96 protein-coding genes, 1 tRNA gene and 6 pseudogenes (2 of these 103 running past the window's edge) are annotated in these 112494 nt (G+C 72.7%); 43 read left to right on the top strand and 60 right to left on the bottom strand.

What is annotated here, in order from left to right; genetic code table 11:
* The 11 genes from ACZ4Z1_RS02255 to ACZ4Z1_RS02305 form a co-directional block, all read right to left on the bottom strand.
* Window positions 1-3 carry the beginning of a DEAD/DEAH box helicase gene (locus ACZ4Z1_RS02255; RefSeq protein WP_468484666.1) on the bottom strand. The gene continues 2811 nt to the left of window position 1, outside the view, so only the first 3 of its 2814 coding nucleotides appear in the window; the start codon lies at window positions 1-3; the stop codon falls past the left edge of the window.
* Window positions 4-477: 474 nt separating this feature from the next.
* Window positions 478-1452 carry a twin-arginine translocase subunit TatC gene (tatC, locus tag ACZ4Z1_RS02260; RefSeq protein WP_468484667.1) on the bottom strand — a complete coding sequence of 325 codons (975 nt, stop codon included), beginning with the start codon at window positions 1450-1452 and terminating at the stop codon, window positions 478-480.
* 62 nt (window positions 1453-1514) lie between these two features.
* Window positions 1515-1808, bottom strand: a complete 294-nt coding sequence (gene tatA, locus ACZ4Z1_RS02265) for a Sec-independent protein translocase subunit TatA (protein WP_468484668.1) — start codon at window positions 1806-1808, stop codon at window positions 1515-1517.
* 207 nt (window positions 1809-2015) lie between these two features.
* A complete protein-coding gene (locus ACZ4Z1_RS02270; protein WP_468484669.1) occupies window positions 2016-2216 on the bottom strand; it encodes a hypothetical protein in 201 nt (66 codons plus the stop codon).
* An 85-nt stretch (window positions 2217-2301) separates the two neighbouring features.
* Window positions 2302-2562 carry a hypothetical protein gene (locus ACZ4Z1_RS02275; RefSeq protein WP_468484670.1) on the bottom strand — a complete coding sequence of 87 codons (261 nt, stop codon included), beginning with the start codon at window positions 2560-2562 and terminating at the stop codon, window positions 2302-2304.
* Between the two features lie 23 nt (window positions 2563-2585).
* On the bottom strand, window positions 2586-3536 hold the full coding sequence (locus ACZ4Z1_RS02280) for a helix-turn-helix transcriptional regulator (RefSeq protein ID WP_468484671.1): 951 nt from the start codon (window positions 3534-3536) through the stop codon (window positions 2586-2588).
* Between the two features lie 21 nt (window positions 3537-3557).
* Window positions 3558-4547 carry a helix-turn-helix transcriptional regulator gene (locus ACZ4Z1_RS02285; protein ID WP_468484672.1) on the bottom strand — a complete coding sequence of 330 codons (990 nt, stop codon included), beginning with the start codon at window positions 4545-4547 and terminating at the stop codon, window positions 3558-3560.
* A 208-nt stretch (window positions 4548-4755) separates the two neighbouring features.
* Window positions 4756-5130 carry an FKBP-type peptidyl-prolyl cis-trans isomerase gene (locus ACZ4Z1_RS02290; RefSeq protein ID WP_468484673.1) on the bottom strand — a complete coding sequence of 125 codons (375 nt, stop codon included), beginning with the start codon at window positions 5128-5130 and terminating at the stop codon, window positions 4756-4758.
* 57 nt (window positions 5131-5187) lie between these two features.
* Window positions 5188-6180, bottom strand: coding sequence for an FKBP-type peptidyl-prolyl cis-trans isomerase (locus tag ACZ4Z1_RS02295; RefSeq protein WP_468484674.1), 993 nt, complete (start codon window positions 6178-6180; stop codon window positions 5188-5190).
* 189 nt (window positions 6181-6369) lie between these two features.
* Window positions 6370-7731, bottom strand: coding sequence for a Pup--protein ligase (pafA, locus tag ACZ4Z1_RS02300; protein ID WP_468484675.1), 1362 nt, complete (start codon window positions 7729-7731; stop codon window positions 6370-6372).
* Window positions 7732-7740: 9 nt separating this feature from the next.
* Window positions 7741-9009, bottom strand: a complete 1269-nt coding sequence (locus ACZ4Z1_RS02305; protein WP_468484676.1) for an MFS transporter — start codon at window positions 9007-9009, stop codon at window positions 7741-7743.
* Window positions 9010-9130: 121 nt separating this feature from the next.
* Between ACZ4Z1_RS02305 and ACZ4Z1_RS02310 the strand changes: the two genes are divergently transcribed.
* Entirely contained in the window at window positions 9131-10177 is a 1047-nt protein-coding gene (locus ACZ4Z1_RS02310; protein WP_468484677.1) for a LacI family DNA-binding transcriptional regulator, read from the top strand.
* Between the two features lie 142 nt (window positions 10178-10319).
* On the opposite strand, the gene prcA is transcribed toward ACZ4Z1_RS02310, so the two are convergent.
* From prcA to arc, 6 genes and pseudogenes are all read right to left on the bottom strand, one after another.
* Window positions 10320-11105: a proteasome subunit alpha gene (gene prcA, locus ACZ4Z1_RS02315; protein WP_468484678.1), complete on the bottom strand. Its 786-nt coding sequence runs from the start codon at window positions 11103-11105 to the stop codon at window positions 10320-10322.
* A 63-nt stretch (window positions 11106-11168) separates the two neighbouring features.
* Window positions 11169-12014, bottom strand: coding sequence for a proteasome subunit beta (gene prcB / locus ACZ4Z1_RS02320; RefSeq protein WP_468484679.1), 846 nt, complete (start codon window positions 12012-12014; stop codon window positions 11169-11171).
* Window positions 11966-12145, bottom strand: a pseudogene (locus tag ACZ4Z1_RS02325) (endonuclease domain-containing protein); the annotation flags it as partial. The pseudogene ACZ4Z1_RS02325 and the gene prcB, both read right to left, overlap by 49 nt.
* Before the next feature lie 250 nt (window positions 12146-12395).
* Window positions 12396-12614, bottom strand: a complete 219-nt coding sequence (locus tag ACZ4Z1_RS02330) for a ubiquitin-like protein Pup (protein ID WP_003981605.1) — start codon at window positions 12612-12614, stop codon at window positions 12396-12398.
* 178 nt (window positions 12615-12792) lie between these two features.
* Entirely contained in the window at window positions 12793-14304 is a 1512-nt protein-coding gene (gene dop, locus ACZ4Z1_RS02335; protein ID WP_468484680.1) for a depupylase/deamidase Dop, read from the bottom strand.
* A 276-nt stretch (window positions 14305-14580) separates the two neighbouring features.
* The gene (gene arc, locus ACZ4Z1_RS02340; protein ID WP_365841862.1) at window positions 14581-16347 is read right to left on the bottom strand and encodes a proteasome ATPase; all 1767 of its coding nucleotides are present in this window, start codon (window positions 16345-16347) and stop codon (window positions 14581-14583) included.
* A gap of 241 nt (window positions 16348-16588) precedes the next feature.
* Here arc and ACZ4Z1_RS02345 point away from each other — a divergent pair, with 241 nt between their 5' ends.
* Window positions 16589-16876, top strand: coding sequence for a ferredoxin (locus tag ACZ4Z1_RS02345; protein ID WP_468484681.1), 288 nt, complete (start codon window positions 16589-16591; stop codon window positions 16874-16876).
* A 15-nt stretch (window positions 16877-16891) separates the two neighbouring features.
* Here the strand turns inward: ACZ4Z1_RS02345 and ACZ4Z1_RS02350 are convergent, their stop codons facing one another.
* From ACZ4Z1_RS02350 to ACZ4Z1_RS02360, 3 genes are all read right to left on the bottom strand, one after another.
* Entirely contained in the window at window positions 16892-17482 is a 591-nt protein-coding gene (locus ACZ4Z1_RS02350) for a hypothetical protein (protein ID WP_468484682.1), read from the bottom strand.
* 233 nt (window positions 17483-17715) lie between these two features.
* The gene (locus tag ACZ4Z1_RS02355; RefSeq protein ID WP_030595480.1) at window positions 17716-18624 is read right to left on the bottom strand and encodes a tRNA (adenine-N1)-methyltransferase; all 909 of its coding nucleotides are present in this window, start codon (window positions 18622-18624) and stop codon (window positions 17716-17718) included.
* Window positions 18625-19054: 430 nt separating this feature from the next.
* Window positions 19055-20365 carry a site-2 protease family protein gene (locus ACZ4Z1_RS02360; protein ID WP_468484683.1) on the bottom strand — a complete coding sequence of 437 codons (1311 nt, stop codon included), beginning with the start codon at window positions 20363-20365 and terminating at the stop codon, window positions 19055-19057.
* A 702-nt stretch (window positions 20366-21067) separates the two neighbouring features.
* Between ACZ4Z1_RS02360 and ACZ4Z1_RS02365 the strand changes: the two genes are divergently transcribed.
* The gene (locus tag ACZ4Z1_RS02365; protein WP_468484857.1) at window positions 21068-21892 is read left to right on the top strand and encodes a RecB family exonuclease; all 825 of its coding nucleotides are present in this window, start codon (window positions 21068-21070) and stop codon (window positions 21890-21892) included.
* A gap of 13 nt (window positions 21893-21905) precedes the next feature.
* The gene (locus tag ACZ4Z1_RS02370) at window positions 21906-22577 is read left to right on the top strand and encodes a response regulator (RefSeq protein WP_003981597.1); all 672 of its coding nucleotides are present in this window, start codon (window positions 21906-21908) and stop codon (window positions 22575-22577) included.
* A 220-nt stretch (window positions 22578-22797) separates the two neighbouring features.
* Here ACZ4Z1_RS02370 and ACZ4Z1_RS02375 read toward each other — a convergent pair whose 3' ends face one another.
* From ACZ4Z1_RS02375 to metH, 4 genes are all read right to left on the bottom strand, one after another.
* Window positions 22798-24387, bottom strand: coding sequence for an ABC transporter substrate-binding protein (locus ACZ4Z1_RS02375; protein ID WP_468484684.1), 1590 nt, complete (start codon window positions 24385-24387; stop codon window positions 22798-22800).
* 165 nt (window positions 24388-24552) lie between these two features.
* Entirely contained in the window at window positions 24553-26163 is a 1611-nt protein-coding gene (locus ACZ4Z1_RS02380; protein ID WP_468484685.1) for an ABC transporter substrate-binding protein, read from the bottom strand.
* Window positions 26164-26524: 361 nt separating this feature from the next.
* Window positions 26525-27238, bottom strand: a complete 714-nt coding sequence (locus ACZ4Z1_RS02385) for an HAD family hydrolase (RefSeq protein ID WP_468484686.1) — start codon at window positions 27236-27238, stop codon at window positions 26525-26527.
* Window positions 27239-27416: 178 nt separating this feature from the next.
* On the bottom strand, window positions 27417-30926 hold the full coding sequence (metH, locus tag ACZ4Z1_RS02390; protein WP_468484687.1) for a methionine synthase: 3510 nt from the start codon (window positions 30924-30926) through the stop codon (window positions 27417-27419).
* A 338-nt stretch (window positions 30927-31264) separates the two neighbouring features.
* On the opposite strand from metH, the gene ACZ4Z1_RS02395 reads away from it, so the two are divergent.
* The 4 genes from ACZ4Z1_RS02395 to ACZ4Z1_RS02410 all read left to right on the top strand — a co-directional run bounded on the left by ACZ4Z1_RS02395 (window position 31265) and on the right by ACZ4Z1_RS02410 (window position 36248).
* Window positions 31265-32038 carry an IclR family transcriptional regulator gene (locus ACZ4Z1_RS02395; RefSeq protein WP_365842931.1) on the top strand — a complete coding sequence of 258 codons (774 nt, stop codon included), beginning with the start codon at window positions 31265-31267 and terminating at the stop codon, window positions 32036-32038.
* Between the two features lie 226 nt (window positions 32039-32264).
* On the top strand, window positions 32265-33053 hold the full coding sequence (locus tag ACZ4Z1_RS02400; protein WP_468484688.1) for an MIP/aquaporin family protein: 789 nt from the start codon (window positions 32265-32267) through the stop codon (window positions 33051-33053).
* A 40-nt stretch (window positions 33054-33093) separates the two neighbouring features.
* On the top strand, window positions 33094-34635 hold the full coding sequence (glpK, locus tag ACZ4Z1_RS02405; protein ID WP_468484689.1) for a glycerol kinase GlpK: 1542 nt from the start codon (window positions 33094-33096) through the stop codon (window positions 34633-34635).
* Between the two features lie 2 nt (window positions 34636-34637).
* Window positions 34638-36248, top strand: coding sequence for a glycerol-3-phosphate dehydrogenase/oxidase (locus ACZ4Z1_RS02410; protein WP_468484690.1), 1611 nt, complete (start codon window positions 34638-34640; stop codon window positions 36246-36248).
* 70 nt (window positions 36249-36318) lie between these two features.
* Here ACZ4Z1_RS02410 and ACZ4Z1_RS02415 read toward each other — a convergent pair whose 3' ends face one another.
* Window positions 36319-37812: a GMC family oxidoreductase gene (locus ACZ4Z1_RS02415; protein ID WP_468484691.1), complete on the bottom strand. Its 1494-nt coding sequence runs from the start codon at window positions 37810-37812 to the stop codon at window positions 36319-36321.
* Window positions 37813-38095: 283 nt separating this feature from the next.
* On the opposite strand from ACZ4Z1_RS02415, the gene ACZ4Z1_RS02420 reads away from it, so the two are divergent.
* The 6 genes and pseudogenes from ACZ4Z1_RS02420 (at window position 38096) to ACZ4Z1_RS02445 (ending at window position 43175) form a co-directional block, all read left to right on the top strand.
* Window positions 38096-38692: a 1,2-dihydroxy-3-keto-5-methylthiopentene dioxygenase gene (locus ACZ4Z1_RS02420; RefSeq protein WP_468484692.1), complete on the top strand. Its 597-nt coding sequence runs from the start codon at window positions 38096-38098 to the stop codon at window positions 38690-38692.
* Window positions 38689-39390: pseudogene (gene mtnC / locus ACZ4Z1_RS02425) on the top strand (acireductone synthase); the annotation flags it as partial. The gene ACZ4Z1_RS02420 and the pseudogene mtnC, both read left to right, overlap by 4 nt.
* Before the next feature lie 102 nt (window positions 39391-39492).
* Window positions 39493-40098, top strand: a complete 606-nt coding sequence (gene mtnB / locus ACZ4Z1_RS02430) for a methylthioribulose 1-phosphate dehydratase (protein WP_468484858.1) — start codon at window positions 39493-39495, stop codon at window positions 40096-40098.
* Between the two features lie 143 nt (window positions 40099-40241).
* Complete coding sequence (locus tag ACZ4Z1_RS02435; protein WP_468484693.1) at window positions 40242-40997, top strand: phosphorylase family protein; 756 nt, start codon at window positions 40242-40244, stop codon at window positions 40995-40997.
* Window positions 40994-42319 carry an amidohydrolase gene (locus ACZ4Z1_RS02440; RefSeq protein WP_468484694.1) on the top strand — a complete coding sequence of 442 codons (1326 nt, stop codon included), beginning with the start codon at window positions 40994-40996 and terminating at the stop codon, window positions 42317-42319. The genes ACZ4Z1_RS02435 and ACZ4Z1_RS02440 overlap by 4 nt, the downstream gene beginning before the upstream one ends.
* Window positions 42320-42503: 184 nt before the next feature.
* Window positions 42504-43175, top strand: a complete 672-nt coding sequence (locus ACZ4Z1_RS02445) for a FadR/GntR family transcriptional regulator (protein WP_468484695.1) — start codon at window positions 42504-42506, stop codon at window positions 43173-43175.
* A 9-nt stretch (window positions 43176-43184) separates the two neighbouring features.
* Here the strand turns inward: ACZ4Z1_RS02445 and ACZ4Z1_RS02450 are convergent.
* The 8 genes and pseudogenes from ACZ4Z1_RS02450 to ACZ4Z1_RS02485 form a co-directional block, all read right to left on the bottom strand.
* Window positions 43185-43608: pseudogene (locus ACZ4Z1_RS02450) on the bottom strand (SDR family oxidoreductase); the annotation flags it as partial.
* Between the two features lie 90 nt (window positions 43609-43698).
* On the bottom strand, window positions 43699-44565 hold the full coding sequence (locus ACZ4Z1_RS02455) for an amidohydrolase family protein (RefSeq protein WP_468484696.1): 867 nt from the start codon (window positions 44563-44565) through the stop codon (window positions 43699-43701).
* A gap of 67 nt (window positions 44566-44632) precedes the next feature.
* Window positions 44633-45649, bottom strand: coding sequence for an aldo/keto reductase (locus tag ACZ4Z1_RS02460; protein WP_468484697.1), 1017 nt, complete (start codon window positions 45647-45649; stop codon window positions 44633-44635).
* A 10-nt stretch (window positions 45650-45659) separates the two neighbouring features.
* Window positions 45660-46700, bottom strand: a complete 1041-nt coding sequence (locus ACZ4Z1_RS02465) for an ABC transporter permease (RefSeq protein WP_468484698.1) — start codon at window positions 46698-46700, stop codon at window positions 45660-45662.
* Window positions 46697-48247 carry a sugar ABC transporter ATP-binding protein gene (locus tag ACZ4Z1_RS02470; protein ID WP_468484699.1) on the bottom strand — a complete coding sequence of 517 codons (1551 nt, stop codon included), beginning with the start codon at window positions 48245-48247 and terminating at the stop codon, window positions 46697-46699. The genes ACZ4Z1_RS02465 and ACZ4Z1_RS02470 overlap by 4 nt, the downstream gene beginning before the upstream one ends.
* 48 nt (window positions 48248-48295) lie before the next feature.
* Window positions 48296-49318 (bottom strand): sugar ABC transporter substrate-binding protein, encoded by a 1023-nt coding sequence (locus ACZ4Z1_RS02475; protein ID WP_468484700.1) that lies wholly within the window; start codon window positions 49316-49318, stop codon window positions 48296-48298.
* Window positions 49319-49376: 58 nt separating this feature from the next.
* On the bottom strand, window positions 49377-50174 hold the full coding sequence (locus ACZ4Z1_RS02480; RefSeq protein ID WP_468484701.1) for an SDR family NAD(P)-dependent oxidoreductase: 798 nt from the start codon (window positions 50172-50174) through the stop codon (window positions 49377-49379).
* Window positions 50171-51613 carry an enolase C-terminal domain-like protein gene (locus tag ACZ4Z1_RS02485; RefSeq protein WP_468484859.1) on the bottom strand — a complete coding sequence of 481 codons (1443 nt, stop codon included), beginning with the start codon at window positions 51611-51613 and terminating at the stop codon, window positions 50171-50173. The genes ACZ4Z1_RS02480 and ACZ4Z1_RS02485 overlap by 4 nt, the downstream gene beginning before the upstream one ends.
* Window positions 51614-51940: 327 nt before the next feature.
* On the opposite strand from ACZ4Z1_RS02485, the gene ACZ4Z1_RS02490 reads away from it, so the two are divergent.
* Together ACZ4Z1_RS02490 and ACZ4Z1_RS02495 are read left to right on the top strand one after the other, a co-directional pair.
* On the top strand, window positions 51941-53107 hold the full coding sequence (locus ACZ4Z1_RS02490) for a PAC2 family protein (RefSeq protein WP_468484702.1): 1167 nt from the start codon (window positions 51941-51943) through the stop codon (window positions 53105-53107).
* Between the two features lie 202 nt (window positions 53108-53309).
* Window positions 53310-54491, top strand: coding sequence for a serine hydrolase domain-containing protein (locus tag ACZ4Z1_RS02495; RefSeq protein ID WP_468484703.1), 1182 nt, complete (start codon window positions 53310-53312; stop codon window positions 54489-54491).
* 264 nt (window positions 54492-54755) lie between these two features.
* On the opposite strand, the gene ACZ4Z1_RS02500 is transcribed toward ACZ4Z1_RS02495, so the two are convergent.
* From ACZ4Z1_RS02500 to ACZ4Z1_RS02520, 5 genes are all read right to left on the bottom strand, one after another.
* Window positions 54756-55706, bottom strand: coding sequence for an NHL repeat-containing protein (locus tag ACZ4Z1_RS02500; protein ID WP_468484704.1), 951 nt, complete (start codon window positions 55704-55706; stop codon window positions 54756-54758).
* Between the two features lie 258 nt (window positions 55707-55964).
* Window positions 55965-57194 (bottom strand): cysteine--1-D-myo-inosityl 2-amino-2-deoxy-alpha-D-glucopyranoside ligase, encoded by a 1230-nt coding sequence (mshC, locus tag ACZ4Z1_RS02505; protein ID WP_468484705.1) that lies wholly within the window; start codon window positions 57192-57194, stop codon window positions 55965-55967.
* Between the two features lie 212 nt (window positions 57195-57406).
* Window positions 57407-58405 (bottom strand): SCO1664 family protein, encoded by a 999-nt coding sequence (locus ACZ4Z1_RS02510; RefSeq protein WP_468484706.1) that lies wholly within the window; start codon window positions 58403-58405, stop codon window positions 57407-57409.
* Window positions 58369-58959, bottom strand: a complete 591-nt coding sequence (locus ACZ4Z1_RS02515) for a DUF3090 domain-containing protein (protein WP_468484707.1) — start codon at window positions 58957-58959, stop codon at window positions 58369-58371. The genes ACZ4Z1_RS02510 and ACZ4Z1_RS02515 overlap by 37 nt, the downstream gene beginning before the upstream one ends.
* Before the next feature lie 129 nt (window positions 58960-59088).
* On the bottom strand, window positions 59089-59787 hold the full coding sequence (locus ACZ4Z1_RS02520; RefSeq protein ID WP_468484708.1) for a histidine phosphatase family protein: 699 nt from the start codon (window positions 59785-59787) through the stop codon (window positions 59089-59091).
* A 117-nt stretch (window positions 59788-59904) separates the two neighbouring features.
* On the opposite strand from ACZ4Z1_RS02520, the gene corA reads away from it, so the two are divergent.
* Window positions 59905-60897, top strand: a complete 993-nt coding sequence (gene corA, locus ACZ4Z1_RS02525; protein ID WP_468484860.1) for a magnesium/cobalt transporter CorA — start codon at window positions 59905-59907, stop codon at window positions 60895-60897.
* Here corA and ACZ4Z1_RS02530 read toward each other — a convergent pair.
* Both ACZ4Z1_RS02530 and ACZ4Z1_RS02535 read right to left on the bottom strand, forming a co-directional pair.
* A pseudogene (locus ACZ4Z1_RS02530) lies at window positions 60875-61434 on the bottom strand (hypothetical protein); the annotation flags it as partial. The gene corA and the pseudogene ACZ4Z1_RS02530 sit on opposite strands and share 23 nt — an antisense overlap.
* Before the next feature lie 167 nt (window positions 61435-61601).
* Window positions 61602-62657 carry an LLM class F420-dependent oxidoreductase gene (locus ACZ4Z1_RS02535; protein WP_468484709.1) on the bottom strand — a complete coding sequence of 352 codons (1056 nt, stop codon included), beginning with the start codon at window positions 62655-62657 and terminating at the stop codon, window positions 61602-61604.
* A 186-nt stretch (window positions 62658-62843) separates the two neighbouring features.
* Here ACZ4Z1_RS02535 and ACZ4Z1_RS02540 point away from each other — a divergent pair, with 186 nt between their 5' ends.
* Window positions 62844-63827: an aldo/keto reductase gene (locus tag ACZ4Z1_RS02540; RefSeq protein ID WP_468484710.1), complete on the top strand. Its 984-nt coding sequence runs from the start codon at window positions 62844-62846 to the stop codon at window positions 63825-63827.
* Window positions 63824-66529, top strand: coding sequence for a helix-hairpin-helix domain-containing protein (locus ACZ4Z1_RS02545; RefSeq protein ID WP_468484711.1), 2706 nt, complete (start codon window positions 63824-63826; stop codon window positions 66527-66529). The genes ACZ4Z1_RS02540 and ACZ4Z1_RS02545 overlap by 4 nt, the downstream gene beginning before the upstream one ends.
* 88 nt (window positions 66530-66617) lie before the next feature.
* Here ACZ4Z1_RS02545 and ACZ4Z1_RS02550 read toward each other — a convergent pair whose 3' ends face one another.
* Window positions 66618-67325: a hypothetical protein gene (locus tag ACZ4Z1_RS02550; RefSeq protein WP_468484712.1), complete on the bottom strand. Its 708-nt coding sequence runs from the start codon at window positions 67323-67325 to the stop codon at window positions 66618-66620.
* A gap of 47 nt (window positions 67326-67372) precedes the next feature.
* On the opposite strand from ACZ4Z1_RS02550, the gene ACZ4Z1_RS02555 reads away from it, so the two are divergent.
* Complete coding sequence (locus ACZ4Z1_RS02555; protein WP_003986762.1) at window positions 67373-67561, top strand: DUF5703 family protein; 189 nt, start codon at window positions 67373-67375, stop codon at window positions 67559-67561.
* A 264-nt stretch (window positions 67562-67825) separates the two neighbouring features.
* Here the strand turns inward: ACZ4Z1_RS02555 and ACZ4Z1_RS02560 are convergent, their stop codons facing one another.
* From ACZ4Z1_RS02560 to ACZ4Z1_RS02570, 3 genes are all read right to left on the bottom strand, one after another.
* A complete protein-coding gene (locus tag ACZ4Z1_RS02560; RefSeq protein ID WP_468484713.1) occupies window positions 67826-68686 on the bottom strand; it encodes a chaplin in 861 nt (286 codons plus the stop codon).
* A gap of 143 nt (window positions 68687-68829) precedes the next feature.
* A complete protein-coding gene (locus ACZ4Z1_RS02565; RefSeq protein WP_361154179.1) occupies window positions 68830-69063 on the bottom strand; it encodes a chaplin in 234 nt (77 codons plus the stop codon).
* A gap of 189 nt (window positions 69064-69252) precedes the next feature.
* Window positions 69253-70578 (bottom strand): M20/M25/M40 family metallo-hydrolase, encoded by a 1326-nt coding sequence (locus tag ACZ4Z1_RS02570; protein ID WP_468484714.1) that lies wholly within the window; start codon window positions 70576-70578, stop codon window positions 69253-69255.
* A 234-nt stretch (window positions 70579-70812) separates the two neighbouring features.
* Between ACZ4Z1_RS02570 and ACZ4Z1_RS02575 the strand changes: the two genes are divergently transcribed.
* The 5 genes from ACZ4Z1_RS02575 to ACZ4Z1_RS02595 all read left to right on the top strand — a co-directional run bounded on the left by ACZ4Z1_RS02575 (window position 70813) and on the right by ACZ4Z1_RS02595 (window position 74516).
* Window positions 70813-70900 (top strand) — tRNA-Leu (locus ACZ4Z1_RS02575).
* A gap of 112 nt (window positions 70901-71012) precedes the next feature.
* Window positions 71013-71951: an NAD-dependent epimerase/dehydratase family protein gene (locus ACZ4Z1_RS02580; RefSeq protein ID WP_468484715.1), complete on the top strand. Its 939-nt coding sequence runs from the start codon at window positions 71013-71015 to the stop codon at window positions 71949-71951.
* Between the two features lie 293 nt (window positions 71952-72244).
* The gene (locus tag ACZ4Z1_RS02585) at window positions 72245-72685 is read left to right on the top strand and encodes an XRE family transcriptional regulator (RefSeq protein ID WP_385232585.1); all 441 of its coding nucleotides are present in this window, start codon (window positions 72245-72247) and stop codon (window positions 72683-72685) included.
* A 53-nt stretch (window positions 72686-72738) separates the two neighbouring features.
* Window positions 72739-73260, top strand: coding sequence for a toxin (locus tag ACZ4Z1_RS02590; RefSeq protein WP_468484716.1), 522 nt, complete (start codon window positions 72739-72741; stop codon window positions 73258-73260).
* Window positions 73257-74516, top strand: a complete 1260-nt coding sequence (locus ACZ4Z1_RS02595; RefSeq protein ID WP_468484717.1) for an MAB_1171c family putative transporter — start codon at window positions 73257-73259, stop codon at window positions 74514-74516. Before ACZ4Z1_RS02590 ends, ACZ4Z1_RS02595 begins: the two co-directional genes overlap by 4 nt.
* Window positions 74517-74543: 27 nt before the next feature.
* Here the strand turns inward: ACZ4Z1_RS02595 and ACZ4Z1_RS02600 are convergent, their stop codons facing one another.
* The 5 genes from ACZ4Z1_RS02600 to ACZ4Z1_RS02620 form a co-directional block, all read right to left on the bottom strand.
* Window positions 74544-75395: an SMP-30/gluconolactonase/LRE family protein gene (locus ACZ4Z1_RS02600; protein ID WP_468484718.1), complete on the bottom strand. Its 852-nt coding sequence runs from the start codon at window positions 75393-75395 to the stop codon at window positions 74544-74546.
* A 49-nt stretch (window positions 75396-75444) separates the two neighbouring features.
* A complete protein-coding gene (locus ACZ4Z1_RS02605; RefSeq protein ID WP_468484719.1) occupies window positions 75445-76518 on the bottom strand; it encodes a DUF1611 domain-containing protein in 1074 nt (357 codons plus the stop codon).
* 85 nt (window positions 76519-76603) lie between these two features.
* Window positions 76604-78094 (bottom strand): aldehyde dehydrogenase family protein, encoded by a 1491-nt coding sequence (locus tag ACZ4Z1_RS02610; RefSeq protein ID WP_468484720.1) that lies wholly within the window; start codon window positions 78092-78094, stop codon window positions 76604-76606.
* A 1-nt stretch (window position 78095) separates the two neighbouring features.
* Window positions 78096-79193, bottom strand: coding sequence for an acyl-CoA synthetase family protein (locus ACZ4Z1_RS02615; protein ID WP_468484721.1), 1098 nt, complete (start codon window positions 79191-79193; stop codon window positions 78096-78098).
* A 279-nt stretch (window positions 79194-79472) separates the two neighbouring features.
* Complete coding sequence (locus ACZ4Z1_RS02620) at window positions 79473-80297, bottom strand: class I SAM-dependent methyltransferase (RefSeq protein ID WP_468484861.1); 825 nt, start codon at window positions 80295-80297, stop codon at window positions 79473-79475.
* Between the two features lie 251 nt (window positions 80298-80548).
* Here ACZ4Z1_RS02620 and ACZ4Z1_RS02625 point away from each other — a divergent pair, with 251 nt between their 5' ends.
* Window positions 80549-81784, top strand: a complete 1236-nt coding sequence (locus tag ACZ4Z1_RS02625; protein ID WP_468484722.1) for a DegT/DnrJ/EryC1/StrS family aminotransferase — start codon at window positions 80549-80551, stop codon at window positions 81782-81784.
* Between the two features lie 53 nt (window positions 81785-81837).
* Here ACZ4Z1_RS02625 and ACZ4Z1_RS02630 read toward each other — a convergent pair whose 3' ends face one another.
* The gene (locus tag ACZ4Z1_RS02630) at window positions 81838-82530 is read right to left on the bottom strand and encodes a class I SAM-dependent methyltransferase (protein ID WP_468484723.1); all 693 of its coding nucleotides are present in this window, start codon (window positions 82528-82530) and stop codon (window positions 81838-81840) included.
* Between the two features lie 22 nt (window positions 82531-82552).
* Window positions 82553-83080, bottom strand: coding sequence for a DUF6314 family protein (locus ACZ4Z1_RS02635; protein ID WP_468484724.1), 528 nt, complete (start codon window positions 83078-83080; stop codon window positions 82553-82555).
* Window positions 83081-83222: 142 nt separating this feature from the next.
* On the opposite strand from ACZ4Z1_RS02635, the gene ACZ4Z1_RS02640 reads away from it, so the two are divergent.
* The gene (locus ACZ4Z1_RS02640; protein ID WP_468484725.1) at window positions 83223-83951 is read left to right on the top strand and encodes an HAD family hydrolase; all 729 of its coding nucleotides are present in this window, start codon (window positions 83223-83225) and stop codon (window positions 83949-83951) included.
* Between the two features lie 106 nt (window positions 83952-84057).
* Here ACZ4Z1_RS02640 and ACZ4Z1_RS02645 read toward each other — a convergent pair whose 3' ends face one another.
* Window positions 84058-85668: an ABC-F family ATP-binding cassette domain-containing protein gene (locus tag ACZ4Z1_RS02645; protein ID WP_468484726.1), complete on the bottom strand. Its 1611-nt coding sequence runs from the start codon at window positions 85666-85668 to the stop codon at window positions 84058-84060.
* A gap of 391 nt (window positions 85669-86059) precedes the next feature.
* Complete coding sequence (locus tag ACZ4Z1_RS02650) at window positions 86060-87439, bottom strand: cytochrome P450 (RefSeq protein ID WP_468484727.1); 1380 nt, start codon at window positions 87437-87439, stop codon at window positions 86060-86062.
* Between the two features lie 34 nt (window positions 87440-87473).
* Here ACZ4Z1_RS02650 and ACZ4Z1_RS02655 point away from each other — a divergent pair, with 34 nt between their 5' ends.
* Both ACZ4Z1_RS02655 and ACZ4Z1_RS02660 read left to right on the top strand, forming a co-directional pair.
* Window positions 87474-87875, top strand: a complete 402-nt coding sequence (locus ACZ4Z1_RS02655; RefSeq protein ID WP_468484728.1) for a (2Fe-2S) ferredoxin domain-containing protein — start codon at window positions 87474-87476, stop codon at window positions 87873-87875.
* 130 nt (window positions 87876-88005) lie between these two features.
* Entirely contained in the window at window positions 88006-88908 is a 903-nt protein-coding gene (locus ACZ4Z1_RS02660; RefSeq protein ID WP_468484729.1) for a phosphotransferase family protein, read from the top strand.
* On the opposite strand, the gene ACZ4Z1_RS02665 is transcribed toward ACZ4Z1_RS02660, so the two are convergent.
* The 4 genes from ACZ4Z1_RS02665 to ACZ4Z1_RS02680 all read right to left on the bottom strand — a co-directional run bounded on the left by ACZ4Z1_RS02665 (window position 88896) and on the right by ACZ4Z1_RS02680 (window position 95608).
* Window positions 88896-90923 (bottom strand): primary-amine oxidase, encoded by a 2028-nt coding sequence (locus ACZ4Z1_RS02665; protein WP_468484730.1) that lies wholly within the window; start codon window positions 90921-90923, stop codon window positions 88896-88898. The two genes, ACZ4Z1_RS02660 and ACZ4Z1_RS02665, sit on opposite strands and share 13 nt — an antisense overlap.
* A gap of 3 nt (window positions 90924-90926) precedes the next feature.
* Entirely contained in the window at window positions 90927-92516 is a 1590-nt protein-coding gene (locus tag ACZ4Z1_RS02670; RefSeq protein ID WP_468484731.1) for an APC family permease, read from the bottom strand.
* 187 nt (window positions 92517-92703) lie between these two features.
* Window positions 92704-93657: a hypothetical protein gene (locus ACZ4Z1_RS02675; RefSeq protein ID WP_468484732.1), complete on the bottom strand. Its 954-nt coding sequence runs from the start codon at window positions 93655-93657 to the stop codon at window positions 92704-92706.
* Window positions 93658-93952: 295 nt separating this feature from the next.
* Window positions 93953-95608, bottom strand: a complete 1656-nt coding sequence (locus ACZ4Z1_RS02680) for an FAD-binding dehydrogenase (protein ID WP_468484733.1) — start codon at window positions 95606-95608, stop codon at window positions 93953-93955.
* A gap of 223 nt (window positions 95609-95831) precedes the next feature.
* On the opposite strand from ACZ4Z1_RS02680, the gene ACZ4Z1_RS02685 reads away from it, so the two are divergent.
* The 10 genes and pseudogenes from ACZ4Z1_RS02685 to ACZ4Z1_RS02730 all read left to right on the top strand — a co-directional run bounded on the left by ACZ4Z1_RS02685 (window position 95832) and on the right by ACZ4Z1_RS02730 (window position 103608).
* Window positions 95832-96044, top strand: a complete 213-nt coding sequence (locus ACZ4Z1_RS02685) for a hypothetical protein (protein ID WP_468484734.1) — start codon at window positions 95832-95834, stop codon at window positions 96042-96044.
* 272 nt (window positions 96045-96316) lie between these two features.
* On the top strand, window positions 96317-97192 hold the full coding sequence (locus ACZ4Z1_RS02690; protein WP_468484735.1) for an MBL fold metallo-hydrolase: 876 nt from the start codon (window positions 96317-96319) through the stop codon (window positions 97190-97192).
* A gap of 61 nt (window positions 97193-97253) precedes the next feature.
* Window positions 97254-97907 carry a TetR/AcrR family transcriptional regulator gene (locus tag ACZ4Z1_RS02695; RefSeq protein WP_468484736.1) on the top strand — a complete coding sequence of 218 codons (654 nt, stop codon included), beginning with the start codon at window positions 97254-97256 and terminating at the stop codon, window positions 97905-97907.
* Between the two features lie 40 nt (window positions 97908-97947).
* Entirely contained in the window at window positions 97948-98712 is a 765-nt protein-coding gene (locus ACZ4Z1_RS02700; protein WP_468484737.1) for a glucose 1-dehydrogenase, read from the top strand.
* A gap of 54 nt (window positions 98713-98766) precedes the next feature.
* The gene (locus ACZ4Z1_RS02705; protein ID WP_468484738.1) at window positions 98767-99300 is read left to right on the top strand and encodes an NUDIX hydrolase; all 534 of its coding nucleotides are present in this window, start codon (window positions 98767-98769) and stop codon (window positions 99298-99300) included.
* A 92-nt stretch (window positions 99301-99392) separates the two neighbouring features.
* A complete protein-coding gene (locus tag ACZ4Z1_RS02710) occupies window positions 99393-99803 on the top strand; it encodes a YidH family protein (protein ID WP_468484739.1) in 411 nt (136 codons plus the stop codon).
* 3 nt (window positions 99804-99806) lie between these two features.
* Window positions 99807-100190 (top strand): DUF202 domain-containing protein, encoded by a 384-nt coding sequence (locus ACZ4Z1_RS02715; RefSeq protein ID WP_468484740.1) that lies wholly within the window; start codon window positions 99807-99809, stop codon window positions 100188-100190.
* Between the two features lie 130 nt (window positions 100191-100320).
* Entirely contained in the window at window positions 100321-101379 is a 1059-nt protein-coding gene (locus tag ACZ4Z1_RS02720) for a phosphotransferase family protein (protein ID WP_468484741.1), read from the top strand.
* Window positions 101380-101388: 9 nt separating this feature from the next.
* Window positions 101389-102612: an acyl-CoA dehydrogenase family protein gene (locus ACZ4Z1_RS02725; protein ID WP_468484742.1), complete on the top strand. Its 1224-nt coding sequence runs from the start codon at window positions 101389-101391 to the stop codon at window positions 102610-102612.
* Between the two features lie 104 nt (window positions 102613-102716).
* A pseudogene (locus ACZ4Z1_RS02730) lies at window positions 102717-103608 on the top strand (bifunctional helix-turn-helix transcriptional regulator/GNAT family N-acetyltransferase).
* 24 nt (window positions 103609-103632) lie between these two features.
* Here the strand turns inward: ACZ4Z1_RS02730 and ACZ4Z1_RS02735 are convergent.
* The 3 genes and pseudogenes from ACZ4Z1_RS02735 to ACZ4Z1_RS02745 all read right to left on the bottom strand — a co-directional run.
* Entirely contained in the window at window positions 103633-104244 is a 612-nt protein-coding gene (locus ACZ4Z1_RS02735) for a TetR/AcrR family transcriptional regulator (protein WP_468484743.1), read from the bottom strand.
* Window positions 104245-104308: 64 nt separating this feature from the next.
* Window positions 104309-105964: a class I adenylate-forming enzyme family protein gene (locus tag ACZ4Z1_RS02740; protein ID WP_468484744.1), complete on the bottom strand. Its 1656-nt coding sequence runs from the start codon at window positions 105962-105964 to the stop codon at window positions 104309-104311.
* 155 nt (window positions 105965-106119) lie between these two features.
* A pseudogene (locus tag ACZ4Z1_RS02745) lies at window positions 106120-106872 on the bottom strand (SDR family oxidoreductase); the annotation flags it as partial.
* Between the two features lie 234 nt (window positions 106873-107106).
* Here ACZ4Z1_RS02745 and ACZ4Z1_RS02750 point away from each other — a divergent pair.
* From ACZ4Z1_RS02750 to ACZ4Z1_RS02765, 4 genes are all read left to right on the top strand, one after another.
* The gene (locus ACZ4Z1_RS02750) at window positions 107107-108450 is read left to right on the top strand and encodes an exo-beta-N-acetylmuramidase NamZ family protein (protein WP_468484745.1); all 1344 of its coding nucleotides are present in this window, start codon (window positions 107107-107109) and stop codon (window positions 108448-108450) included.
* A gap of 105 nt (window positions 108451-108555) precedes the next feature.
* Entirely contained in the window at window positions 108556-109569 is a 1014-nt protein-coding gene (locus ACZ4Z1_RS02755; RefSeq protein WP_468484746.1) for a methyltransferase, read from the top strand.
* A 109-nt stretch (window positions 109570-109678) separates the two neighbouring features.
* Window positions 109679-111049 carry an MFS transporter gene (locus tag ACZ4Z1_RS02760; protein ID WP_468484747.1) on the top strand — a complete coding sequence of 457 codons (1371 nt, stop codon included), beginning with the start codon at window positions 109679-109681 and terminating at the stop codon, window positions 111047-111049.
* A 149-nt stretch (window positions 111050-111198) separates the two neighbouring features.
* Window positions 111199-112494: the 5' portion of a serine-threonine protein kinase gene (locus ACZ4Z1_RS02765; protein WP_468484748.1), read on the top strand. It continues 21 nt past the right edge of the window; only the first 1296 of its 1317 coding nucleotides appear in the window; its start codon is at window positions 111199-111201; the stop codon falls past the right edge of the window.

Consider the following 112494-nt stretch of genomic DNA (forward strand, 5'->3'; position numbering starts at 1 on the left):
CATCGTGCTTACGAGCCTACCGGCCACCTCTGACAACGAGCCGATCATTATGGACGGCCTTTACCGGAGGACTCTCGTCGATCAGCCCCTCGTCGGCGCGCAAAGGGCGCACCAGAACACCTCGGCAAAGAAAACCGAACTTTCCCCCTGTTACCTTCGCGGTGATCATTCCGCGGCCCGGCGTCACATCCCGGCCTGCACCGTCGACCAGATGCGCCGGTCGCCTGCCGCACAGTCGAGCGGGGCGATCCGAGCCCCGACGGAGGGGAAGGCAGCGACGAGCGCTGGTGGTGGGACAGCGACTGCATCACCGTCAAGCCGAAGAAGAGCCACTACCACAAGGGCACCGGCACGCTGCGGAGCATCAAGTACTGCTGATGCGACGCCCGCCTTGCGCCCACTGACAACGGCGGGCCGACAGGAAAGGGGCGGGGAGCCCAGCCGGCTCCCCGCCCCTTTCCCTTGCCCTCTCGGGCATCACGTCGCGTCGTCGTACCCATCGCGCCGCGGAGACCGCTCACCCTGCGCAGCGCCGCCGGCCTGCTCCGGGAGCATCCGGTGACCGGTGACCGGCTCGACGTCGCCGATGTCGGCGGGCGTCAGGTCCAGCTCGGACGCCTCGTCGTCGGCCGGGCCCTCCGCCTGCCGGCGCTGCCTGCGGGAGTCGTTCATCATGGCGATCCCCACGGCTGCGGCATACAGAAGGCAGATGGGCGCGGCCAGGGCGATCATCGTCAGCGGGTCGGTGCTCGGGGTGGCGATGGCCGAGAAGACGGTGATGCCCATCACCATGCCGCGCCACCAGCCACGCATCCTGGCGGCGGTGAGAACCCCGCCGAAGTTGAGCATCACCAGCACCAGCGGCAGCTCGAAAGACAGGCCGAAGACCACGAACATACGGGTGACCAGGTCGAGCAGCTTGTCCAGCGGCAGCAGGTTATCCACGCCGACCGGTGTGAATTCCAGCAGCACCCTGGCAGTGGTCGGCAGCACCATGTAGGCGAAGTAGGCGCCGACGACGAAGAGCGGGAAGCCGGTGGCGACGAAGCCGAGGGAGTACTTCTTCTCGTGGCGGTGCAGGCCGGGCGCGAGGAAGGCCCACAGCTGGTATAGCCAGACCGGGCTGGCCAGGATCACGCCACCCATCAGGGAGACCTTCAGGGCCAGCGCGAACGGCCCGAGCAGGTCCAGCATGACGATGCGGGCACAGGTGCCCTTCTGCTGCTTGGCGAGATCGGTGAAGAGCGCATCACAGCCGACGGCCTGCAGGACCGGCTTGGTGATGAAGTTGATGATCTCGCCGTAGAAGAACGCACAGACGATCGTGGCGATCAGAATGGCCAGGACCGACTTGGCGAGCCGGTTGCGCAGCTCACGCAGATGTTCCACGAGCGGCATACGCCCCTCGGGGTCCTTCTCTTTGCGGTTCTTCTGAAGGGCGGACTTGAGCACCCCACGTCCTCATCTCGTACGAGAGGCAGTGGCCGACACCCCTGCCCCGTCCGGGCCCTCGGTCAGCGCTTGGTGCTCGTGTCGGACGGCTGGGCGACCGGCCGTCCGCTGTTGACGTCGCCGGGAGCGGCCTGGATCGTCCGGGGGGCCTCCTGCTGGCCGTTCGGGTTCGGCGGGTCGGACGGGGCCGACTGCGAGTCCGTGCCCTCCGACTTCATCGCCTTGGCCTCGCTCTTGAGGATGCGCGCGGACTTGCCGAGCGAACGGGCCATCTCGGGGAGCTTCTTCGCGCCGAACAGCAGCAGGACGACTACGAGGATGAGGAGGATCTCGGGGACACCGATCTTTCCGAACATTACTGGGTACCTTCTCACCGAGGCGGCTGGGGGCTGGGGCTGCTCGACAGATCGGACATATGTCCGTCCGCCGTGCCAGCAGCGATCGTAACGCGCGGCGGCGAACGCTGGACAATCTCCGCGCATACTCCCGGTTGCGGGCCGGTGCCTCGCTCTTCGGTCCGCTTCAGCAGCGTACCGGTCGCGCGTGCGAGTGAGCAGAGCGCGTCATCCCTTTGCTCTTCCGCCCCGGGCGGCCAGCGGCGTCGCCGCGCGTTCCAGATCCTCGGCGGCCCGCTGGATGCGCTCGGAGGTCTCTCCCACCTGGCGGGCCAGCCGCCGTACCTCCACGAAGACGCGGACGGCGAGGATGCCGAGCACCGCGAGGCCGAGGAAGCCGAGGACGACAGCGATCATGGGCCAGAGCATGGAACGAGCCTATCGGGGCGGGTGAGGTACGGGCAGGGACGGGGTGGCGGCGCGGGGCGCCCGCCGGGGACGCGGACGCCGGCTCTCAGCCCGCATGCAACCGCAACGTCCGCACCCCGCCCCCCGTGAGCAGCTCGATGATCCGCTCCCCCGCCGGCTTGCGGACCGCGTTGCCGCAGTCCGGGCAGGTGAAGGAGTAGAAGGTGGTACGGCTGCTGCCGCCGATGGCCAGGCGTAGCGCGTCCGACGCCAGCTCGAAGCGGCCGCGGCAGTCGGGGCAGGCCGCCTTGAAGAGCACCGGGCCGGTCAGGGTCGTGGTCATCGCGCCTGCCGTGGTCGTCGTCATCGTTGCCGCCGCCCTCTCGCGCGCTACTCGCCGTACGCGGCGAGGGCCTGCCGGGACGCCTGCCGTGCGCTGTCGGCGAGCGCCTGGGGAGAGACGATCCGGCCGTCCCGGCCCAAGCGCAGCGCGAGCCGCCGCAGGGAGGCGGGGTCGGGGGTGCGCAGGGTGATGCGCAGGCCGCCGTCCGGCAGTTCCTCGGCGCTGTCGTGCGGGTAGTACTCGGCCACCCAGCGGCCGCCGGGGGCCACCTCGATGACGACCTCGGGGTCCTCGGCGGCGGGCTGGACGAGCCCTTCGGACAGGTCACGCAGTTCGACGGGCGGCGGGTCGGAGGGGGCGTCCAGCAGTTTGATCTCGGCGACCCGGTCGAGCCGGAAGGTACGGCGGGCTTCCGAGAGCCGGCACCACGCCTCGACGTAGGTGTGGCCGACCGCGAACAGCCGGATCGGGTCGACCTCGCGCTCGGTCAGCTCGTCGCGCGCGGGCGAGTAGTAGCGCAGCCACAGCCGTCGGCGCTCGGCGATCGCCCGGTCGACGTCGGCGAAGACGCCGCCCTCGGACTCGAAGGTGACCGAGACCCGGGAGCTGGCGCCGGCCGCCTCGCCCGCCGCGGCCTCCAGTTTGGCGGTGGCGCGCAGCAGCGCCTGCCGGTCGCCCTCGCGCAGGCCGGGCAGGGTGGCCACGGCGCGGGCGGCGACCAGCAGGGCGGTGGCCTCGTCGGCGGCGAGACGCAGCGGTTCGGCGACGTCGTCGGGGTTGTGCCACCAGATGCGGTCACCGTCGGTGTCGATGTCGAGCAGGTCGCCGCCGCGGAAGCTGGTACCGCACATCGGCAGTACGTCGAGGTCGGCGATCAGCTCGTCCTCGGTGATGCCGAAGGCGCGGGCGACGTCGGAGACCCGGGCGCCGGGGCGCTCGCGCAGGTAGGTCACCAGCGACAGCATCCGCCGGGTCTGGTCGATGGCGTTGGTAGCCATGGAGTGTGCGTCCCGTCCCTCTCAGCCCTTGGCCACGGCGCGCAGCCGGTCCACGACGTCGGCCCGCAGCTCGGCGGGTTCCAGTACGACCACGTCGGGGCCGAACTCGACCAGCCAGGCGTCGAGTCCGTGTCCGTACGGGATCTCCAGCTCGTCCCAGCCGTCGCCCACCTCGCGGATGCTCAGCGCGCGGGCGCGCAGTGGGTAGCCGTGGTCGGTGCGCAGTCTGATGCGGGCGGTGCCGGTGGCGGTCTCGCCGGCCCAGCTCTCCACGGTCTCGCGGACCGTGACGTGGTCGGGTACCTCGGCGGTGAACTTCCCCTGGCGGGAGCGGACCTTGCCGGTGATGCGGGAGAGCCGGAAGACGCGTTCGGCCTGCCGTTCGCGGTCCCAGCCGGCGAGGTACCAGTGGCCGCGCCAGCATTCCAGTATCCACGGTTCCACCTGTCGCTGCTCGGGGCGGGCGGCGGTGGACTTGCGGTAGTCGAAGACGACGGGCCGGCGGTCGCGGCAGGCGAGCATCAGCGGCTCGAAGGCGGCCTCGTGGGCGGGGATGCGGGGTTCGAGGGCACTGTGGGGCTGCTGTGCCTCGAAGGTGCCGTCGTCCTGGAAGGGGACACCGGCCGCGCGCAGCTTCTGCAGCGCGCCGCTGGCGGCGCCGGCCAGCCGGGCCTGCTGCCAGATCTTGGCGGCGAGTCCCAGGGCGGCGGCCTCGGCCGCGTCCAGGGTGATCGGGGGGAGGCGGTTGCTGTCGCGGCGCGCGAGGTAGCCGGTCTCTCCGTCGAGTCCTTCGACGGTCTCGATGACCAGGCCCAGTTCGCGCAGGTCGTCCTTGTCGCGCTCGAACATCCGGTTGAAGGAGTCGTCGCTGCCCGTACCGGCGTCCCCGGTGCCGAACGTCTCGACGTACGCCTCGATGGAGGACCGCAGTTCACGTTTGGTCAGCGGGCGACGGGTACCCAGAAGGCACAGCGCCAGATTCATCAGCCGCTCGGCCTTGGCAATGGCCATCGACGCCCTTTCTTGTCGGACTCCCGACCGATGACCGTACCGCTCCGGGGACCTGCGGCAAAGCCGAGGGTCCGGTCGGTGAAGGCCAAAGACGAGGCGGCGGGGGCCGCGGGTGCCGGAGGGCGAAGGGTGAGGGCCCGTGCCGGGTGTGGCACGGGCCCTCGGTGCGTGCCGGGCGCCGCTGTGCCACGGCCGGCCGCTGTGGTCCTCAGACGGACATCAGGTCACAGACGAAGATCAGCGTCTCGCCCGGGGCGATCCGGCCGCCGCCGGCGCCCGTGTCGCCGTAGGCCAGGTGCGGGGGGATGGTCAGCCGGCGGCGGCCGCCGACCTTCATGCCCTGCACGCCCTGGTCCCAGCCGGCGATGACCTGGCCGGCACCGAGCTGGAACTCCAGCGGCTTGCCGCGGTTCCAGCTCGCGTCGAACTCCTCGCCGGAGCTGAAGGAGACTCCGACATAGTGGACCTTGACGAAGTCCCCGGCCTTGGCGACCGGCCCGTCACCCTCCCACAGGTCCACGATCTCCAGGTCGGTGGGGACCGGGCCCTCAGGGAAGTCGATCTCGGGCTTGTCGATGTTCACGAAAGTGCTCCTACGAAAGAATCTGCACAGCTACGTGCACAGTCTGGCAGATCAAGGTCAGACGGTGCCGACGATGTCGACGGAGAACACGAGGGTGTTCTTCGCCAGCTCGCTCTGCGGATTGGCACCGTAACCCAGCTTCGGCGGGATCACGATCTCCACCCGGTCACCGACGTTCTTGCCGACCAGCGCCTGGTCCCAGCCCTTGACGACGGCGCCGGTGCCGATCTGGAAGGCGGTCGCCCCGCCGTGGTCCCAGGAGGAGTCGAACTTCTTGCCGTCCTCCCACTTCACACCCGTGTACTGCGCGATCAGCCCGTCACCGGCCTTCACCTTCGGGCCCTTGCCCTTGATGAGGACCTGCTCCTTGAGGTCGGCCGGTGCCTTCTCCCCCTTGGGAATGGAGATCGTCGCGGCCTTCTCGCCCTCGGCCTTCACCTCGGGCATGCCCTCCTCCGGCGCCGCCTGCTCGCCGTCGGACTTGCCCTTCTTGTCCGCCTTGCCCGCGGCGACCACGTCCACGACCCACACCAGGCCGTCCTCCGGCTTGATGCCGGACTGCGGGTTCAGGTTCTCGCCGACCAGCGCCTTGGCCGTGCCCTCGACCTCGAAGCGGCTGCCGACCTTCTGGCCCGCGACCGCCTCCATCACCTTCTGCGGCAGCTGCTGCTGGGTCGGCTGGTCACTGACCTCGCCGACGATCTGCGTCCGCGGCGCCTTGGCGTCCGCGCCGGGCTGCTTGGTCCAGGTGCTGCCGAGGTTCTGGCCGGTCTTCATGGTCTGCGCCGCGAAGTCCAGGCGCACGTAGTCGCCCTTCTTGACCGTCGCGCCCTTGCCCTCGGTCAGCGTCTTGGTGACCGCCTCGTCGGGCGCCTTGGCGTCCTTCGGTACGGTGATCTTGGGCTGCTCCCCGGGCTTCCCCTCCACCTTGGCGACCGCGGAGGCCGACGAGCCCTTGCCGTCATCGGACCCACAGGCGGCGGTGAACAGCAGGAGGGGCACGGTCAGCGCCGCGGCGGCGGCGCGGCGGGTGTTCTTCGTGAGGTTCATGAAGTCCAACTCGGGGTCGTGGGGTGGGTGGGCAATGCCCGCCACTCTACGACCTGACCCTGGGTGCATTTCCATGAGCAACACAACCGCGTAATACAGGAATGTGCCGGGAGCGCAAGGGCTCCCGGCACAGCCACGTCCGGCGGTCACCGTATCCGGTGACGCACCGGATACGGTGACGAGCCGGACTCACATCCCGGCGATCAGCTTCTCCACCCGGTCGTCCACGGACCGGAACGGGTCCTTGCACAGCACCGTGCGCTGCGCCTGGTCGTTGAGCTTCAGATGCACCCAGTCGACGGTGAAATCGCGGCGCTGCTCCTGCGCCCGGCGGATGAAGTCACCGCGCAGCCGGGCCCGGGTGGTCTGCGGCGGCACCGACTTGCCTTCGAAGATCTTCAAGTCGTTGCAGATACGGGCCGCCTGGCCCTTCCGCTCCAGGAGGTAGTAAAGGCCCCGGCGGCGGTGGATGTCGTGATATGCGAGGTCTATCTGCGCGACCCGCGGATGCGACATGGTGATGTTGTTCTTCGCCCGGTAGCGCTCGATGAGCTGGTACTTCATCACCCAGTCGATCTCGGTGGCGATGCGGTCGAGTTCCTCGTCGCGGACGGCTTCGAGCGTACGGCCCCACAATTCCAGGACCTGTTCGACCATGCCCGTACGGATACCGCGCCGTTCGCAGAAGTCCACCGCCTTTTCGTAGTACTCCTGCTGGACCTCCAGGGCCGATGCCTCCCGGCCGCTGGCCAGCCGCACCTTTCGCCGGCCCGTTATGTCGTGACTGACCTCACGGATGGCCCGGATCGGGTTCTCCAGGGTCAGGTCGCGCATGACCGTGCCCGCCTCGATCATGCGCAGCACGAGATCGGTGGCGCCGACCTTCAGCAGCATGGTCGTCTCGGACATGTTGGAGTCGCCGACGATGACGTGCAGCCGGCGGTAGCGCTCCGCGTCGGCGTGCGGTTCGTCGCGGGTGTTGATGATGGGACGGGAGCGGGTCGTCGCGGAGGAGACGCCCTCCCAGATGTGCTCGGCGCGCTGGCTCACGCAGTACACGGCCCCGCGCGGTGTCTGCAGGACCTTGCCGGCGCCGCACAGCAGCTGACGGGTCACCAGGAACGGGATGAGAATGTCCGCGAGCCGGGAGAACTCCCCGTGCCGGGCCACGAGATAGTTTTCGTGGCAACCATAGGAGTTTCCGGCGGAATCGGTGTTGTTCTTGAAGAGATAGACGTCGCCCGCGATTCCCTCCTCGTGCAGGCGGCGCTCGGCGTCGACCAGCAGACCTTCGAGAATGCGCTCACCGGCCTTGTCGTGGGTGACCAGTTCGGTCACGTTGTCGCACTCGGGGGTTGCGTATTCCGGGTGCGATCCCACGTCCAGGTACAGGCGGGCGCCGTTCCGCAGGAAGACATTGCTGCTGCGGCCCCATGACACGACACGGCGGAAGAGGTACCGCGCCACTTCGTCAGGAGACAGTCGGCGCTGTCCCCTGAACGTGCACGTGACGCCGTACTCGTTCTCCAGCCCGAAAATGCGGCGGTCCATGACTGAACATTACGCCTGATGCCCTGCTCTGAAACCGGGTTGGGCAGCCTCGTTCCGATCATTTTCCGCCGTGACCTGCGCAGCACCGCTCATGACACCCCGTCCACCAGGGGAAAGAAAGCGCTTTGTCGACACGAGTACGAGCAGCGCGGCCACACCGCCCGCCCCCGCCACACCGAACCCGGCGGCGGGGCCGCCCCGCTCCACCGCGGGCCCGACCACCGTCATCCCCAGCGCGGACCCGACCCCGAACGTCGTCACCAGCCAGGAGAACGCCTCGGTGACCGTCCCCCTGGGCGCGTGCCCGTCCACGACCACGAACGCGCACGCCAGCGCGGGCGCCAGGAACACCCCGGACACACCTGTCAGCAGCGTCATTCCCACCACACCCGGCGTCAGTACCAGCGGCAGGTACCCCAGCGCCAGCAGCGCCACCAGCAGCCGCAGCCGGTTCTCCGGATGCCCCGGCCACTGCCGCGCGCCGTACACCACCCCGCCCACCAGGGCGCCGACGCCGAGCGCGGACAGCAGGTAGCTGGAGACCATGCCGCCACCGTGCTCGTCGGCGTACGCGACCGCCGCCACCGCGATCGATCCCAGCGCCAGCCCGACGAAGAAGAACGAGGCGATCAGCACCAGCATCCCGGACGACCGCAGGGCCCCGAGCCAGTGCGCCTCGCGCGGCGCGCTGCGCCACTGCCGCGAGGGCGGGGAGACGACCACGGAGAGCGCGCCGAGCACCCCGATCACGTTGATCACCAGCAGCGCCCACCGCTCAGACCAGAGCGCCACGCACGTCGTCACCAGCAACGGACCCACGGCGAACAGCACTTCCTGCGCCACCGCGTCCAGCGCGTACGCGGCGTGGACCCGGTCCGCGCGCTTGAGCACACCCGGCCACAGCGCCCGCAGCCCGCCCTCCAGAGGAGGCGTGAAGAACCCGGCGACCACCATGGCCGCGTACGCCACGGGCAGCGGATCGAGGCCGGCCACCGCCAGCAGCGCCATGCCCAGCGCGGAGATCACCGCGGAGGGCAGCATCACGCGCGGCTGCCCGTACACGTCCACCGCCCGCCCCAGGAGCGGCTGGCCGATCGCGTTGCACACCCCGTAGACGGCGGAGAGCACGCCCGCGAGGACGTAGCCGCCGCCCTCGGCGCGGGTGAAGAGCACGACGGCGAGTGGTCCGGTCGCGTTCGGCAGCCGGCCTGTCAGCGTTCCGGCCAGCAGCCGGGCCGCGTGGCGCGTCCCGAGCAGCTCCGCGTACCCAGCGGCCATGTCCGCCCCTATTCCCCTGGCGCGGCCAGGAAGTGTTACGTATAACGTGCGGCGTCATACGTACCATGGGCACAACCCGCGGGTCCACACCGCGACGTACGACGCGAGGAGTCCGGCCCCGGTGACCGCCCACGAGCACCCGACAGCAGCACGCCCCGGCACGGCCACCACACCCCGCGTCACCAGCCGCGACGTCGCGCGCGCCGCCGGGGTCTCGCAGGCCGCCGTCTCGCTGGTGCTCGGCGGCAAGTGGCGCGGCCGGGTCTCACCGCACAAGGCCGACGCGGTACGCGCCGCCGCCCGCGACCTCGGCTACCGCCCCAACCTCGCCGCGCGCAGCCTGCGGATGGGCCGCACCCGGACCGCCCTGCTCGTCATCCCCGCCCTGACCAGCGAATACTTCGCCCGCGTCTACACCGGCGCGGCCCGGGTCGCCGCCGACCACGGCTTCGGCGTCGTCCTGTACCCCTCCCCCGAGGGCATCGGCCCGGCCCGTGACCCCTTCGACTCGGCCCGCGCGGCGCTCGACGGCGTCATCGCCTCCTCCATGGCCAGCGACGCCCTGACCGCCATGCGCGGCGAGGAGCTGCCGCTGGTCATGCTCGACAGCGACCCGGACGACGCCCAGGCCACCGCGACCGTCAACCCCGACATCGCCGACGGGGTCCGGCGGCTCACCGAACACCTGCTCACCCTGGGCCACCGCCGCATCACCCACCTCGCCGCGGCCGTCGACTCCTGGACCTTCCACGTACGGTCCGCCGCCTTCGCCGGGGCGCTGCGCGGCGTCCCGGACGCGGACGTACGCACCGAACCCGCCGCGCTGAGCGTGGAAGCGGGCCTGCACGCGGCCCACGCGGCGCTGACCCGGCCGGGGCCCCGCCCGACCGCCCTGCTGTGCGACGACGACCTCCTGGCGGCGGGCGCTTGCAAGGCCGCGCGCCGGCTGGGCCTGCGGGTGCCCGAGGACGTCTCCGTCACCGGCATCGACGACCTGGCGCTGGCCACGGCCGTGGAGCCGGAGCTGACGACCGTACGGCTGCCCGCCGAGGAAGCCGGCGCGGCCGGGATGCGTGCCCTGATGACCGTCCTGGAGGGCGGGGTGCCCGAGCCCGTGACGCTGCCCGTCGAGCTGCTCGTGCGCGGCTCGACGGCGCCGCCGCCGTAGGGAGCGGGACTGCCCGGCGCCGGAACGCGGCGCGCCCCGGCGGGTGTACCCACCGGGGCGCGTCGAGGCCCGGGGCCGGGCGGACGGCGGCGCGTCCGTCACGCGGGCGGCCTACGGCACTGCGCACGCCGCCCGCGTCGCGTCACGACGTGCCGGAACCGCCCTCGGAACCGGACGTGTCCGCGGAGTCCGACGACTCCTCCGTGGCTCCCTCGGGGGCCGCGGCGCCGTCCCCCTCCAGCAGCCGGGAGAGCTGGCGGCCCAGGATCCGCTTGAACTTCCGCTGCTGCGGACGCGTGCGGTCCAGGGTCGCGACCTCCAACTGGTCGGCGGACAGGGCGCGTTCGCCGCCGTTGTTGTCGCGCGAGAGCGACTCGACGGCCAGCTTCAGCGCCTCGCCCAGCGTCATGCCGTCGCGGTGCCGCTGATCGAGGTAGCTGCTGATCTGATCGGCGTTGCCGCCCACCGCGACCGAACCGTGTTCATCCACGATCGAACCGTCGTGCGGCAGCCGGTAGATCTGGTCGTCCTCGGGGGCGTTGCCCACCTCCGCGACGATCAGCTCCACCTCGTAGGGCTTCTCGGCGGCACTGGAGAAGATCGAGCCGAGGGTCTGGGCGTAGACATTGGCAAGGCCGCGCGCGGTCACGTCCGCGCGGTCGTAGGTATAGCCGCGCAGGTCGGCGTAGCGCACGCCGCCGATGCGCAGGTTCTCGAACTCGTTGTACTTGCCGACCGCCGCGAAAGCGATGCGGTCATAGATCTCGCTGACCTTGTGCAGGGCACGGGAGGGGTTCTCGGCGACGAAGACCACGCCGTCGGCGTACTGCAGCACCACGACGCTGCGGCCGCGCGCGATGCCCTTGCGGGCGTACTCCGCCCGGTCGGCCATGGCCTGCTGGGGTGAGACATAGAACGGCGTCGACACCGGCTACCCGTCCCTTTCTGTCAATGACTCTCTCAATGGCGCGTGCATGGCGGTCTCCCGTCCTCAGAGCAGCGCGGCGCGCGGGCCGTCCGGCTGGTCGAGCCGCCGCTCGTGGATGGCGCGGGCGATCTCCGACACCTCGGCCTCGGTGTACCGCTTGAAGCCCTCTTCGGTGATCACCGTGACGATCGGGTAGATCCGGCGGGCCATGTCGGGGCCGCCGGTCGCCGAGTCGTCGTCCGCGGCGTCGTACAGCGCCTGGACCACCGCCGTGGCGGCCTGGTTCTCCGTGAAGTCCTCGCGGTAGAGCTTCTTGAGGGCGCCGCGCGCGAAGACCGAGCCGGAGCCGGTCGAGGCGAAGCCGTGCTCCTCCGAGCGCCCGCCGGTCACGTCGTACGAGAAGATCCGGCCCTTCTCGCGGTCCACGTCCCAGCCGGCGAACAGCGGCACCACGGCCAGACCCTGCATGGCCATGCCGAGATTGCTGCGGATCATCGTGGAGAGGCGGTTCGCCTTGCCCTCCAGGGAGAGTTGGGCGCCCTCGACCTTCTCGAAGTGCTCCAGCTCCAACTGGAAGAGCTTGACCATCTCGACCGCGAGACCGGCCGTGCCGGCGATGCCGACGGCCGAGTACTCGTCGGCCGGGAAGACCTTCTCGATGTCGCGCTGCGCGATGACGTTGCCCATCGTCGCGCGGCGGTCACCGGCGAGCACCACGCCGCCGGGGAACGACGCCGCGACGATCGTCGTGCCGTGCGGCGCCTCGATGGCACCCTGCACGGGCAGCGGCGGGCGCCGGCCCGGCAGCAGCTCCGGCGAGTGCTCCCCGAGGAAATCCATGAACGACGACGACCCGGGCGTCAGGAAGGCAGCTGGTAGATGCCCGGCGTGACGAGTGTTGGCTTCCACACGTTTCCTTCCGGATATTCGGCCGCCCGCCCCAAGACGTCCGGCCGATCCTTGAATTGGCCCAGCGCTGCGTTGCAGCTGAAGCACAGTACGTCCCGGACCTTACCTGTCCTGCGGTCATGATCCACATGCACGCGGGAACGGACGGACCACGGCTGCGGCGGCCCTTCGCCTCCCGGCCCCCGCGGCCGTGCGCCATCCCCCGGGACGGCCTGCTCGTACGCGCTCGGCGAGCACGCACCGGCGGCACCGGGAACGCGCGGCAGCACCGCGGCCGCACGCCCCCGGAGCCGGAGCCCGTCAGGCCGGTGCGGACGCACAGCGTGCGCAAACGGTGGCCCGCTGCGCCCGCACCGGCTTCCGACGGGATCCGGCACCCCGTTACTGTCCGCCCTTTTGCACGAAGCTCCGCACGAAATCCTCGGCGTTCTCTTCGAGCACGTCGTCGATCTCGTCCAGCACGGAGTCGACGTCGTCCGACAGCTTCTCCTGCCGCTCCTTGAGATCGTCCGCGGCCTGCGCGTCCTGCGACTGCTCCTCGACCTCCTCGGTCGAACGCGTCGCCTTCTGCTGTCCGCCGCCGGTGTCCTTGGTCGCCATGTCCCTCACCCCGCTCGGTTCGCCCCGCTCGATGTGACTGTCAAGATCAGACCCTACAAGCAAGGTCTGACATCGGCCCTGTTCCTGTTCGTCTTCGTGCAACGTCCGGGAGTCACCCCGATGATTCCCGCCCGGGGGAGATTTCAGCCCCGGATCGGGTGCCCGATCGGGCCTTCGGTCACCCTCCGGAAAGGACCCGTACCAGGTCCTCGGCCGTACGGCACCGGTCGAGCAGCTCCTTGACGTGGTTGCGGGTGCCGCGCAGCGGTTCCAGCGTCGGCACCCGTTGCAGAGAGTCACGGCCCGGCAGATCGAAGATCACCGAGTCCCAGGAGGCCGCGGCCACGTCGTCCGCGTACTGCTCCAGGCACCGGCCGCGGAAGTACGCCCGGGTGTCCTCCGGCGGCGCCTGGACCGCCCGCGCGACGTCGGCGTCCGTCAGCAGCCGCTTCATCTTGCCGCGGGCCGCCAGGCGGTTGTACAGGCCCTTGTCGGCCCGCACGTCGGCGTACTGGAGGTCGACCAGGTGCAGGCGGGCCGCGTCCCACTCCACGCCGTCCCGGCGCCGGTAGCCCTCCATCAGCTCCCGCTTGGCCACCCAGTCCAGCTCGCCGGACAGGCTCATCGGGTCGTGCTCCAGGCGCCCCAGCACGTCCTCCCAGCGGGCCAGGACGTCCTTGGTCTGCTCGTCGGCGTCGGCGCCGAGCCGGTCCTCCACGTACTTGCGCGCCAGCTCGAAGTACTCCATCTGGAGTTGTACGGCGGTCAGGGTCCGGCCGCTGCGCAGGGTGATCAGGTGGCGCAGGGCCGGGTCGTGGGAGACCTGGTGGAGGGCGCGTACGGGCTGGTCGACGGCGAGGTCGACGGCGATGAAACCGTCCTCGATCATGGACAGGACCAGCGCGGTCGTGCCCAGCTTGAGGTAGGTGGAGATCTCGGAGAGGTTCGCGTCCCCGATGATCACGTGCAGCCTGCGGTACTTCTCGGCGTCGGAGTGCGGCTCGTCGCGGGTGTTGATGATGGGCCGCTTGAGGGTGGTCTCCAGGCCGACCTCGACCTCGAAGTAGTCGGCGCGCTGGCTGATCTGGAAGCCGTGCTCGTGGCCGTCCTGCCCGATGCCGACGCGGCCGGCTCCGGCGAAGACCTGGCGGGAGACGAAGAAGGGCGTCAGGTGGCGCACGATGTCCGAGAACGGGGTCTCCCGCTTCATCAGGTAGTTCTCGTGCGTGCCGTACGAGGCGCCCTTGTTGTCGGTGTTGTTCTTGTAGAGGTGGATGGGCTGGGCGCCGGGGACCTGGGCCGCGCGCTCGGCGGCCTCGGCCATGATGCGCTCGCCGGCCTTGTCCCACAGCACCGCGTCGCGCGGGTTGGTGACCTCCGGCGAGCTGTACTCCGGATGCGCGTGGTCGACGTACAGACGTGCCCCGTTGGTGAGGATCACATTGGCCAGCCCGATGTCCTCGTCGGTGAGCTGGCTGGCGTCGGCGTTCTCGCGGGCGAGGTCGAAGCCTCGGGCGTCCCGCAGCGGGTTCTCCTCCTCGAAGTCCCAGCGGGCGCGTCGCGCCCGGTGCATCGCCGCCGCGTACGCGTTGACGACCTGGGACGAGGTGAGCATGGCATTGGCGTTCGGGTGGCCGGGGACGGAGATCCCGTACTCCGTCTCGATTCCCATTACTCGCCGTACGGTCATGCGGCCCTCCTTGCCCGGCGGCGCCCCCGGATGGGGTCGGCGCTCAAGTACCGCTGCGCTTCCGGTCCGTGTGCGGCCCCCGCTTCCGCAGTGCGCGACGCGGCGGTACCGAAGAGCCTAGAACGCCTTTGCGGCGCTGGGGAGATCATTACAGTCATTGCTCCAGTCCGGTTTTCACCTGCTCCGTCGCTGCCTTCCGGGGATCACCCGCGCGGCCCCGGAAATGCGTCCGGCTGCGGACGCCCCGTGCAGGACATCCGCAGCCGGTCGGCGGTGTTACAGGTATTGGCCGGTATTCGCCACCGTGTCGATGGAGCGGCCGGTGTCCGCGCCCTGCTTGCCGGTGACCAGGGTGCGGATGTAAACGATCCGCTCGCCCTTCTTGCCGGAGATGCGGGCCCAGTCGTCCGGGTTGGTGGTGTTGGGCAGGTCCTCGTTCTCCTTGAACTCGTCCACGCACGCCTGGAGCAGGTGGGAGACGCGAAGGCCCTTCTGATTGTGTTCGAGGAATGCCTTGATGGCCATCTTCTTGGCGCGTCCGACGATGTTTTCGATCATCGCGCCGGAGTTGAAGTCCTTGAAGTACAGAACTTCCTTGTCACCATTGGCGTAGGTGACCTCCAGGAAGCGGTTCTCCTCGGATTCCGCGTACATCTGCTCGACGACCGACTGGATCATCGCGCTGACCGCGGCCTTGCGGGAGTCGCCGTGCTCGCCGAGGTCGTCGGCGTGCAGCGGCAGGCGCTCGGTGAGGTACTTCGAGAAGATGTCCTTGGCGGCCTCGGCGTCCGGACGCTCGATCTTGATCTTCACGTCCAGCCGGCCGGGGCGCAGGATCGCCGGGTCGATCATGTCCTCGCGGTTGGAGGCGCCGATGACGATGACGTTCTCCAGGCCCTCCACACCGTCGATCTCGGAGAGCAGCTGCGGGACGATGGTGTTCTCCACGTCCGAGCTGACCCCGGAGCCGCGGGTGCGGAAGAGGGAGTCCATCTCGTCGAAGAAGACGATGACGGGGGTACCCTCGCTCGCCTTCTCCCGGGCCCGCTGGAAGACGAGGCGGATGTGCCGCTCCGTCTCACCGACGTACTTGTTCAGCAGCTCGGGGCCCTTGATGTTGAGGAAGAAGCTCTTCCCCGCGGGCTTGCCGGTCACCTCGGCGACCTTCTTGGCGAGCGAGTTGGCGACCGCCTTGGCGATGAGCGTCTTGCCGCAGCCGGGCGGCCCGTAGAGCAACACGCCCTTGGGCGGGCGCAGTTCGTGCTCCTTGAACAGGTCCGGGTAGAGGTACGGGAGCTCGACCGCGTCGCGGATCATCTCGATCTGGCCGCCCAGACCGCCGATCTTCGTGTAGTCGATGTCCGGGACCTCTTCGAGGACGAGCTCCTCGACCTCGCTCTTGGGGATGACCTCGTAGACATAGCCGGAGCGGGGCTCCAGGAGCAGGGCGTCGCCGGGGCGGATGGTGATGTCCAGCAGCGGCTCGGCGAGCCTCACCACCCGCTCCTCGTCGGTATGCCCGATGACCAGGGCGCGCTCGCCGTCCTCCAGGATCTCCTTGAGGGTGACGATGTCCCCGGCGTTCTCGTACTCCATGGCCTCGACCACGTTGAGCGCCTCGTTGAGCATGACCTCCTGGCCACGCCGGAGCTCGTCGAGGTCGACGCTCGGGCTGACGTTCACACGGAGTTTTCGGCCTCCGGTGAAGATGTCGGCCGTGCCGTCCTCGTTCGCCTGCAGGAAGACGCCGAAGCCGGCCGGCGGCTGTGCGAGCCGGTCGACCTCTTCCTTGAGGGCGACGATCTGGTCGCGCGCCTCGCGCAGCGTGTTGGCGAGTCGCTCGTTCTGTGCCGAAACGCCGGCCAGGTTGGTCTGCAGCTCGACGATCCGCTCTTCGAGAATCCTCGTGTGACGCGGAGAGTCGGCGAGCTTGCGTCGCAGGACGGCGATCTCCTGCTCGAGATAGGCAACCTGGCCGGCAGGGTCGTCAGACCCCCGCCCCGGCCGGATGCCGCGGTTGATGTCGTCGTCGTGGGCTGCCACGGTCCTCACCTCCTCCAAGGGGAGCTGGACGCTTCCTGACCCTACCTGGGCCGGTGCAGGTTGAAACCCCTAGATCGAAAAGACTGTCGGGGTGTGTCCGATCTTCACCCTTGCGCACGTCCTCACCTCAGGGGGATACCCACCCAACAACATCAGAAAGCGGACGGTTGTATCGTCGAGACGGTCAACACCCGTCAGGGTGGGCCCCATTTGATTCACGTACGCAGGAACGGCAGGCGAGATGACGGCGCAGGACGAAGCACTGGAGGTCTGGATCGACCAGGACCTCTGCACCGGCGACGGCATCTGTGCGCAGTACGCGCCGGAGGTCTTCGAACTCGACATCGACGGTCTGGCTTATGTGAAAAGCGCCGACGACGAGCTGCTCCAGGACAAGGGGGCCACCACCCCCGTGCCCCTGCCGCTGCTCAATGACGTACGGGACTCCGCGAAGGAGTGCCCGGGCGACTGCATCCACGTACGCCGCGTTTCGGACCAGGTGGAGGTCTACGGCCCGGACGCGGACTAGACACAGTGTGACGGATCACACACCCTCGGTGCCGGAAGAGGCGGGAAGTTCGCTCTGGACGAACTTCCCGCCTTTCCATTGCCACTTGATCCGCTCGCGTACGTCCGGGCAGCAGCGCGGCACGCCGGTCGAGGAGTACCCCAGGAGTGTCGCGGCGATCACACCGTCGCGTACGGCGATACCGTCCACGCTGCGCTGCTGCGCGGGCGCCAGGAGCGTCGCGGCGACCCGCGGGCCGCCCTTCTGGCCCTTCGCGGGGCGGGCGAGGACGTACACGCCGCTCGGAGGGGTGCCCGTCTCGGTGTGGCAGCGCACCACGGCGACGGTCTCGGGGGCGCCGTCGCCGTCGAGGTCGCCGGTGGCGCTGTCGACCACGTCGAGGCGGTTCGGTCCGCAGTCCACCGGATAGGTGGCGGCGCGGGGGTCGGGGGCCGGTCCGGTGACGGCCGCGCGGGCGCCGGGCGTGGCGTCGGTGGTGGCCGTGGCGTCAGGAGGCTGGACGAAGGACGCGGCCGCTGTGACCGCCGCGAGGGCGGCGGCGGTGGCGAGCCAGTGCAGGGCGCGGGTGCGGGTGTGCGGAAGGTCCTGGCCTGCCGAGAGCTGCACGCGGGGTAACTCCTGTGAAGAGCTGTGGCGGTGGGAGTGCCCAGCATCGTTCCACAGGGCGGGGTCGCCGGGGAACACTCGGGCCGGATTCCGGCCGGGCCTCCGCCTACCCAACGAAACGGCGCCGCCGACGGTTCCCGGCGGGCGGGAACTCGTCGGCGGCGCCGGACGGTTCGAGTGCTGCGTACAGGGGGCGTACGGCGCTCAGCCGCGCTCCCCGGCCCGTACGGCGGTCAGCCGCGCTCCGCGCCTCCGCTGGAGCTGCCGGGGCCGGTGTAGTCCTCGCCGTACGCACCCTTGGCCGGGCGGCGCCGGCGCAGCGGCGGCTCGACGCCGTCCGCGAGGCGGCGGGCGGTGAGCAGGAACCCGGTGTGGCCGATCATGCGGTGGTCGGGGCGCACGGCGAGGCCCTCGACGTGCCAGGTGCGGACCATGGTCTCCCAGGCCGACGGCTCGTTGAAGGTGCCGTGCTCACGGATGGCCTCGACGGTACGGGCCAGCTGCGTCGTCGTGGCCACGTACGCACACAGGATGCCGCCCGGGACGAGCGCCTTGGAGACGGCCTCCAGGCACTCCCAGGGGGCGAGCATGTCCAGGATGACCCGGTCGACGTCGGTGTCGGAGAGGTTGTCCTGGAGGTCACCGACGGTGAGTGTCCACGCCGGGTGCGGACCGCCGAAGTACCGCTCGACGTTCTGCGTGGCGATCTCGGCGAAATCGGCGCGCCGCTCGTAGCTGTGCAGCATGCCCTGATCGCCGATGGCGCGCAGCAGGAAGCTGCTGAGCGAGCCGGAACCCACCCCCGCCTCGACGACGCGGGCGCCGGGGAAGATGTCGGCCATCGCCAGGATCTGCCCCGCGTCCTTGGGGTAGACCACGGCGGCACCGCGGGGCATGGACAGGACGTAGTCGGGGAGCAGCGGGCGCAGCGCGAGGTAGGCGACGTTCCCGGTGGTACGGACAACACTGCCTTCGGGAGCACCGATCAGCTCGTCGTGGGGAAAGGCTCCCTTATGGGTGTGGAAGCTCTTGCCCTCTTCGAGCGTGAACGTGTAGTGGCGTCCCTTGGGATCGGTGAGCTGGACCTGGTCCCCGACCTTGAAGGGCCCGCGACGGCGGGCGGCACCGGTCGGTTCGGACATGTGACCAGCCTACCGGGCGCGGGGGGTGCTCCGTACCAGGGTGGAGGGGGTGGAGGGCGACGGTGGGGGTGAGTGAGCGGGGTACGGGGCGGGGCTGACGCCTGCGTGGGCTGGAGCCGGGAAGGGCCGGGGCCTGGGAGGGTCCGGCGCGGAGCCGGGGGTTGGACGGCCCCGTCTCGGGGTTGGGGCCAGGAGGACCCGTCTCGGGGTTGGGGCCAGGAGGACCCGTCTCGGGGTTGGGGCGGTAGGGCCGACCGGCCGCAGGGCCGGCGGCCGTGTGGCCGGCGGCCGCGGGATCGGGCGGGGTTGCGGGGCGGCCGTCCGCCCTACGGGGCAAATCGAACGCGAGCGCTCCCTCACTGGGGGTTTACCCAAGGGCGGCGGGCGGCAAGCTGCGGGGCCGGGGTGGGCGGGGTGAGGCGTGGGGCGGTCAGGACGGGCGGGCCATGGCGGCTACGAAGGCGCGTTCCACGTCGGCGGTGGACAGGACGCCGTAGATCTCGCCGGTCTCCTCGACCACCAGATATTCGGTGGCGGGGGTGGCCCGCAGGTAGTCCAGGAGGTCTTCGCCGGCCAGTTCGGCGGAGACCCGCATGCCGTCCTTGAGGTCCTGGGCGAGGCCGCTGACGGCGACCCACGGGCGGCGGTGTTCGGGGACGCCGACGATGGCGGTCTCCCGTACGACGGCGGTGGGCCGGCCCACGCGGTCCACGACGACCAGGGCGCGGGCGCCCGCGTCGTTGGCGCGTCGCAGCGCCTCGGACAGCGGAGTGTCGGCCTCCACCGGGACGGCGCGCCGGGTGAGGGTGCGCGCCTGGAGGTCCGGGAGGCGTTCGCGCAGGCGGGCCATGCGCAGGCTGTTGCCGGCGCCGGTCCAGATGATCGCGGCGAGGATCGCGGCGAGCAGCGCGTCGGTGATCGAGTCGGCGCCGCCGAGGTCGGTGGGGGTGTTGCCCAGGGCGCCGGTGTGGGTGAGCAGCGGCAGGCCGATCAGGACGGTCACGGCGAGCGCGCGGCCGACCCAGGCGGCGGCGACGGTGCCGGTCATCGGCTTGCCGGTGACCTTCCATACGACGGCGCGGAGCATCCGGCCGCCGTCCAGCGGGAGGCCGGGCAGCAGGTTGAAGACGGCGACGATGAGGTTGGAGATCATCAGTCCGGCGAGCAGGACGCCGGGTACGGTGCCGGGTTCGACGACCTTCATGCCGCCGTAGAAGACGCCCGCGAGGGCGAGGGAGAGCAGCGGACCGACGAAGGCGAGGACGAATTCGCGGCCGGGGGTCTCGGACTCCTTCTCGATCTCGGAGACGCCGCCGAAGAACTGGAGCTGGATGCGGCGTACCGGGAGCTTGAAGCGCAGTGCCGCGATGGTGTGCGCGAGCTCGTGTACGAGCACCGAGGCGTAGAAGGCGACGGCGAAGAAGAGGGAGACGAGGTAGCGGGCGGCGCCGAGCTCCGGCAGGACCCGTTCGAGCTGGCCGCCGAAGACCCAGGTGATCAGGGCGGCGACGATGAACCAGCTGGGGGCCACGTAGACCGGTACGCCGAAGGGGCGGCCCATGAGGATGCCGCCGCCGGTGCGCCGGCCCCGGCCGTCCTTGGCCGGGCGCTGCTGGGAGGGGCGGTCCCCGGACGGCCTGGTACGGCCGGTGGCGCGGGCCGGGTCGGACGGTCCGGGCGGGTTGGGCGGTCGGTGGTGCGCGGACTCCTCGGGGTCCTGCGGCTTCCCGCTCTCGTCCACGGCGTCCCCTCGTCGGTTGCGGCCTTCGCTCCTGTCCGTCCGGTTTCTGTCCGGTACGGCATGTCGATCATGCAGGGCGAAGGGGTCTGGCGTCGATGGTATGCGGAGCGCTTCGCGACGCCCCGCCTCGGTCTCCCATTGTGATCCCTCGGTTGCGGGAGCTGTCAGTGGCGGGCCGTAGGGTCGGGTGTCATGGGAACGAGCACCGAAGAGGCGGGGCCGGACGCCGCGGCCGCCGCGGGCGTCGGTAACGGCGGTAACGGCGGCACTGGCAGTGCAGGCGGTGACGGCGGACAGGGCGGGGTGACCGGCGAGGCCCCGGCAGCCGACGAGAGCGGCGCGACCGGTAGGACCGGCGGCACCGACGTGACCGGCGGCACTGGCGGCACCGGCGCGGCCACGTCGACCGGCCGGGCCGGGGAGGCCGGCGGGCCTGTGACATCCACCGCAGTCACCGTGCCCGCGGCGGCGACCGCCAGTACCGGCACCACCCCCGCGCCTCCCGCCGCGACCGCCGGTGCCGCCACCTCCGCACCTCCCGCCCCGGCCGCCGGTACCAGCCCCCTCACGCCCCCCACCGCTGCCACCGGTGCCGCCTCCCCCGCGCCCTCCACCCCGGCCACCGGGGACGCCCCCCACCCCGTCCCTCCCCGTCCCGCCACCCACCCCGTATCGCTCTCTCCGTCGCGGGCGGGCGACTTCATGCAGTGTCCGTTGCTGTACCGCTTCAGAGTGATCGACAAGCTGCCGGAGAAGCCGAGTGCCGCGGCGACGCGAGGCACGGTGGTGCACGCGGTGCTGGAGCGCCTCTTCGACGCCCCGGCGGCGCAGCGTACGCCGGGCGGTGCGCGCTCGATGGTGCCGGGCGAGTGGGAGAAGCTGCTGGCGAAGCGGCCGGAGCTGGCGGAGCTGTTCGAGGACGATCCGTCGGGTGAGCGGCTGGCGGCGTGGCTGGCGGACGCCGAGGCGCTGGTGGAGCGGTGGTTCACGCTGGAGGATCCGACGCGCCTGGAGCCCGCGGACCGCGAGCTGTATGTGGAGACGGTGCTGGACTCGGGGCTGCGGCTGCGCGGTTTCATCGACCGGGTGGACGTGGCGCCGACGGGTGAGGTGCGGCTGGTCGACTACAAGACCGGCAAGGCGCCCCGCCCGGAGTACGCGGACGGCCCGCTGTTCCAGATGAAGTTCTACGCGCTGGTGATGTGGCGGCTGCACGGCCGGGTGCCGCGGCGGCTGCAGCTGGTGTATCTGGGCAGTGGTGACGTGCTGACGTACGACCCGACCGAGGCGGATCTGCGGGGTGTGGAGCGCAAGCTGCTGGCCCTGTGGGACGCCATCCAGCGGGCGACGGCGACGGGCGACTGGCGGCCACGCCGTACGAAGCTGTGCGGGTGGTGCGACCACCAGGCGGTGTGCCCGGAGTTCGGCGGTACTCCCCCGCCGTATCCGCTGCCGGTGCCGGGGCCCGGCCGGACTCTCCCTGTGGAGGCGTCCGGGGAGGGGCAGGGCAGAATGGGCCTGGTCTAACGAAGGAGTTCCTGTGGCAATCCGCGTCCTGCTGGTCGACGACCAGCCGCTGCTGCGTACCGGTTTCCGGATGATCCTTGAGGCCGAGCAGGATCTCGCGGTCGTCGGCGAGGCCGGGGACGGTCTGCAGGCGCTGGAGCAGGTGCGGGCACTGCAGCCCGACGTGGTGCTGATGGACATCCGGATGCCGCGGATGGACGGGGTCGAGGCGACCCGGCAGATCACCGGTCCGGCGAAGGACGGCCCGGCGAAGGTGCTGGTGCTGACCACGTTCGACCTGGACGAGTACGTGGTGGAGGCGCTGCGCGCGGGGGCCAGCGGCTTCCTGCTGAAGGACGCGCCGGCCCAGGAGCTGGTGCAGGCGATCCGGGTGGTGGCGGCGGGCGAGGCGATGCTCGCGCCGAGCATCACGCGCCGGCTGCTGGACAAGTACGCGGGTCACCTGCCGTCCGGTGAGGAGCCGGTGCCGGACACGCTGCACACCCTCACCGAGCGCGAGGTGGAGGTGCTGAAGCTGGTGGCGCGCGGCCTGTCGAACGCGGAGATCGCCGCGGACCTGTTCGTGAGCGAGACGACGGTCAAGACGCATGTCGGGCATGTGCTGACGAAGCTGGGGCTGCGGGACCGGGTGCAGGCCGCGGTGTACGCGTACGAGAGCGGACTGGTGCGTCCCGGCGCCCAGTAGCGACAGCAAGGGCGCGGAACGCCCCCGGCCCGCAGCCGGACGTATGGCAACGGCCGCGTCCGGCCCCCGCAGCCGTACGCACGAGGACGCCCCGGCCCGCAGCCGGCCACGCAAGAACGGCCCGGCGCAGCCGGCCACACGGGAACGGCCCGGCCCGCCCCCGCTCCCCGAGGAGCGGCGGCGGGCCGGGCCGTGGTCGTAGCCGTACGCGGCGGCCGCGTCAGCCCTTCTTCAGTTCCCAGAAGCGGAAGACGGTGGAGGCGTCCAGGGTCCACTGGAGGCCGTCGATGTTCTCGCGGGCGACGGCGTACTGCTTGCCCTGCCACACCGGTATGACCGGCAGGTCCTCGGCGACGATGTCCTGCACCTCGCGGAAGGCGGGCTTGGTCGCCTGCCGGTCGGGCTGGCCGGCGGTGCCGGGCAGCAGCTTCCCGGTGATCCGCTTGGCGTCGTAGTTGTTGCGCAGGACGTTGTCCTTGCCGAAGAACGGCTGGGTGAAGTTGTCGGGGTCCGGGTAGTCGGGGACCCAGCCCTTGACGTAGGCGCCGTACTTGCCGTCTTCCACGCCCTTCTCGAACTCCTCGATGGGCACGCTCTTGACCTTGGCGTCGAAGAGGCCGCTGGCGTTGAGCTGCTGGGCGATCTCCTGGAAGGCGGGGACGGTGCCGGGGCCGTAGCGGACGGGGGTGGCCCAGAGGGTGAGCGGCACCTTCTTGTTGTTGTAGCCGGCGTCGCGCAGGGCGGCGGCGGCCTTGTCGGCCTGCGGCCGGTCGCCGTAGTTGGCGAAGAAGGCGGAGTTGTGGCCGGTGATGCCCGCGGGGACGATCGAGTACAGCGGTTCGGCGGTGCGCTTGTAGACGTCCCGGACGAGCGTGGAACGGTCCAGGAGGTACGCGACGGCCTTGCGGACGCCGAGCTTGCCGGCCACCGGGTCCTTCATGTTGAAGACCAGGTGCATGACCTCGGCGCTCTTGCCCTCGACGACCTGGGTGCCGTGCTTCCGGCTGTCGGCCGCCTGGTCCAGGGAGGCGATGTCCTTCATGGCCAGACCGCGGTAGGCGATGTCGATGGAGCTGTCCTGCACCGCCTTCTTCAGCTTGTCCTGGCTGTCGAAGAACTTCATGGTCATGCCGGAGTTCTTGACCTTGGCGGGGCCCTTGTAGGAGCCGTTGACGCCGAAGACGGCTTCGGAGGAGGCGTCGTACTCCTTCAGGGTGTAGACGCCGGAGCCGACGGCCTTGTTGTCGGTGCGCAGCTTGTCGGGCGCGTACTCGCGGTGGTCGACGATGGAGCCGGCGCCGGAGGCGATCTTCATCGGGAAGGTCGCGTCGGGCGACTTGAGGCGGAAGATGACGGTCTGGGCGTCAGGTGCTTCGATCTTGTCGACGCCGGAGAACATCACGGCCGGGCCGCGCTTGTCGTTGATGCGCTTGATCCGGTCGAAGGAGAACTTGACGTCCTCGGAGGTCAGGCTGTTGCCGTTGCTGAACTTCAGGCCGTCCTTGAGGGTGCACTTGTAGACGGTGCTGCCGCCCTCGACGAAGCCGCAGGAGTCGGCGGCCTCGGGTTCGGGGGTGGTGCCGCCCTTGGGGAAGCTCAGCAACGACTGGAAGACGTTGTTGAACAGCATCCAGGAGACCGGGTCGTAGCCGGCGGCGGGGTCGGTGGAGACGATCTTGTCGGTCATCCCCATCACCACGGGTTCCCCGGTCCCGGCGTCCCCGCCCTCACCGGATCCGCAGCCGCTGAGCAGGGCGGCGACGAGCCCTGCCCCCAGCGGTGCGGCGATCCACTGGTCGCGTTTCCTCACGTGCGTGTTCCTCACAGTCGTCCTGGCGGTTCAGCGGTGTGTTCCGCGCCGGCGGGTGCCGGTGTCGGTGTGCCGGCGGAGTGCCGTCATCGGTTGTGGTGGTGCGCGCCGTCTCGGGGATGCGGCAGCCGGCCGGCGCGCGGTGGCGCCGGCCGGAGGCCGTCGTCAGTTGCTGCTCACGCCGCGGGCCAGTTCCCAGATCTGCAGGGCCGAGGAGGAGTTCAGGGCCCACTCGGCGCCGGTGATGTCGTCGCGGGCGGCGACGTACTGCTTGCCCTGCCACAGCGGCAGGACGGGGACCTCGTCCGCGATGATGTCCTGGGCCTGCTTGAAGCCCTCGGCGGCGGAGTTGCGGTCGGTCTGCTGCCGGGTGGCGGGGATCAGCTGGGATTCGATCTTGCTGTTGCGGTACGGGGAGTTGAGGAAGTTCCCCTTGCCGATGAACGGCGCGATGTAGTTGTCCGCATCGGGGAGGTCGGCGAACCAGCCCATGCCGTAGGCGGCGTACTTGCCCTCGGACTGCTCCTTGCGGAACTGCTGCCAGTTCTCGATGCCCTTGATCTGGACGTCGAACAGGCCGGACTTGTTCAGCTGGCTCTGCAGCTCCTGGAATTCCTTGGCGGTGCTGGAGCCGTAGTGGTTCGCGGTGTAGGTGAGGGTGAGCTTCACCGGGGTGTTGATGTGCGCCTGCTGGAGGATCTTGCGGGCGGCGGGGACGCTCGGGTTGCCGTACTTGGTGAAGAAGGAGTTGATGTGGCCGGTGAGGCCCTTGGGCACCAGGGAGTACAGCGGGTCGCCGGTGTAGGCGTACACGTCGCGTACCAGCGCGGAGCGGTTGACCAGCTGGGCCATGGCCTGCCGGACGGCCTTGTCGGAGACCGACGGGTCGTCGGTGTTGAAGGCGAGGTAGCGGATCTCGGAGCCGGGTACGGCCTGAAGGGTGACGTGCTCGTCCCGGGCGTTCTCCAGGCCCTTGATCTGGTCGGGCGTCAGGCTTCGGTTCATCAGGTCGATGTCGCCCTTGCGCAGCGCCTTCTCCATGCCGTCGGAGTTCTCGAAGAACTTCATCTCGACGGTGGAGTTCTTCACCTCGATCCCGCCCTTGTAGTCGGGGTTCTTGGTGAAGACGGCCTTGCTGATGCGCTCTCCGCTGTGCTCGACCTTGACGGTGTACGGGCCGGAGCCGGAGACCTCGAAGCCCTTGTAGAGGCCCTTGGCCGGGTACACCTCGCTGTCGACGATGGCCGCTGCCGGGGTGGCGAGTTTCTGCGGGAAGGTGGCGTCCGGCTTCTTGAGGTGGAAGACCACCTCGGACTCGCTGGGGGTCTCCACCTTGTCGACGTTGTCCACCAGGGAGATGGGGCCGCGGTCGTACTTGACGGCCAGCATCCGGTCGATGGAGAACTTCACGTCCTTGGACGTCAGGGCGTGCCCGTTGGAGAACTTCAGTCCGTCGCGGAGTTTGCAGCGGAACTGCTCGTTCTGGGTGTCCCGGAAGCCGCAGGACTCGGCGGCCTCGGGCACCGGCGCGGTGCCGGTGCGGGGCAGGCGCATGAGCGTCTGCAGGGTTCCGCGCAGCACGTTCCACGCGTCGACGTCGTACGCCTGCGCGGGGTCGAGCGGGGCGGGCGCGTCCTTGGTGGCCTCCAGTTGGGCGGTGGTGCCGACCTTGATCGGCTTGCCGCCTTCGCCGGAGCCGTCCGAACTGCCGCAGGCGGCGAGCGTGGGGACGAGCAGACCGGCCAGGGCCGGCAGCACCAAGGTCTTGCGATTCATCGTCGGCAGGTTCCTTATCAGCGCAGAGGTGTTGCTCGCGTTGACATTAGTAGGAACTGCCAGGGCCTCCGGGACACAACAGAGTTGAACGGATATCACGCCCGGATAACGGCTGCCCGATGATCGATATCCGGACGGTGGAACGAACCGTACGTGCCCCCATCAATCCGGACACTTGCCCCCAGGGAAACCAGGAGAAAGTACCCCTGGAACGCCCCCGCCCCGCACTGTCGACGGGTCTGCGCGTGAGAAACGTCACTCCCGCATTGAGGTGATCGTCCGGGTGAATTCGGCCGCCGCATTCGTCACGGAAAATGAGCGGGCCACTCCTTACAGTTTCTTCCGTTTTCGAAGGCAACGCTCAGTGCACGCCGTACCGGCCGTCCGTGATGAGCGACCGGAGAAATGGGAGATCCACTTCTTCCAGCGATCCGACCACGGTGCGCCCCTGACCGGGACCGATCGGCGTCACCGACGGCACGGCGACGACCTGGCAGCCGGCCGCCTCCCCCGCCGTCACGCCGGTGACGGTGTCCTCCACCACGGCGCAGCGCCGCGGGTCCACGCCGAGCCGGGCGGCCGCGGTCAGGTAGGGGTCGGGGTGCGGCTTCGTACGGGGCAGGTCGTCGCCGGCCAGCGTCAGGCGGAAGTTCTCCGGGCCCAGGGAGTGCAGCATCCGGTCGATGACACTGCGGTGCGAGGCGGAGACCAGGGCGGTGGGCACGCCGTGCGCGGACAGCTCCGCGAGCAGCCGGCGTGCGCCGGGCATCAGCGGCACGCCGCGGGCGATGCGCTCGGCGAACCGGGCGTTGAGCAGCACGGTCAGCTCGTCCAGGCCGATGTCGGCGCCGGTCACCCCGATCAGGTACGCGGCGCTGCGCGTCATCGGCCCCCCGACGACGACCTCGCGGTGGTGGTCGTCCAGTACGTGGCCCAGTTCGGCGAAGACCTGGGCCTCCGCTTCCCACCAGAAGCCCTCGGTGTCGACGAGGGTGCCGTCCAGGTCGAGGAAGACGGCCTGCAGGGTGGCGCCGTCGGCCGTACGGGTTCCTACCGCGGGGATGCTGCTGGTCATCCGTGCACCTCCGTAGTCGCGCGTCCCCGGAGGGACGAAAGGGCCGGCCGCTTTCCCGCGTGGGGGAAGCGACCGGCCACTACCGGACCGACCAGTGTACGACTGTGCGGGGAGGCGCGCGGTGCCCGCGGGGACTTCCGTGGCCTCCCCGGTCCCGGTGTCACCGCGCGTCCCGGTGCTACCGCGCGTTGAAGTACTTCGCCTCGGGGTGGTGGATGACGATCGCGTCGGTGGACTGCTCGGGGTGCAGCTGGAACTCCTCCGAGAGCTGGACGCCGATCCGCTCCGGCCCGAGCAGATCCGCGATCTTGGCGCGGTCCTCCAGGTCGGGGCAGGCGCCGTAGCCCAGCGAGAAGCGGGCGCCGCGGTACTTCAGCGCGAACATGTCCTCGACGTCGGCCGGGTCCTCACCGCCGAAGCCCAGCTCGGCGCGGACCCGGGCGTGCCAGTACTCGGCGAGCGCCTCGGCGAGCTGGACGGACAGGCCGTGCAGCTCCAGGTAGTCGCGGTAGGAATCGGAGGCGAACAGCTCGGCGGTGGCCTCGCCGATCTTCGAGCCGACGGTGACGACCTGGAGGCCGACCACGTCCCGTTCGCCGGACTCCTCCGGGCGGAAGAAGTCGGCCAGGCACAGGCGCCGGCCGCGGCGCTGGCGCGGGAAGGTGAAGCGGGTGCGCTCGGTGCCGTCCTCGTTGAGCAGGATCAGGTCGTCGCCCTTGGAGTAGCAGGGGAAGTACCCGTGGACGACGGCGGCCTCCAGGAGGTTCTCGGTCTGGAGCTTGTCCAGCCAGCCGCGCAGCCGGGGCCGCCCCTCGGACTCGACCAGTTCCTCGTAGGAGGGGCCGTCACCCGTACGGGCCTGCTTGAGGCCCCACTGCCCCTTGAACAGGGCGCCCTCGTCCAGCCAGGACGCGTAGTCGGCGAGCTGGATGCCCTTGACGACGCGGGTGCCCCAGAACGGCGGGGTGGGTACGGGGTTGTCGGTGGCCACGTCGGAACGGACGGTGCCCTCCTCCTGCTCCGGCTCCTTGATCTCGATGTCGCGCTTGGGGACGCGGCGCTGCTTGAGCTCGGGCAGGGTGGCGCCGGGCACGCCGCGCTTGACGGCGATCAGGGCGTCCATCAGGCGCAGGCCCTCGAAGGCGTCGCGGGCGTAGCGGACCTCGCCCTCGTAGATCTCGTGCAGGTCCTGCTCGACGTAGGCGCGGGTCAGGGCGGCGCCGCCGAGGATGACGGGGAAGTCGGCCGCCATCTTGCGCTGGTTGAGCTCCTCCAGGTTCTCCTTCATGATCACCGTGGACTTGACCAGCAGGCCCGACATGCCGATGACGTCGGCGCGGTGCTCCTCGGCGGCTTCCAGGATGGCCGAGACCGGCTGCTTGATGCCGAGGTTGACGACGTTGTAGCCGTTGTTGGACAGGATGATGTCGACCAGGTTCTTGCCGATGTCGTGCACGTCGCCGCGGACGGTCGCCAGGACGATGGTGCCCTTGCCCTCGGAATCGGACTTCTCCATGTGCGGCTCCAGGTAGGCCACCGCGGTCTTCATGACCTCGGCGGACTGGAGCACGAACGGCAGCTGCATCTGGCCGGAGCCGAACAGCTCGCCGACCACCTTCATGCCTTCGAGCAGGGTGTCGTTGACGATGTCCAGGGCCGGACGCTCGGCGAGCGCCGCGTCCAGGTCGGCCGCCAGGCCGTTCTTCTCCCCGTCGATGATGCGGCGCCGCAGGCGCTCCTCCAGGGGCAGGGCGAGCAGTTCCTCGGCCTTGCCGGCCTTGAGCGACTTGGCGGTGGCACCCTCGAACAGCTCCAGGAGCTTCTGGAGCGGGTCGTAGCCCTCTTCGCGCCGGTCGTAGATCAGGTCGAGGGCGACCTTGACCTGCTCCTCCTCCAGCCGTGCGATCGGCAGGATCTTGGAGGCGTGCACGATCGCGGAGTCCAGTCCGGCCTTGACGCACTCGTCGAGGAAGACGGAGTTGAGCACGATGCGGGCGGCCGGGTTGAGGCCGAAGGAGATGTTGGACAGGCCGAGGGTGGTCTGGACGTCGGGGTGACGCCGCTTCAGCTCGCGGATGGCCTCGATGGTGTTGACGCCGTCCTTGCGGGACTCCTCCTGACCGGTGCAGATGGTGAAGGTCAGGCAGTCGATGAGGATGTCCGACTCGCGGATGCCCCAGTTGGACGTCAGGTCCTCGATGATGCGCTCGGCGATGGCCACCTTGTTCTCGACGGTGCGGGCCTGGCCCTCCTCGTCGATGGTCAGCGCCATCAGGGCGGCGCCGTGCTCGCGGGCCAGCGCGGCGACCCGGGCGAACCGCGACTCGGGGCCGTCGCCGTCCTCGTAGTTGACGGAGTTGATGACCGCGCGGCCGCCGAGCTTCTCCAGACCCGCCTGGATCACGTCGACCTCGGTGGAGTCCAGCACGATGGGCAGGGTGGAGGCGGTGGCGAAGCGGCCGGCCAGCTCCCGCATGTCGGCGACGCCGTCCCGGCCGACGTAGTCCACACACAGGTCGAGCAGGTGGGCGCCCTCGCGGATCTGGTCGCGGGCCATCTCCACGCAGTCGTCCCAGCGGCCTTCCAGCATGGCCTCGCGGAACTTCTTGGACCCGTTGGCGTTGGTGCGCTCGCCGATGGCCAGGTACGAGGTGTCCTGGCGGAACGGGACGGTCTGGTAGAGGGAGGCGGCGCCGGGCTCGGGGCGCGGGCTGCGCTCGGTGGGAGCCAGGCCCCGTACCCGCTCGACGACCTGGCGCAGGTGCTCGGGGGTGGTGCCGCAGCAGCCGCCGACGAGCGAGAGCCCGTACTCACCGACGAAGGTTTCCTGGGCGTCGGCCAGTTCGGCCGGGGTCAGCGGGTAGTGGGCGCCGTCCTTGCCGAGGACGGGCAGGCCGGCGTTGGGCATGCAGGACAGCGGTACACGGGCGTTGCGCGCCAGGTAGCGCAGGTGCTCGCTCATCTCGGCGGGGCCGGTGGCGCAGTTCAGGCCGATCATGTCGATGCCGAGCGGCTCCAGCGCGGTCAGCGCGGCGCCGATCTCCGAGCCGAGCAGCATGGTGCCGGTGGTCTCGACGGTCACCGAGCAGATCACGGGCAGGTCGGTGCCGGTGGCTTCCAGGGCGCGGCGGGCGCCGAGGACGGCGGCCTTGGTCTGGAGCAGGTCCTGGGTGGTCTCGACGAGCAGCGCGTCGGCGCCGCCGGCGATCATGCCTTCGGCGTTGCGCTGGTAGGCGTCGCGCAGGGTGGCGTAGTCGACGTGGCCGAGGGTGGGCAGCTTGGTGCCGGGGCCCATGGAGCCGAGCACCCAGCGCTGCTGCCCGGTGGAGGCGGTGAACTCGTCGGCGACCTCGCGGGCGATGCGGGCGCCGGACTCGGACAGTTCGAAGATCCGCTCGGGGATGTCGTACTCGGCGAGCGCGGCGTGGTTGGCGCCGAAGGTGTTGGTCTCGACGCAGTCGACACCGACCGCGAAGTACTCCTCGTGGACCGAACGGACGATGTCCGGACGGGTGATGTTCAGGATCTCGTTGCAGCCCTCCAGCTGCTGGAAGTCCTCCATCGTCGGATCCTGGGCCTGGAGCATCGTGCCCATCGCCCCGTCGGCCACCACTACGCGGGAGGCGAGGGCCTCGCGCAGTGCCGTGGTGCGGGATGTGCTGGTGGACGATGGCGTGTACGAGGCCATGGAGGTGCTCCCCTGGTTGCGACGGCTGTCGGCTTTGCGTCTTCCGGTAGAAGGCGCACCCGGTCAGGGTAGCGGGCGTGGCTGCCGGTGGCCCGGGTGTCCCAGGGCGTGGACGCCCGGAAGTCGCGCCGGATCCGCGGTGGGGCCGGGGCCGTACGGGTGCCGGGCGGGGACGGTGCCGGACCCGGCCAAGATCATTGACAGGGATCGGTCGACTGCCACAGGGTCGGCATTCACCGATATCGTTCAGCATTGCCGAACCGCTCTTCTGGGCTGACCGGCGCTGCTGTACACCGCACCATGTCACCCGCTTCACCGCTTCACCCGGAGGTTGCCCGATGGCACGGAACATCCAGTCACTGGAACGTGCCGCCGCGATGCTGCGGCTGCTGGCCGGCGGTGAGCGCCGGCTGGGCCTCTCCGACATCTCCTCCGCGCTGGGGCTGGCCAAGGGCACCGCGCACGGCATCCTGCGCACCCTCCAGCAGGAGGGCTTCGTCGAGCAGGACCCGGCGTCCGGCCGCTACCAGCTGGGCGCCGAGCTGCTGCGCCTGGGCAACAGCTATCTGGACGTGCACGAGCTGCGCGCCCGCGCGCTCGTGTGGACGGACGACCTGGCGCGGTCCAGCGGCGAGAGCGTCTACCTGGGGGTGCTGCACCAGCAGGGTGTACTGATCGTGCACCACGTCTTCCGGCCCGACGACAGCCGTCAGGTGCTGGAGGTCGGCGCGATGCACCCGCTGCACAGCACGGCGCTTGGCAAGGTGCTGACGGCGTACGACCCGGTGGCGCACAGCGAGGCGGCGGAAGCCGAGCGGCAGGCGTTCACGCCGCGCACGGTGACCGCGCTGGAGGAGCTGGAGGGCGTACTGGATCTCACCCGGGCGCGGGGCTGGGCGGCCGACGTGGAGGAGACCTGGGAGGGCGTGGCGTCGGTGGCGGCGCCCATTCACGACCGGCGGCGGATGCCGGTGGGCGCGGTGGGGGTGACCGGTGCGGTGGAGCGGGTCTGCCGGGACGGCGAGCCCGGTGAGCTGCGGCCGGAAATCGTCGCCGCTGTGAGGGATTGCGCACGTGCGGTCTCCCGAGACCTCGGAGCTGGGCGATTCTGACCCTTTCATCCCATATGTTCACCTAAGTTTTCAGTCACAGAACCCTTGACGGGGTGCTACGCGTGAAGAAAACTGCCGTTCGTCGGTCGGCATTGTCGAACACCAAACGACAATATTGGTTATGGTGGACGGTGCCGGAGGCCGACCAACGCCCTCTCGGAGGGCGCGGACCACCGGAGGGACCCGGGGTCCGCCTTCCCCTGGACGAAGGACAAAGGAGTCGCGGGTGTCCAGCTCCGACATCTTCATCAGCGAGACCATCGGTACCGCTGTTCTGATCCTGCTGGGCGGTGGCGTCTGCGCCGCCGTCACGCTGAAGCGCTCGAAGGCGTACAACTCGGGATGGGTGGCCATCACCTTCGGGTGGGGTTTCGCCGTGCTGACCGGCGCGTACATCGCGTCGAAGTCCGGCGCCCACCTGAACCCGGCGGTCACCGTGGGGCTGGCCGTCAAGGGCGGCACGCCGTGGGGCGACGTACCGGTGTACTTCGCCGCCCAGCTGCTCGGCGCCATGATCGGCGCGGTGCTGGTGTGGCTCGCGTACTACGGCCACTTCCGGGCCCACCTGACCGACCCGGAGATCGTGGGCGAGCAGAGCGGGCAGGAAGGCATGGTCGACAAGGCGGCGGCCCCCAAGGCCGGCCCGGTTCTCGGCGTCTTCTCCACCGGACCCGAGATCCGCAACGCGGTGCAGAACCTGACCACCGAGGTCATCGCCACCACCGTGCTCGTGCTGGCGATCCTCACCCAGGGCCTCAGCGACAACGGCAAAGGCGTCGGTGTCATCGGTGCGCTGCTGACCGCGTTCGTGGTCGTCGGCATCGGTCTGTCGCTCGGCGGCCCGACCGGCTACGCGATCAACCCGGTGCGCGACCTCGGTCCGCGTATCGTCCACTCGCTGCTTCCGCTGCCGAACAAGGGCGGATCGGACTGGGGCTACGCGTGGATCCCGGTCGCCGGTCCGCTGATCGGCGGCGCGATCGCCGGTGGTATCTACAACCTCGCGTTCGCCTGAGCCGCGCCGCCCGACCGAAGATTTTTGGAGCACACACACCATGAGCGACAACCACAGCACCGCCTCGCACGGCCACGGCCCGTTCATCGCGGCCATCGACCAGGGCACCACGTCCAGCCGCTGCATCGTGTTCGACAAGGACGGCCGGATCGTTTCGGTCGACCAGAAGGAGCACGAACAGATCTTCCCCAAGCCGGGGTGGGTCGAGCACGACGCCAAGGAGATCTGGGAGAACGTCCAGCAGGTCGTGGCCGGTGCCGTCGAGAAGGCCGGCATCACCGCCAAGGACGTCAAGGCGATCGGTATCACCAATCAGCGCGAGACCACGCTGATGTGGGACAAGAACACCGGTGAGCCGGTCCACAACGCCATCGTCTGGCAGGACACCCGTACCGACGGGCTCTGCCGCGAGCTGGGCCGCAACGTCGGCAAGGACCGCTTCCGCCGCGAGACCGGCCTGCCGCTGGCCTCGTACTTCGCCGCCCCGAAGATCCGCTGGCTGCTGGACAACGTCGAGGGCCTGCGCGAGCGCGCCGAGGCCGGCGACATCCTCTTCGGCACCATGGACTCCTGGGTCATCTGGAACCTGACCGGCGGCGCCGAGGGCGGCGTGCACGTCACCGACGTCACCAACGCCTCGCGCACCCTGCTGATGAACCTGCGCAGGCTGGAGTGGGACGAGAAGATCCTGCACTCCATCGACATCCCGGCCGCGGTGCTGCCGGAGATCCGCTCGTCGGCCGAGGTGTACGGCACCGCCGCCGCGGGCGCACTGGCCGGCGTGCCGGTCGCCTCGGCACTGGGCGACCAGCAGGCCGCGCTGTTCGGCCAGACCTGCTACGACAAGGGCGAGGCCAAGTCCACGTACGGCACCGGCACCTTCATGCTGATGAACACCGGTGACGAGCCCGTCAACTCCTACAACGGGCTGCTGACCACGGTCGGCTACCGCATCGGTGACCAGAAGCCGGTGTACGCCCTGGAGGGCTCGATCGCCGTCACCGGTTCGCTGGTGCAGTGGATGCGCGACCAGATGGGCCTGATCAACTCGGCCGCCGAGATCGAGACGCTGGCCAGCACCGTCGAGGACAACGGCGGCGCGTACTTCGTCCCGGCCTTCTCCGGCCTGTTCGCCCCCTACTGGCGCTCGGACGCGCGCGGCGTGATCGCGGGCCTGACCCGCTACGTCACCAAGGCGCACATCGCCCGCGCCGTGCTCGAGGCCACCGCCTGGCAGACCCGCGAGATCACCGACGCCATGACCAAGGACTCCGGCGTCGACCTGACCGCGCTGAAGGTCGACGGCGGAATGACCTCCAACAACCTGCTGATGCAGACCATCTCGGACTTCCTGGACGCCCCCGTGGTGCGCCCGATGGTGGCCGAGACGACCTGCCTCGGCGCCGCCTACGCCGCCGGACTGGCCGTCGGCTTCTGGCCGGACACCGACGCGCTGCGCGCCAACTGGCGCCGGGCCGCCGAGTGGACCCCCCGCATGGACGCGGAGACCCGCGACCGCGAGTACAAGAACTGGCTCAAGGCCGTCGAGCGGACCATGGGCTGGATCGAGGACGAGGAGTAATCATGAGCACCCTGCAGAGCGTCCCGGCCCTCGGGACGCACCCGGCCGACGGTTCGACCCAGAGCCGCGCCGAGACCCGGGAGCAGCTTTCCAAGGCGACGTACGACCTCCTGGTGATCGGCGGCGGCATCCTGGGCATCTCCACTGCCTGGCACGCCGCGCAGTCGGGGCTGCGGGTTGCGCTGGTGGACGCCGGCGACTTCGCCGGCGCCACCTCCTCCGCCTCCTCCAAGCTGCTGCACGGCGGTCTGCGCTACCTGCAGACCGGCGCGGTCAAGCTGGTGGCGGAGAACCACTTCGAGCGCCGTGCGGTCTCGCGTGAGGTGGCCCCCCACCTCGCCAACCCGCTGACCTTCTACCTGCCGGTCTACAAGGGCGGCCCGCACGGCGCGGCCAAGCTCGGCGCGGGCGTCTTCGCGTACTCCGCACTGTCCGCCTTCGGTGACGGTGTCGGTCACGTCATCAGCCCGGCCAAGGCCCAGCGCGACGTGCCGGAGCTGCGCACGGACAACCTCAAGGCCGTGGCCGTGTACGGCGACGACCAGATGAACGACGCCCGGATGGCCCTGATGACGGTCCGCGCGGCCGTCGAGGCCGGCGCCACCGTGCTGAACCACGCCGAGGTCACCGGGCTGCGCTTCACGCAGGGCCGGGTCACCGGTGCCGAGCTCAAGGACGGCACCGACGGCACCGAGTTCGGCGTCAACGCGCGCCTGGTCCTGAACGCGACCGGCCCCTGGGTCGACCACCTGCGCAAGATGGAGAACCCGAACGCGGCGCCCTCCATCCGCCTGTCCAAGGGCGCGCACCTGGTCCTCAAGCGCACCTCCCCCTGGAAGGCCGCGCTGGCCACCCCGATCGACAAGTACCGCATCACCTTCGCCCTCCCCTGGGAGGACATGCTGCTGCTCGGTACGACCGACGAGGAGTACGAGGGCGACCCGGCGGACGTCCGCGTCACCGAGAAGGACACCGCGCAGATCCTGGACGAGGCGGCCTTCTCCGTCCGCGACCAGCAGCTGTCCCGTGACCTGATCACGTACTCCTTCGCGGGCCTGCGGGTGCTGCCGGGCGGCCCCGGCGACACCTCCAAGGCCAAGCGCGAGACCGTCGTCACCGAGGGCGCGGGCGGCATGCTCTCCGTCGCCGGCGGCAAGTGGACCACGTTCCGCCACATCGGCCGTACGGTCATGAACAAGCTGGCGGCGCTGCCCGGCCAGCCGCTGGCCGAGGACATGGAGCCGATCTCGCACCTGCCGAAGAAGCTGCCGCTGCCGGGCATCGCCAACCCGAACGCGGTCGCCCACCGCCTGCTGGTCGACGGCTCGGCCCCCGGCCCGCGCATGGCGCCGGAGACCGCCCGCCACCTGGCCACCCACTACGGTTCGCTGTCCTTCGACATCGCCCGGCTGGCCAACGAGGACCCGGCACTGGCCGAGCGCATCCACCCGGACGCGCCGGAGATCTGGGCCCAGGTCGTCTACGCCCGCGACCACGAGTGGGCGGAGACGGTCGACGACGTGCTGCGCCGCCGCACCACGCTGACCATCCGCGGCCTGGACGACGAGGACGTCCGCGCCCGGACCAAGGCGATACTGGAACAGCGCGGCTGACGCGCTGTGACGCACCGCTGACCTGAGGGCGGCTCCCGGACCGGGAGCCGCCCTCAGGCGTGTCGGGGTTCTACTGCCGTACGCAGTGCTCGGCGACGGCCATGGCGGTGAGGTTGGTGTTGGCGGCGGGCAGCGTCGGCATCACGGAGGCGTCGATGACGTGCAGGGCCTCGATACCGTGTACGGCACCGGTGGCGGAGACCACCGCGCCGCGGTCCCCTGCCGGGCCCATCCGGCAGGTCCCGGCGGCGTGCTGATAGCCGCTGACGGTCTGCCGCAGGGCTTCCGCCAGTTCTTCGTCGGTGGTGACGGTGGGGCCCGGCGCGCGCTCCTCGCGGAGCAGCTCCGACAGCGGTGCCGTACGGGCGAGGGCGCGGGCGAGCCGCATGCCCGTCACCATGCGGCGGGTGTCCTCCGGTTCGCGCAGGAAGCCGACGTCGATACGCGGGGCGTCCCGGGGGTCGGCGGAACGCAGCCGCAGCCGGCCGCAGGAGGACGGCCGCAGCAGGGCCACCCACAGGGTGAGCACCGTCGTCCCGTCCTCGCCCCGTTCGGGGCCCGACGGGAAGACCTGGAGGTCGGCCGGGCCGTCGTCACCGCTGAGGTCGCAGGTCAGGAAGGTTTGCAGGACCGGGTCGCGGGGGCCGGGCGGCGGGGCGCCGGTGGCGTACTCAAGGGTGACGGCGGGATGGTCGCGGAGGTTCTCCCCCACGCCGGGCAGGTCGGCCGTCACGGGGATGCCGAGGTCGTGCAGGTGACCGGCCGGGCCGATGCCGGAGCGCAGCAGGATGGGCGGGCTGCCGTACGCCCCGGCGGCCAGCACGACCCGGCGGGCGGGCAGCACCGTACGCCCGGGGTCGGCGAGCTGCACGCCCGTCGCCCGGCCGTCGCTCACCAGGACCCGGTCCACGAGGATGCCGCCGCGCACGGTGAGGTTGGCGCGCCCGCGGGCCCGGGCGAGGTAGGTCAGGGCGGTGCTCTGCCGGATGCCGCCGACCCGGTTGACCGGGACCGGGCCGACGCCGCGGGCGCCGGGGGCGTTGTGGTCGGCGACGGGCGGGTGCCCGAGGGCGGTGCAGGCGTCGTGGAAAGCGCGCTGCCACCGGTTCGTCTCGTCCGTGCCGTACCGCCGTACGGGGACGGGGCCGTCCGTGCCGTGCCACGGCGGCCCGGTGTCCAGATCGCGCTCCACGCGGCGCAGGCTGGGCAGGAAGTCGCCGAACGACCAGCCCTCGTTGCCCTGCGCGGCCCAGTCGTCGTAGTCGCGCGGGTGCCCGCGCAGGGCGATCGCGGAGTTGATCGCCGAGGAGCCGCCGACGAGCTTGCCGCGCGGCAGTTCCACGGGCCGGCCGAGGGCGCCGGGCTCGCTGACGTACCCCCAGTCGTGGCTGTGGGTCGCGGCGGGACTGGTGGCCACGTCGTCGGGCAGGCCGTCGGGCGAGCTGCCGTGGTCCGGTCCGGCCTCCAGCAGCAGCACGGACCGTGCGGGGTCCTCGGACAGCCGGGAGGCCAGTACGCCTCCGGCGGAGCCCGCGCCGACGATGATCACATCCCAGGTACCCATGTCCGCCGCCTTGCCTGCCTTCTCGATGTACCGCTCGCGTACTGCCTGCGTAGTGCCTGCCTGGGACCGCCGGCCGCGCCGTGGGCCCGGCTCCCTGAGGTACCCGCCGGGCGGAGATCACACACGTACGCGTACGGACCCGCCGGAGGGGCGGCAGCCGGGCCCGAAACCCCGGGGTCCGGCTGCGGACCCCGGCACTAGCATCGCGAGCAGGGGCCGCGGCCGGTCCTCCCGGTCCCTGCCCCCTGTTTCTCCAGACCCGTCACCGACCTCGGAGATCCCCATGACCTTGCTGACCACCTGGCCGGAGAGCGGCCCGGAGACCGTGCTGCGGCGCACGTCCGAGCCCGCGGAGATCGCCGCGGCGCTGGCGCCGGTCGGGGTGCGGTACGAGCAGTGGCCGATACGGAGGGACGTGGCGCCGGACGCGGAGCCCGCGGCCGTCCTGGCGGCGTACCGGACGGAGATCGACACGCTGACCGCCGAGGAGGGGTTCGTGACGGTCGACGTGGCGTCCCTGCACCCCGGCGACGACCCCGGGTGGCCGGAGAAGGCGCGGGCGGCCCGGCAGAAGTTCCTCGCCGAGCACACCCACGAGGACGACGACGAGGTGCGGTTCTTCGTCGCCGGGTCCGGGGTGTTCTACCTGCACACGGGCGGCGAGGTGCACGCCGTGCTGTGCGAGGAGGGCGACCTGCTGGGCGTGCCGCGGGGCACCACCCACTGGTTCGACATGGGCACCCGCCCGTCGTTCACGGCCATCCGCTTCTTCCACGAGGAGGACGGCTGGGTCGGCACGTTCACCGGCGACGACATCGCGCTGCGGTTCCCCGGCTTCGACACGCTCACGGCCGGCCGGGCGGAACGGGGCGCGGCGTGACCCACACCTTCGACGTGGACCACGTGGTGCTCGACATCGAGGGCACCACGAGCGCGACCGGCTTCGTCGTCGACGAGCTGTACCCGTACTCCCGCAAACGGTTCGGGCGGCTGCTGACCGAGCGGGCCGCGGAACCGGCGGTACGGCGGGCCGTCGAGCAGGTACGGGCACTGCTGGGCGAACCGGCCGCCGACACGGCACGCATAGAGCGGGCGCTCGGCGCCTGGCTGGACGAGGACCGCAAGGCCACGCCCCTGAAGACGTTGCAGGGCATCGTATGGGCCGAGGGCTTCGCGAGCGGGGAGCTGGTCTCGCACTTCTATCCGGACGTGGTGCCCAGGCTGCGCGAGTGGCACGCGGCGGGCGTGCGGCTGCACGTGTACTCGTCGGGGTCGGTGGCGGCGCAGCGGGCGTGGTTCGGGCACAGCCCGCAGGGCGATCTGCGGCCGCTGGCCGGGAGGTACTACGACACGGAGAACGCCGGGCCCAAGCTGGTGGCCGCGTCGTACGAGGCGATCGCCGCGGACCTGGGCGCCGTGCCGCGGCGGGTGCTGTTCCTGTCCGACCGGGCCGGGGAACTGGACGCGGCGCGGACGGCGGGGTGGCACACGGCGGGGGTGCGGCGGCCCGGGGAGCCGCACTATGAGAGCGGGGTGGGTGACCATCCCGAGGTGGCGTCCTTCGGGGAGCTGGCCATCCGTACGGGAGCGGGGACGGCAGCGGGGACGGGTACGGAGGCCGGAGCGAAAGCGGGGGCGGAGGCAAGGACGGAGGCCGTTCCGGGCGTCGGTGCCGGGGAAGTGCGGCGGGCCGGGGCCCGGCTGGCCGCCGAGGCCGCGCGGTTCGCCTCGCTCGGCTGGATGCGCGGCACGTCCGGCAACCTGTCGGTCGTCCTGGCACGCGACCCGCTGCGGCTGGCGGTGACCGCGAGCGGACGGGACAAGGGCGAGCTGACCGCGGACGACGTGGTGCTGGTCGACGACCGGGGCGCCGCCGTCGCGGGCACGGAGGGCACCGGGGCCGGGAAGCCGTCGGCGGAGGCCGGGCTGCACGCGCGGGTGGTGCGGCTGACCGGAGCGGGCGCGGTGGTGCACGTCCACACGGTCGCCGCCGTGGCGATGGGGCGGCGCCGGCCCGGCGGGATCGTCTTCCGGGACCTGGAGATGCTCAAGGGGCTGGGGCAGCCGGCGGACGGGGCCGCCGTGCGGCTGCCGGTCATCGCCAACAGCCAGGACATGGGCGTGCTCGGGAACCGCCTGGAGGAGGCGAGGGAGCCGCGGATGCCCGCGGTGGTGGTGGCGGGGCACGGGCTGTACGTGTGGGGAGCCGACCTGCTCCAGGCCCGGCACCACGCCGAAGTCGTGCAGTGGCTGCTGGAGTTGGAGCTGGCGTCGGGGCGGGGGTGAGCGTGGCCCGGGAGGGCGGGCCGGTCCCCCGCACGGGACCACGTTGCGGGCGTGCGGCACCGGGCCCGTAGGTTGGGGGCGACCGCCGTCCCGTCCGTGGTGTCCCGCCCCCGGGCCATCCGGCCGAGCCACTGGAGCCGTCCGTGACCCCAGACCTGTCCCCTCTCGCCCGCCTGCCGCGCGGCGGGCTGCCGCCGCAGGCCGTCGTGGTCGGCGACCCGGCCCGCGCGGCCGCCGTCGCCGAGCTGCTCGACGACGCCGCGGAGATCGCGTACCACCGCGAGTACCGGACGTTCACCGGCAGCTGGAAGGGCCTGCCGGTGGTCGTCGCCTCGCACGGGGTGGGCGGGCCCGGCGCGGTGCTGCTGTTCCAGGAGCTGGCCGACGCGGGCGTACGGACCTTCGTGCGCCTCGGTACGGCGGGGGCGATACGTCCGGGCATCGGCGACGGTGACCTGGTGATCGCCGAGGCGGCGGTGCGGGACGACGGGGTGACGCAGCAGCTGGTGCCGGCGGAGTACCCGGCCGTGGCCGCGCCGGAAGCGGTGCTGGCGCTGGCCGGCGCGGCGGCGAGCGCCGGGGCGACGTACCACCGCGGGGTGGTGTGGACCCGCGCGGCGTTCCAGCCGGGGCTGCTGCCGCTGCCGGTGGCGGCGTACACCGCGGCGGGCGTGGCGGCGATCGAGATGGAGGTGTCCGCGCTTCTGGTGACCGCCGGTCTGCGCGGGCTGGTCGCCGGCGCGGTGCTGGTCATCGACGGGGCGAACGCGGACGAACTGGTCGACGAGGCGGCCACCGGCGGGTACGACCCGTACCGGGACGCCGTCGCCGAGGGCGTGGCGCGCGGTTCCGTCGTCGCGCTGGAGGCCCTGCGGACGCTGGCGGAGGAGGCCCGGTGAGCGCGGTACGCAATGCAGAGGCCCCGGTGGACCTGCTGGTGCACGGCGGTACGGTGCTCACCGTCGACGACGCGGGCACCGTATGCGCCGACGGCGCGGTGGCCGTACGGGACGGGGAGATCGTCGCGGTGGGCCCGGCCGACGGGCTGCGAGCCGCTCACCGCGCGGCCGAGGAGATCGACGCCACCGGGTGCCTGGTCCTGCCCGGGCTCGTCAACACCCACACCCACCTGGCGATGACGCTGCTGCGCGGCCACGCCGACGACCTGGACCTCCAGGGGTTCCTGGGGCGGGTGGTGCCGCGGGAGAACGCGCTGCTGTCCCCGGAGGCGGTGACCGCGGGTCTGCGGCTGGCCGTCGCGGAGAGCGTACGGGGCGGGGTGACGACCGCCCTCGACATGTACTGGTTCCACGAGGCGGCCGGGCAGGCAGCGCGGGACGCCGGCTGGCGGCTGCTGTCCGGCCCGACGTTCATGGACGTCCCGGGGCCGCCCGACCGGATGCCGTACGGGAACCGGATGGACTGGGCGCGCCGGCACCTCGACGGCCACCGTCCCTCCCCCGGCACCCGCCCGGTGGTCTTCGCGCACAGCGCCTACACCCTGGACACCGAGCAGCTCACCGACATCGCGGCACTGGCCAGGGAGTACGGCGCGCTGCTGCACCTGCACGCCGCGGAGAACGCCGCCGAGGTGGCGACGGTGCGCGAACAGCACGGCAAGCGGCCCGTCGAACTGCTGGAGTCGCTGGGCCTGCTGGGCCCGGACACGCTGCTCGCGCACGCCGTGGAGCTGACCGACACCGAGATCGCCGCGCTGGCCGCGACCGGTACCGGCGTCGCGCACTGCCCGGTCTCCAACCTCAAGCTGGGCTGCGGCATCGCCCGGGTGCCGGAGCTGCTGCGGCAGGGCGTCCGGGTGGGGCTCGGCACGGACGGGGCGGTCAGCTCCAACTCCCTGGACATGATGGGCGCGTTGGGGGTGGCGGCGCTGGTGCACAAGGCGGGCGGCGACCCCACGGCGGTCGGCGCCGAGCAGGCCGTACGCATGGCGACGATCGAGGGCGCGCGGGCCCTGGGGCTGGGCGGGCAGCTCGGTTCGCTGGAGGTGGGCAAGCGCGCGGACCTGGCGGTGCTCGACCTGGGCGGTACGCATCTGGCGCCCCGGCACGACCCGTGGTCGACGCTGGCGTACTCGGCGCGGGCCGGTGACGTCCGGGACACGGTCGTCGACGGCCGGGTACTGATGCGCGACCGTCGGCTCACGACGCTGGACGAGGCGGCCGTGACCGCCGGCGTGGAAGCGCTCGTCCGGGCCGTCTGAGTGCGGCGCCGCCCTCCCGGCCCCTGACACGATGTCCCGTGTGCGGGCCGGGAGTTCACCCGCCCGGCGTCCCCGCCGTACGGAATGCGCAGGCTCCCGGCGTCGCGCTTCGGCGGCCATAATGGCGCAGACATCGGATGTCTGCGGGCGTCCGGCGGCGGGTGTGATCAGGGAGGCTCCGGACATGGCGGTCACGGACGAGGCCATAGAGAAGATCAAAGCGATGATCGTCTCCGGCGCGCTGCGGCCGGGCGACCGGCTGCCCAAGGAGAGCGAACTCGCCGCCGACCTGGGCCTGTCCCGCAACTCGCTGCGCGAGGCGGTACGGGCCCTGTCCCTGATCCGCATCCTGGACGTACGCCAGGGCGACGGCACCTACGTCACCAGCCTGGATCCGCAGCTCCTCCTCGAAGCGCTCAGCTTCGTGGTGGACTTCCACCGCGACGACACGGTCCTGGAATTCCTGGCCGTACGCCGGATCCTGGAGCCGGCCGCCACCGCGATGGCGGCCGGCCGCATCACCCCCGCCGAACTGGACGACCTGGAACGGCGGTTGGCCGCCCTCGGACCGCACCCGGCGGTGGAGGACCTGGTCGCCTGCGACCTGGAGTTCCACCGCCGGATCGTGGCCACCGCCGGCAACTCGGTGCTGTGCTCCCTGCTCGACGGCCTGTCGGGGCCGACGACCCGGGCCCGCGTCTGGCGCGGACTGACACAGAAGGACGCGGTGAGCCGCACCCTCACCGAACACCGGGCGATCCTCGGCGCCCTCCGCGACCGGGACGCGGAGGCGGCACGGGCCTGGGCGACGGTGCACATCGCCAGCGTCGAACAGTGGCTCCGCTCCACCCTGTGAGCCCCCGGGTCATTCCTCCCCGCACCCGTCAGGCGGCGAACCCCCGTCCACCGCGATCGACGCGCCCGTGACGTACCGGCCGCCCTCCCCGCCAGATACCTCACGGCCGCGCGACGTCCGACGGCTGCCCGTAAGGCCCGAGCGACGTCAACTGCGCTTGCATCGGCGCGCTCTCGCCGTCGGCCGGGTGCATGTCGGTGCCGGCCGGGCCCGGGCTGAGGAGGTTGGCGGTGATGCCGCGCGGGCCCAGCTCCCTGGCGAGGGTCCTGGTCAGGCCGGTGAGCGCGGCCTTGCTCGTCGCGTACAGCGTGCCGCAGGGGAAGGCGACGCGCTCGGCCATGCAACTGCCGACGCTGATGATGCGCCCGCCGTCGGCCATCCGCCGGGCGGCGGCCTGCGCCGCGATGAAGGGCACGCGGACATTGACGGCCACGTCCGCCCCGTCCCCGGCGATCCGACTCGATCCTCGTGCGCGGTGGACGGCGGAGCCGGCGGAATCCGGACGGGGAAGCACGGCCCCGCGCTACACCCCGTACACGCGCCCCGCGTTCCCCCCGAAGACCGCCGCCCGCTCGTGCGCGGCGAGATGTTCGGTGGCCGCTTCGGTCAGAGCCACGACGTCCTGGTACGTGGCGGCCAGGGTGCAGACCGGCCAGTCGGAGCCGAACAGGACGCGGTGCGGGCCGAAGGTGTCCAGGACGTGCCGGGTGTACGGCAGGAGGTCGGCGGGCTGCCAGTGGGTGCGGTCCGCCTCGGTGACCAGGCCGGAGAGTTTGCACACGGTGTTCGGGAGCCGGGCGAGGGCGGTCAGGCCGTCCGCCCACGGCTGCCACGTTCCGGCGGCGATCGCGGGCTTGGCTGCGTGGTCGAGGACGAAGCGGAGGCCGGGGAATGCGCGGGCGGCGGCGGTCGCGGCGGGCAGTTGGGGTGGGGTGACGAGCAGGTCGTAGGCGAGTCCGGCGGCCGCCACGGCGGCCAGGCCGCGCCGTACGGCGGGGCGGGCCAGCCAGTCGGGGTCGGGTTCGTCCTGCACCTGGTGGCGGAGGCCTGCCAGGTGCGGTGGCATGGCTGCCAGGAGGTCCGGCAGCCCGGGGTCGGTGAGGTCGGCCCAGCCGACGACGCCCCGTACGGCGGGTGAGCGGGCCGCGAGCGCGAGGAGTGCGGCGGTCTCGGGGCCGGAGGCCGAGGACTGGACCAGGACGGTGCCGTCGATGCCGTGGGCGGCGAGGTGCGGCGTCAGGTCGTCGAGGGTGTACGTGCGGCGGATCGGGTCGGCCCAGGCGCCGTCCATCCAGGGCTGCGGGTGGCGCGCGAGGTCCCAGAGGTGGTGGTGGGCGTCGATGCGGTCGGGGGCGGGCGGGTTCGCAGGGCGGCTGGTGCGGCCGGTCATGGGCGGGTTCCCGGGGTGGCCGGTGCGGTCGGTCGCGGGCCGGCTCCCGGGGCGGCCGGTGCGTCGGTCATGGGTGCGCTCCGGGGGCAGCGGTGGGGAGCGGGAGGCCGGGTGCGAGGAGGCCGTGGTCGGTGAGGGCGTGCCAGAGGGCGTCGGGGATGTCGTACGTGAACAGGCCGGCGTTCTCCCGGGCCTCCTCCGGTGACGCGGCGCCGACCAGCGCTCCGGCCACGGCGGGGTGGCCGAAGGGGAAGCGCAGAGCCGCGGCCTTGAGGGGGACGCCGAACGCGGTGCAGAGGGAGGCGAGTTGCCGGGCGCGTTCCACCAGAGCTGCCGGGGCCGGGGCGTAGTCGTACGGCGCGCCGGGTGACGGGTCGGCCAGCAGCCCGGAGTTGTAGACACCGCCGACGACGACCGACGTGCCGCGGCGCACGCAGACCGGCAGCAGGTCGTCGAAGGCGGAGTGGTCGAGGAGGGTCCAGCGGCCGGCGCACAGCACCACGTCCACATCGAGGTCGGCGACGAACCGGGCCAGCGGGCCGCTGCGGTTCATGCCGAAGCCGATGGCGCCGACCACGCCCTGCGCGCGCAGTTCGGCGAGGGCGGGGAAGCCGGACGCGTACACCTCGGCGGCGTGGCCTTCGACGTCGTGCAGGTAGACGATGTCGACGGCGGAGACACCGAGCCGTTCCAGGGACGCGTCGAGGGTGCGGCGGATGCCGTCGCGGGTGAGGTCCCGGACGCGGGCGCGCGCCGGGGTGTCGGTGTAGCCCTGGCCGTCCACCTCCTCGCCCGGCGCGAGGGGCCGCAGCCGCAGGCCGACCTTGGTGGACAGGATGTACGAGGACCGGTCGCGCCCGGCGAGCGCGCGGCCGAGGCGTTCTTCGGACAGGCCGAGTCCGTAGTGCGGGGCGGTGTCGAAGTGGCGGACGCCGGTGTCGAGGGCAGCGCGCACGGTGCGCTGGGCACGGTCCTCGGTGAGGGGCCGGTAGAGGTTGCCGAGGGGCGCGCAGCCCAGCCCGAGGGGCGGCACGGTCACGCCCGTACGCCCCAGTCGCCGTTCCCCGTGCGGTACGTACGCCATCGCGGCCTCCTCAGTCCTGCTTCTCGCCGCTGGTGAATCGGGAGATGACCAGGGCGATGATGATGATCAAGCCGTTGAGGAACTGGGTCCACAGCGGCGGTACCCCGCCCAGCGTCATGACGTTGATGACGAGCTGGAGGGTCAGGACGCCGGTGAGCGCGCCGAAGAGGGTGCCACGGCCGCCTTTGAGGCTGATGCCGCCGATGACGGCGGCGGCGAAGACCTGGAAGATCCAGCCGTTGCCCTGGCTGGCGGACACGGCGCCGTAGTGACCGGTGTACAGGATGCCGGCGAAGGCGGCCAGCAGGCCGCCGACGGCGAGGACGGCCCAGGTGATCCGGTCGACGCGGATGCCGGCCGAGCGCGCGGCCTCCGGGTTGCCGCCGATCGCGTACAGCGCGCGGCCGTGCCGCAGGTAGCCGAGGGCCGCGCCGCCGAGCGTGAACAGCGCCAGGCAGATCCAGACGGCGGCCGGGACGCCCAGCCAGGCGGCCTTGCCCAGGTAGGCGAAGGACGCGGGGACGTCGCCGATCGACCGGCCCTCGGAGAGGCCCAGGTGCAGGCCGCGCAGCATGGTCAGCATTCCGAGGGTGGCGATGAAGCCGTTGACGCGCAGCTTCAGCATGAGGAACCCGTTGGCGGCGCCGATCGCGGCGCCCACGGCCAGGCACAGGGGCACGGCGGTCCACGCGGGCAGCAGTTCCAGGCCCTCGAAGCGGCCGCCGTGCGCGGGTGCCACCAGCCACAGGGCGGCGACCGGCGCCAGGCCGATGGTCGATTCCAGGGAGAGGTCCATCCGTCCGCTGATCAGGATCAGCGCCTCGCCGAGCACCAGCAGGCCGAGTTCGGTGGACTGCTGGACGACGCCGATCAGGTTGTCCCGGGTGAGGAAGGCGGGCGAGACGATGAAGCCGGCGACGCCGAGGACGAAGATCACCGGGACCAGGGAGACGTCCCGCCAGCGGGCCAGGGCCGGATGCGGGCGGCGGACGGCGGCGAGCGCGGCCGCCCGGCCGGCGGGCCGCTGCTGTGCGGTGTCGGTGCCGGTCATGGCCGGAGGTCTCCTTCCGTACCGGCAGGGGCGGCGGGCGGGCCGGCCCCCACCCCCTCCATCGCCGCCACCAGCTCCTGCTCCCGCCAGCCCCGCGCGAACCGGGCGACCACCTGCCCTCGGAAGAGCGCCAGGACGCGGTCGCAGGCCCGCAGGTCGGCGGGCTCGTCGGAGACGATCAGTACGCCGCTGCCCGCCGCGGCCACCTCCCGTACGACGCCCAGCAGCGCTTCCTTGGACTTCACGTCGACTCCGTTGGTGGGCCGGACCGCGACCAGTACGGCGGGTCCGCGGGCCAGGGCCCGGGCGACGACGACCTTCTGCTGGTTGCCGCCGGAGAGCCCGGAGACCGGCTGGCCGGGTCCGGTGGTCCGGATGTCCAGCGCGGTGATCATGCGCCGGGCGAGGTCGCGGGTCCGGGAGGGCAGTACGGTGCCGAGCGGGCCGAGCCGGTCGGTGACGGCCAGCGTCGTGTTCTCGGCGACGCTGCGGCCGGGGACCAGCCCGTCGCGGTGGCGGTCCTCCGGTACGTACCCGATGCCCGCCTCGATCGCGTGCCGCACGCTGCCGGTCCGTACGGGCCGCCCGCGCACCTCGATCCGCCCGTGGTCCGGTGCCCGTACCCCGGCCAGGGTCTCGCCGATGGCGGTGGTGCCGCCGGCGGCCGCGCCGGCCAGGCCGACCACCTCGCCCGCCCGCACGGTCAGGTCCAGGGGCGCGAACGCGCCGCGCAGGGCCAGTCCTTCGGTGCGCAGCACCGGCTCCGCCGCCTGCTGCCGGGCGGAGCGTTCCGGTACGGCAGGCGCCGCCCGTTCGCCCGTCATCGCCGCCACCAGCTCGTCCTCGGCCAGCCCCGCCACGGGCGCGGTGAGCACCGGGCGGGCGTCGCGCAGGACGGTGACGGTGTCGCACAGGTCGTGGACCTCGTGCAGGTGGTGCGAGATGAACAGGAACGCGGCACCGGCCGCGCGCAGGGCGTGCAGCTTGGCGAAGAGGCGGGCGATGCCGCCCGCGTCGAGCCGGGCGGTGGGTTCGTCGAGGATGACCAGGCGGGCGCCGCAGGACAGCGCGCGGGCGATCTCGACGAACTGCCGCTGTTCGACGCCGAGGTCCTTCATACGGGCCGCGGGGTCGGCGTCGACGCCGTACTCGGCCAGCAGGTCGGCGGTCCGGGCGCGCAGTGCCCGCCACCGGATGACGCGGCCGTCCGGGAAGCGGTTGAGGTGGAGGTTCTCCGCGACGGTCAGTTCCGGGACGGTCATCGGCCGCTGGTGGACGCAGGCGGCCCGGCGCCGCCAGGCGGCGGTGTCGCCCCAGCGGGGTGCCGGGGCGCCGTCGAAGCTGACCTGTCCGGCGTCGGGCCTGGTCAGGCCGGTGAGGACGGACACCAGGGTGGACTTGCCGGCGCCGTTGCGGCCGACGAGGGCGTGCGCCTCACCGCGCCGTACGGTGAGCGTGGCGCCGTCGAGGGCGAGGGTCGGTCCGTAGCGCTTGACGATGCCCTCGGCGTGTACGGCGGGTGGTGCGCCCGCCTCCGGGTCCGGCACGTTCCGCTCCGCTCCTTGCTCCGGCACGTTCCGCACGGTCGCCTCCCCCTACTTCCCCGCCGCCTGGTTGGCCCACAGCTTCGGGTCGTCCACATCGGCCCGGGTCACCAGCGGGGCCGGAAGCTGGTCCTCCAGGCCGTTCGGAATCCTGACGATCTTCGAGCCGTGGCCGGTGGGGCCGGGCCGGAACGTCCTGCCCTCCAAGGCCGCGCGGGCGTAGTACAGCGCGTACTTCGCGTAGAGGTCGGCCGGCTGGGACAGCGTGGCGTCGATCGTGCCCGCGCGGATCGCGGCCAGCTCGTCGGGGATGCCGTCGTTGGAGACGATCGTGAGGTGCCCGGCGGTACCGGCCGGCTTCAGCAGGCCCTTCTGTTCGAGGAGGGACAGGACGGGCCGGAGGAAGGCTCCGCCGGCCTGCAAGTAGAGGCCGTCGGTGTCCGGGTGCTGGGCCAGCAGGCTCTGCAGCTTGGCGGAGGCGACCTCGCCCTTCCACTCGGTGGGCAGCTCGTGCACGGTGATCCCGGGGTACTTCCGCTTCATGCAGGCGGCGAACGCCTCGGAGCGGTCGCGGCCGTTGACGGAGCTGAGGTCGCCCTGGAGTTCGGCGACCCGGCCCCGGCCGCCCAGTTTCCGCCCCAGGTAGTCGCAGGACCGCTGCCCGTACGCGCGGTTGTCGGCCCGTACGACCATGTAGACCGCGCCTTCGTCCGGCCGGGTGTCGACGCTGACCACAGGGATCTTCTTCGCCGCGAGCCGGTGCAGTTCGGCAGTGATGGCGCCGGTGTCCTGCGGGGCGATCACGACTGCCTCGGCGCCCTGGCCGGTCAGCGCCTGCACGTTGGAGACGACCTTGGCGATGTCGTTCTGCGAGGTGGACAGCGGCAGCGCCCTGATCTTCCCGGCGGCCAGCTCCCGCTCGACGTGGTCCTGGTAGGCGTTCCAGAAGTCGGTGTCGGTGCGCGGCAGGTCGATGCCGATCCTGCCGCGGGCGTCGCTGCCGCGGTTGCAGCCGGTGAGCGCGGCGGCGAGCAGTACGGCACAGGCCGCCGCGCCGGTCGTACGCAGTCTCATGGTCCCGTCCTTGGTCGAGGTGTACGGCGGTGCGCCGCGCCGCCCGGTCCCGTACGGGTCAGGTGGCGGGGCGCAGCCGCAGTCCCTGCATCCCGCCGTCGACCGCGAGGGAGGTGCCGGTGATGCCGGAGGCCGCCGGGGACGCCAGGTGGGCGATGGCGGCGGCCACTTCGTCCGCCGTGACCATGCGGCCGGCCGGCTGCCGGGCGTCGAGCGCGGCCCGCTCGGCCGCCGGGTCGGGTGCCCGGTCCAGCAGCCGCCCGACCCACGGGGTGTCGGTCGTGCCGGGGTTGACGCAGTTGACGCGGATGCCCTCGCGGACATGGTCGGCGGCCATGGCGAGGGTGAGGGCGAGCACGGCGCCCTTGCTCGCGCTGTACAGGGCGCGCTGCGGCAGTCCGGCGGTGGCGGCGACGGAGCAGGTGTGGGTGACGGAGGCCCGTCCGGGGTGCGCGGTGGCCGTGCGCCGCAGGTGCGGCAGGGCGGCCCGCGCGGTGCGCGCCAGCCCCAGGACGTTGACGTCGAGGACGTGCCGCCATTCCTCGTCGCCGTTGTCCTCGACCGTGCCGACGGCGCCGATGCCCGCGTTGCCGACGAGGGTGGTCAGCTCTCCGCCCAGCGCGTCCACTGCGGCCGCGACGGCTGCCCGTACGGCGGCGTCGTCGGTCACGTCGGCCGTGACGGGTACGGTGCCGGGCGGTGCCCCGGCCGGGTCGCGGTCCAGTACGGCGACGCGGGCGCCGCGGCGCAGCAGCAGGACGGCGGTGGCGGCGCCGATGCCGGAGGCGCCGCCGGTGACGATCGCCGCCATGCCCGCGAAGTCGCGCGGTATGTGCGCTTCCGGGGTGGTGTTCATTCGCTGTCCCCCTGCTCGGTACGCCCGGTGCGTCCGCCCTGGCCGGCATGTCCGCCCCGTTCGGCCGCCACCCCGGAGACATCCGTACCGTCCTGCATGCCCGTTCCTCCCGCACTGCCCTGCACACCCGTACCTCCCGCCTCCTCCCGCCACACCGGCCCGTCCGGATAGCGGTACGCGGCGACCGACTCGGGCTTCATCCGGGCGGAGAAGCCGGGCGCGGTGGGTGCCCGGTAGCGGCCGCCCTCGACGACGGCCGGGTCGGTGAAGTGCTCGTGGAGATGGTCGACGTACTCGATCACCCGGTCCTCCTGGCTCCCCGACACCGCCACGTAGTCGAACATCGCCAGATGCTGCACCAGCTCGCACAGCCCGACGCCGCCCGCGTGCGGGCACACCGGCACGCCGTACTTGGCGGCGAGCAGCAGGATCGCCAGGTTCTCGTTGACCCCCGCCACCCGGGCCGCGTCGATCTGGACGAAGTCCACCGCCCCGGCCTGGAGGAGCTGCTTGAAGACGACGCGGTTGGCGGCGTGCTCCCCGGTGGCGACCTTGACCGGCTGGCGGGAGCGCACGGCGGCGTGCCCGAGGATGTCGTCGGGGCTGGTCGGCTCCTCGATCCAGTACGGCCGGTACGGCGCGAGCGCGGTCATCCAGCGCACCGCCTCGGCCACGTCCCAGCGCTGGTTGGCGTCGACCGCGATGCGCACCGCGGGCCCGACGGCCTCCCGCGCCAGCCGCAGCCGCCGCAGGTCGTCACCGAGATCGGCGCCCACCTTCAGCTTGATCTGCCCGAACCCGGCGGCGACCGCCTCCCCGGCCAGCCGTACGAGGGTGGCGTCGTCGAGTCCGAGCCAGCCGGGCGAGGTGGCGTACGCCGGGTATCCCTCGGCCTCCAGCCGGGCGGCGCGCTCGGCGCGGCCGGGTTCCGCGGCGCGCAGGATCGCCAGCGCCTCGTGCGGCGTCAGCGCGTCGGACAGGTAGCGGAAGTCGACGAGGGAGACCAGTTCCTCGGGCGACATGGCGGCCAGGTACGCCCACACGGGCAGGCCGGCGCGGGTGGCGGCCAGGTCCCAGGCGGCGTTGACCAGCGCCCCGGCCGCCATGTGCGTCACGCCCTTCTCCGGGCCGAGCCAGCGCAGCTGCGAGTCGTGGGTCAGGTCGCGCTGCAGGGCGGCCAGGCCGGCGGCCGTGGTGGGGGCCGGGCGGCCGGTCACGTACGGGGCGAGGTCGCGGATCGCGGCGGCGGCGAGGCCGTTGCCGCGGCCGATGGTGAAGCACAGGCCGTGGCCCCGGCCGCCGTCGGCGGTGTGCAGGACGACGTAGGCGGCGGAGTAGTCGGGGTCCGGGTGCATGGCGTCGGAGCCCTCGTGCCGCCGCGAAGTGGGGAAGCGGACGTCGTGGACCTCGACGTCCGTGACGGGTGCGGTGACGGCCATGCGTACGCCTCCGGCGAGGGTGCGGACGAACATCGGACCTTTCCCGGACCTCCGATGTATAGCGCCGCTGCCACACCACCGTCCAGGGGGCGCGCGGCAGTTGCCCGCCGCTGTCCGAACCCGGACGCGGGGCGGGGTCCGCACGGCCGCGGGCGGCGGAAGACGGCCGGGACGGACGGAATCCGAACACGTCGGATGTATGCACACTCGTTCGTGCACAGGGGCTGCGTCGGGGTCCCGCGGACGCCGTAGGCTGGGGGCGCACGCAATGGAACTGCTGCCGGTGACCGTCCCGAGGAGGCGGCGCCGGTCGGAAGGAGGCGCTGGGTGATCGAGCTCGACGGAGTTCCCGAGCTGATCGACCCGGTCATGGTGGCCGCGTTCGAGGGCTGGAACGACGCCGGCGACGCCGCCTCCGCCGCGGTCGCGCATCTGGACCGGGAGTGGAAGGGGGAGGTGTTCGCCGCGCTGGATGCGGAGGACTACTACGACTTCCAGGTCAACCGTCCGACCGTCTGGCTGGACGGCGGCGTCCGCAAGATCACGTGGCCCACGACGCGGCTCTCCGTCGTGCGGATCGCCGACGCCGACGGCAAGGGCAAGCCGCGCGACCTGGTGCTGGTACGCGGCATCGAGCCCAGCATGCGCTGGCGCTCGTTCTGCAACGAGATCCTGGGCTTCGCCCACGAGTTGGGCGTGGAGATGCTGGTCGTGCTGGGCGCGCTGCTCGGTGACACCCCGCACACCCGGCCGGTGCCGGTCAGCGGAGTCACCTCCGATCCGGACCTGGCCCGCACGATGGACCTGGAGGAGACCCGTTACGAGGGCCCGACCGGCATCGTCGGCATCCTCCAGGAGGCGTGCACCCACGCGGGCGTCCCCGCGGTCAGTCTGTGGGCGGCGGTGCCGCACTACGTCTCGCAGCCGCCGAACCCGAAGGCGACCCTCGCGCTCCTGAACCGCCTGGAGGACCTGCTCGACCTGCGCATCCCGCTGGGCGAGCTGAGCGAGGACGCGCGCGCCTGGCAGCTGGGCGTGGACCAGCTGGCGGCCGAGGACAGCGAGGTCGCCGAGTACGTCCAGTCGCTGGAGGAGGCGCGGGACACCGCCGACCTGCCGGAGGCGTCGGGCGAGGCCATCGCCCGGGAGTTCGAGCGCTACCTGCGGCGCCGGGACCCGCAGGCCGGACCCGGCCTGGCGACCGAGGGCGGAGTCGCCGACGGCCGCGACGGCTCGTACCTGCGGGACACGGCGAGCGGCCGCACCCGCCCGCCGAAACCGGCCCCCAAGGAGCCGAAGGACCCGAACCGCGAGCCCGGCGGCCCGGAAGCCAAGAGCCAGGAGGCCAAGGGGACGGACCCCAAGGGCCGGGAATCCGAGGGCTCCGAAGCCAAGGGCCAGGACCCCGCGGGCTCGGACTCCCCGGGCGCGGACCGCAGGAAGCCGGACGCCAAGGGACCGGACGACGGTCCTGGGGACGACTCCGGGGATTGACCGGCCCGGGGACGGCACTGAGCACTGGCCGGTCCGGGGGACGGCACCGAGGGCTGCACTGGGTGTGGCTTCCGGGTCGTCCCCTAAGGCGGGGCCGGGGTGGGCTCCTCCTCGTCGGTGATCCCCGGCCTGGGCGCTTGCGGAAGGCTGATCAGCGTCCTCGTACGGACGAGCCCCGGCTCGCCTTCCCTCGGAGTGCCCTTTGCGTACGCGCCTACGTACCGCCGTCCTGATCGCCGCCCTCGCCACCGCGGCCACCGTCACACCGGTGGCCACGGCCTCCCCTCCACCCGGGGCGTCCGGCGCGCACACGACGGCGGCATCCCCACAGCGGACCGGCCTGGACACCGAAGCGCTCCGACAGGCCCTCCGCGGGCTGCCGGACCGCGACACGACCGCCGCGCTGGTGCGCGTGGGCGGGCGGGAGACGTGGCACGGCAGCGCCGGGGTCCGCTCCCTGGAGACCCGGCGCGGGCCCCTGGAGAACGCCCGGTTCCGGGCCGGGTCCACCACCAAGGTGGTCACCTCGGCGATCGTGCTCCAGCTCGCCGCCGAGGAGAAGATCGACCTGGACGGCACCGTCCAGCACTACCTGCCCGGCCTGCTGACCGACGCCTTCGAGCCCATCACCGTACGGCAGTTGCTCACCTTCACCAGCGGGCTGCGGCCGGGGGCGGCCCTCGGCCCGGAGAACGCCGAGGGGTACGCGAACCGCTTCACGACCCTCACCCCACAGGCCGTCGTCGCGGCGTCCGTCGCCAAGGGCCCCTACCGGGGGCCGGGCGAAGGGCCGGGGAAGAAACAGCGCTACGGCAACATCGATTACACCGTCCTCGGGATGCTGATCGAGAAGGTCACCGGCGACACGTACGAACACCAGGCGCGCGTCCGGATCTTCAGGCCCGCCGGAATGCGGCACACCTCGTTCCCCGACGGGCCCGACCCGCGGATCCACGGCCCGCACCACCGGGGTTACCAGCGGCTGGCGAGCGGCGAGGTGGTGGACGCGACCGAGTGGAACATGTCGGACCGCTGGGCGGCCGGAGACATGATCTCCACCACCGCCGACCTGGAGAAGTTCCTCCGCGCGCTGTTCCGGGGCGAGCTGGTGCCCCAGCCGCTGCTGGAGAAGGAGATGTTCACGGTGCCGGACGTCGAGGGCGCCCGGATGAGCGCGGGGCTGGAGCGCTACGACGCAGGCGACGGGCGGACCGCCTGGGGCAAGAGCGGCGGCCGCCCCGGCTACAGCACGCTCATCGCGGCCACCCGGGACCTCTCGCGGACCCTGGTGTACTCCGTCAACGCGGTCGATGCCAAGGGCGAGACGATGAACCCGGTCGCCGCCCGCCTCGTCCAGGCCGCCTTCGCGCCGGGCAGCCCCTGAGGAGAGGGAGAGCCGCCGAGCCGGGCCCGGGCGTGCCTCGGGACGACCGGCCCGGGGTCTCGGTCGGGGGAATCGTGAAGACGGCGATGACGAACGGTCTCGGCCTGGTGAGCGTGGGAGCGGTGGTGGCCGTGCCGGCGGCGCCACGCTGTTCGCCCGGCTCGCGGGCGCGTTCCGACGGGCGCCGCGGCCGTACGGGCGCGGGCCGCGGCGCAGGCGGCGGGACAGCGCGCATCCCGCCGGTGTGCTCCCCCGTCCGGTCCCTCAGATGCGGTCCACCGCGACCGCGGTGTACGTCGTGGTCGGCAGCGGCGGGTCCACGTCGAAGCGGGCGTTGGGCAGGTAGATGCGGTCGCCGCAGGCGGCGGCCGTGGTCGGTGTCCGAAAGCGCGGGTCGGTGATCCGGGCGACGGCCCGGCCGAACGTACCGGGGCGGTTCAGCCGCAGGACGTCCACGGCGTTCTGCGTCTGCTGCACGACGTACAGGTCCCGGTCCAGGAGCAGCAGCCCGTCGCCGTTCACGAGCGGCGGGCCGCTGTGCGTCACCTTGCGGGCGTTCCCGGTGCGCGGGTCGACCCGGAAGAGCGCGCCCGCGTAGGCGTTGACGACGAGCAGTGCCGTGCCGTCCGGGGTGCGTTCGATGCCGTTCGCGCTGAATTCCGGGCCCTGCACCCACTCCCCGGTCAGCGGGAGGGTACGCAGGCCGTCGGGGCCGGGCAGTTCGCCGTGCCTGCCGAGGGGCAGGACGTGGAGCTGGGCGCGGAAGGAGTCGGTGAAGTAGGCGGCGTCGGGAGTGAGGATGACGTCGTTGACGAAGTTCTGCCCGTCGCCGGCCGGGTAGGTGGCCAGGACGGCGCCGTCGCGGGTGTCGATGACGCGGAGCGTGCCCGGGCCGCCCGCGACGAACAGCCGGCCCCGGGCGTCGGTCTTCAGGCCGACGGCCTGCCGGCCCGTACCGAGGCTGCCGGTGATCAGCCTGCCCCGACCGGTGACCAGGTCGGCGCGGTAGACCGAGGCGTCGGCCAGGGAGCCGAAGTACGCGTACGGGCCCGGGCCGATCGCGATGCCCTCGGGCCGGAACCCGTCGGGCAGGGCAATCGTGGTGGGCCGGCCGCCGGCCGCGTGGGCCGGTGCGGTCAGAGGGCCGAGTGCGGTGCCGGCGGCCAGTGCCGTACCGGTGGCGAGGAGTCTTCGGCGGGACAGGGAACGTGGCATGGTGCGCGTCCTTCCTGCGGGGACCGAGGGGCCTGTGACCACTCAGCCCAGCACACCCCGGCGCCTGCCGTCCGCCGCACCGGCACGTCTTCACAAGCGAATCGGGGCGCTCCCTCGTGGAACGGGCCTCGGGCGCCGCCTCGTGAAGCGGACATGGGCGCCCTCTCGGGAAACGCATCGGGGCGTTCCCTCGCGCGAGGGAACGCCCCGGGGGACGGCGGGCGTGGCGGACCGTTTCGCCCGCGGCCCGTCAGAGGGTCACAGAGCCACGCCGAGCAGCGCGTCCACGGAGCGCGACACGAGGCCGGGCGCGCCCTCGTCGCTGCCTCCGTCCGCCTCCTGAGCGGCGGCCCAGCGGTCGACCGCGGCGAGCGCGGCCGGCGAGTCCAGGTCGTCCGCCAGCGCCGTACGGATCTCCTCCAGCAGCGCGTCGGCCGACGGCCCGTCCGGGCGGGAGACCGCGGCACGCCAGCGCGCCAGCCGCTCGACGGCCTCTTCCAGGACCGCGTCCGTCCACTCCCAGTCGGACCGGTAGTGGTGCGCGAGCAGGGCCAGGCGGATCGCCGCCGGGTCCGTGCCGTCGCGCCGCACCGTGGAGACGAAGACCAGGTTGCCCTTGGACTTCGACATCTTCTCGCCGTTCAGGCCGACCATGCCGGCGTGCACGTACGCCTGGGCGAAGGGGTGCTCGCCGGTCAGCGCCTGGGCGTGCGAGGCACCCATCTCGTGGTGCGGGAAGGCGAGGTCGGAGCCGCCGCCCTGCACGTCGAAGCCCATGCCGAGGTGCTGCAGGGCGATGGCCACACACTCGATGTGCCAGCCCGGGCGGCCGCGGCCGAGCGAGCCGCCGTCCCAGCTGGGCTCGCCGTCGCGGGCGGCCATCCACAGCATCGGGTCGAGCGGGTTCTTCTTGCCGGGGCGCTCCGGGTCGCCGCCGCGCTCGGCGGACAGCACCCGCATCGCCTCGGCGTCGAGCCGGGAGACCTCGCCGAAGTGGCGGTCGGCCTCGACGGAGAAGTAGATGTCGCCTTCGAGTTCGTAGGCGGCGCCGTTGTCGCGCAGCCGCTCGACCATCGGGACGATCCACGGTATGGCCTCGACGGCGCCGATGTACTCGCGCGGCGGGAGCATCCGCAGGGCCGTCATGTCCTCGCGGAACAGGGCGGTCTCGCGTTCGGCGAGCGCGGTCCAGTCGTCGCCGGTGGCCAGGGCCCGCTCCAGGAGGGGGTCGTCGACGTCGGTGACGTTCTGCACGTAGTGCACTTGGCGCTTCGTGTCGAGCCACACGCGCTGGACCAGGTCGAACGCGTTGTAGGTCGCCGCGTGCCCCATGTGGGTGGCGTCGTACGGCGTGATGCCGCAGACGTAGATACGGGCGACGGGACCGGGGGCGAGGGTCACCCGTCCGCCGGTCGCGGTGTCGTGGATCCTCAGGTCGCGGCCCTGGCCGGGCAGGGCGGGGACCTCAGAAGCGGGCCATGCATGCATGCCTTGAGCGTAACCGGATGCACGTTCCGCATACGAACCGGATCTCGGATCTTGGCCGAGAAAGCCCTCTTGTGCCGAGCGGCGACCTGTGCTTGCCGGGCTGCTGCCGGTGCCCGTACCGGGCGACGGGCCTGCCACGACGTACCGCGGCGGACTCCAGAGCCTCCCCGCGGCCGCCTTCCGGCGAGGCCGAGGGCTCCCGCCGTCGCGTCTCAGACCGGCGGCCAGGGGATCGGCGGCCAGTCGCCGCCCGGCTGCGGATGCACTCCGGTGCGCAACAGGTCCGCCACGCGGGCGCGGAGCGCCGCCAGCTCGGCGGCGGTGATCAGTTCGGCCAGCCGGGCGGCGAGGGGAGCGCCTGCCGCCAGCTCCGTGGCGAGCCGCGCCAGGACCTCGCGGGCCTCCTCGGTCAGTGGTTCACCGGCCCAGCCCCACAGGAGCGTGCGCAGTTTGTCCTCGGCGTTGAAGGTCACGCCGTGGTCGATGGCGTAGAGCCGGCCGCCCTCGGCGGGCAGCAGGTGGCCGCCCTTGCGGTCGCCGTTGTTGATGACGGCGTCCAGGACCGCCAGGCGCCGCAGCCGCTCGTCGTCGGCGTGTACCAGAAGGGCCGTACGTCCTTCGCCGACCTCGGCGAAACCCACCGGTTTCCAGCCGGGCCCCGGCTCCTCCCCCTCGACCAGCGCCAGCAGCTCCGCGCCATCGGGCGCCGCCTCGATCCACTCCTGGACCATGCCCTGCCCGTACGGGCCGTCGCGCAGCACGGTGGTGGGGACCAGGTCCCAGCCGGTGGCCCGGGACAGCTCGTACGCGGCGACCTCGCGCTGGGCGAGCGTGCCGTCGGGGAAGTCCCACAGCGGGCGCTCGCCGGCGACGGGCTTGTAGACGCAGGTGCCGCTGACGCCGTCGTGGGTGACCGTGCAGTACAGGACGGCGTTGGACGCCGCACGGACCTGTCCGCGTACGGTCAACTCGCCGTGCGTGAGGGCGTCAGCGGTCAGCCGTCCAGCGGCCCGGGCGGATATCCCGCCGTTGCCGTTGCCGTCGCGGCTCCCGCCGTCAACGCCGCTGCCGGTCCCGCCGCCGTCGGCCTGCCCGTCCGGGCCGTCACCCGTAGAGCCGTCCGCCACCTGCCCGGCCCGTCCGCCGCCGGCCGCCACCGTCTCCTCCCCCGGCATCACGCGTCCCGCCGGTATCCGTTCTGACGCGGGCATACGTGTCCTTCCGGGTCGAGCGGCAGGCTGCACAGCGGGCAGGGCGGGCGCCCCGCGTTGACGACCTCCAGGGCCCGCTTGGCGAAGGAGCGGGCCATCGTGCCGGTCAGGCGCACCCGCAGCATCGGCGGGCCGTTCTCGTCGTCCTGGAGCAGCCGCTCCTCGGCCTCGGCGAGGTCCTCGTCCGTGTCGGCCTCCAGCTCGACCAGCGCCTGGGCCTCGATGATCATGCGCTGTTCGTCGCCGTCCCAGGCGAGCGCCATCGTGCCGACCCGGAACTCCTCCTCGACCGGCGACTCCAGCGGCGCGGTGTCGGCCACCTCGGCGGGGGCCACCGCGGGGACGGGCGCGTTGCCGCCGCTGCGGCGCACCACCTCGTCCAGCAACTCGTCGATACGCTCGGCCAGCGCCGCGACCTGGGTCTTCTCCAGGGCGACACTGGTGGTGCGGCCGGAAGCCGTCGCCTGGAGGAAGAAGCTACGGCGGCCAGGCAGCCCGACCGTACCGGCCACGAAGCGGTCCGGCGCGTCGTAGAAGAACACCTGACGGGACAACGTCCTGCTCCGATTGCTCGACTGCGGGGTCTGTGCGGTCGCTGCGGTTCCTGTGGGTGTGGCTTCCGGGTACGGAACGCAGGAGGTGTGGCAGGCAGCGCCGTCGCACCACCCTACTGCGCCCGCTGATCACGGCCCGCCCGCGCCACCGCCGACGGCCGCGTCCCGGTCGTCCGCCGCCGTACTGCCGTCGGCCCGCGGCGCCAGCCCGCCGAAGTGGCCGGTGTCGCCGAGGCGTACGACGTAGGGCCGCAGCCGGGTGTAGCGGATCGCGGTCAGCGAACAGGGTTCGACCGAGATCCGCTGGAAGAGGTCGAAGTGCAGGCCGAGGGCGTCCGCGACCAGGGACTTGATGATGTCGCCGTGCGAGCACATCACGTAGACCGCTTCGGGGCCGTGCTCGGCCTCGATCCGGGCGTTCCAGTCGCGCACCGCGTCCACGGCGCGGGCCTGCATGGCACGCATGGACTCTCCGCCGGGGAAGGCGGCGGCGGACGGGTGCTGCTGGACGACCTCCATCAGCGGCTCGTCGTTGAGTTCGGCGAGCTTGCGGCCCGACCAGTCGCCGTAGTCGCACTCGTTGACGCGGTCCTCGGTGTGCAGCGGCACATCGGGCCGGGCGTCCAGGAGGGGCCGCAGGGTCTCCAGGCAGCGCTCCAGCGGGCTGCTGACGGCGGCGGCGAGCGGCAGGTCCGCGAGGCGGCCGGGGAGCGCGGCGGCCTGCGCGGCGCCCCGCTCGTCGAGGGCCACTCCGGGCGTCCGCCCGGCGAGCAGACCGGACGTGTTGGCGGTGGAGCGGCCGTGCCGCACCAGGATCAGCGTGGGCATGGCAGCCAGCCTACGTTCTCGTGGTGGCGGGGCCGGACGCGGGACCGGGGCGGTGATCCACGGGCGCCGCGCGTCCCCGCCCTGCGCTCCTGGCACGACGCGGCACGGCGAGTGACAATTCCCCGTGTGATCGTCGACTGCGCCATTTACCAGGACGGCCGCCGCACCGAAGGGCCGGAGGACTTCTCCGACGCCCTCGACGCGGCGCGCGCCGAAGGTCACTCGTTCCTGTGGCTCGGGCTGCACGAGCCCACCCCGGAGGAGTTCGACCATGTCAGCAGGGAGTTCGGGCTGCACCCGCTCGCCGTGGAGGACGCCCTCAAGGCGCACCAGCGGCCGAAACTGGAGGTTTACGACGACTCGCTGTTCGTCGTGCTCAAGCCGGTCTCCTACGACGACGCGGCGGGCGCCGTCTCCGCCAGCGAGCTGATGATCTTCCTCGGGGACTCCTTCGTCGTGGTCGTCCGGCACGGCGCGGCCAGCCCGCTCGCCGCCGTACGCCGGCGTCTGGAGCACGAGCCGGACGTCCTGCGGCACGGCCCCACCGCCGTGCTGTACGCGGTCAGCGACGCGGTCGTCGACCACTACATCGAGGTGGCCACCGAACTCCAGGTGGACCTGGAGGAGTTGGAGGCGGAGGTGTTCGCGCCGTCCCGGTCGGACACCGGCAACACCGCCGCCGCGATCTACGCGTTCAAGCGCGAGGTGCTGGAGTTCCGGCGGGCCACCAACCCGCTGGTGGAGCCGATGCTGCGGCTGCAGAACCCCGGGGTGCCCTTCGTGCACGACGAGGCCCGGCCGTTCTTCCGGGACGTCGGCGACCACCTCACCCGCGCCAACGAGTCCGTCGAGGGCCTGGACCGGCTGCTGTCGGACATTCTCAGTGCCCACCTGGCGCAGATGGGCGTGCGCCAGAACGACGACATGCGCAAGATCTCCGCCTGGGCGGCCCTGGCGGCCGTACCGACGCTGATCGCGGGTGTCTACGGCATGAACTTCGAGCACATGCCCGAGCTGAAGTGGTCCTGGGGCTACTACGGCCTCCTGGCCCTGATGGCGACCATCGAGCTGCTGCTGTACCGCCTGTTCAAACGGCGCGGCTGGCTGTGAGGGCCGGTACGGCGCATCCCGCGGACGCGTCTCGGACGGGTTCGGGCGCCGCTGCGGCCGGGCCGCCCAGCGCGTCGCGCCGCTCCGGGAGGCGCAGCGTGACCATCCGGCGCCGGCCGGCGAGCCGTTCGCAGACGTGGACCGCGCGGATGCCGGCGGCGAGGAGAACGGCCTTCGGGCGCGGCCGGCCCAGGGTGTGCCCCGTACGGTCCGTCACGGACAGGCTCACGTCCCCGTGGACCGAGGGGCAGATGACGGTGTCCTGCTCGGTGAGCGGCTCGTCGCGGCGCAGCTTGTCGTGCGCCAGGCCGATGCCCCGGCGCTCCAGGAGGGCGGTGTGGCCGGTGGCCCCGGGGGCGGGACCGGGTCCGGGCCGCGCTTGCGCAGCAGGGCGTCGAACCGCCGGCCGTGCTTGTCCTCGTCGGCGCCGAGCCGGGCGACCTCGGGGGCCAGGGCGCGCAGCGAGCCGGGGACCGGGGCGGCGATCCGGCCGTTCTCCCAGCCGCCCTGTGCCTCGCCGCCGGCCGCGACGGAGCACCGCGGCGTAACCACGCGGGCCGTCCCGGCGTTGTGGGGGTGACGGCCGTGGCGGGGAAGACCCCCGAGCCCCCACCACGGCCGCAGGCTTGCCCGGGGCCGGAGCCCGGCCCGCTTCTTCCGCCGCCCCGGCTCCCCCCGTCCGGACTCGCCTCCGCCGCTGCGCCCTACGCGAGCCCCGCCCGCTCCAGGGCCTCGGTGCCCGCCCGCAGCGAGGCGATCCGCTCCTCCAGCGTGAAGCCGGCGGGCGCCAGCGTCAGCGTGGTCACACCGGCCGCCGCGTACGCCTGCATCCGGTCCGCGATGCGCTCGACGGAGCCCAGCAGCGTGGTCTGGTCGATCAGCCGCTGCGGGATCGCGGCCGCCGCGCCCTCCTTGTCGCCGGACAGGTACTTGTCCTGGATCTCGGCGGCCTCCTTCTCGTAGCCCATGCGCTGGGCGAGCTGGTTGTAGAAGTTCTGCTTGCGGCTGCCCATGCCGCCCACGTACAGCGCCGTGTAGGGGCGGAAGGCGTCGGCGAGCGCACTGACGTCCTTGTCCTCGCCGACCGCCAGCGGCAGCGTCGGGCAGACGTCGAAGCCCTCCAGGGTCTTGCCCGCCTTCTCCCGGCCGGCCCGGAGGTGCGTGATCGCCGTCTCCTCCAGGTGGTCGGCGGAGGGGAAGATCAGCAGTGCGCCGTCGGCGATCTCGCCGGTCTGGGTGAGGTTCTTCGGGCCGATCGCGGCGATGTAGAGCGGGATGTGCTCGCGCTGCGGGTGCACGGTCAGCTTCAGCGGCTTGCCGGGGCCGCCGGGCAGCGGCAGCGTCCAGTGCTGCCCCTCGTAGGACAGCCGCTCACGCGTCATCGCCTTGCGGACGATCTCGACGTACTCACGGGTGCGGGCCAGCGGCTTGTCGAACTTCACGCCGTACCAGCCCTCGGAGACCTGCGGCCCGGAGACGCCCAGGCCCAGGCGGAAGCGGCCACCGGACAGCGAGTCGAGGGTGGCGGCCGTCATCGCGGTCATCGCGGGCGTACGGGCCGGGATCTGGAAGATCGCCGAGCCGACGTCGATGCGCTCGGTCCGCGAGGCGACCCAGGAGAGCACGGTGGGGGCGTCGGAGCCGTACGCCTCGGCCGCCCAGCACACCGCGTAGCCGAGCCGGTCGGCCTCCTGCGCGACGGCCAGATTGTCCGCGTCCATCCCGGCGCCCCAGTAGCCGAGGTTGATCCCGAGCTTCATACCGCTCCCCTTACTGATCAGTAACGTCGGTGTTCCGGGGACTCTAGCGCGGGGTGGCGCCGGGCGTCACCGGCCGGCCGCCCGACGCGGCGGGCCGCCGGGTCGTCCACAGGCCGGCGGCGCACCGGCCGGCGGTTGTCCACAGGGTCCCCTGGCCCGGGCGACGGGCCAGTAATCTCAAGGCCCATGGAGCAAAGGCACCTCGGCCGTACGGGCCTGCGCGTGTCCCGTCTCGGCCTCGGCACCCTGACCTGGGCCAGGGACACCGACGAGCACGACGCCGCCGAGCAGCTCAAGGCGTTCTGGGAGGCCGGCGGCACCCTCGTGGACACGGCGGACGTGTACGCGGACGGCGGCGCCGAGTACCTGCTGGGCCGGCTCTGCGAGGGGCTGGTGCCGCGCCGGGACCTGGTCATCGCCACGAAGGCGGGCAGCGTCCTGGACGCGGACCGCCGCGTCGACGGCTCCCGCCGCCACCTGCTGGACGCGCTGGACGCCTCGCTGGAACGTCTCGGCACGGACTACGTCGACCTCTGGCAGCTGCACGCCTTCGACCCGCACACCCCGCTGGAGGAGACCCTCCAGGCGCTCGACATCGCCGTGGCCACCGGCCGCGCGCGCTATGTCGGCGTCTCGAACTTCTCCGGCTGGCAGCTGGCCAAGGCCGCGACCTGGCAGCTGTCCGCCCCGACCATACGGACGCGCCTGGCCGGCACCCAGATGGAGTACTCCCTCCTGCAGCGTGGCATCGAGCGGGAGCTGCTGCCCGCCGCGCGCGATCTGGGCGTCGGCCTGCTGCCCTCGTCGCCGCTGGGCCGCGGGGTGCTCACCGGCAAGTACCGGCACGCCACCCCGGCCGACTCGCGCGGCGCCTCGGAACAGCTCGCGCCGTTCGTCGCCCCCTACCTGGACGACACGGCGGGCCGGATCGTCGAGGCGGTCACCACGGCCGCCGACGGGCTCGCCGTCACCGCGCTTCAGGTGGCCCTCGCGTGGGTGCGCGACCGGCCCGGAGTCACCGCCCCGGTGGTCGGCGCACGCACGGCGCAGCAGCTCAGAGCGGCATTGTCAGTGGAGACCCTTAGTCTTCCTGACGAGATCTGCCGGGCCCTGGACGACATCTCGGCCCCGGTGCACCACTACCCCGACCACGACTGGAGCACGCTGTGAGTACCGACCGTCTCTCCGACGAGGCCGCGCCCGAACCCACCGCGCCCGGCCCGGAGACCGCCCCCGGGGAGACGGCCACGACGGTCACCCCGGAGGCAGCCGGGACGGGTGGTGTGCCTGGGGGCGCGGCGGATGCCGGAGGTGTGGAAGCTGTGACGGAAGCCGGGGCCTCGGGTGGGCCCACGGAGGACCCGGAGCGGGCGGCGGTGGGTACGGACGGGGACCGTACGGCGGCGGACGCGGACGCAGATCGAACGGCGGCGGAAGCGCCCGCCGACGCGAGCGTTGCCGCCGCCACGGAAAGCTCCACCACTCCCGGCAACGCCACCACCCCGGACAGCGCCGCCACGTCGAACGGCGCCCCGAACGCCACGCCCGACACCGCCCCTGCCGCCGGGCGCGCCGGCGCGCCCAGTGCCGCCGCGCTGGCGGCAGCCGTGCGGGCCGTGGAGAGCGGGGAGCGGTCGGCGGACTCGTTCTTCACCGAGCGGTCGTCCCGGTCGGGCGGCGCCGGATCGGCAGCGGGCGCCCGGAAGCAGAGCGGCGTGCCGGGCCCGGCAGCCGGCGTCCAGGAGCGCGGTGGCCCGGCGGGCGCCTCGCCGCAGGTCGCCCCCGCGCCCGGTCAGCCCACCGGCGCGCCCGCCCAGGGCAGTGCCCCCGGCCACACCCGCCCGGCCTTGAGCGGTGACAGCGGCAGCCGCCCCGCTCCCGCCGCGCACACGGCGGCCCATCCGGCCACGACGGCGGACCTCGCCCCCGGCCTCGACGGCGTACGGCAGGTGCTGGCGGCGGGCGGCGCCCCGGAGGCGCTGGCCGCGAAGACCGCCGAGACGCTCGGCGAGCGCGCGGCGGAGGCGCTGCGCGAGGACCCGTGGCAGCTGCTCTCCGTACCGGGCGTCCGCCCCGAGCAGGCCGACGGCTTCGCACGGGCGCTGCTCGGCCCGGCCTGTGAGCCGGACGACGCCCGCCGTGCGCAGGCCCTGGTCGGCTGGCTGCTGGAGCAGGCCGCCCTGGCGGGGCACTCCGCGCTGGAGGCGCCCGCGCTGCGCGCCGCGCTCGCCCAGCGTTCCGTGCCGGACCCGGACGAGGCCCTGCAGACGGCCATCGCCGAGGGGGCCGTGCTGGTCTTCCAGGACGCCGTCGAGACGCCCGGCGCGGCCCGTCCGGCGGCCGGCGACGAGGACGAGGAGCAGCCGGTCCGGGTCCTGCTCGGGCTCGACCGGTTCGCCATGGCCGAGGAGAGCGTCGCGGACGGCCTGGCACGGCTGCTCAACACCTTCGAGGAGCCCGCCGACACGGACGGCGCCTCCGCGCACGACATCTCCGCGCACGATGAACAGGCCGCTGACAGCGCGCCGGAGGACGCCCCCTCGGAGCCGTCCGACGGCATGCAGGGCGACGGCATGCAGGGCGATGCCATGCCCGTACGGGCCGTACGGCAGCCCTCCGCCGCCGCGTGGGAAGCCGCCGCCGCGGCCGCCCCCTCCCCCTCCGCCGCGGAGCTGGTGCGCGCCGCGGCCCGCAGCGGCCTGGTCGCGCACACCGGCGCCGAGGCCGCCCGCGCCGAGCCCGCCGCGCTGATCGCCGCGGCCCGCGCGCTCGGCCTGCGGGCGTGCGGCGCCACGCACACCCCGGACGGCCGCGACCGGCTGGCCCGGCACCTCGCCGAGGCCGCCGCCGCGTACACCGGCCCGGCCGCCGCGCCCGCCCCCGGCGACGCCGTTGAGGCCGCCGTCACGCTCTCCGGGCTGCTGGCCGGCCGCGAAGGACCGGGCCGGGACGCGGACGGCGCGCTCGCCCTGGACCTCCTCGTCGTCCTGGACGCGCCCCAACTGGACCTCGAAACCGCCGCGATGCTCGTGGAGTCGCTGACCGACGGCGCCCGGCTGGTGCTCAGCGGCGACCCCGGCATGCTGTGGTCGGCCGGCCCCGGCCGGCTCTTCGCGGACGTCCTGGCCGCCCGCTGCTGCCCCCAGGTCGCCTCCCGCACCCCGGACTTCGGGCCGGTCGGCGAGCTGGTCTCGGGCATCGGCATCGGCGAACTGAACCAGGTCGAGGCGCCCGGCAAGGAAGTGGTGATCGTCCCGGCGCGCGACCCGGGCGAGGCGGTGCACCGCACCGTCCAGCTCGTCGCCGACTCGGTGCCCCGGGCGATCGGTGTGCCCGCCGAGCAGACGCAGGTCGTCACCGTCGGCCACGGCGGCGCCGCGGGCACCCGCGCGCTGAACGCGGCCCTCAAGGAGCGGCTCAACCCCGGCCCCGGCCGGTTCGGCGGCTTCGACCCGGGCGACCGCGTCGCCTACTCGCCCGTCCCCGGCCGTACGGTCACCGGCAGGGTCACCGGCGCCGACGCGGCCGGGCTGCACCTGGACTGCGCCGGCTCCCCCGTGGTCGTACCGCGTGAGCGGGTGAGCCCGGAGACGGTCCGGCACGGCTGGGCCGTCACCGCCCACCAGGCGGTCGGCTCGCGCTGGCCGGCCGTGGTGGCCGTGCTGCCGGGCGACGCCGCGAAGGGGCTCACCCGTTCCTGGGTCTACACCGCCTTCAGCCGCGCCGAGCGCCACCTGTCCGTCGTGCAGGGCGTGGACCAGGCGCTGCCGCGCGCGGTAGCGGAGGTTCCGGCGAAGGAGCGCACCACCCGCCTGCGGACGCTGCTCCAGCTGCACACGGTCCAGGCCACGGCGGACGCCCTGGCCGGCTGACCCTCTGCTGCCCGGTGCCGGGACGGCGCACGCCGAAGCGCCGCCCCGGTACCGTCACACCTCCGCCCGGAGGGGCGGCCGGTACGTCCTACCGCTCCCCGTCGAGCGGCTCCAGTACGTCGTCGTCATCGGCGTCGGCGCCCAGGTCCTCGTCGAAGACGGAGCTGACGTCGAAGCGGCACACCACCCGCTGCGGGTCGGTCTGGTCGAACGGCGCGGACAGCCACTCCCCCGGCTCCGGCGTCTCGTCGGCGGCGACCACCCACAGGGTGGAGTCGCCCTCCTCCAGGCCGAACTCCTTGTGCCGGGTGGCGATCTCGTCCGGTTCGAACTCCCCGAAGAGCACGCCCAGCGCCGCGTGCACGCTGCTGCCGACCACGCCGGCCACCGAACCCGTACCGCCGTTGACCGCTCTGGCCTCCGCCGCGGCGTCGACGGCCGACTCGGGGTCGAGGTCGGCGATCCGCTGGGCCTGCGACAGCAGCCGCTGTGGTTCGACCACCGCGTAGTCGCGCCGGATCAGCACGCTCAGCGCGCTGGGTTCCTCCGGGCCCGCGTAGGCGGGCAGCGTGTCGTTCCCGGGGATCTCGAAGGGGGTGACCTCGTCATAGGTGTCGTACAGCAGCTCGTCGTACGCCTCGGCCGCCGCGGCGAGTTCGTCGAACGCGGCGTAGACGGCGGGGTCGTCCTGGCCCGAGCGGTGTTCGACCGCGTCGAGGTGACGGTCCAGCGCGGCTTTGACCGCCTCGGCGGCGGCACGTACCTCGACAGCGGAAGGCTGCGCAGCATCAGACATAGTGCAGACGCTATCCGTACCGGGGCGGGTCCCGCACAATAGATGCGATGCCGGAATACGAATTCTGCGATGTGTATGTGCCGCGAGGGGTCTCCCGCAAGGCCGCCACACGCCTGCTGACCGACCATGCCGAGTACGGACACTGGGAGTTGGACCGCCTGCGCCTCAACCCTGACGGCAGCCGCCGCGTGCGGCTGCGCCGCCGCATCATCCGCCAGATCCGGGCAACCTGGTGAACGGCCGCCGCGGCACGGGCCGGGTGACCGGCCACGGGCTCCCCGGCCGCGTACGAGCCCGTGCACGACGGGCCGATGAGCGCCAGGCCGGACGGGCCGGACAGGCCACCGACCGACAGTCCCGCATACGGCAGAGCGGGCCCCGCCGGCGCGGGGCCCGCTCCGTCGTACCGGCCTGACGACGCGGCCGGGCCGGTGGACGGCCGCCATCGCCGGCGCCCGAACGGTACGCGGGCCGGTCCCGGGCGGTACGCCCGCGGGCGGTCAGGCCCGTGCGGAACGCGCGCGGCGGTAGAGCACCGCACCGCCGATCAGCAGGCCCGCACTCGCCGGCAGCGCGATGCCGAGCGCTCCCGCACCGGTCTGGGCGAGATGCTCCGCCGCGCTCTCGGTGCCCTCGGACGGGGTGACGATCTGCGTACGCGGCGCCGACTCCTCCTTCCGGAGCTGCGGTGCCCGCTCCTGTACTGCGCCCGCGGTGTCCGTCGTGTGCGGCCGGTGCCCCGGGGCGGCCGGGCCGGCCGGTTCGCCCGCGCGGTCCTCGGCCGGGGAGGCGGGGCCGCCCGGGGCCCGCGGGTTCGGCCGGCCGTCGGACGGCCGCGGGTCCTGCCCGGCCGGGATGCCCGGCGAGGAGCCGTGGTCGGTGCCGGTGCCGGTGCCGTCCCCGGTACTGCTGCCGTTGCCCGCGCAGCCGTTGGCGTTGACGGGGTTGCCGAGTCCGACGACCGACACCGAGTTGCCGCAGGCGTTGACGGGCGCGTGGACCGGCGCCTGCACCTGGTTGCCCGAGCCGACGCCGGGCGATCCCTGCGCCGAGCCCTGCGCGCCGGCCCCGCCGCCGCCGTGCCCGTTCCTGCCGTGGCTCCGGTCGCCGCGGGAGCCGCCGTCGTTGTCGCAGCGGTTTCCCATGGCGGGATTCAGCAGCCCGACGACATTCGCGGAATTCCCGCAGGCTTGCACCGGGATGTTCACGGGAACTTGGGCGGCATTGCCGGCCAACACCCCTGGTGAATGCGCCGCATTCCCCTGCGCACCGGAATCCGCGTGCGCGTAGCTGCCCGCGACGGCCAGTACGCCGCTCGCTGCCGCCACCGTGATCAGGCCCTTTTTCGCGACCTGTCGCATTGGTTCGCTCCCCTGCCTCTGACCTACCGAATGACCCGCGGTACATCGCACGTCCACGGGCCGGAACAACCGTCGGCTCCGGAGTGCATGGCGCGCACTCCGGAGCCGACCGGGATCACAGCCTTACGGTTTCAGGCACCGCGTCAGTCGTTGACGCAGGTGTTGCCAAAGGCAGGGTTCAGCAGCCCGATGATGTCAATCGTGTTGCCGCACAGGTTGATCGGCACGTGGATCGGGACCTGGAGGGTGTTGCCCGAAATGACACCCGGGGAGTTCAGGGCAGCGCCCTGCGTCCCCGCGTCGGCGACGGCGATGCCCGCGCCAGCGAGCACCAGACCGCCGGTGGCAGCCGCGGCAGCGACGACCTTCTTGATCATTATTCCTCCTTGTTGGCAATGCGGTCCCAGCCGCGGACCGCACCCTCTGCAACGAGGAGAAGGTGATGAAGCTACGAGCCTATGACGCCATTCACTCGTTCCGGCTAAATGCGTACGCCTGGCCGATTGTCCGGCCCGCGTACCACGTCAGGGCACGGATTTCCGCGCCGCGGCGCGGGAATTCACCGCTCAGCTCTGCTCGATGAACCGGTCGAGTACACGCGTACCGAACTTCAGTCCGTCGACCGGAACCCGCTCGTCCACGCCGTGGAACATCCCGGCGAAGTCCAGCTCCGGCGGCAGCTTGAGCGGCGCGAAGCCGAAGCACCGGATACCGAGGTCGTCGAAGGACTTCGCGTCCGTACCGCCGGAGAGCATGTACGGAACGGCCCGCGCGATCGGGTCCTCGGCCTTCAGTGCCGACTGCATGGCCGCCACCAGAGGGCCGTCGAAACCGGTCTCCAGTGCCTTGTCGGCATGAATGTCCTCGCGCTTGACCCGCGGACCGAGAATGCGGTCCAGATCGGCCAGGAATTCCTCCTCGTGGCCGGGCAGGAACCGGCCGTCGACAGCCGCGGTCGCCTGGCCCGGGATGACGTTGACCTTGTAGCCGGCGCCCAGTTGGGTCGGTGCCGCGGTGTTCTGCAGCGTGGCACCGATGATCTTCGCGATGCCGCCCAGCTTGGCGAGGGTCTCCTCCATGTCCTCCGGGTCGAGTTCGGTGCCCAGGGCGTCCGACAGCTCGTCGAGGAAGGACCGTACGGTCTTGGTCACCCGCACCGGGAACTTGTGCCGCCCCAGCCGCCCGACCGCCTCGCACAGCTCCGTGATCGCGTTGTCGCTGTTGGTCATCGATCCGTGACCGGCCGTGCCGTCCACGGTCAGCCGCATCCAGTGCATGCCCTTCTGGGCCGTTTCCACCAGGTACAGCCGCAGGTTCTCGTTGACGGTGAAGGAGAAGCCGCCGACCTCGCCGATGGCCTCCGTCACCCCCTCGAAGATCCCGGGGTGCTTGTCGACGAGGTGGCGGGCGCCGTACACGCCGCCCGCCTCCTCGTCGGCGAGGAAGGCCAGCACGATGTCGCGCGGCGGTTTGCGGCCGGAGCGCAGGCGGTCGCGGACGACCGCGAGCGTCATCGCGTCCATGTCCTTCATGTCGACCGCGCCGCGGCCCCACACACACCCGTCCGCGATCTCCCCGGAGAACGGGTGGTGGGTCCAGTCCTCGGCGTTGGCGGGCACCACGTCGGTGTGCCCGTGGATGAGCAGCGCGGGCCGCGACGGGTCCGTGCCCTCGATGCGGGCCACCGTCGAGGCGCGGCCCTTGTGCGACTCGATGATCTGCGGCTCCAGCCCGACCTCGGCGAGCTTCTCCGCCACGTACTCGGCGGCGGCACGCTCACCGGGACCGGAATGGTCGCCGTAGTTGCTCGTGTCGATCCTGATCAGGTCCCGGCACAGGTCGACGACCTCGTCCTCGCCGGTGACCGTACGGGCCGGCTGCGACTCGCTCACTCTGCCTCCTCATGGTTCACGGCCGCGCCGTCCTCCCGGTGGGGCACGGACCGCGGCGGGGGTCCACCGCCATCCTCCCCCTCGGCGGCGCTGCGCCCAAGGCCGCAATGTTCCCGACATGCGCTGGTCACAGACGTACCCCCGGCTCCGGACGGCCGTGATCGACCACCCCTGAACGTTTGCTATTGTTTTCCATGTCGGAAGGGCCCAGCGGGCCGGACCGGCAGACACCTGGTCCGGGTGGCGGAATGGCAGACGCGCTAGCTTGAGGTGCTAGTGCCCTTTATCGGGCGTGGGGGTTCAAGTCCCCCCTCGGACACCACAAAGAGGATGAAGACCCCAGCCCAGCTGGGGTCTTTCGCATGGTCGGACCCGGTCCCCGGTCCGCCCGCTCCAGGGCGCCGGCGGGCCGCTTCACTCGCTAGCCTGCGCGCATGAATGTTCATGTCGTCATAGGTTTTGGTCCCGCCGGAGCGGCCACCGCTCGGCTGCTGGCGGAAAAGGGTTGCGCGGTACGGGTCGTCACGCGGTCGGGCGGGCACGCGGAGCCGGGCATCGAGCACGTCGCGCTGGACGCTTCGGACGCCGGGCGGCTGACGGAGGCCGCCCGGGACGCGACGGCGATCTACAACTGCGCCTCGCCGCCCTACCACCGCTGGACCCGCGACTGGCCGCCGCTGGCCGCCGCGGTCAACCGTGCGGCCGAGGCGACCGGCGCGGTGCTCGTCATGCTGGGCAATCTTTACGGGTACGGCCCCGTCGAGGGTGAGATGACGGAAGCGCTGCCGCTCGCGGCGACCGGTCCCAAGGGGCACGTACGCGCCGAAATCTGGGAACAAGCACGCGACTTGCACGAAAAGGGCCGTATCCGGGCGGTCGAAGTACGTGCCTCGGACTTTTTCGGACCGACCGTGACCGACGGCGGGCACCTCGCCTCCCGGGTCGTGCCGCGGCTGCTGCGCGGCAGGCCGGTGTCCGTCCTCGGCGATCCGGACACCCCGCACAGCTGGACCTATCTCCCCGATGCGGCCAGGACCCTGGTCGAGGTCGCGGAGCAGGAACGCGCGTGGGGGCGGGCCTGGCACGTGCCGACCGCGCCGGCGCTGTCGGTCCGGGAGATGGTCACCACGCTCGCGGCGAAGGCGGGAGTGCAGCCGGTCGCGGTGCGCCGGCTGCCGCCTGCCGTGGTGCGCGCACTGTCGGTCGTATCACCGCTGCTGCGGGAACTGCAGGAGGTGCGATACCAGTTCGACCGGCCGTTCGTGGTGGACTCCAGCGCGTACCGCACCGCCTTCTCCGTCGAGGCGACACCTCTTGACCGTCAGGTCGAAGCGACAGTGGAGTGGTGGCGCGGCCGGCCGGCCGACGGGTGATGCGGAAGCCGACGGTCCCGGGCGTGCGTGTGGGGGGCGGCTGAACGGCAGGCCGGGCCGCCCAGTGGCAGCTGCTCATCGCGCCGGCGCCGCGCAACCGTGGCAACCGGTCGCCGTCGCGACGAGCTCTCCCTCATGCGGACACCCCCGTCGTCCGCGTGAGTGGACACCGAAACTGCTCTGTTCATCTCCGCTAACGCGATCCCGACGGTAAGTGCACGCAAGAGTCCTGTCAACTAGGATGAGTTGGCACTCCCAGGCAGCTCACCCGGCGCACTCACAAAGGAGCCCCGATGTCGTCACTGGCCGGGAAGGTCGACAAGCTGTTCACCACGATCCGCGCGAACGGCCGCGAGTACACCTACGAGGAAGTCGCGCGCGGGTGCAGCGAACTGAGTGGCGGCACGTTCTCCAAGACCTACGTCTGGCAGCTGCGCACCGGCCAGCGCACCAACCCCACCAAGCGCCACCTGGAGGCGCTCGCGGCGTTCTTCCGGGTGCCGGTGGCCTACTTCTTCGACGACGACACCGCCGACCGCGTCGACTCCCAGCTCGCCCTCGCCTCCGCGATGGGCAACGCGGAGGTCCGCGACATCGCGCTGCGCGCCATGAGCATGGACGACTCCGGCCGCAAGTCCCTGGCCCGCATCATCCGCGAGGTCAGCATGATGCACGCCACCACCGGCGCGACGCGCGGCCGGCAGCCGAGCCGTTCGGCCGACGGCGAGGAGTAGTGCTCCGGATGCCTTTCCCCTGGCGTGACCGCCACGGCAGAGGGTCTTCCGGGATGAAGGCCCTGCGCAGGCAGTGCCGGGAAAAACTGGCGTCGTTCGGGCTGCCCGCCTCCTACGACCTCCCGCAGCTGTGCGACCACCTGGCCCGGGTACGGAGCCGGGAGATCCAGCTGGTGGCCATGCCGATGGAGACCTCGGGCCCGTGCGGCCTGTGGCTGTCCTTCCCCGGTACGGACTACGTCGTCTACGAGGCGCACACCAGCCGCCACCACCAGGAACACATCATCGCCCACGAACTGGCCCACATGATCTGCGGCCACCACGGCGTCGGCGTCCCCGGGACCGACCCCAACACCCTGCTCTTCCCGGACCTCGACCCGGACCTCGTGCAGGACCTGCTGTACCGCGAGAACTACTCGGACGCCCAGGAACAGGAAGCGGAGGTCATGGCCTTTCTCCTCGGGGAGGCGCTGCGCGCCGGCCCGCGCCGCGGGAGTACGGCGGCACCGGATCCCGACAGTGCGCTGGGCCGTATCCACGGATCGCTGAACTGGCGCCGTGAGGACGGTTCATGACCGGCATCACCCACATCCGCTATCCGATCGCCGCGCTCGCCTGCTGGATCGCGTTCGCCTACACCCTCGTACCGCTGCTGCGCGGGCACCGCCGCAACGCGGGGCTGACGGCGCTGTGCGTCTCCTTCGGGTGCCAGGGGATGTACCTGTCGATGTCCACCCCCGCCCGCTGGACGGGCACCCTGTTCGGCACCATCACCTGGTACAACGTGTCGGTCCAGCTGTGGATCATCGCGGTGCTCGCCTGTCAGCAGATCCTGCTGATCCACTGGATGTACCCGAAGGCCGAGGCACGGGTACGGGCCCGACGGCGTCTGCTGCTGCTCGCGGTGGTGCCGGTGACGATGGTGGTGCTGTTCTTCCTGGCGACCCTCCAGGGCCCGCCGCGCAACGTCTTCAAACACCCCGGCGACCAGCCGTTCTTCGTCGCCTACCAGGCCGCGTACCTCACCGCGTTCGTGGCCGGCAAGGTCCTGGTGGCCCGCGCCTGCTGGCACTTCGCCAAGCTCACCGACCACGCGTGGGTGCGCCGCGGGCTGCGCATCGCGGCGGCCGGCGCGGTCGTCGAGCTGGTCTATCCGGCCGGCCGGTACGCCGACGTCTTCCTGACGCAGTACGGCTGGAACCCGCTGCGCTGGTCCGACGTCTCCCGTACGACGCTGACGATCGGCATGGTCCTCAACATCGTCGGCTGGACGGCGCCGCTGTGGGGGCCGCGGGTCTCCGCCGCCCGCAGCTGGCTGGCGGACTACCGCAGCTACCGGCTGCTGCGCCCGCTGTGGCTGGCCCTGCACCAGGCCCACCCGGAGATCTCCCTGCCGTCCAGCACCGGCAGCGATCTGTCGGCCCTGTACGACCTGCGGTTCCACCTGCACCGCCGGGTGATCGAGATCCGGGACGGCTGTCTGGCGCTGCGCGGGCACCACGGCGATCCGGGCGCGGTGCTCTCGCCCGGTCAGGGCGCCGCCGAGGAGCGGCACGCGGAGGTGGAGGCGGCGCACATCGCGGCGGCGCTCGCGGCCGGGCCCCGGGCGCCGGGGCCCGTGCCGGACGGCTGGGCGGCGGACGGTCCGTCGGCGGACGCCCCGGCCGGCACCGTGGCGGACCTGTCGGACGGGGACCAGCCGGGTACGGACGGCGTGCCGGTACCCGCCGCGGCGGGCGGGCCGGACTTCTCCGCCGACGTGGCATGGCTGGTCAAGGTCTCCCGCGCGTTCGCGCGCGTCCGGCCCGCGGTGGTGCGGGCCGGACAGTAGCCCCGTGCGGGGCCTCGTACGGGCGGGTCACCCGGCGAACGCCACGCCTTCCAGCCCCTGGCCGACGCCGGACACGACGAAGAGGTTGCCGGCCTCCGGCTCGACGTCCCCGAGGTCGCGGCGGGCCGAGGTGACGTACAGGTCGGTCAGGTCCGGGCCGCCGAAGCCGCAGGAGGTGGTCAGCGAGGCGGGCAGGTGGATCTCACGGTCCAGCCGCCCGTCCGGGGTGTAGCGGCGGACGGCGCCGCCGCGGAAGAGGGCCACCCAGACGCCGCCCGCGGTGTCGGTGCACATGCCGTCCGGCAGGCCCTCGGTGTCCGTGATGTCGGTGAACACGCGGCGGTTGGCCGCCTTGCCGGTGTCGAGGTCGTAGTCGAAGACGTCGATACGGCGGGTGCGGGTGTCCACGTAGTACATCCGGGTCGCGTCGGGGCTCCACGTGATGCCGTTGCTCAGCTGGATGCCGGTGGCCGCGGTGTGCACGGTGCCGTCGGCGTCGACGCGCGCCAGCCAGCCCGGGGAGGTCTCGCCGGCGATGGTGCCGACCCACAGGCGGCCCCGGCCGTCGACGGCCGCGTCGTTGCCGCGCACTTTCTCCCGGGACCATTCGGTGAGCCACCGGCGGGATCCGTCCGGTGCGGCCACCGCGACGCCGTCGCGCAGGCTCAGGACCAGACCGCCGCCCGCCCGGGGCAGGGCCGCCGCCACCGGCTGGTCGACGGCGGTGACCGTGTCGCCGCCGTCGGAGGGGCGGTAGCGGTGCACCTCGCCGTCGTTCATGTCCACCCACAGCAGGGAGCCGTCGGCGGCGTCCCAGGCGGGGCATTCGGCAAAGTGCGCCCGTACGGCCAGGGCCACCTCAACACTCACAGTGCACATTCTCCTCGTAACGGGTGTATGGGGGTCACCGCTTGCGGAAGGAACGGGGTCACGGGGTCAGTACGGGGCCGAGCGCGTCCATCAGTTCTGCCGTGCCCCGGCCGTCGAGGACGTCGACGACCGGCAGCCCCAGCGGGCGCAGGCTCGCCACGTTCTCGCGGCCGCGGGTGGCGACGGCGACGACGGGGGCCTGGCCCAGTTCTTCCACGATACGGATCTCGCTGCGCGGGTCGGCCACCGGCAGGTGCTCCCAGTGGTAGCGGTGGGTGCGGCGCGGGTCGTGCACGAAGACGACGGCGTCCGGCCGCGAGCCCTGGAGGATCGCGGTGGCCAGGCCGCCGAAGGCGGGGTGCAGCACGGACGCCTGACCCTTGATGATCAGCAGATCGTGCCGGGCGTCCGCCCGCTGCACCAGGTGCTCGACGAGCCCGGCCGCCTGGAAGACGGGGGTACGGTCGATGATCGCGCCCTCCGTGCAGCCGGCGAGCAGGCAGGTCTGGCCGGTGCCGACGTAGCCGGAGTCGATGCCGCGCGCCAGCGCCTCCCGGTGCAGCTGGAGGGCGACGGTCCGCTTGCCCACCACGCAGTCGCTGCCCGCCACGTGGACGAGCTTGGCGCGGCCGCGCCCGAGGCGGCCGGAGTACTTCGGCAGTTCGTCGTACGGGCGCCGGACGTCGACCAGTTGCTGGCCGTCCGCGGTCTTGTCGGCGAACTCCGTGTGCCGCAGCTGGAGGTGGAGGCAGGAGATGACGTGCAGGCCGTTGCGTACGGCGGTCGCGATCTGCTCCCACCAGAAGTCCGGGAGGTCGCCCGGCGGCCGCGGCGCGTGCCGCACCTCGCCGTCCACGACCTCCACGTGGTCGGACTCGGTCATCGCCACGACCAGCGCCTCCGGCCCGTACGGCAGGGCCTCCTCCAGCGAGGAGACGACCGGGACGTCGGTCCCCGGCACCACTGACGCCGTGCTGCCGGACGGGTGCAGGCGGTCGATGACCGCCACGGATTCGAGGACGGTGCTGTGCCGCAGCACCCCTTGCGCGGTCTTGCCTTCGAGACGCGCGAACACCCCGTCGGCGAAGAGCACGGCACGGAGCGGCAGCCGAGGAAACCCGGAAAGGACCATGTCCGGAACCCTACCGACCGGATCATTCCCGCGGAATGACGGGGCGGGCCACGGCAGGAACCTGCCGGGAGCCAGGGGTCTTTGGTCATGTGGCCGGTCCCTGGGCCGCCGCCGTCCCGGCCCCGCCGGCGAAGGTCTTCGACTCCATCAGGAACTCGGCGAGCGAGCCGTCGTGCGGCAGTCCGGGGCGGGTCCAGTGCGTGGGGACATCGCCCAGGTGGACGTTGCGGATCCGCGGGCTCGCGAGACATTCCCGTATCAGGGACGCGTCCTCGCTCAGCACGGTGAGGGACAGGGTGCGGCCGAACGCCGACGGACGCAGTTCCGGGTGCCAGGGAGCCACGGCCACGTACGGGAAGGGCAGTTCGGTGCCGAAGCGCGGGTCCCGCGGACTGTCGAGGGCGACGACGACCGGCCGGAGGACGGCGCTGCCGTCACCCAGGCCGGCGATGAACCGTTCCCCGGAGTCTGCTCCGGGTGCGGCCACCAGGTGCGTACCGACGGTGTCGTGCAGCTGCTGTGCGAGGTGCCGGGCCTCGGCCAGTGGCCGTACGGGCAGCGCCGCTTCGGGGTGGTCCGGCGGCAGCAGCGGGAGGCGCCCGAGCCGCTCGGCCAGGGCCTGCGCGAGGCCTCGCGGGTCCTCCTCGCACAGGACGGCGCCGGCGTTGAGGCACTGCACCCCGGCGTCGGCGGCGACCGAGTCGGCGATGGTGTCCAGGTGGGCCCGCCACGGCACGTCCCCGGTGATCAGGATCTTGGAGCGGCCCGGGCCCTGCGCGAGCACCCGCCGGCTGTCGGCGTAGCGGGCGACGACGCTGTCACCGCCGTAGACCAGTCCGAGATCGGCCTGCTCGACGAGGGCTTCCGCGTGCGCGTGGCTGGTCGGCAGCAGCGCCGTGTACGCCGGTGCCAGGCCGGCCGCGCGCAGGGCACGGACCAGCCGCCGCGGGGTGTACGGGTCGCGCTGGGAGGGGCGTACGGCCACCCGGTAGCCCAGAGCGAGGGCGCCCAGCCACTCCAGGTGGGTGGCCGGGTGGTTGCCGGGCGCCAGGACGCCCAGGATGTCGCCCTTGCGTACCCACACCGCCGTCGCGTCGGCGGCGGCGGACAGCTCGTCGAGGAGCCGGGCGCCCGTGGGGCGTTGCGCGGCCAGGGTGTCCGCCGCGGCGCGGCCGGTCCGCGCCACCCGGTCGAGGGTGCGGCGGGCGACGGACACGGGCAGCCCGGAGACCAGGGCCTGGCGGCGGCAGTACGCGTCGGGGGTCTCACCGTCCAGGGTCGCGGTGGCGAACAGTTCGCCCGCCCGGACGAGGGCCGCGAGGCGTTCCCCGGTGGGCTGTTCCGGTGCGGCGCGCATCTCGTTGATCACTTGGCGGATCAGCAGGGGCGGCGCGAGGGACAGTTCGCCCGCCGGGCTGCCGGTGGCGTCGGTGAGGGTGGTGCGGCTGGCGGAGCGGTACGGGCCCGAGGGCCGCTCGACGGTGATGCCGGTGCCGGTGCCGGAGCGGGGGCCGGTGTCAGTGCCGGTGCTGGAACCGGCTCCGGTTCCGGCGGCCGCTTCGGGGTGGCCGGGCACGTCAGTACACCCCCTCGATGATCTTCGTGCTGCCGTCGGTGAACGGCTGCACGTCGGCCACGCCGTCACCCCCGAAGCCCGGCACCGGCGCGACACGGATCGCGGTGTCCCGTTCGAGCACGTGCGGCAGCAGCACCTCGGGGCTCAGCTGGCGCATGCACACCCGTCCCCGCTCGCCGTACGCCACCTCGCGGGACAGGTCGTCCGGGTCGAGCAGGGACAGGTGCACGTACGGGTGGAAGCTCTGGAAGACGCAGGGTTCGGTGTCACCGGGCACGGCGGGCCGCTGGGGTGCCGCGCCCATCATCGTGTTCCCGTACAGGCCGCTGAAGGCCGCGTCGGGGAAGACCTCGGTGGACAGCAGCCGCAGCGTCTCGGGGTCGATGGAGGTGCTGCCCCACATGATGCCGCGCACCTTGTCGCGGACCAGCCCGGCGAGGCGCGGGCGTTCGGCGATCGCCTCCAGGAGGGGCGGGGTCGCGTACAGCAGCGAGATGTGCTGTGAGGTGAGCACCCATTCGGCCTGGTCGAGGATGTGGTCGACGTAGTGCCGGGCGATGTCGGTCTGGCCGTCCTGGAGGCACCGCCGCACCCAGCGCGGATCGAGGTCGACCGGGAAGAACACCGCGTCGCGCAGCCGGGCGAGGCCACGCAGCGCCTCGGCGACGACGTGCGGCCCGGTGGGGCCGAGGAAGAGCAGGTTGCCGTCGCCGGAGGGAAAACCGTGCTGATCGAGGATTTCGGACCACCAGCGGGTGTTGCGCCCCCACTGGCCGAGGTCGACGATCCGCTTGGGGGCGCCGGTGGTGCCACCGCTCTCCCAGACGGAGGGCCGCCCGCCGAGGTCGCGCAGTCCCACGGGCAGCAGGTCCTCCACCGGTACGTCCCGCCACTCGGCGCTGACGTCGGGGAAGCGGTTCAGGTCGGCGAGGGTGGTGATGTCCTTGCGCGGGTCGAAGGGCAGCGACGCGGCGCGCTCCACCCAGAACCGGGAGCCGGTGGCCGGGTCGAAGTGCCATTCCATGGCCGCGGCCACGACGGCGTCGGCGGAGGGCAGTTCGTGCCAGGGCGTGCCGAGTACGGCATCCACGTCGCGCATCTGGTTCACCTCTCTGCTGGCTGAAGCTGCTGGCCGGGTGCCTTCGGCGCGGGGCGGCCCGGGAGTGGCGGGCCGCCCCGGGCCGGGCCCGTCCGGTGGATCCACCGGATCATGGGATGTTTGGCCGGTGCAATGCGGCCCGGGGCATTCCGGCTTGAACCGCACCAGGGCTGGCCAAAACCGCCTCCCCGCTGCTGACCACGGGGTGGTCGGGGTGCGCCTGGCCCCGGCCCGCGGATTCCGTTTCGCCGTCCGCCGAGGTCGGGGCCGCCGCACATCTCAGGCTCTGGTGGCACGCAGCGCGAACAGCAGGGGAATGCGCGGTTCCTGCGGGGGCAGCCGCCACCAGCCGTGGTCCGCCTGCTCCATCGTCGCGAACCGCTTCCAGGGCAGCAGGTCCGTCTCGCGCAGCAGGTCGACGGTCAGCCCGGCGCCGACCAGCGCGTTGACCGTCTCCCCGAGGCCGTGCCGCCACTCGTAACTGGTCGTCGCGCCCTCCACCGGCGGCCCGTCGGTGTACGTGTGCGGCGTGTCGCTGCGGATCACGCCCCGGCCCTCCAGGTAGTCGTGGGCCAGCAGCAACTCCGCGTCTCCGGGTGACCGGCCGGGGTCGGGTGTGGCACCCAGGGAGTTGAGCAGCGGGTGGAACTCGACCACGTACAGCGTGCCGCCCGGCCGCAGCAGCCCCGCGACGACCTGGGCCCACCGGGGCAGGTCGGGCAGGTAGCAGAGCGCGCCCTTGCCCGTGTAGACCACGTCGAAGCGGCGGCCGCCCAGCGCTTCGGCGGCCCGGTGCACATCGGCCTGGACGAACTCGACGTCCCGTCCGGCGGCGGCCGCCAGGCGGCGCGCCTGGGCCAGCGCCGCGCCGGAGAAGTCCAGGCCGACGGTGTGCGCGGCGCCCCGCTCGGCGAACGCCTGGGTCTCGGTGCCGAGGTGGCACTGGAGGTGCAGGACGTCCCGCCCCTCCAGGGGCCCGAGGTCGTCCCACTCGAAGGGGGCGAACCAGTCGTCGGCGGTCCGCGAGCCGTCCAGACCGTAGAAGTCGCTGGCCACGTGCACCGGGGTACGGGCGTCCCAGTTCTCCTGGTTGGCCCGCAGCATGGCGTCGGTCGTGGGGGCGGCGGCCTGGTTGGACGTACCGCCCTGATGAGAGGTGCCGTCCTCGTGAGGCGTTCCGCCTTGGCGGGACGGACCGTTCTGGCGAGACGTGCTGCCTTGCTGAGACCTGCTGTCCTGAGTAGTCACGACGGCGTCCCTACCCGGCCGTCCGCGGCCGGATGCCCGAGGGAGGACGCCGCGGCTCAGGTGCGCGGCGGCGCTGTGCGTCCGACCCGGTGAGGAGGTGGTGCGCGGTGTATCCACCGAAGAGCTTCGACATCGGCTGGCCGGATCTCGCGTACGGGATGGCGGCCTGCGGGCGGGACGGGGGCGCCGGGCGGTGGGCGGCCACCGTGGAACGGCGGTTCGGGGACGGCGGTACGGGCGGGAGCGCGGGGGCGGCGGCCGGCGGCGCGCACCGGTGCCTGGCGGCGCTGTCGGTGCGCAGCGCGTTGGACCTGGCATTGAGCGCCGCCGCACTGCCCCGCGGCAGTGAGGTGCTGATGTCCGCCGTCACGATCCCCGACATGTGGCGGATCGTGACGGAACACGGGCTGGTCCCGGTGCCGGTGGACCTCGACGCGGGCACCCTGCTGCCCTGCCCCGAGCAGTGGGAGGCAGCCGCCACCCCGCGGACGAAGGCCGTCGTCGTCGCCCACCTGCTGGGCACCCAGGCACCGCTGGGCCCTCTCACGGAACTGGCCGCGCGGCGCGGCTGGCTGCTGGTCGAGGACTGCGCCCAGGCGTACAGCGGCCCGGACTTCCGGGGCAGCCCCGGCGCGGACGTGTCGCTGTTCAGCTTCGGCCCGATCAAGACCGCCACGGCGCTGGGCGGCGCGGTGGCGGTCGTTCGCGATCCCGGCCTGCTGGCGGCCATGCGCGCGCTGCACCGGGAGTGGCCGGTGCAGCGACATGACGCGCAGGCCCGGCGGGTCGCCAAGTACGCCCTGCTGGCGCTGCTCACCACGCGGCCGGTCTACAGCGGTGTGATGGCCACCGCCGGCGCGCTGGGGCGCGACCACACGAGCGGTCTCCAGGACACGGTGGGCGCCTTCGCCGGTACGGATCTCATGCCCGCGATCCGGCACCGCCCGAGCGCCGCGCTGCTCGCCCTGCTGGACCGGCGGCTGCGCGCCCCGGGCACGGCTCTGGCGGTGGCGCAGCGGGCGGCGACGGCACGGCGGTTGGTGGCGCGGCTGCCCGACCCGTCGCTGGTGTACGGAGTGGGCGCGCCCGTGCACACGTACTGGCTGTGTGCCGTGCCCACCCCGGACCCGGTCGCGACAGCCGCCCGCCTGCGGTCCGCCGGCTTCGACGCGGCGCGGCCGACCTCGCTGGGCGCCGTACCGGCGCCGCCCGGCCGCCCGCAGGGCGCACGGACCGCGGCGCACCTCGTACGGCAGGCCGTGTGCCTGCCGCTGCGGTCCGGCATGCCGGAGCGGGCGCTGGACCGGATGGCGGCCGTGCTCGGTCCGGCGTCCGGGGCGTGATGTCAGCCGGACCGGGGCCGGGGACGTCGCGCGGCGGGCTCTGCGCCTGTGTGCTACCGGCGCCGGTCCTCGCCGCTGCCGGTCTCAGGGCGCCGGGCCCAGAACAGCGCATGGCCCCCGGCGCCTTCCGGTACGAACTCCTCGCCGTCCAGCGTCAGCCCGGCCGCGGTGATCCACTCGCGGTAGGTGTCCGCGCCGGGGTGGCTCCACCACATGGTGGCCCCGGTGCCGAGCCAGTTCTCCTCGGTGCCCGTCCAGGCCCCGTGACCGGCGACGGCGAGCAGGATGCCGCCGGGCCGCAGCAGGCCGGCGATGCGGGACAGCAGGAGGGGCTGTTCGGCGAGCGGCAGGTGGATGAGCATGTACAGGCAGACGACGGCGTCGCAGGAGGCGGCGGGAAGGGCGAGGCTCATAGCGTCGGCGCGGTGGAAGGTGGCGCGCGGCACGAGTGCACAGGCCCGCCGTATCTGCACCTCGCTCAGGTCCACGCCGGTCACGGCGTGCCCGGCGGCGCTCAGGGACCGCGCCACGGGGACACCGCATCCGCACCCGAGGTCGAGCACGTCGGCGCGGCCGGGCAGCCGGCCGAGCAGGGCGGCGATCCAGGGTGCGTACACGCCGTCCCCGGCGTCGTCGGCACGGTAGGCGTGGGAGACGGCGTCGTAGCCGCGCCGGACCAGGTCTTTGGGGTCCTCGGGGCCGCCGGGGCGGGAGCCGGAGGGCCGAGGGTCGTCGGGGAGCGTCACGGACGCCGACGGTAGAGCGCGCTCACGGCAGCGGACGAACGTTTTTCCGGTACACCGAGCGCAGCACCTGGCTCTTGGCCGGGCCGCCCACCCGCCAGCGCAGGTGCCACTCCCCCGGTGAGACGGCGGTGAACTCGCCGTCGTACAGGTCGGCGGCGCAGGGGTGGCGGGTGGTCCAGTGGCCGGTGCGCAGGTCGAGGTCGTGGAAGGGCCGCCCGTCGGCGAAGGTGATCTCGGCGGTGCCGTCCGGGCGCGGGCACAGCCGCAGCGTGCGGGTGGCCGGGACGGTGGTGCCGTTCCAGATCAGCTCGCCCTCCTCGACGTGCAGCAGCGCGCCGGGGGCCGGCCGGTCGGCCGGTCCCTCCGGGACCTCGCGTTCTTCGTGCCCCTCGGGCCGGAAGTGCGCCGTTCCCCGGAAGGTCCCCTGCGTACCGGTCCGGACGTCCAGCACCGTGCGGTCGATCGTCCACCAGCCGGCCAGGTACGCCGCGGCGTCCGGGACCGCATACGGGCCGCCGGGCGCGGTCGCGGTGTCGGGCTCTGTGGACATGGGGTCATTGTCCCCGGTGGGGGCCCGCCCGCGGCGGCCGGGCCGGGGGAATTGCGGTGCGGGCGTACGGAGCCGGTCAGTAGGGTGCCGCGGGGCCGGGGATGCCTTCCGGCCGGGACGGCGACGTGTACGAGGAGACGGTGTGAGCGCAGTGGGCGGCGGATTCGGGACGTCCGGGGCGCCCCGGACGCGGCAGGTGCTGGTCTTCGATGCCGACGACACGTTGTGGGAGAACAACGTGATCTTCGAGCGGGTCATCGAGGAGTTCCTGACCTGGCTGGACCATCCGGAGCTGGGCCGGGACGGGGTACGGGCGATGCTGGACGAGATCGAGGCCGCCAACGCCGTGGTGCACGGTTACGGCAGCAAGGTGTTCCTGCGCAGCCTCGGCGAGTGTGTGCGGCGGGTGCGGCTGCGGGAGGCCAGTGAGACGGAGCTGGCGCGGATCGCGGACTGGGCGCGGGCCTTCGAGGCGGACGAGGTGGAGCTGATCCCCGGGGTGGCCGAGACGCTGGCGGAGCTGGCCGGGCGGCACGAGCTGCTGATGCTGACGAAGGGGGACGCGGACGAGCAGCGCGCGAAGGTGGACGCGTCCCGGCTGGCCCACCACTTCCGCGGGGTGCACATCGTGCCGGAGAAGGACGCCGGCACGTACCAGGAGCTGATCCGCACGTGCGCGCTGACGCCGACGGACACCTGGATGATCGGCAACTCCCCCAAGTCGGACATCCTGCCGGCCCGGAAGGCGGGCCTGAACGCGGTGTTCATCCCGAACGACCACACCTGGGTGCTGGAGCACGGCGTGCTCGACCCGGCCGACGAGAAGGTGCTCCGCCTGGAGCGGTTCGCCGAGCTGCTGCGGCACTTCTGATCCGGACCGCGCGGCCCGGCGTACGGCCCGGGATGCGCCTGCACGCCGGTCGCGAAGCGGTGGGCGGGCGGCGCGCGGCGGTGGTGCCGCGCGCCGCCCGGGGTGGTCACATCGGGTCGGTGTCCTTCAGTACGCCGTCCAGGGCGAGCCAGCGGGTGATGCCGATCTCGCGCAGGAACCGCACGTCGTGGCTGACCACGATCAGGGCGCCCCGGTAGGACTCCAGCGCCGTGACGAGCCGGCGTACCGAGGCCATGTCCAGGTTGTTCGTCGGCTCGTCGAGCATCAGCAACTGGGGCGCGGGCTCGGCCAGCATCAGCGCCGCGAGCGTCGCGCGGAAGCGTTCGCCGCCGGAGAGCGTGCCGGCCTGCTGGTCGGCACGGGCGCCCTTGAACAGGAAGCGCGCCAGGCGGGCCCGTACCCGGTTGCCGGTGGCGTCCGGGGCGAACCGGGCGACGTTCTCGGCGACGGTCAGGCCGTCGTCGAGGACGTCCAGCCGCTGCGGCAGGAAGCGGTGCGGTACGTGGATCTGCGCCTCGCCCTCCTCGGGCGGGAGCTCGCCCGCCAGCGTCCGCAGCAGCGTGGTCTTGCCGGAGCCGTTGCTCCCGGTCAGCGCCACCCGTTCCGGGCCGCGCAGTTCGAGGTCGGCGTACGGGCCGTAGCGGGCGCGCAGGGCCCGCAGGGTCAGGACGCCGCGGCCCGGCGGCACCTCGGTGTGCGGCAGGTCGACGCGGATCTCGTCGTCGTCCCGTACCGCCTCGGCGGCCTCGTTCAGCCGCTCCCTGGCCTCCTTGAGCTTTTCGGTGTGCATGATGCGGTGTTTGCCGGCCGAGACCTGGGCCGCGGCCTTGCGCGTGTTCATGATGATCTTCGGTTCGCGTTTCTGGGCGTACATCTTGTGGGCGTACCGGGTGCGGCGCGCCAGTTTCACGTGCGCGTCGGACAGTTCGCGTTTCTGGCGGGCCACGTCGGCCTCGGCGGCCCGCACCATGCGCTCGGCCGCCTCCTGCTCGACGGCGAGGGCCTGTTCGTAAGCGGTGAAGTTGCCGCCGTACCAGTGGACTTCGCCGTCGCGCAGATCGGCGATCCGGTCCACGAGGTCGAGCAGCGCACGGTCGTGGCTGACCACGATCATGACGCCGGGCCAGCCCGCCACCGCGGCGTACAGCCTGCGGCGGGCGGCCAGGTCGAGGTTGTTGGTCGGTTCGTCCAGCAGCAGTACGTCGGGGCGGCGCAGCAGCAGCGCGGCCAGCCGCAGCAGGACCGACTCGCCGCCGGACACCTCGCCGATCGTGCGGTCGAGGTCGATGGAGTGCAGGCCGAGCTGGTCGAGGGTGGCGCGGGCGCGCTCCTCGACGTCCCAGTCGTCGCCCACGGCGGCGAAGTTGGCCTCGCTCGCGTCGCCGTTCTCGATGGCGTGCAGGGCGGCGCGGGTTCCGGCGATGCCGAGGGCCGCGTCCACCCGCAGCCCGGTGTCCAGGGCAGCGTTCTGCGGCAGGTGGCCGACCTCGCCGGCCACTCTCACGGCCCCCTCGGTCGGCTGGAGCTGACCGGTGATGAGCTTCAACAGGGTTGATTTTCCTGACCCGTTGAGGCCGATCAGGCCGGTACGGCCGGGGCCGACGGTCAGGTCGAAGTCCTCCAGGACGGGGGTGCCGTCGGGCCAGGCGAAGCCGAGGCCGCAGCAGACGACGGAGGCGGCGGAAGAGGCAGTCATACGGGTCTCCTCGATGCGCGGTGAAGGTAGGGGTGACAGCGCGGGAGACACCACGGGAAGGTCCACGAGAGCCGGACGGCGGCACCGGGCGGTGGGCCGGGGCGGAGGGCAGGCCGGGAATCCGGATCGCCGAGGTCGCGGACAGGGGCGCACGACGGGTGCCGGGCGCGCGCCTCGCGCGCGTTCGCACCTCGCGCCGTGGGCGCGGTGTCTCAGGACCTCAGACGAGCAACGGCCTTCTCCTGTCGGCGGCAATGGGACCGAGAAGAACGGTACGGGGGACGGCACGAAAACGCAAACGCTATTTCGGTTGCGTTTACCGCAGGAGGAGTCGCGCCTGCGCCCTTCCCCCCGCAGCCGTCCCTCCCGGCCCCCCGGCCCCACCCGGCGATCACCCCACCGCGCGCAGCCGCACCCGCGCCGGCCCGGCGGCCTGGAGAGTGATCCCCGCGGTGAGCGGCACGTCCCGGTCCACCGCCGTCAGTTCGTACGTACGCAGCAGGACCGCCGCCGCCAGTACGGACTCCAGCATCGAGAAGTGCTGCCCGATGCAGGCCCGCGGGCCGCCACCGAAGGGGAACCACGCGTAGCGGTGGCGCGCCGCCTCGCGCTCCGGTGTGAAGCGCAGCGGGTCGAAGCGCTCGGGGTCCTCCCACAGGTCCGGGTCGCGGTGGGTCACCCAGGGCGAGACGATCACGTCCGCGCCGTCCGGGATGCGGCGCCCGCCGATCTCGGTGGCCGCCACGCCGCGGCGGCTGACCACCGGCGCGGCCGGGTACAGCCGCATGGCCTCCTTGAGGGCCCGCGTCAGCCGCGGCAGCCGTTCCAGGTCGGCGGCCTCGGGGTCGCGTCCGGCCAGTACGGTGTCGATCTCCTCGCGTACCAGCGCCTGTTCGCCGGGGTGCCGGGCGAGCAGGTGGAGGGTGAAGGCCAGCGAGGTCGCGGTCGTCTCGTGTCCGGCCAGCAGGAAGACCAGCACCTGTTCGCGGATCTCGGTGGCGTCCAGGCTGCCGTCCTGCGCGGTGCCCGCACGGGTCAGGAGGGAGAGCAGGTCCGTGCCCTCGCCGTCGGCGGGGTCCCCGGCGGCCCGCCGCCCGGCGGCGATGCTGTCGCAGACCGCGTGCAGCTCGGCCGTCGCGGCGGCGGCCTTGCGGTTGGCGGGGGTGGGCCAGTGGCGGGGCGGGTTGCGGGGCGAGAAGCCGCGCTGCACCACGTACTTGTTGATCACCGGGAAGCAGCGGTGCACGGTGGCGACCGCGGCCTCCACGTCCGTACCGAACAGGATGCGCGAGACCGTGCGCAGCGCCAGCCGGTTCATCTCGTCCACCAGGTCGACGGTGCCGCCGGGCGGGGTCCGCCAGCGGTCGGCGACGGCCTGCGCCTCCGCCGCCACGGCCGCCGCGTAGCCGTCCACCCTGCGCTTGGTGAACAGCGGCTGCACTATCCGCCGCTGCCGCAGGTAAGCGGCGTCCTGGCTGGTCAGCAGGCCGTTGCCGAAGGACTGCCGGACCTCTTCGTAGAACGGGTGGTCCTTGCGGAAGTTCGCGGCCTCGGACGCCAGGACCTGCTGGGTGCCCTCGGGGGAGAACACCCCGTAGAAGACGCTGCGCAGGCCGGGCGGGCCGGCCACGAAGCGGACGAGGTCGCCGTGCTCGCGCCGGGCGCGCGCGAACGTGTCGAGCGTGCTGCGCCGCAGGTCGAACATCGAACCCAGGAACGGAACTCCCTTGGGCCCCGGTATCGCCGGGCCGGAATGCGTCATGGAGGTCATGGGGACGATACCTACCCCGCGTAGCATGGGCCGAATGATCAACAAGCGTTCCGGCCGCGCGCCCGCCGAGACCCCGTGCCGCGTCACCGTCTGCCGCGGCTGCTGCTGCGGCGACCCGCGCAAGGTCCCGGGCGTGGACCACGCGGCGCAGATACCGCGGCTGCGGGCCGCGCTGGCGGGCGCGGCCGAGGTCCGCGCCTCGGAGTGCCTGGACGTCTGCGACCAGGCCGACGTCGTCGTGGTCCAGCCGTCCCGCGCGGGCCGGGCGGCGGGCGGGCGCCCGGTGTGGCTGGGCCTGGTCAACGACGACGGGGCGCTGGACGACGTGGCCGCCTGGATCAAGGCCGGCGGGCCCGGCATCGCGGAGCCGCCGGGGGTGCTGGACCTGTACACGTTCACCGTGTCGCGGCGGGTGGGGAAGGCGCTGGAGGGCTGAGCCCTCGCCCCGCCCGCGTGCTCCGCGGGCTCTGAGGCCCCCATGCTCCTGAGGCCGGGGAACTTCCGGACGGCGCGCGGTGGCGCACCGTCACTCCGCCCCGGCGGCGTCCTGCGGCATGATGGCGATCATGACGGAGGAACACCTGCCGGATGCGGCAGAGGTGGCCCGGCTGGTCCAGGAGGCCGTGCCAGGAGTGGGTGCCGCGGACGTCCGGCCCATCGGCGAAGGCGGCGACCACGCGTCCTGGTGGGTGGGCCCGGAGCATGTGGCGCGGTGCGCGCTCGACTCCGGCGGGTCGGAGCGCCTGCGCCGGGAGGTCGCGCTGCGCGAGCTGATCGGCGCGCGGACCGGCGTTCCGGTGCCGGTGAGTGTGGTGAGCGGGAACTGGGCACGCGGACGCGCGTTCACCCTCGACACCCGGCTGGACGGGGTCTCCGCCGAGCGGCGCCCGGTTCCGGCGGCGGGCGAGGCGGATCTCGTACGGCTGCTGGTCCAGCTCGCGCAGGTGCCCGTGGCGGACGCCGAGGCACTGGGCGTGCCGCCGGAGGCCCCGCGCAACATGCCCGGCCTGCTGCGCCGGGCCTCAGCGGCGGCGGAAGCCGTGGCGGCGCGTGGTGAATTCGACGCCGGGTGGCTGCCGAGGCTGCGCGTGCCGGGGGCGGAAGCCGCGACGGCTCCCGCCACTCTGGTGCACAACGACCTCAAGGGTGAGCATCTGCTCGTGACCGGGGACGGGCGGATCGGCGGCGTGCTGGACTGGACGGACGCGGTGACCGGCGACGCCGCCGAGGACGTCGCCGGGCTCGCGATCTCGGTCGGTGCCGTGGCGGCCGTACGGATCGCGACGGCCGCCGGTTTCGCTCCCGGCGTGTGCGCCCGCGCGCTGCAACTGGCGCGCTGCGACACGCTGACGCTCCTCTCCGACCGGCTCCGCGGCCTCGACGACAGCCCGCTGCCGCTGCTGCGCACGCAGTTGCGGCGGGCGTGGGAGCCGGCTTCCCTGGACGGGCCGTCCGCTCACGCCTCCTGAGTGTGGCAGTGGCCCGTCCCGCCGCTCTCCCGCGGCAGGTCCAGCGTCGGGTTCCGGTCGAAGAACCCGGTCGGCCGGAGTGTGAAGCCGCAGCGGTCGACCGGCATGACCGGCCAGTCCTCCAGGCGCGGCAGGTGCGTCGGCCCGAAGCAGTGCCAGAGTGTGAGGGCGGTGTTCTCCAGGGACTCACCGGGGCGTGACCACGCGGTGACGCCCGCGCCGCCGGGGTGCTGGTTGGGGTAGTCGCCGTCCGGGTAGTGGCGGCCGGCCGCGCTCCGGGTGATCCACAGGTGCTTGGTGGCGTAGGCGACGCGCGCGGCGACCGCGGAGCCGGGCTGGGCGAGCAGGGTGGGGCCGGTCGGCTGCGGGGTCAGGGTGTAGGCGACCGGCCGGCCGGTGCGGTTGCGGGCGGTGGGGTTGGTGATCCGCCAGCGGCGTCCGGCGGCCGGGTCGGCCAGCCGTCCGGCCTCCCCGGAGTCGGTGACAGGGGTGGCGCGGACGGTGAAGGCGTTGCCGTTGGGGTTGTCGGGACCCATGGGGAGCCGGACGATGTCGACCTCCTCCACCGTGTTCGCGTGGCCGTCCACCGCCGGGTCCAGCCGGGCGCAGAACAGGTGCTGGTGGTACGGCGCCTGGAGCCCGGGGGCGATCTCGGTGGCGTACGGGGAGTCCGTGCCCGGCTCGGAGGCCGAGGTCTGCACCAGGCCGGTCGACTTGACCTCGAACTCGATGCCGCCGTCCTGGTACAGGTACCAGTAGAAGCCGTAGTCGTAGTTGCCGAGCGTGGCGATGCAGGACACCACCAGACGGCGGGACCGGCGGCTCTCGGCGGCGAAGTCGTCGAACATGTTGGTGTGCTTCCACAGGAGGCCGTGGTCCTCCTCGTGGACGCAGATGGCGTTGGGCAGCGTCTGCGGGCCGCCGTGGTCGTCGGGAACGACGGCGTCCACGTACGCGATCTCGCCGAGGCAGTCGCAGCCCAGCCGCAGCGCGTTGGCGTTGCGCCCGAGGGTGTACTCGCCGACGTCCAGATAGCAGATCCAGTTGCGGTCCGCGCCGGGGTCGGCGTACGGGACGGCCATCTCGGCGAGCGAGGCGCGGTGCAGCACGGGGCGTACGCGGTCCCCGTCGCGGTAGGTCAGCTCGTGCAGGACCAGGCCCTCGCGGGCGTTGAAGTCCAGCCGCAGTGACCAGTTCTGCCAGGTCAGGCGGTGTCCGTCCAGGGTGAAGGAGGGCCCGTCGGGCTGGCTGGTCTCCAGGGCCTTCAGGTCGGTGCGCGCCGGAGCGTGGAACTCGGCCTCGTAGCGGCCGCATTCGGCGGGCACCGGCACCGCTCCGGTGTCGATGAGCCGGACGACCCGCCGCTCGGTCAGGTCCACGTCGGCGACCAGGCCGCCGACGGGGTGCGCGAACGGGTTGTCGGCCGTGTCGCAGCGCAGGAACGTCAACGAGCGCAGCATCCGGCGCCCGGTCTCCTCGGCCCGCCCGAAGTTGCCGGCGGCCAGCGGCGCGCAGACGGCGAGCGCGGTGTCGGTGAGGCCGCGCTCGGCCATGGCCTTGCGCCAGCCCGGGTCGGCCTTGACGATCGCGTCGCAGCGCTCGTACTCCTCGAAGAGGATCGGCGGCTGGCCGTCCGCTGCCGGGTCCAGCGGACGGTGTGCGAGCAGGACGCGGGCGGTGACGTCGACGACCGCCTCGCCGCTCGCGCCGGTCGCGGTGTCCAGGAGGGTCACGCGTAACCGGCGTACGACCGGGTCGCCGGGGCGGTGGGCGGCGACGGTGTGCCGGTCCGGCTCGTCCAGCAGGACCAGCGGGAAGCGGGTGGCGTCGCCCACCAGGCCCGCGCCGCGCAGCACGTCGCGGGCCGTGGTGATCTCGTCGGCGGTGAGCGGGTCGAGGGGGTGCGGGGCGGGCGGCTGCGCGGCGGTGGCCGCTACGCCTCCGGGCGGCTGCGCCGCGCCGGTCGTCGCGTCCTGCCGTCCGGGCTGCTGGGGTTCCGTCGTGCTGTGTGCCATGGGTCAGCTCTCCTCACGCGGGGTCGACGGGGACGGCACGCTCGCCGCCTTCTCCAGTTGGAACGCCTCGTTGCCCAGGCCGATACGGGCGTGCACCCGTGGGCGCCGGGCGCGCAGGACCCGCCCGTACACCAGCCCGATGACGGCCGCCAGGCCGATGACGCCGGGCAGCACCCAGGCCACCGCGGAGCCCTCCGCGGCGCTGACCAGGACGCCGACGTCCTTGACCGCGTAGACCAGTACGGTCAGCAGCGCCACCGCGGCCAGCCCGGCGGCCAGCAGCCGCCCGGCCTGCGCCCGGCCCGCTCCGCGCCGTACGAAGAACGCGATGACCGCGACGGACGCGGTGGCCATCAGCACGATCACGCCGAGCGCGCCCACGTTGCCGCCCCAGGTGAACAGCTTCAGCACCGGGGTGGTGGGGTCACCGTCCGGTGTGCGGTCGGTGAGCGCGAAGGCGCCCACGACGAGCAGCGAGATGACGGACTGGAGCAGCGAGCCGAGTGCGGGCGCGCCGCTGGACCGTGCGGTCCGGCCGAGCGCGGCGGGCAGCAGGCCCTCGCGGCCCATCGCGAAGGCGTAGCGGGCCACCACGTTGTGGAAGCTGAGCATCGAGGCGAAGATGCCGGTCACGAAGAAGAGGTGGAGGATGTCGGTGAAGGTGCCGCCGAGCCGCGGTCCGGTGAGGGCGAAGATCAGGCCGGGGCCTTCCTTCCCGGCGGTGGCCACGACGTGGTCCGGGCCGGTGGCGACGCCGATCAGCCAGGAGCTGAGCGCGAAGAAGACCGCGACGAAGCCGACGGCGAGGAACATCACCCGCGCCACGACGGTCTGCGGCCGGCTGGTCTCCTCCGCGTAGACGGGGGCCTGTTCGAAGCCGACGAACGCGGCGACGGCGAAGCACAGCGCGGTGCCCAGCCCCGCGCCGCCGAGGGTGGACGGGTCGAAGGCGTGCAGCGACCGGCCTTGCGGGCCCGGGTCGGCGGCGAAGGCGATGTCGAAGACGGCGATGAGCACGACCTCGACGGCGAGCAGCACGCCCAGCACCTTCGCGTTCAGGTCGATCTTCAGCGCGCCGAGCACGCCGATGACCAGGACGCCGAGCAGGGCGGGCACCCACCAGGAGACGGTCAGGCCCAGGTGCTTGCCGAGCAGCCCGGACACTTCGAAGCCGAAGATGCCGTAGATGCCGAACTGCAGGGCGCTGTACGCGGCGAGCGCGACGAAGGAGGCGCCGGCGCCCGCCGTGCCGCCCAGGCCGCGCGCGATGTACGCGTAGAACGCGCCGGCGTTGTGCACGTGCCGGCTCATCTCCGCGTAGCCGACGCTGAACAGCGCCATCACCACGCCCAGGATGACGAACAGCAGCGGCTGCCCGACGATGCCCATGACCTGGTACGTGGTGACCATGACACCGGCCACCACCATCAGGGGCGCGCTGGCCGCCAGCACGGACAGCAGCAGTCCCGGCGTGCCGATGCGGCCGGCGCGCAGGGCCCGCTCCTGGCCCTTGAAGGTGCTGATCTCCCCGGGGCCGCCCGGACTTCCCGTGCGTCCCGGATTGCCCTTGTTTCCCGTACTGCTCGTCAGCATGGCGCGGAGGTGTCCTTTCCGTGGAGCGCGGAGGCGGGGTGCGCGTCGTGCGGGGTGCGGGTGGCTCGGGTGGTGCGTACGGCTGTGACGCGTGGTGCGTAGTGCTGCGTACGTGGTGTACCGAGTACGTCGTGCCGGGTGGTGCCGCGTACGTCGTGCGGGCGCCGGACGGGGCCGGGCGCCAGGGTCAGGCGGTGCTGAAGGCCGTGGCGCGTGCCGCCTTGAACGCCTTGCGGGCGTCCCGGTCGGGGTAGGACCACGGGGCGGCGGTGACATGCGGACCGATGCGGTGGAAGAGCGCGGCGGCCTCCGCCATCCTCCCCTCGTGGTACTTGGCGTGGGCGAGGAAATTGAGGTCCACCTTGCGGCGCGGGTGGTCCTCGCCCTCCCACTCCAGCCACCAGTCGAAGGCCGCCTTCATGACCTGCCGGGCGCGACGGGTGGACCAGTGGCCCGAGGCGGCCGGATCCGCCGGTTCGAGGCCGGCGGCGGCCAGCGCGCGGTAGCGCTCCGCATGGGCGACGACGGGCAGGATCGCCAGCGGCGAGTCGGCGGGGGCCTGTTCGGCGGCCCAGTACGCGAAGTCGTAGACCTGGTGCAGCGGGTCGTCGGCGCCGCTCTGCTGCTGCTCGGCCAGGCAGGCGGCCATCAGGTGGTGGGCGTGGTGGTGGTCGGGGTGGCGGGCCCGTACCTGGTCGAAGGCGTGCTCGCGTTCGTCGGGGGTGCCGGTGCGGCGGGCGAGGATCAGCAGGCCCAGCCACGGGGTCGGGTCGCGGGGCGCCATGGCGGCGGCGACCCGGCAGGCCGCGCGCGCGGCGTCCTCGTCGCTCTTGCCGCGCAGCGCCTGGAAGACGAGGGCGCAGGCCAGCAGGACGGCGGCGTCGGCGCTGTCCGGCTCGGCGAGGCGCCAGTCACCGGCCCAGGCGGCGCTGGCCGGGCCTTCGGCGAGCACCACCAGCCGGTGGCCCCGCAGGTCCCAGTCCGTCCCGGTGTCGGCCAGCAGCGTCCGTACCCGGACCCAGCGGCCGTGCGCCAGGGCGTCGACGGAGGCGGCGAGCTGGACGTCGTCCAGGGCCGGGTCGAGGACCAGCGCGTCCTTGCGGCGGGGCCGTCCCAGCGGCGGGGGTGGCGGAGGGGTCACGGGCAGGAACACTCCACGACGCGCTTCACCTCCGGACGCGCCGTGTCCCGGCGCGTATGTGCAGAATCGGTGCACTGATCGACACCAGTAGGTCACGCACAGCAAAGCGGCAGGCGCGGCGTCACGTCAAGGCGCCACGGAGATTGACCGAAAAGCCAACTCCCTTGACAGTCAGCACACTTGTCGACAAGCGGCGGGGTGCGGCGGCGGTCCGGCGCGTGACCGGCCGAAGGGCGGCCGGCGCCCCCGCCCCCTGCCCTCCCGCGTCCGTCCTCCGCGTCCGGCCACCCCGCGTTCACCCCACCGCCTTGGCCGCCGCCCGTCCCGCCGTGCGCCCCGAGAAGATGCAGCCGCCCAGGAAGGTGCCCTCCAGCGACCGGTAGCCGTGCATGCCACCGCCGCCGAAGCCCGCCGCTTCCCCGGCCGCGTACACGCCCGGCAGGGGTTCGCCGCCCTCGGTCAGCACCCGCGAGGACAGGTCCGTCTCCAGGCCGCCGAGCGTCTTGCGGGTGAGGATGCTCAGCCGTACGGCGATCAGCGGGCCGGCCTTGGGGTCGAGCAGGCGGTGCGGGGGCGCGGTGCGGATCAGCCGGTCACCCAGGTACTTGCGGGCGCCGCGCATGGCGGTGATCTGAAGGTCCTTGGTGAAGGGGTTGGCGGTCCCGCGGTCGCGCGCGACGATCTCGCGGCGCAGGGCGGCCTCGTCGAGCAGCGGTTCCTTGGTGAGCTGGTTCATCCGCCGTACGAGGTCGCCGAGGGAGCGCTCGACGATGAAGTCCGCGCCCCGGTCCATGAACGCCTGCACCGGGCCGGGGGCGCCGGGCAGCGCCCGCCCCAGCACGTCCCGGACACTGCGGCCCGTCAGGTCCGGGTTCTGCTCCGAGCCGGAGAGCGTGAACTCCTTCTCGATGATCTTCTGGGTGAGTACGAACCACGTGTGGTCGTATCCGGTCCGCATGATGTGTTCGAGGGTGCCGAGCGTGTCGAAGCCGGGGAAGAGCGGCACCGGCAGCCGCTTGCCGCGCGCGTCCAGCCACAGCGGGGACGGGCCGGAGAGGATGCGGATGCCGTGCCGGGGCCAGACGGGGTTCCAGTTGTCGATGCCCTCGGTGTAGTGCCACATGCGGTCCCGGTTGACGATCCGGCCGCCGGCCGTCTCGGCGACGCCCAGCATCAGGCCGTCCACGTGGGCGGGCACCCCGGACAGCATCCGCTCCGGCGGGCTGCCGAGGCGCTCGGGCCAGTTGGCGCGCACCAGGTCGTGGTTGCCGCCGATGCCGCCGGAGGTGACGATCACCGCCTGGGCGCGGAGTTCGAAGGCGCCGGTCACCTCGCGGCTGCTGGGCGTGCCGCGCTCGGCGTCGGACGCCTCCAGCACCTCGCCGGTGACGGTGTCGACCGCACCCGCGCTGCGGGCCAGGCCGGTGACGCGGTGCCGGAAGCGCAGCTCCACCAGGCCGCGCGCGGCACCGGCCCGCACCCGCCGCGCGAACGGCGCGACCAGTCCGGGGCCGGTGCCCCAGGTGATGTGGAAGCGAGGTACGGAGTTGCCGTGCCCGGTGGCCTCGTAGCCGCCGCGCTCGGCCCAGCCGACGACCGGGAAGAACCGTACGCCCTGCCGGTGCAGCCAGGGGCGCTTCTCCCCCGCAGCGAAGTCGACGTACGCCTCGGCCCACTTGCGCGGCCAGTGGTCCTCGGGGCGGTCGAAGGCGGCCGCGCCGAGCCAGTCCTGCCAGGCCAGCTCGTGGCTGTCGCGGATGCGCAGCCGCCGCTGCTCGGGCGAGCCGACGAGGAAGAGGCCGCCGAAGGACCAGTGCGCCTGGCCGCCCAGGCCGCTCGCCGGCTCCTGGTCCAGGAGGATCACCCTGCGTCCCGCCTCGGCGAGTTCGGCGGTGGCCGCGAGACCCGCCAGACCCGCTCCGATCACGATCACATCAGCGTCGTAGGCCATGTCCGCCAGTCTTCTCTCCTCGCCGCGGCGCGCCGGAGGGCCCGGCCGCCATCGTGGCTACCGATCCTCAGCGCGGCCGAGCGGCGCGTCAACCGCGGGTTCCGTCGCCCCGCGGCCGGGGTACCCGGGTGTGCCCGATGGCGACGGGCGGGCGGTGGGCGGCCGCACGCCGCGCCGTCCTCGGCCAAGCCCCCTCCTGTCCGGCCGTCTTGAGGTGGGTGACGTGGCGGTGCTCCTGCTGGCCGTGAGCGCGGCCGGCTGCCTGGGCGTCGGCGCCGTCCTCGGCCTCGCACTGCCGGTGGCGGCCTGCGCCAAGCGCGTACGGAGGGGCCGGGAGGCGGCGCTCCTGCGCATGTCGCTGCCCGCGCTGACGGCGGCCCAGCCGCTGGCGGGCATCGTCTGCGGGGTCGGCTTCCTCGGCGACCGGCTGACCTGACCGCCGGGGCGCTCGCCCGGGGTGGCCGGGCGAGCGGAATGGGTGCAGTCGGTGCGGGCGGGGTGAGAGGCGGCGGGTGGGCAGGGGCGAGCCGCCCGGAGCCCTTTTGTCATGCTCATGCTACGCCATTGCCCTTCGCGAGATACTCCTTGACCAGCAGAAACAAGACCCGGCACCCCTTCCACTTCCGCGGCGCGGCGCGGTACCTCTTCGTACGAACCCCCGTACAAGCCATCCGTCCCGCACAAGCCGTCCGAAGAGTGAGGCACGCCATGAACGACGCCTGGTACGTCGATGACCGCTGCACCAACTGCGATGTCGCCCGGCAGCTCGCCCCCGGCCTGATCGTCGAGACCGACGGGCGCTCCGAGGTGGCCCGGCAGCCGCGGGACGCGACGGAGGAACGGCTGCTGCACGCCGCCGCGTTCGCCTGCCCGACCCGCTCCGTCCGGCACTCCGGCCACCGCCTGACCCCGGAGCTGGACCCGTTCCCGATGCCGCTCGGCGATGGCGACGTGCTGCTGTGCGGGCACAACTCGCAGCACACCGCCGGGGCCAACTCCTACCTCCTGCGGCGCCCCGGCGGCACGCTGATGATGGTGGACACGCCCCGCTGGAGCGAGCCGCTGGCCGCCGCGTACGAGGCCCTCGGTCCGGTCACCGACGTCCTGCTCACCCACCGGGACCACGTGGCGCACGGCCGCCGCTACGCCGACCGCTTCGGCGCCCGGCTGTGGATCCACGAAGGCGACCTGGACGCCGTGCCCGACGCGGACCGCGTCCTGCGCGGCACCCGGGCCACGGAGATCTCCGACGGCGTGCTCGCCCACCCGCTTCCCGGGCACACCCGGGGCAGCGTGCTCTATGTCGCCGACGAGCGGTACTGCTTCAGCGGGGACAGCTTCTACTGGTCGCGCACGACCGGCGACGTCGAGGTGGCGGACAGTGTCACCTGGTACTCCATCGAGGAACTGGCCGCCTCCCTGGCCCGTACCGCCGTCGGGCTGCGCTTCGAATGGCTGCTGCCCGGCCACGGCGACCGGATGCGCCTGCCCGCCGCCGACATGGCCGACCGCATACGGCGGCTGGCCGCGCGCACCCGGCAACTGCGCCCGCGGCCGGTCGACTTCGCGGCCGTGCGCTGGTGAGGCGCGGGGGGCCGTTCCGGTCCCCTCGACGGCTGATAATGCCCAGCATTAGGGTGCCCGCATGACGAGACCGTCGGGGGCCGCGACCCGGGAGAAGCTGCTGCGCGCCGCGGAGGAACTTTTCGCGGCGCACGGGGTCGACGGCGCTCAGACACGGGACATCGTGCGGCTGGCCGGGCAGAGCAACCCGTCGGCCGTGCAGTACCACTTCGGTTCGCGGGCCGGTCTGCTGGACGCCGTCATGGCCGGGCGCCTGGCCCGCACGGAAGCGGTGCTGGCGCCCGCGCTGGCGGCCGTGCGGGCACGGTCCGGTGCGGCGGGTCCCGACCTGCGCGCGCTGATCGGCGTCCTGGTCACCGCCGAGGCGAGCCTGCTGCGCGACGACCGGGGCCGCCGCTGTCTGCGCGTCTCCGCCCAGCTGACCCACGAGAGCGGCGTACGGACCCGCACCCCGCACCCGACGCTGGAGGGCACCGCGACCTGGCGGCTGATCGGCCTCGCCGAGGACGCGCTCGCCGCGGCGGGCCTGCCCGAGCCGCTGCGGCTGGAGCGGATCGAGCAGGCGCTGACGCTGGTCGGCGCGGCGCTGGCCGACCGGGCGCGGCAGTACCTGGACGGCGTCCGGCCACTGACGTACGAGGAGTTGTTCCTCGCCGACCTCGTCGGCACCACGGTGGCGTTCCTGCTGGCCCCCGCCGCCGCCCCCTGTCCGTGACCGGACACCGCACCGCACACCCCCAGGCAAGGAGCCGACCATGCCCGACCTGCACGGCAAGACCATCATCATCACCGGCGGCGCGCGCGGCCTGGGAGCCGCTGCCGCCGAGCAGGCGGTCGCGGCCGGTGCGCACGTCGTCCTCACCGACGTGCTGGAGGAGGAGGGCCGGGCGACGGCGGAACGGCTCGGCGAGCGGGCCCGGTTCCTCGTGCACGACGTGACGTCGGAGGACGACTGGCAGCGGGCCGCCGGCTTCACGGCCGAGACGTTCGGCGGCATCGACGGCCTGGTCAACAACGCGGGCATAGCCACCGGGCAGCCGCTGGACTCCATTTCGGTGGACTTCTTCCGCAAGGTCCTCGACGTGAACCTGACCGGCGTCTTCATCGGCATGAAGACCGTGATTCCGGCGATGCGCGAGCGCGGTGCCGGGTCGATCGTGAACATCTCCTCGGCGGCGGGCCTCATGGGCCTGGCCCTGACCGGCGGTTACGGCGCCTCCAAGTGGGGCGTGCGCGGCCTGACGAAGATCGGCGCGGTGGAGCTGGGCACCGAACGGATCCGGGTGAACTCCGTGCACCCCGGCATGACCCACACCCCCATGACCGCCCGGACCGGTATCGAGAAGGGCGCGGGCAAGTACCCCAACACGCCGATGGAGCGGGTCGGCGAGGCCGAGGAGATCGCGGGGGCGGTGGTGTTCCTGCTGTCCGACGCGGCGTCCTACGTCACCGGCGCCGAACTGGCGGTGGACGGCGGCTGGACCGCCGGGCCGACCGTGCGCTACGTCATGGGGCGGTGACACGCGCCGCCGGGCCGTGCCGCTGCGGCCCCGGCGGACTGATTGCATGGGGGCATGGACGGACAACAGCCACTGAGCGCGGACGAGATCGTCGACATCGTCAACGAGAGCGACGAGGTCGTGGGACAGGCCCGGCGGGGCGACAGCTACGCCCACCGGCTGCGGACGCGCTGCGCGTTCATCCTCGCCCGCGACGCCGACGACCGGATCTTCGTGCACCGCCGTACCGCGCGGAAGCTGGTCTTCCCCTCGCACTACGACATGTTCGTCGGCGGTGTGGTCGGCGCGGGCGAGACGTACGACGAGACCGCGCTGCGCGAGGCGGAGGAGGAACTGGGCGTGACCGGCCTGCCGCAGCCGGTCCCGCTGTTCAAGTTCCTGTACGAGACGCCCGAGCACACCTGGTGGTCGGCGGTCTACGAGGTGCGCTGCACGCTGCCCGTACAGCCGCAGGAGTCGGAGGTGGACTGGCACGCCTTCCTCAGCGAGGAGGAGCTGGAGCGGCGTATCCCGCAGTGGGAGTGGACGCCGGACGGCATGGCCGCGTACGAGCGGCTGCGGGAATGGCGGGCCGCGCGGGAGCGGTAGCCGCCGGGCAGGAGGGTGGCCGCCGCCCGGGAGGGCCCGGCGGGCGGCCCGGGAAAGGAACCGGCCGGAGGGCACCGCGTAGGGTTCTGGTCATGATCCTCTCCGACAGGCTGCGGTCGATCGGCGCGGGCGTACGGCTGTGGTTCGCGCCGGCGCGCGTCCGCGAGGAGGGCACGACGCCCGACTACCGCTTCTCCCTCGCCAACGAACGCACCTTCCTGGCCTGGCTGCGGACCGGGCTGGCGCTGGTGGGCGGCGGGTTCGCGGTGGACCAGTTCCTGCCCCGGCTGCACGACGTGCTGCGGGTGACGTTCACCGTCGCCCTGCTGGTGGGTGGTGCGCTGTGCGCGGTGCGGGCGGTCAACCACTGGGTGCGCTGCGAGCGGGCGATGCGCCGCGGCGAGGACCTGCCCGCGTCCCGCTTCCCGGCCGTACTGGCGGTCGCGGTCGGCCTGCTCGCGGCGGCGATGGTCGTCCTCGTCGCGGTCGGCTGGACGCGCTGACCGATGGCCGGTTCCCGAGGGCAGGAGCCGCGCAGGGACCGGGCCCCGGAAGCACCGCCCGCTCCGGAGTCCGCACCTCGCCCGGCCCGCGACCCGGGGCTGCAGCCGGAGCGTACGCGGCTCGCCTGGCGGCGTACCACCCTGTCCTGCACGCTGGTCGCGGTCCTGGCGGGCCGCCAGGTGGTGCAGCACCGCGGTCCCGGGCCGGTGACGGTGGTCGCGGCGGCACTGGTGCTGCTGGTGTGGATCGCGTTCGTGGCGGCGGCGCACGTCCGGATGCGGACGATGTGCATCAGCCGGCCGCCGGTCCTGTCCGCCCGTACGGCGCTGGCCCTGGCGGCCTGCACCTGTGCGCTCGCGGTGCTCGGCGCGGCGATCCTGCTCTGAGGCCGACCGGTCCTTTCCGGCCGGGTGACCCATACCCCACACGCACCCCCTGGACGCCATACCGACTAGTCGGCATGATCGTAGCGGCCGCCCGACCGGAGCGGCCGTCCCTTCCGCACGGAGGAGCACGATGAGCAACGGCACCCCTCCCCCGCGGCCCGCGCCCCCGGGCCTCGACCTGGAAGCACTGCGGGACCACTTGGACCGGGAGCGCCCCGGCACGGTGCGGGGCCCTCTGGATGCCGGGCTGATCGAGGGCGGCCGGTCCAACCTCACCTACCGGATCACCGACGGCACCGGCCAGTGGGTCGTCCGCCGCCCGCCGCTCGGCCACGTACTGGCCACCGCGCATGACATGCGGCGCGAGTTCCGGGTGATCAGCGCGCTGCACCCGACGGCGGTGCCGGTCCCCGAGGCGCTGCTGCTGTGCGAGGACGAGGCGGTCCTCGGGGCGCCTTTCTACGTGATGGAGCTGGTCGAGGGCGTGCCGTACCGTACGGCGGAGCAGCTGGCCGCGCTGGGCCCGGAGCGGACCCGGGGCGTGGTGCTCTCCCTCGTCGACACGCTGGTCGCACTGCACGCCGTGGACCCGGCGGCGGTCGGCCTGACCGACTTCGGCCGCCCGGACGGTTTCCTGGAGCGCCAGCTGCGCCGCTGGGGCAAGCAGTTGGCGGCATCGAAGAACCGCGACCTGCCGGGCATCGACGCGCTGCACGAGGCGCTGGGCGCGGCGCTGCCCGCCTCCCCCGCGCCCGCCGTCGTGCACGGTGACTACCGGCTCGACAACGTCCTGGTCGGCGACGGCGACCGGATCACGGCCGTACTGGACTGGGAGATGTCCACCCTCGGCGATCCGCTGACCGACCTCGGCCTGCTGGTGATGTACAGCGAGCAGGAGGCAGTGCCCGGCTCCCCGATCGCCACGACGCGCGGCGCGCCCGGCCACCCGGAGGCGGCCGAGCTGATCGAGCGGTACGCGGCCGGCTCCGGCCGGGACGTGTCCGGCATCGCCTGGTACACGGCGTTCGCGTACTTCAAGCTCGCCGTGATCCTCGAAGGCATCCACTACCGCTTCACGCTCGGGCAGACCGTCGGCGCGGGCTTCGACCGGATCGGCGAGCTGGTGCCGGTCTTCATCGGCCGCGGCCTGGCCACCCTCGACACCCTGACGACCGCCAAGGAAGGCTGAGGCACGCTGATGGACTTCGCATTCGACGCCCGTACCGAAGAGTTGCGGGGCAGGTTGCTGGCCTTCATGGACGAACACGTGTACCCGGCCGAGGCGGTCGCCGACGAGCAGCGGGCCGCGCTCGCCTCGCCGTGGGACACCCCGGCGGTCGTGCGGGACCTCAAGGCCGAGGCGCGCAGGCAGGGGCTGTGGAACCTGTTCCTGCCGGACGAAGAGTACGGCGCGGGCCTGACGAACCTCCAGTACGCGCCGCTGGCCGAGATCACCGGCCGCAGCCCGCAGCTCGCGCCGACCGCGCTGAACTGCGCGGCGCCGGACACCGGCAACATGGAGGTGCTGGCGCAGTTCGGCTCCGAGGCGCAGCGGAAGCAGTGGCTGCGGCCGCTGCTGGCGGGCGAGATCCGGTCGGCGTTCGCGATGACCGAGCCCGACGTGGCTTCCTCGGACGCCACGAACATCGAGACCCGCATCGAGCGGGACGGCGGGGAATACGTCATCAACGGCCGCAAGTGGTACATCTCCGGCGCGATGAACCCGCTGTGCCAGATCTTCATCGTGATGGGCAAGACCGCCCCGGACGGCGCCGACCCGCGCCGCCAGCAGTCGATGGTGCTGGTCCCACGCGACACCCCGGGCCTCGAAGTCCGCCGCGCCATGCAGGTGTACGGCTATGAGGACCACTACCACGGCGGCCACGCCGAGGTGGTCTTCCACGACGTCCGCGTACCGGCCGAGAACCTGATCGGCGAGGAGGGCGGCGGCTTCGCCATCGCCCAGGCGCGCCTGGGCCCCGGCCGCATCCACCACTGCATGCGGCTGATCGGCATGGCCGAGCGCGCGATCGAGCTGATGTGCCGACGCGCGGTGTCCCGTACGGCCTTCGGCAAGCCGCTGGCGCGCCAGGGCGTCGTACAGCAGTGGATCGCGGACGCGCGGGTGGCCGTCGAGCAGCTGCGGCTGCTGGTCCTGAAGACCGCGTGGCTGATGGACACGGTCGGCAACAAGGGCGCGCACACGGAGATCCAGGCCATCAAGATCGCCACACCCCGTACGGTCGTGGACATCCTGGACCAGGCGGTGCAGCTGCACGGCGCGGGCGGCGTCAGCCAGGACTTCCCGCTGGCGGAGCTGTGGGCGGCGGCGCGCACACTGCGCCTCGCGGACGGGCCGGACGAGGTGCACCAGCGGTCGCTGGCGCGGCGGGAACTGAAGCGTCACGCGCCGGGGAGCTGAAGCGCGGCCTGGCACGTGGTGCGGGCCGTCGGGCACCTGCCCCGGCGGCCCGGAGCCCGCACCGTCCACTGGACCGTGCACCAACCTCTGACTACGGTCAGAGAATGGATGCTGCGCAGATCAGCCAGGTGCGGCGGTTCAACCGCACCGTCACCGAACGCGTGGGCGTGCTCCACGACCACTACCTCGGCCGCGACCGGCCCATCGCCGAGGCCCGGCTGCTCTGGGAGATCGGCGAGCAGGGCCAGGACGTACGGCGGCTGCGCGAGCGCCTGGGACTCGACTCCGGCTACCTGAGCCGGCTGCTGCGCTCCCTGGAGGCCGACGGCCTGGTGACGGTGCGGCCGCAGCCCCAGGACCGGCGGGTCCGCACCGTCCGGCTCACCGGCGCCGGCCGCGCCGAGCACGCCGCGCTCGACGACCGCAGCGACGCGCTCGCCGGCTCCCTGCTGGAGCCGCTGAACACCGCCCAGCGCGCCCGGCTGGTCGCCGCCATGGCCGAGGTCGACCGTCTGCTGACCGCCACGACGGTCACGCTGGACACCGTCGATCCGGACCACCCCGACGCCCCAGCACTGCCTGCGGGCCTACTTCACCGAGATGCAGGAGCGGTTCGAGACCGGCTTCGACCCCGCGCGGAGCCTGCTGCCGGACGCCTGCGAACTCCGCGCGCCCAAGGGCCTGTTCCTGGTGGCCCGGCTGCACGGCGAACCGGTCGGCTGCGCCGGCCTGAAGCTGCCGTCCGGCGCACCGGCCGAGGTCAAACGCATGTGGGTGGCTCCGCACGCGCGGCGGCTCGGCCTCGGCCGCCGGCTGCTGGGCGAGCTGGAGGCACGGGCCGTACGGCACGGCCATGACGTACTCCGCCTGGACACCAACAAGGTGCTCAGCGGCGCGATCGGCCTCTACCGCTCCTACGGCTTCGAAGAGGTAGCGGCCTTCAACGACGAGCCGTACGCCCACCACTGGTTCGAGAAGCGGACCGGCGCGGTCTGAGCGCCCGCCCGGGCCGGGGGGCCCTCACGGCCGCAGGGCCCGCAGCAGCAGGTCGGCGAGGTGGTCGGCGACCTGCTGCGGGGTGAGCGGGCCCTCCTCGCGGTACCAGGTGCCCAGGTGGTGCACCGACCCGAAGTGGTAGTCCACGACCAGGTCGGCCGGGGTGGCGCTGCTGAACACCCCGGCGCGCTGGCCCTCTTCGACCAGCGCCCGGAACCGCTCGTGGTAGCGCCGCCGCTCGGCCCGTACCTGCTTGTCCTTCTCGGGGGAGAGATGGTGCATCGAGCGGAAGAAGATCTTCGTGTCGTCGAGGTTCTCGATGGAGGTGACCACGACGTCCGCCGCCGCGTCGCGCAGCCGCCGCTCCACCGGCGCGTCGGCGTCCGCGAAGTGGTCCAGCCGCTCCTGCTGGAGCCGCAGTACCCGCCCGTACACCTCGTGCAGCAGGTCGTCCTTGGAGCCGAAGTAGTGGTACAGGGCGCCCTTGGTGACGCCGGCGGCCTCGACGATCTCCTGGACGGAGGTGCGGTCGTAGCCCCGCTCGGCGAAGAGCCGGGTGGCGGTGGCCAGCAGCCGCTGCGCCACGGGCTTGGTGCTCCCGGTACTCCCGGTACCGCCGTCCTTCGTGCCGGCCATCGCCCTCACCTGTCCCTCGTGCGTCGTGCGTCGTGTCGTTGCCCGGTGGCCCCGGCGGGCGCGGTCAGTCCCGCGCGCGCAGTTCCCGCCTGAGGATCTTGCCACTGGCCGTCTTCGGCAGTTCGGGCAGGATCTCCACCTGCCGCGGATACTTGTACGCGGCCAGCCGTTCCGCGCAGTAACCGGCCAGCTCGGCCGGCTCGGTGTGCTGCCCGGGCCGCAGGCTCACATACGCTTTCACCGACTCGCCCCGGTACGCGTCCGGCACGCCGACCACCGCCGCCTCGCGCACCGCGGGGTGGCCGTACAGCACGTCCTCGACCTCGCGCGGCCACACCTTGAAGCCGGACGCGTTGATCATGTCCTTCTTGCGGTCCACGACATAGAGCCAGCCGTCCGGGTCCATGAAGCCGATGTCGCCGGTGCGCAGTTCACCGTCCGGCAGCGTCTCGGCGGTGGCGTCCGGGCGGCGCCAGTAGCCGGGCACCACCTGGGGGCCGCGTACCGCGATCTCCCCCTGCTCGCCGAACGGCACGTCCCGCCCCTGGCCGTCGATGATCCGTACGACCGTGTCGGGGCCCGGTACGCCGACGGCGAGCGTCCCGGATGCCGGGTCCACGGGTGCCTCGCGGCCGGGCGGGACGCTGGCGCACGGCGCGGTGCACTCGGTCAGCCCGTAGCCGTTGTGCAGGTACGGGCCGAGGGCCGTCCGGAACTTCTCGACCAGCGCGGGCGGCAGCGGGGCCCCGCCCGAGGACAGGGAGGTGAACGACGCGAAGTGGTCGCGAGTGGCGCCCGGCTGCGCCATCAGCGCCATGTAGGCGGTGGACGGGCCGACCGTGTAGGCGGGCCGGTGCTCCAGGAAGGCGTCGAGGACGACGTTCGGCTCGAAGCGGTGGGCCAGTGCGAGGGTGCCGGCGTTGGCGAAGCAGGCGGCCAGTTCGCAGACCATGCCGGTGATGTGGAACAGCGGCGCCAGCACGAAGTAGGTGGCGCCTTCGGGCAGGCCCAGGGTGGTGCGCTGCCGCTCGGCGTTGTAGACGATGTTGCCGTGGGTGTTGGTGGCGCCCTTGGGGGTGCCGCTGGTGCCGGAGGTGTAGCTGATGAGGGCGGTGTCGGCGGCGACCGGCGGGGCCGCGCCGGGCGGCTTGCCCTCGTACGCGCGGGCCACGGCCAGCAGATCGTCGGCGCCCTCGCGCGGCCCGAGCCGCTCGCCGCGCAGCACGCGTGCGTCGTCCCGCGTCTGGAGGTCGAGTTCGCAGGCGGTCAGGGCGATCCGTACGGAAGGGGCCGCGGCGGCGGTCGCCCGCAGGAAGGCGTCCCAGGTGCGGTCCGCGCAGACGAGCGCGGTGACCTCGGCGTCGGTGAGGACGTGGGTCATCTCGGCCGACTTGTACATGGGGTTGACGGGGACGACGATCCCGCCCGCCTTCCAGACGCCGAGCAGCGCGAGTGCGAAGTGCGGAGTGTTCTGGAGCATGATCGCGGCCCGGTCGCCGGGCCGGAAGCCGCGCGCTGCGAGGTGCCCGGCCACGCCGTCGCTGAGCGCGTCGGTCTCCGCGTACGACAGCCGCCCGTCGAAGTAGGCGAGGGCGGTACGGTCCGGGGCGCGGCGCGCGGCCTCCTGGAAGGCGTGCAGGGCGGAGGGGGGCGGGTCGACGGGGGCGCGCTGGGCCTCGGTGAACTGGGCCAGCCAGGGCTTGTCCGCGTAGGTGGTCATCGGAGCGTCCTTTCGGCTGCGGGGGTGCCGGGGGCGGGGGCATCGGCCGCGGGGGCATCGGCCGTACGGGATGCGGTCGTACGGGCTCCAGCCGCCGCCCCCGCGACCGCATCCGCGACCGCTTTCGCCTCCAGGTCCGCGTCCGGCCGCCCGGCGCTCTCCAGCTTCCGCTGGAGGTGGTTCATCCCGCCCAGCCAGCGCTCGGTGTCGGCCGCCCGTGCGGTGTAGTACTCACCGACCTCCGGGTGCGGCAGCACCAGGAAGCGTTCCTCCGCCATGGCCGCGAAGAGCGCGTCCGCCACGTCGGCCGGCTCGATGGCCGTCGGCGTCAGCACCAGTTCCCCGGCCGCCCCAGTGCCCGCGAGCATGTCCGTGCGCACCCCCTGTGGGCAGATGGCGTGCACCGCTATCCCCCGGTGCCGGTAGGTCAGCGACAGCCACTCCGCGAAGGCGTACGCGCCGTGCTTGGTGACGCTGTACGGGGCCGCGCCGACCATGGTGAGCAGGCCCGCCGCGGACACCGTGGACACGAAGCGGCCCGCGCCGCGCTCCAGCCACTCGGGCAGCAGCGCGCGGGCGGCCCGTACGTGCGCCATGACGTTGACGTCCCAGGCCAGTTCCCATGCCTCGTCCGGCGCCTCGGGTCCGCCGCCGGTACCGACCCCGGCATTGGCGCAGAAGATGTCGACGGTCCCGCCGAGCGCCGCACGGGCCGCCGGTACGACGGTGGAGGCGTCCCCGGGCACGGCCACGGCTCCGGTCTCCCGCGCCGTCCGCTCCGCCTTGGCCGCGTCCAGGTCGTTGACCACCACCCGAGCCCCCTCGGCGACGAAGCGGCGGGCCAGCGCGGCACCGATGCCAGCGCCCGCCCCGGTCACCACGACTGTCTTGTCCCGTACGGCTTCCACCTGCGGTCTCCCTCTGTCGGCCTGGTCGCCCTGCCTGACTGCCCGGCAGACTAACCAGTCGGTATGCCGGAGCGGAAGGGCGCGGGACCACTCGTGGGCCGCCGGTGAACCGCTGGTGGGCCGCTCGTGGGCCGGACGCGGCGGCGACGCGCGGCACGCCGCCGGACGCGTTCCCCCGGACCCCGCCGGGCGTTAGCGTGCGCACGACACTGGCCTGACGGCGGAGGTGGACGCATGACCCTGTCCAGACGGAAACTGCTGGCCGCGACGGCGGTCACGAGCGTGATGGGTGCGACGGTGGTGACTGGCGAGGCGGGCATGGCGTACGGGTCAGGAGGAACCAACGCGACCGGCGCGGCAACGGGAACCGATGCGACCGGCGCGGGAGGGCACGACACCGCCGGGCGCGGCCTCCGCCCCCGCGTCCGTACCGGCTTCGACCGCCTCGCCGCCGGCGGCTACGCGCTCCTGGCCGGCCGCCGGGTCGGCGTCGTCACCAACCCCACCGGCGTCACCCCGGACGTACGCCACATCGTGGACGTCATGCACGCCGACGAACGGGTGGAACTGACCGCCGTCTTCGGCCCCGAGCACGGCTTCCGCGGCACGGCCCAGGCCGGCGGCTCGGAAGGCAGCTACGAGGACCCGGCCACCGGCCTGCCCGTCCACGACACCTACGGCAAGAGCGGCCGGGCGCTCGCCGACATCTTCATCCGGTCCGGCGTGGACACGGTCGTCTTCGACATCCAGGACGTCGGCGCGCGCTTCTACACCTACATCTGGACGCTGTACGACTGCATGGTCGCCGCCGTCCTCGCGGACAGACGTCTCGTCGTCCTCGACCGCCCCAACCCGGTGACAGGCCGCTCCGCCACCGGCCCCGTACTGGAGCGCGCCCTGGCCTCCGGCGTCGGCCGCGAGCCGATCGCCCTCGCCCACGGCATGACCGTGGCCGAACTGGCCCTCCTCTTCAACGCCGAGTTCGTGCCCCGCGCCGCGGGCCGCCCGGCCGAGCTGGAGACCGTCCTGATGAAGGGCTGGCGGCGGCCGGACTTCTTCGACGACACCGGCCTCCCCTGGGTCCCGCCCAGCCCCAACATGCCCACCCCGGACACCGCCCTGGTCTACGCGGGCACCTGCCTTTTCGAAGGCACCAACCTCTCCGAGGGCCGCGGCACCACCCGCCCCTTCGAACTGCTCGGCGCGGACGGCATCGACCGCCGCTGGTCCGCCGCGGCCGGCGAATGCGACCTCCCCGGCGTCCACTTCCGCGAGGCCTACTTCGCCCCCGCCTTCTCCAAGTTCCAGGGCAAGACCATCGGCGGCGTCCAGCTCCACGTCCACGACCGCGAGCGCTTCGACCCGGTCCGCACCGGCATCGCCCTCCTGATCACCGCCAGACGGACCTGGCCCGGCTTCGCCTGGCGCCCGGACCACTGGATCGACAAACTGACCGGCACCCCCCGCGTACGCACGATGATCGACGCGGGCGCGGGCGTGGACGAGGTGTGCGCGGCCTGGCAGGACGACCTGACCCGCTTCGGGCGGACGCGGCGGGAGTACCTGCGGTACCGGTAGGTTCCGCACGGGGCGCGCGCGGCGCAATGTGCCCTGGTGGCACCCGAGGCGTACGGCCATGGTGGGTGGCAACCCGACCGCCGCCCACGGAAGGACCGTACCCCCGTGACCACCACGCCCCACTCCCCCGCCGTCCACCTCACCGAACACGCCCTGGCCTACCTCCACTCCGCCGCGCTGCGGGCGGCGGCCCTCCTCGGCGTCGCCGACCACCTGGCCGACGGCCCCCGCACCGCCGAGGAACTCGCCGCCGCCACCGGCGCCGACGCAGGCCACCTGCGCCGCGCCCTGCGCCTCCTGGCGACGCGCGACGTCTTCCGCGAGGACGAAGCGGGCGCCTTCCACCTCACCCCCGCGGCCGGCCCCCTCCGCTCCGACGCCCCGTCCTCCCTGCGGGACGCCGTCATCATGCTCACCGACGAGCCCTTCTGGCGGCCGGCCGGACGGCTCGCGGACACCGTCCGCGACGGCCGCACCGTCTTCGAGGAGATCTTCGGCGCGCCCTACTTCGGCCACTTGGAGCGCGTACCGGAAGCGGGCGCCGTCTTCGACACCGGCATGGCCGGCCTGGCCGAGAGCGAGAACGGCCCCATCGCCGTCGCGTACGGCTTCCCCGCCACCGGCACGGTCGTGGACGTCGGCGGCGGCCGCGGCGGCCTGCTGCGCCAGGTCCTGCTCCGCAACCCTGGCCTGACCGGCGTCCTCCACGACCAGGAGTCCGTCCTCGGCCACCACACCCTGGACACCCCCGACCTCACCGGCCGCTGGCGGACGGCCCCCGGCGACTTCTTCACCGCCGTACCGCCCGGCGCCGACGTCTACCTCCTCAAGCGCGTCCTGCACGACTGGGACGACACCGACTGCGTCAGCATCCTGCGCGCCTGCCGCACCGCCATGACGCGCCCCGGCAGCCGCCTTCTGGCCATCGACGCCGTCCTTCCCCCGGGCAACGCCCCCCACCCCGGAAAGACCATGGACGTCCTCATGATGACCTCCCTGAACGGCCGTGAACGCCCCGAACCGGCCTTCCACCACCTCCTCTCCGAAGCCGGTCTGAAACCGATCCGCACGATTCCCACGGACTCGACACTTTCGATCGTGGAGGCGGTGGCGGGGTGAACAGCGGCGGCGGCCGGCGGGGCGCCGCCCCGAACCCTCGCGTCTCAGTGTGCGGGACGGCGTATCCCACCTCTTGACTACCTGTCCGGCCGGCGTGAGGCTGCGGCCCGTGCACAGTGAAGCGACCCCAGCAGCAGTTCCCGCCGACGGCCCCGCGGCCGCGCCGGCCTCCCCCGGCTCCGTCCCGGCCACCGGTACGCCCAGTTCGTCCGCCACCCCCGAAAGCCTCCGCCGCGTAGCCGTCGCCTCGTTCATCGGGACGGCCATCGAGTTCTACGACTTCTACATCTACGGGACGGCTGCCGCGCTCGTCCTCGACCAGGCGTTCTTCCCGACGCTCGACCCGGTGAACGCCACCCTCGCGTCGTTCTCGACCTATGCGGTGGCGTTCGTGGCGCGGCCCGTCGGATCGGTGCTGTTCGGGCACTTCGGGGACCGGGTGGGGCGGAAGTCCGTACTGGTGGCCTCGTTGCTGCTGATGGGGCTGTCGACGGCGCTGGTCGGGCTGTTGCCGGGGTACGGCACGCTCGGGATCTGGGCGCCCCTGCTGCTGATCCTGCTGCGGTTCCTCCAGGGGATCGGGCTGGGAGGCGAGTGGGGCGGGGCCGCGCTGCTGGCGGTGGAGCACGCGCCGAAGAAACGGCGCGGGCTGTACGCGGCGTTTCCGCAGCTCGGGCCTTCGGTGGGGTTCTTCGCCGCGACGGGCGTGTTCTGGCTGCTGTCCGCCGTGCTGGACGACGGCGCGTTCCGGTCGTGGGGGTGGCGGGTGCCGTTCCTGCTGTCCTTCGTGCTGGTGGCGGTGGGGCTGTTCGTACGGCTGAAGATCAGTGAGACGCCGGTGTTCGCGAAGGTGATGGACGCGCGCGAGGCGAGCCGGGTGCCCGCGCTGGATGTGCTGCGCCGGCACCCGCGTGAGCTGCTGCTCGGCGCGGGCGGCATGATCATCGCGTACGGGCTCTTCTACACCGCGACGACGTACTGCCTGGCGTACGCCACCGGCACCGTCGGTGTCCCGCGCGCCACCATGCTCGCGCTCTCCCTCGTCGCCTGCCTGTGCCTGGCGGCCGGCACCTGGCTCGCCGCCACCCGCTCGGACGGCGCGGGGCGGCGCAAGCTGGTCCTGGCCGGGACGGCGGCCGCGGTCGTCTGGGGGCTCGTCCTCTTCCCGCTGCTGGACACCGGGCAGCCGGTGCTCATCGCGGTGGCGATCGGCGGCGCGCTGTTCTGCATGGGCGTGGTGTACGGCCCGATGGGCGCCTATCTGCCGGAGCTGTTCGGTACGACGGTGCGGTACTCGGGTGCCTCGCTGGCGTACAACCTGGGCGGGGTGCTGGGCGGCGCGGTCTCGCCGCTGGTGGCGACCCGGCTGCAGGCGGCCTTCGGGTCCGGATCGGTGGGGTGGTACGTGACGGCGATGGCGGTGGTGTCGCTGGTGTGCGTGCTGGCGCTGCCGGAGACGCGGGAGCGGGAGCTGGGGTGAGGGGCGCACGGCCCCGGCCCGGCGCCAACCGGTCATGCGTGGCGTATGGCCGGATCCGCCCGCCCGCAGGACGATGCGCTGCACACCGCGGCGCGGCTTCGGAACTCCGGCCCGGCAGCGTGGCCCGACGCGCCGCCCAGGGGGTCGTCATGACGGATTCCGCAGACGGTTCGGGCGCGTGGGCGGCCGCGGACATCGGCGTACAGCCGTACTGGGAGCTGACGTTCGACGCCGACGGTGATCCGGACGCCGGGCAGCGTGACCGGCTGGTGGCCGGGACGGCGCGGCAGCGCGTCACCGACCTGCTGGTGTTCGCGCACGGCTGGAACAACGACCGGTCGATGGCCACGCGCCTGTACGGGCGCTTCTTCGCCCCGTTCCCGGCCATGGCGGGCGCGGGGGTACGGCTCGGCTACACCGGCGTGATCTGGCCCGCGATGCGCTTCACGGACGAGCCGATCCCGGACTTCGACCCGGTGGCGGCGGGCCCGCACGCGGCACCGGCCGGGCCGCCGCTGCTGGACGACACGTCGCTGCGTGCCCTCGCGCGGACGTTCCCCGGCCGGGAGCTGACGCTGCGGCGCCTCCAGGAGCTGCTCGCGGAGCGGCCGGCGGCCCGTTCCGCCTTCGACGAGTTCGCGCGCCTCGTACGCGAACTGGTGGTGGTGCGCGAGACCAGCCCGGCACAGCGACTGGCCGAGGACACGGGGGACGGCACGCCCGCGATGCTCACCGACGACCCGCTGGGAGTGTGCGAGGTCTTCACGGCGGCGCTGGAGAAGTGCGGCCACCAAGAGCTGTTCGGTGACGGGCTCAAGCGGCTCTGGAACGGCGCCAAGGAGTTCCTGCGGCAGACGGCCTACTACGCCATGAAGCGGCGCGCGGGGGTGGTGGGCCAGCTGGGGCTGGGGCCGGCGCTCGGCAAGCTGGCCAAGGGCGCGCCGGGCACCCGGATCCACCTGATCGGGCACAGCTTCGGCGCCCGCCTGGTGTCGTACGGGCTGCGCGGCATGCCGCCCGGCGTGACCGGGGTGAAGTCCGTGACCCTGCTGCAAGGGGCCTTCTCGCACTACGCGTTCGCCGCCCGGCTGCCGCACGACCCGGACCGCGGCGGGGCGCTCCAGGGGGTGCAGCAGCGGGTGGACGGTCCGACGGTGTCCTGCTACTCGCGGCACGACTCGGCACTGAGCATGCTGTACCCCCTGGCCTCGAAGCTCTCCGGCGACTCGGCGAGCTTCCAGGGCCTGTTCGACCGGTGGGGCGCGATCGGCCACGACGGCATCCAGGCCGTGGACGGCGCCCGGCGCGTGCGCCTGGGCACGGCGGTACCCGGCAAGGGCTGCGTGAGCATCGACGCGTCCTCGGTGGTCCGGGACGGTCCCCCGCCGGCCGGGGCACACAGCGACGTCTGCCACGGTGAGCTGGCGCGCGTGGTGCTCTCTGCC

The organism is Streptomyces sp. NPDC030165 (assembly GCF_055573595.1).

What these genes read in the sequence shown, in the direction of transcription:
- ACZ4Z1_RS02520 (WP_468484708.1), bottom strand. Translation starts at nt 59,787, where the DNA reads ATGCCCACGCTGATCCTGGTGCGGCACGGCCGCTCCACCGCCAACACG.
- ACZ4Z1_RS02275 (WP_468484670.1), bottom strand. Translation starts at nt 2,562, where the DNA reads ATGACGACGACCACGGCAGGCGCGATGACCACGACCCTGACCGGCCCG.
- ACZ4Z1_RS02475 (WP_468484700.1), bottom strand. Translation starts at nt 49,318, where the DNA reads ATGAGACTGCGTACGACCGGCGCGGCGGCCTGTGCCGTACTGCTCGCC.
- ACZ4Z1_RS02480 (WP_468484701.1), bottom strand. Translation starts at nt 50,174, where the DNA reads ATGAACACCACCCCGGAAGCGCACATACCGCGCGACTTCGCGGGCATG.
- ACZ4Z1_RS02560 (WP_468484713.1), bottom strand. Translation starts at nt 68,686, where the DNA reads ATGCGACAGGTCGCGAAAAAGGGCCTGATCACGGTGGCGGCAGCGAGC.
- ACZ4Z1_RS02655 (WP_468484728.1), top strand. Translation starts at nt 87,474, where the DNA reads ATGATCAACAAGCGTTCCGGCCGCGCGCCCGCCGAGACCCCGTGCCGC.
- ACZ4Z1_RS02285 (WP_468484672.1), bottom strand. Translation starts at nt 4,547, where the DNA reads ATGGCCATTGCCAAGGCCGAGCGGCTGATGAATCTGGCGCTGTGCCTT.
- ACZ4Z1_RS02420 (WP_468484692.1), top strand. Translation starts at nt 38,096, where the DNA reads ATGACCTTGCTGACCACCTGGCCGGAGAGCGGCCCGGAGACCGTGCTG.
- ACZ4Z1_RS02715 (WP_468484740.1), top strand. Translation starts at nt 99,807, where the DNA reads ATGGCCGGTTCCCGAGGGCAGGAGCCGCGCAGGGACCGGGCCCCGGAA.
- ACZ4Z1_RS02595 (WP_468484717.1), top strand. Translation starts at nt 73,257, where the DNA reads ATGACCGGCATCACCCACATCCGCTATCCGATCGCCGCGCTCGCCTGC.
- ACZ4Z1_RS02500 (WP_468484704.1), bottom strand. Translation starts at nt 55,706, where the DNA reads ATGCCACGTTCCCTGTCCCGCCGAAGACTCCTCGCCACCGGTACGGCA.
- ACZ4Z1_RS02555 (WP_003986762.1), top strand. Translation starts at nt 67,373, where the DNA reads ATGCCGGAATACGAATTCTGCGATGTGTATGTGCCGCGAGGGGTCTCC.
- ACZ4Z1_RS02620 (WP_468484861.1), bottom strand. Translation starts at nt 80,297, where the DNA reads ATGCTGCGGGCCAACCAGGAGAACTGGGACGCCCGTACCCCGGTGCAC.
- dop (WP_468484680.1), bottom strand. Translation starts at nt 14,304, where the DNA reads ATGACCGTACGGCGAGTAATGGGAATCGAGACGGAGTACGGGATCTCC.
- ACZ4Z1_RS02580 (WP_468484715.1), top strand. Translation starts at nt 71,013, where the DNA reads ATGAATGTTCATGTCGTCATAGGTTTTGGTCCCGCCGGAGCGGCCACC.
- ACZ4Z1_RS02590 (WP_468484716.1), top strand. Translation starts at nt 72,739, where the DNA reads ATGAAGGCCCTGCGCAGGCAGTGCCGGGAAAAACTGGCGTCGTTCGGG.
- ACZ4Z1_RS02700 (WP_468484737.1), top strand. Translation starts at nt 97,948, where the DNA reads ATGCCCGACCTGCACGGCAAGACCATCATCATCACCGGCGGCGCGCGC.
- ACZ4Z1_RS02485 (WP_468484859.1), bottom strand. Translation starts at nt 51,613, where the DNA reads ATGGCCGTCACCGCACCCGTCACGGACGTCGAGGTCCACGACGTCCGC.
- ACZ4Z1_RS02710 (WP_468484739.1), top strand. Translation starts at nt 99,393, where the DNA reads ATGATCCTCTCCGACAGGCTGCGGTCGATCGGCGCGGGCGTACGGCTG.
- ACZ4Z1_RS02720 (WP_468484741.1), top strand. Translation starts at nt 100,321, where the DNA reads ATGAGCAACGGCACCCCTCCCCCGCGGCCCGCGCCCCCGGGCCTCGAC.
- ACZ4Z1_RS02605 (WP_468484719.1), bottom strand. Translation starts at nt 76,518, where the DNA reads ATGGTCCTTTCCGGGTTTCCTCGGCTGCCGCTCCGTGCCGTGCTCTTC.
- ACZ4Z1_RS02550 (WP_468484712.1), bottom strand. Translation starts at nt 67,325, where the DNA reads ATGTCTGATGCTGCGCAGCCTTCCGCTGTCGAGGTACGTGCCGCCGCC.
- ACZ4Z1_RS02365 (WP_468484857.1), top strand. Translation starts at nt 21,068, where the DNA reads ATGCAGTGTCCGTTGCTGTACCGCTTCAGAGTGATCGACAAGCTGCCG.
- ACZ4Z1_RS02510 (WP_468484706.1), bottom strand. Translation starts at nt 58,405, where the DNA reads ATGCCCGCGTCAGAACGGATACCGGCGGGACGCGTGATGCCGGGGGAG.
- ACZ4Z1_RS02295 (WP_468484674.1), bottom strand. Translation starts at nt 6,180, where the DNA reads ATGAACCTCACGAAGAACACCCGCCGCGCCGCCGCCGCGGCGCTGACC.
- ACZ4Z1_RS02680 (WP_468484733.1), bottom strand. Translation starts at nt 95,608, where the DNA reads ATGGCCTACGACGCTGATGTGATCGTGATCGGAGCGGGTCTGGCGGGT.
- ACZ4Z1_RS02565 (WP_361154179.1), bottom strand. Translation starts at nt 69,063, where the DNA reads ATGATCAAGAAGGTCGTCGCTGCCGCGGCTGCCACCGGCGGTCTGGTG.
- ACZ4Z1_RS02445 (WP_468484695.1), top strand. Translation starts at nt 42,504, where the DNA reads ATGGCGGTCACGGACGAGGCCATAGAGAAGATCAAAGCGATGATCGTC.
- ACZ4Z1_RS02665 (WP_468484730.1), bottom strand. Translation starts at nt 90,923, where the DNA reads ATGGCACACAGCACGACGGAACCCCAGCAGCCCGGACGGCAGGACGCG.
- ACZ4Z1_RS02305 (WP_468484676.1), bottom strand. Translation starts at nt 9,009, where the DNA reads ATGGCCGCTGGGTACGCGGAGCTGCTCGGGACGCGCCACGCGGCCCGG.
- ACZ4Z1_RS02740 (WP_468484744.1), bottom strand. Translation starts at nt 105,964, where the DNA reads ATGACCACCTACGCGGACAAGCCCTGGCTGGCCCAGTTCACCGAGGCC.
- ACZ4Z1_RS02280 (WP_468484671.1), bottom strand. Translation starts at nt 3,536, where the DNA reads ATGGCTACCAACGCCATCGACCAGACCCGGCGGATGCTGTCGCTGGTG.
- ACZ4Z1_RS02735 (WP_468484743.1), bottom strand. Translation starts at nt 104,244, where the DNA reads ATGGCCGGCACGAAGGACGGCGGTACCGGGAGTACCGGGAGCACCAAG.
- glpK (WP_468484689.1), top strand. Translation starts at nt 33,094, where the DNA reads ATGAGCGACAACCACAGCACCGCCTCGCACGGCCACGGCCCGTTCATC.
- ACZ4Z1_RS02690 (WP_468484735.1), top strand. Translation starts at nt 96,317, where the DNA reads ATGAACGACGCCTGGTACGTCGATGACCGCTGCACCAACTGCGATGTC.
- ACZ4Z1_RS02465 (WP_468484698.1), bottom strand. Translation starts at nt 46,700, where the DNA reads ATGACCGGCACCGACACCGCACAGCAGCGGCCCGCCGGCCGGGCGGCC.
- ACZ4Z1_RS02585 (WP_385232585.1), top strand. Translation starts at nt 72,245, where the DNA reads ATGTCGTCACTGGCCGGGAAGGTCGACAAGCTGTTCACCACGATCCGC.
- ACZ4Z1_RS02750 (WP_468484745.1), top strand. Translation starts at nt 107,107, where the DNA reads ATGACCCTGTCCAGACGGAAACTGCTGGCCGCGACGGCGGTCACGAGC.
- ACZ4Z1_RS02355 (WP_030595480.1), bottom strand. Translation starts at nt 18,624, where the DNA reads ATGTCCGAACCGACCGGTGCCGCCCGCCGTCGCGGGCCCTTCAAGGTC.
- ACZ4Z1_RS02535 (WP_468484709.1), bottom strand. Translation starts at nt 62,657, where the DNA reads ATGAAGCTCGGGATCAACCTCGGCTACTGGGGCGCCGGGATGGACGCG.
- ACZ4Z1_RS02600 (WP_468484718.1), bottom strand. Translation starts at nt 75,395, where the DNA reads ATGTGCACTGTGAGTGTTGAGGTGGCCCTGGCCGTACGGGCGCACTTT.
- ACZ4Z1_RS02645 (WP_468484726.1), bottom strand. Translation starts at nt 85,668, where the DNA reads ATGACTGCCTCTTCCGCCGCCTCCGTCGTCTGCTGCGGCCTCGGCTTC.
- ACZ4Z1_RS02650 (WP_468484727.1), bottom strand. Translation starts at nt 87,439, where the DNA reads ATGACCTCCATGACGCATTCCGGCCCGGCGATACCGGGGCCCAAGGGA.
- ACZ4Z1_RS02615 (WP_468484721.1), bottom strand. Translation starts at nt 79,193, where the DNA reads ATGCGCGACGTGGATGCCGTACTCGGCACGCCCTGGCACGAACTGCCC.
- ACZ4Z1_RS02270 (WP_468484669.1), bottom strand. Translation starts at nt 2,216, where the DNA reads ATGCTCTGGCCCATGATCGCTGTCGTCCTCGGCTTCCTCGGCCTCGCG.
- ACZ4Z1_RS02455 (WP_468484696.1), bottom strand. Translation starts at nt 44,565, where the DNA reads ATGACCGGCCGCACCAGCCGCCCTGCGAACCCGCCCGCCCCCGACCGC.
- ACZ4Z1_RS02670 (WP_468484731.1), bottom strand. Translation starts at nt 92,516, where the DNA reads ATGCTGACGAGCAGTACGGGAAACAAGGGCAATCCGGGACGCACGGGA.
- ACZ4Z1_RS02410 (WP_468484690.1), top strand. Translation starts at nt 34,638, where the DNA reads ATGAGCACCCTGCAGAGCGTCCCGGCCCTCGGGACGCACCCGGCCGAC.
- pafA (WP_468484675.1), bottom strand. Translation starts at nt 7,731, where the DNA reads ATGGACCGCCGCATTTTCGGGCTGGAGAACGAGTACGGCGTCACGTGC.
- tatA (WP_468484668.1), bottom strand. Translation starts at nt 1,808, where the DNA reads ATGTTCGGAAAGATCGGTGTCCCCGAGATCCTCCTCATCCTCGTAGTC.
- ACZ4Z1_RS02460 (WP_468484697.1), bottom strand. Translation starts at nt 45,649, where the DNA reads ATGGCGTACGTACCGCACGGGGAACGGCGACTGGGGCGTACGGGCGTG.
- ACZ4Z1_RS02380 (WP_468484685.1), bottom strand. Translation starts at nt 26,163, where the DNA reads ATGAATCGCAAGACCTTGGTGCTGCCGGCCCTGGCCGGTCTGCTCGTC.
- ACZ4Z1_RS02695 (WP_468484736.1), top strand. Translation starts at nt 97,254, where the DNA reads ATGACGAGACCGTCGGGGGCCGCGACCCGGGAGAAGCTGCTGCGCGCC.
- ACZ4Z1_RS02330 (WP_003981605.1), bottom strand. Translation starts at nt 12,614, where the DNA reads ATGGCGACCAAGGACACCGGCGGCGGACAGCAGAAGGCGACGCGTTCG.
- ACZ4Z1_RS02345 (WP_468484681.1), top strand. Translation starts at nt 16,589, where the DNA reads ATGACGGCGCAGGACGAAGCACTGGAGGTCTGGATCGACCAGGACCTC.
- ACZ4Z1_RS02705 (WP_468484738.1), top strand. Translation starts at nt 98,767, where the DNA reads ATGGACGGACAACAGCCACTGAGCGCGGACGAGATCGTCGACATCGTC.
- ACZ4Z1_RS02660 (WP_468484729.1), top strand. Translation starts at nt 88,006, where the DNA reads ATGACGGAGGAACACCTGCCGGATGCGGCAGAGGTGGCCCGGCTGGTC.
- ACZ4Z1_RS02395 (WP_365842931.1), top strand. Translation starts at nt 31,265, where the DNA reads ATGGCACGGAACATCCAGTCACTGGAACGTGCCGCCGCGATGCTGCGG.
- ACZ4Z1_RS02385 (WP_468484686.1), bottom strand. Translation starts at nt 27,238, where the DNA reads ATGACCAGCAGCATCCCCGCGGTAGGAACCCGTACGGCCGACGGCGCC.
- ACZ4Z1_RS02635 (WP_468484724.1), bottom strand. Translation starts at nt 83,080, where the DNA reads ATGTCCACAGAGCCCGACACCGCGACCGCGCCCGGCGGCCCGTATGCG.
- ACZ4Z1_RS02725 (WP_468484742.1), top strand. Translation starts at nt 101,389, where the DNA reads ATGGACTTCGCATTCGACGCCCGTACCGAAGAGTTGCGGGGCAGGTTG.
- ACZ4Z1_RS02415 (WP_468484691.1), bottom strand. Translation starts at nt 37,812, where the DNA reads ATGGGTACCTGGGATGTGATCATCGTCGGCGCGGGCTCCGCCGGAGGC.
- mshC (WP_468484705.1), bottom strand. Translation starts at nt 57,194, where the DNA reads ATGCATGCATGGCCCGCTTCTGAGGTCCCCGCCCTGCCCGGCCAGGGC.
- ACZ4Z1_RS02540 (WP_468484710.1), top strand. Translation starts at nt 62,844, where the DNA reads ATGGAGCAAAGGCACCTCGGCCGTACGGGCCTGCGCGTGTCCCGTCTC.
- metH (WP_468484687.1), bottom strand. Translation starts at nt 30,926, where the DNA reads ATGGCCTCGTACACGCCATCGTCCACCAGCACATCCCGCACCACGGCA.